Raw genomic sequence first — 113892 nt, 5'->3', positions numbered from 1 at the left:
CCGAAGAAACCGATCGCCGCTTTCGCAAGGTCGCGGCCGTCGCGCTGCTGGTTTTCCTGATCCTGGCCGTGGTCATCCCGCTGCTGAAGCTGGCCGGCCTGGAACGCGGCGGCGGCGACACGCTGGACCGTCGCTACGTCAGCCTGCTGCCGGACGCCGAAGTCGCCGAGCAGACCGAGGAGCCCAAGCCTTCCGAAGACAACTCTCCGAAGGCCGAAGAGCCCAAGCCCCAGGAATCACCCAAGCCCGAACCGGCCAAGCCCAAGGCTGAAAAGACGCCGCCGACGCCCAAGCCCGAGCCGACCCGAGAGCAGCAGGTGGAAGCGGCGCGCGACAAGGCCTCGCAGTCGGGCGTGATGGCGATGGCCGACCAACTCAAGGCGCTGCGCGACAACTCGCTGCAGGGCCTGGACAGCGCGCGGCCGCTGACCAGCGACATGGTCACCGCCAAGGCCGGCACCGGCGCCAGCGGTGGCGCGGCCGGCGGCGCGGCGATCGCCTCGTCGGCCGCGGCCAGCTCCGGCGGCATTTCCGGCACCGGCACCGGCGACACGCGTCGCTCGCAGTCCGGCGCCGGCCTCGGCCAGCGCCGCACCACGGTCGTGGAGAGCCCGATCGGCATGGGCCCGGACAAGACCCGCCCGGGCCAAGCCGGCGACAAGCAGATCGCGGCGCGCACGCTCAGCGAGATCCAGGAGACTTTCGACCGCAGCAAAGCCGGTTTCTACGCGATCTACCAGCGCGAACTGCGCGACAAGCCGGACGTGCGCGGCAAGATCGTCGTCAGCCTGACGATCGCGCCGAACGGCTCGGTCACCTCGGCGCAGATGGTGTCCAGCGAACTCGGCGACCCGGAGCTGGAGGACAAGATCCTGCAGCGCGTGCGGCTGCTGAACTTCGGCGCCAAGAACGTGCCCTCGTTCACGTATCCGAATTATCCGATCGTGCTATTCCCAGCCTGATACGCTTACAGGCGTACGGAAGGCCGGGTTTTTGCTACAGCGATCCGGCGTTCGACCCAAAAGGGGCGGCCGGGATGGCCGCCCTTTCCATTCCCCGCCTTCGCTAGACGATCACGATGATTATCAAACCTAAAATCCGCGGCTTCATGTGTGTCACCGCCCACCCGGTCGGCTGCGAAGCCAACGTGAAAGAGCAGATCGACTATGTGAAGGCCAGGGGCGCGGTCGCCGGCGGCCCGAAGAAAGTGCTGGTGATCGGCGCCTCCACCGGCTACGGCCTGGCCGCGCGCATCACCGCCGCCTTCGGCTGCGGCGCCGCGACCCTGGGCCTGTTCTTCGAGCGGCCGGGTGAAGAAACCCGCCTTGGCAGCGCCGGCTGGTACAACTCCGCCGCGTTCCACAAGTTCGCGGAAGGCGAAGGCCTCTACGCCAAGAGCATCAACGGCGACGCCTACTCCGACGAGATCAAGCAGAAGACCATCGAGGTCATCAAACAGGATCTCGGCCAGGTGGATCTGGTGATCTACAGCCTCGCCTCGCCGCGGCGCAAGCATCCGAAAACCGGTGAAGTGTTCAACTCCACGTTGAAGCCGATCGGCGCGCCGCTGACCCAGCGCGGCCTGGACACCGACAAGGTCGTGATCAAGACCGTAACCCTGGAGCCGGCGACTCAGGACGACATCGACCAGACCGTCGCGGTCATGGGCGGCGAAGACTGGCAGATGTGGATCGACGCGCTCGACGAGGCCGGCGTGCTCGCGCCCGGCGCCAAGACCACCGCGTTCACCTACGTCGGCGAGAAAGTCACGCGCGCGATCTACTGGAACGGCACCATCGGCGCCGCCAAGCAGGATCTCGACAAGAAGGTGCTGGATATCCGCAAAAAGCTCGCTGCCAGCGGCGGCGACGCGCGCGTGTCGGTGCTCAAGGCCGTGGTGACTCAGGCCAGCTCGGCGATCCCGGTGATGCCGCTGTACCTGTCGACCCTGTTCATGGTCATGAAGGCACGCGGCACCCACGAAGGCTGCATCGAGCAGATCTACACCTTGTACAAGGACAACCTCTACGGCGCGACGCCGACGCTGGACGCCGAAGGCCGCCTGCGCACCGACTACGCCGAGCTGGACCTCGACGTGCAGGCCGAAGTCGAGCGAAACTGGGACATCATCGACAACGACACGATCGCGACGATGACCGACTTTCCGGCCTATCGCCACGAGTTCCTGAAGCTGTTCGGCTTCGACATCGCCGGCGTCGACTACGAGGCCGACGTCAGCCCGGTGCTGCCGATCGCCAACGTGATCGAGGGCTGAGAATCCGCCGCTGATGTAAAAAAAGCCCGCTTTTCAGCGGGCTTTTTCTTGAACTTCCAGCGCTAGGGATTCTTCGTGCAAAGCGAGAACGCACCCGAGCCGCTGTACGCATAGACCCGCCAGCGATACGTGCCCGCCGCGGCGCTGTAGTCGATGCTCTCGGTCGCGGTCGAGCCTTCCGAACTCGCCACCGCGCTCCAGCTGCCGCTGCTGCTCTTCTTCTGCAGGTACAGATCGAAATCGGCGCCGGACGGCCCGCTGAGGCGGCCGCTATGGGTGCCGGTGACCGTCGTCGTGTAGCCGGTCGTGCTCGGCGCATAGTAATTGCCGGCCGCGCCCAGCGTGCCGCTGACCGCGGTATAGCCCGCCGCGCAGGCACTGCCACCACCGCCGGCGGTGTAGCTGCCGACCAGGCTGAGGCCGGAGAACGCGCTGTAGCCGCGCACCTTGATGTAGTAAGTGCCGGCCTGCGGCGTGGCGAATGCGCAGCTTTCGGCATTGCCGCTCTTGTAGGGACGGCAGTCGTAAGTGCTGGTCGTCGGCGCGGCGCCGAACTTCACGTACAGGTCGGCGTCTCCGCTGCCGCCACTGATCGCGATCGACAGATTGCTCGCGCCGCTCGGCACCACGATCGTATAGCTGAGCTCGGCGTTGGCGGCGCCGGACAGGCCGGTGACCGGCACGCCGTTGCTGAGCACGTTCGAGGTCGGCGGTGGGGTGCCGCCGCCCTGGGCCGCGGCGATCGCGGCCGGCGCGTCGACGATGCCGCTGCCGCACTGCGAGCAGGTCGCCGGGAAAGCGCGCGCGGTGCTCTTCAGGATGCTTTCGACTTCGTCGGGCGTGATCGCCGGCTTGACCGCGTACAGCAGCGCGGCGACGCCGGCCACGTGCGGCGTCGCCATCGACGTGCCCTGGTAGAACGCGTAACTGTCGGCGCCCGGCGTCGTGGTGCCGGCGTTGAGCGTCGACAGGATGCCGTTGGCGGTGCCGCTGCTGGTGTCGCCGCCCGGTGCGGCGACGTCGACGATGCTGCCGTAATTCGAGTAATACGCGCGGCCGCCGCTACGGCCGACCGCGGCAATGGTGATCACGCCGCTGCAGTTGGCCGGGCTGGAGTTCGAGGCATTGGCGTTTTCGTTGCCGGCGGCGACGACGACGCTGGTGCCGCGACCGCGAGCCGAATTGATCGCCGCCTGGCTGGTGCTGTCGCAGGCGCCGCTGCCACCCAGCGACATGTTGATGACCTTGGCCGGATTGGCGTTGGCCGGTACGCCGCTGACGGTGCCGCCCGAGGCCCAGATGATGCCGTCGGCGATGTCCGAGGTGTAGCCGCCACAGCGGCCCAGCACACGCACCGGCAACACCTTGGCGCCGTAGGCGATGCCGGCGACGCCGTTGCCGTTGTTGGTCAGCGCGGCGATCGTGCCGGCCACATGGGTGCCGTGCCAGCTGCTGTTGGAGGCGGCGCTGCCGGTGCCGCACTGGCCGGCCGTGTTCCAGTCGCCGGGGTCGCTGGCGTCGCTGTCGCGGCCGTTGCCGTCGTTGGACACCGCGGTATCGCTGATGAAATCGTAGCCACCGACGATGTTGCCGGCCAGGTCGGCATGCGGCCGGTAACCGGTGTCGATCACGGCGACGACCACGCCGCTGCCCGTGGTGACGTCCCAGGCGGTCGGCATCTTCAGGCTGGCCGTGGCCTCGTACAGATCCCATTGCTCGCTGTAGCGCGTGTCGTTGGGCGTCAGCAGCGCCTTCATCAGCCGGTCTTCCTCGGCGTACTCGACGCGCGCGTCGCCGGCCAGCTCCTTGAGCAGGTCGGCGAGTTCGCCGGCGTCCAGCCGCCGGCCCTGCACTTTGACCACTTCGCCGCCGGTGGCGATCGCCCGCAGCGGCGTCAGGTCGATGCCGCGACGCTGCGCCGCGGCGGTCAGCACCGCGCGCGACGCGACCGCGTGAGCAGCGAACACGCCATCGCCGTCTCGGAACTTGACGATGATGCGCTGCGCCGGTTCCGCGTCCTGCGCCTGCGCCGGGGCCCACGCCACGGCGCCCCAGCCCAGCATCATCGCCAATGCCAGCCTGGCAGCCAGGCGCGTAATGCCCGCGATACCCGCACCACCGCGGGCGTCTGCTTTCCCTTGCATGTGTCTCTCCTTTTGATCGAAGCCGCTGCAGCAGATCGCGTCTCGCGACCCGGCGTCCGCAGCGCGGACGCGAGGCGACCGCCCCTGTAGCTCGACACTAGCCGGAGGCGCGCCGCGGCAAAACCGGGAAATCAGCCGGCGTCTAAGCCGGGAATCCCTCAGTGCGGGCTATGACCTGTGAAGCAGTTCACGATTTGGCCCGTCCCGGCAGCGCCTTCTCGCCGTGCACCCCGTCCTCGCCTTCGAGCCGGGCGACCAGCACGGTGGCACAGGAGTCGCCGAACACGTTGACCGCGGTGCGGCACATGTCGAGTACCCGGTCCACCGCCAGGATCAGCCCCACGCCTTCCAGCGGCAGGCCGATCGCGCTGAGGATCAGGGTGATCGCGACCAGGCTCGCCGACGGAATGCCGGCGACGCCGATCGAGGTCAGCAGCGCCGCCAGCACGATGGTGAACTGCGTCGGCAGGTCCAGCGGCAGGCCGTAGGCCTGGGCAATGAACATCGCCGCAGCACATTCGTAAAGCGCGGTGCCGTCGGTGTTGACGTTGGCGCCGATCGGTAACACGAAGCCGGTGATGCGCCGCGGCACGCCGGCGCGCTCCTCCAGGCTCTCCAGCGTGCTCGGCAGCGAGGCCGCGGACGAGCTGGTCGAGAACGCGGTCAGCAGCGCCGGGCTCATCGCGCGGAAGTGCTTGATCGGCGACACGCGCGCGACCAATTTGAGCACCAGCGGCAGGGTGATCAGCATGTGCGTCGCCAGCGCGCCCAGCACCGCGACGCAGAACATCGCCAGCGGCTCGAACGCGCTCCAGCCGGTCTTGGCGATGATCGGCGCGACCAGGCCGAGCACGCCGATCGGCGCGAACGCCATGACCACCTTGGCGATGCGGATCATGATTTCGTAAATGCCCAGCCAGAAGTCGCGCTGGGTCTTGTGCAGCTCTTTCGGCAGCTGCGACACGAAATAGCCGAACAGGAAGCCGAAGGTGACCAGGCCGAGCATGTCGCCGGAGGCCGCCGCGGCGATCACGTTGTCCGGCACCAGGCGCACGACGACGGCGAGCATATCGCCGGCGCCCTTGTCCCTGACGCTGTCCATCACCTTGGCCGAGTCCGCATCCAGGCCGAGCAGAGGGCCGGCGGGCTTGCCGTCGACGATGCCGGGATGCAGCAGGTTGACCATCAGCAGACCGGTCAGGATCGCGACCGTGCCAGTGCCGAGATAGAACGCCAGCGTGCGCAGGCCGTAGCGGCCGATGCTCGATGATTCGGTCAGATTGCCGATGCCGCCGATCATCGCCGACAGCACCAGCGGCACCACCAGCATCTTCAGGCCGTTGAGAAAGATCTTCCCGGCGAAGTCGCAGAAGGTCAGGAACGCCGACACATCGCCCAGCCACCAGCCGCTGGCCACGGCCGCCACCAGCGCGATGGCGATTTGCCAATGCAGAGCCGGGAGTTTCATCCGCCGACTCTGCGTTTTGCGAGCTTAGCCGCCGCTGTCCGGTGCCGGCGCGGCGGCGTTGTCGTCGGCCGGCGCGTTTTCGATCTTGACCTTGATGTTCTTTTCGAGGGACTTGCGCATCGCCGCGTATTCGGCTCCGGCAACCGCTTCGCGCAGCTGGGCGACCTCGCGCTGCGCCGTGCCGGGATTGCCGGACGGCTCGTCGATCTTGCGCAGCAGGATCACCGCCAGATCACCGTTGGCCAGCGTGACTTCGCCGGCGCTGGGCTTGCCGTCGGCAGGACGCGGCAGCTTGAAGGCGGCGTCGATCACCGCGCGCTCGGGCGTGTTGCCGCTGCGCGTAACGTTGGCGTCCGCGTGCATCTCGGCACCGGCCGCGGCGCTGGCCGCATCCAGCGAGTCGCCCTTGCGCAACGCCGCCAGCAATTCCCTGGATTTGGCGGCGGCCTGAGTCTTCGCCGCGGCGAGCTTGAGTTCTTCGCGAATGCCGTCGGCGACTTCATTCTGCGGCCGCTGACGCGGCGCTTCGTACTCGCTCTTGCGGATCACGACGACGCGACCGGGGCCGACCGAGAGCGGCTTGCTGTTCTCGTTGTCATTGAGCACTTCCGGCGAAAACGCGGCGGTCTTGACCGCCTCCTGCGCCAGAATGCCAGGGCCACCGGCGCGCGTGAACCAGTCGGTGGTCTCGACTTTCAGACCCAGCGTCTGCGCAACGCCGTCGAGCGAAGTCGGGCTTTCGAAAGCAAGCTGCTCGAGCTTGTCGGAGGTTTCCTGGAAACGCTTTTGCGCTTCGCGCTGCTGATACAGCTCGAGCAGCTCAGCCTGCACCGAGGGATCGTCGAAAGCGCGCGCGGCCGGCGCCTTCAGCTCGTCGAGCTTGATCAGGTGGTAACCGAATTCGGTTTCGACGACATCGCTGGTTTCGCCGGACTTCAGCGCGAACAGCGCGTCCTCGAAGGACTTGGTCATCATGCCGCGCTTGACCCAGCCCAGGTCGCCGCCCTGGGTCTTCGAGCCGGGATCGTCGGAATTCTTCTTGGCTTCTTCGGCAAAGCCGGCGCCGCCCTTGAGTTCGGCCTGGATCTTTTCGATCTTCGCCTTGGCTGCGGACTTGTCGGCGCCGAACGCAATCAGGATATGGCTGGCACGACGCTCTTCTGTGCCGGTGAAACGGCTGTCCTTCTCGGCGTCGTAGGCGACCTTGAGCACGTCCGCGCCCGGGTTCTCGGCCTTCGGCAGCTTGTCCAGGTCCAGATCCACATAGGCCAGCTTCAGGCGCTCCGGCGCCATGTAATTGGCCTTGTTCTCTTCATAGCGCGCGGCGATCTGCGCGTCGGTCACCTGCACGTCTTTCTGAAAGCGCGCGATCGGCAGCACCGCCATGCCGATATCGCGGGTCTGGCCGCTGATGCGGCGGGTGATCTGCGCCTCTTCCTCGCTGACGAAAGCCGAGTCGCTGATGCTTTCGCGCAGCTGGTCGATCACCAGCGACTGACGCAGATCGCCTTCGAAGCGCTGCGGCTGAAGGCCGCGCCGCGCCAGCAGATCGCGATAGATCTGCGCGGAGAATTTGCCGTTTTCCTGGAACGCCGGGACGCTGCTCAGATAATTGAACACCGCGGCATCGCTGGCGCGATAACCGGCCTCGTGCGAGTACTGGCGCAGCACCTGCTCCTGCACCATGTCGTCGAGCACGTTCTTGCGAAAACGCGCCTGGTCGATCATGCCCGGCTTGAAGCTCTCGCCCAGCATCTGCTGCAGCTGCTGGTAGCGCTGATCGTAGCCCTGGCGGAATTCGGCCTGGGTGATTTCATGGTCGCCGACTTTGGCAACGACAGGATCGGTGCTGCCGCCCTTGAAGGACTCGATGCCCCAGAACGCGAACGGAATACAGATCAGGCCGATCACGAACCAGACGATGGGGCCGGACAAGCGATCGCGAATGTTTTGCAGCATGGCAGGTCGTCTACTCGAAACTATGAAGGCGTCGTCTGACGCGATGTTGTAATGCGCTTGGGGGCGCCGTCTTTGTGGCGGTCTTTATAAGCCTGAAAAACCAAACGCGCAAAACAAAAAAGGCACCCTTGCGAGGTGCCCCTTTTGCTACAACGAGTGGCGGAGCGGACGGGACTCGAACCCGCGACCCTCGGCGTGACAGGCCGATATTCTAACCAACTGAACTACCGCTCCACATTTTGATTGGTGGGTGCTGACGGGCTCGAACCGCCGACATTCGCCTTGTAAGGGCGACGCTCTACCAGCTGAGCTAAGCACCCTACTTGACTCTTATCGCGTGCCTCGAACCGAGCTGCGCTGACGATCCTGAATCAACCTCAACGCCTCACCAAGTCCGCTACTTTATCGCATCTTTTAGAGCTTTGCCAGCTTTAAATGCGGGCGTTTTACTCGCCTTGATTTTCAAGGTCGCGCCCGTCGCCGGATTGCGGCCGCTGCGCGCGGCGCGCTCGCGAACCTGGAACGTGCCAAAACCCACGACCGCGACTTTATCCTTCTTTTTGAGCGCTTTGCCGATAACGAGAATCATCGCGTCGAGCGCACGGCCTGCGTCTGCCTTGGACAGATCGGCCTTGTCGGCGATCGCCTGGATCAGCTCTGATTTATTCATACGACATCCCTGACTTCTGTACAGACCTAGTGATATGAGCCGGCACGCAAAGCGATTCCTGGTGCCAACACAATTCGAGCGGAACGCCGCGCGTTTGTGTGAATGAGCCGAACCTGGCGCCGTGGCCAAACAGGCGCACCGTGCGGCAATCGCGCGACAACATGAGGCAGCTTTTATATCAAGCGTGCGGATTGGGCGTCAATCGCAAAATCTGCTCAATCCACGAGAGGAAAAACCCACAAACAACGCGGCGGAACAGGCCTTCGCAAACCTGTTCCGCCATGTTGACAGCAGCGCGAACGCCGCGATTCGTCAGTGCGGACGAACCGCTTCGGTCGACGCGGCGGCAACTTGCGCCGGCGTTTCAGCTGCCTTGGGCTCGGGCATCGATTCGAGTGCGATCTTCAGGACGTCCTCGATCCAGCGCACCGGTTCTATCCTCAGTTCCTTTTTGATATTCGCCGGAATGTCAGCAAGATCCTTGGTGTTTTCCTGCGGAATGATGACCGTGCGGATACCGCCGCGCTGAGCGGCGAGCAGCTTCTCTTTCAAGCCACCGATCGGCAGCACCTCACCGCGCAAGGTGATTTCACCGGTCATCGCCACGTCGGCGCGCACCGGAATGCTGGAGAGCGCCGACACGATCGCCACGCACATCGCCGCACCGGCGCTGGGGCCGTCTTTCGGTGTTGCGCCTTCCGGCACATGCACGTGGATGTCGTTTGACTGATGGAAGGCCGGATCGATGCCGAGGCTGCGGGCACGCGAGCGCACCACGGTCAGCGCGGCGGCGATCGATTCCTGCATCACGTTGCCGAGCGAGCCGGTCTGCGTCAGCTTGCCCTTGCCGGGTGACAGCGCGGCTTCGATCGACAGCAGTTCGCCGCCGACTTCGGTCCATGCCAGACCGGTAACCTGGCCGATCTGATTTTTCTCTTCGGCGCGGCCGTAACGGAACTTCTGCACGCCGAGATACTTGTCGAGGTTCTTGTCGGTGACTTTCACCGCCTTGTCGCTGGGCTTGAGCAGCACTTCCTTCACGACCTTGCGCGCGATCTTGCTGATCTCGCGCTCGAGGTTGCGCACGCCGGCTTCACGCGTGTAATGGCGCACCACGCCGCGAATCGCCGCGTCGCTGATCTCGAGTTCGCCGGTGGGCTTCACACCGTTGTTCTTCAGCTGCTTCGGAATCAGGTACTGCTTGGCGATGTTGAGCTTCTCGTCTTCGGTATAGCCGGCGAGCCGAATCACTTCCATGCGGTCGAGCAGCGGGCCGGGAATGTTCAAGGTGTTCGCGGTGGCGACGAACATCACGTCCGACAGATCAAGATCGACGTCGAGGTAATGATCGTTGAACGTCGAATTCTGTTCCGGATCGAGCACCTCAAGCAGCGCCGACGAGGGATCGCCGCGGAAGTCGTTGCTCATCTTGTCGATTTCGTCGAGCAGGAACAGCGGATTCTTGACGCCGACCTTGGACAGGTTCTGCACGATCTTGCCGGGCATCGCGCCGATGTAGGTGCGGCGATGGCCTCGAATCTCGGCCTCGTCACGCACGCCGCCCAGCGACATGCGCACGAACTTGCGATTCACCGCCTCGGCGATCGAGCGGCCGAGGCTGGTCTTGCCCACGCCCGGCGGGCCGACCAGGCACAGGATAGGACCGCGCAGTTTCTTCACGCGCGCCTGAACGGCGAGATATTCCAGGATGCGTTCCTTTACCTTCTCCAGGCCATGGTGATCCTCGTCGAGCTTGTTCTGCGCGATGTTCAGATCGATGCGGGTCTTGGTCGCCTTCTTCCACGGCACCGTGGTCAGATGATCGAGATAGTTGCGCACGACGGTGGCTTCCGCCGACATCGGCGGCATCATCTTGAGCTTGTTGAGCTCGGCCTTGGCCTTGGCGCGCGCCTCTTTCGGCATGCCGCTCTTTTCAATCTTGCGCGCGTATTCCTCTTGCTCGTTCGGCGCCTCGTCGCCTTCACCGAGCTCTTTCTGGATCGCCTTCATCTGCTCGTTGAGGTAGTACTCGCGCTGATTCTTTTCCATCTGCGACTTGACGCGGCCGCGGATCTTCTTCTCGATCTGCAGCACGTCGATTTCACTTTCCAGCTGCGCGAACACATGCTCGAGGCGCGCATGCGGATCGTCGATTTCCAGCACCGCCTGCTTGTCTTCGAGCTTCAGGTTCAGATGCGCGGCGACGGTGTCGGCCAGGCGGCCAGGCGCATCCATGCTAGCCAGTGACGGCAGCAGTTCCGCCGGCACTTTCTTGTTCAGCTTGATGTACTGCTCGAACTGCGCCAGCGTCGAGCGCACCAGCGCGTCGACTTCCTTGGTGCCTGCCGGAATTTCGTCGATCGGCAGCGGCTTGCACTCAGCGACGACGTAGCTGCCGTCCATTTCGAGCTTGAAGATCTGCGCGCGCTGCACGCCTTCGACCAGCACTTTCACGGTGCCGTCGGGCAGCTTGAGCATCTGCAGGATGCTGGCGAGCGTGCCGACGCGATAGATGTCTTCGCTGCCGGGGTCGTCCGTGTCCGCGGTGCGCTGCGCGACCAGCAGGATGCGCTTGTCGTCCTGCATCGCAGCCGACAGCGCGCGGATGGATTTCTCGCGACCCACGAACAGCGGGATCGCCATGTGCGGATAGACCACCACGTCACGCAGTGGCAGAACGGGGGCCAGACGATCTTGGATTACTTCCACGTAGGTTCTCGTTCTAGAGGCTTATGGCTGAGATTACTGCAGATGAGGATGTCCCGCAGGCTTTTCAAGGCAGCAAGTCATGTGCCCGAGAGCAAGATATCGCCATTTTTGCGCAGATGAGCGCAGATACGAAAACGCCCCGGTGCAACGGGGCGTTTCCTTGATGAGCAAAGGCGCAGACAGCTCAGGCGCTGTTCTTCACTTCGCGACGCGCCTCGGTGTTCTCGTAGACGATGAAAGGCTTGGCCTCGCCTTTGGCGACAGCCTCGTCGATCACCACCTTGGAGACATTGCTCATCGACGGCAGGTCGTACATCACCTCGAGCAGAATGTTCTCGAGGATCGTGCGCAGACCACGCGCGCCGGTGCGGCGCTCCTTGGCCTTGCGCGCGATCGCGCGCAGCGCGTCCTCGCGTAGCTCGAGCTGGCAGCCTTCCATCTGGAACAGCTTGGCGTACTGCTTGACCAGGGCGTTCTTCGGCTCCTTCAGGATCGACATCAGCGAGGCTTCGTCGAGTTCCTCGAGGATGGCGTTGACCGGCAGACGGCCGACGAACTCCGGAATCAGGCCGAAGCGAATCAGATCGTCCGGCTCCAGCGACGACAGCACGCGGTTGATCTGCGCGTTCTCTTTCTGCGAGCGCACATCGGCGGAAAAACCGATACCGGTCTTGTCGGTACGCTGCTGGATCACGCGCTCCAGGCCGGCGAAGGCGCCACCGCAAATGAACAGGATGCCAGCGGTATTGACCTGCAGGAATTCCTGCTGCGGATGCTTGCGACCGCCCTGCGGCGGAACCTGGGCGATGGTGCCTTCGATCAGCTTCAGCAGGGCCTGCTGCACGCCCTCGCCCGACACGTCGCGGGTGATCGACGGGTTCTCGCTCTTGCGCGCGATCTTGTCGATTTCGTCGATGTAGACGATGCCGCGCTGCGCCTTCTCGATGTCGTAGTCGCACTTCTGCAACAGGCGCTGGATAATATTTTCGACGTCTTCACCGACATAGCCGGCTTCGGTCAAAGTGGTCGCATCGGCGATCGCGAACGGCACGTCGAGCAGACGCGCCAGCGTTTCCGCGAGCAGGGTCTTGCCGGAGCCGGTCGGGCCGATCAGCAGGATGTTGGACTTGGACAGCTCGACGCCGTCGGACGAACCCTTCACCGACAGCCGCTTGTAGTGGTTGTAAACCGCAACCGACAGCACTTTCTTGGCCTGGTCCTGGCCGATCACGTACTCGTCGAGCACCGCACGGATTTCCTGCGGCTTGGGCAGGCCCTTGGTCTGCGGCTTGGCGTGGACTTCCTCGCGGATGATGTCGTTGCACAGGTCGACGCATTCGTCGCAGATGTAAACCGACGGGCCGGCGATCAGCTTGCGAACTTCGTGCTCGCTCTTGCCACAGAACGAGCAATAAAGAACCCGTCCGTTGTGCGTGCCGCCGCGTAAATCTCCGCTCATCTCAGTGTGTCCTCGTGCGGGCGGTCAAACCCGCTTGACGCCGGTAGCCGTACATATAGCACGGCCTCTATTATTCGCAAATGCTGAAAATCAACTAGCAAACCCTGGCTGAGCCTAAGCCGGCGGGGTCGCGCGGGTCTCCAGAATGCGGTCGATCAGGCCGTATTCCTTGGCCTGCTCGGCGCTCATGAAGTAGTCGCGCTCGACGTCTTTCTCGAGCCGCTCGATGCTCTGGCCGGTGTGATCGGCCATCAACTGGTTGAGCCGCTCGCGCAGGTACAGGATCTCGCGCGCCTGAATCTCGATGTCCGCCGCCGCGCCCTGGGCACCGCCCGAGGGCTGGTGGATCATGATGCGCGAGTGCGGCAGCGAATAGCGCTTGCCCTTGGTGCCGGCGCTGAGCAGGAACGCGCCCATGCTGGCAGCCTGGCCGATGCACATGGTGGCGATGTCCGGCTTGATGAACTTCATCGTGTCGTAGATCGCCAAGCCTGCGGTGATCACGCCGCCCGGCGAGTTGATGTACAGATGGATGTCCTTGTCCGGGTTCTCCGATTCCAGGAACAGCAGCTGTGCCACCGCCAGATTGGCCACGTAGTCATCGATCGGGCCGACGATGAACACCACGCGCTCCTTCAGCAGGCGCGAGAAGATGTCGTAGGCGCGCTCACCGCGGGCGGTCTGCTCGACCACCATCGGCACCAGACCGGAGGCACGGCTGATCAACGCGTTGGAATCGCTTCTGGAATCGAGGCTGGAATCGGAGGTCATGTCTTCTATGGCGGACGATTAGGCGAAAACTGAAGTTCAGGCCTGGGCCTGGGGATTCAAGAGCTGCTCCAGCGACATCGGCTGCTCGGTCGGCGTAATGCCGTCGAGCAGGCTTTCTACGACCTGGTCTTCCAGCACCACGGCGCTCAGGCTCTGCATCATCTGGGCGTTGCTGCGATAGTACTGCTTGACCTCTTCCGGCTGCTCGTAGTCGGCGGCCATGTCGTCCAGCGCCTTGTCGACGCGCGCCGGATCGAGCTTGATCGCACGCTCCTTGATCACCTCGCCGATCAGCAGGCCAAGGGCCACGCGGCGACGCGCGGTCTGCTCGAACAGCGAGGCCGGCAGCAGCTCGTCGCGCTTTTCGGCCGGCAGGTTGCGCAGGTTCATGCGCTGGGCGGCGTCTTCACGCAGACGCGGTACTTCCTGCTCGATCAGCGCGGCGGGCACGTCGATCGGGTTCTGCGACAGCAACTGCTCCAGCGCCTGCGACTTGAGGCGGCCGCGGATCGCCTTGTCACGCTCGTTCTCGAGCGCCTTCAATCCCTTGTCGCGCAGAGCGGCGGCGCTGTCGACGTTATGCGCCTTCAGGAACTCGGCGTCATCGACGTCGGGCAGCTTGGCGCCCTTGACCTCGTTGACGGTGACGTCGAAGTGCGCGGTCTTGCCCTTGAGTTCTTCCGACTGGTAGTTCTCCGGGAAGCTCACCGGCACGACGAAACTTTCGCCGGCGGCATGGCCGACGATGCCGTTCTCCAGGTCCGGCAGGAACTGGCCGGCACCGATCTCGAACTCGACCTTGTCGCCCTTGCCGCCCTGGAACGCCACGCCGTCGAGCTTGCCGTCGAAGTCGATGTTGACCAAGTCACCGGCAGCCGCGGCGCGGCTGACCACTTCCAGTTCGCGACGGCCCTTGCGCAGGTTGTCGACCAACTTGTCGATGTCGCTGTCCTGGATGTTGACCACCGGCTTCTCGATCGCCAGAGCGCCGAGGCCCTGCAGCACGATCTCCGGATAGACCTCGAAGCTCGCCACGTATTCCAGCGGCTGGCCTTCGGTTTCGGCGGTGATGTCGATCTTGGGCATGCCGGCCGGATTGACGCCGGCCTTGCCGAGCGCTTCCGGATAGCTCTTCTGCACCAGATCGCTGACCGCGTCCATGCGGGCGCTGGCGCCATACTGCTGCTGAATCACCTTGAACGGCGCCTTGCCCGGGCGGAAGCCCGGGATCTTGGCGCGCGAGGACATCTGCTTGAGGCGCTGATCAACCGCCTTGGCGACGTTCTCGGCAGGGATGCGGACTTTGAGTTGGCGGAGCAGGCCGCCGGCGGCTTCGAGCTGGACTTCCATTGAAGAATGACTCTTATATCGTTGAGAGGATTGACGATCCGGCTACTAGGGGCCTGATCTCTTGTTATCGGCTGAGTCGACCGAATCGGCGTCGAACCGGCAGCACAGCGGGCTTGCGGTGAAACGTGTTGGTGCGAAAGGCGAGACTCGAACTCGCACGCCTTGCGGCACAGGTACCTAAAACCTGGGCGTCTACCAATTCCGCCACTTTCGCCGACGCGCTCCACGCGGGCGCCGAAGTATATCAGCCACGGGCGGCGTGCCGGCACGACCCATCCAAGGCCATCCCGGCCGGATCATCCCCCGTTTCCAGAACCGTGCGACGAGCGGCGCTTGACGCATTATCGAGAATGATTATCATTCATAAACCCGCTGCGCCTAACGATGGACGACGACGAAGGAGTTGTACATGGAACCGATGCGCCTGAGCGCCACCTTGAGCCTGCCGAGCCGCCCCCAGCACCCGCAGCGCTGCGCGCCGCAGCCGCGGCTGAAAAGCCAGGATCTGTTCCGCGGCACACACGAACTGATCATCGAACACCAGGGGCAGGAATACCGCCTGCGCCTGACCCGCAACGACAAGCTGATCCTGAACAAATAAGTCCGGCATCGGTTTTAGTCCCCGTGTATCGATATCGCGGCCGACCCTAAGCGCTCGCGATATCGGTCTCCCGGGCATGGCGGCTCATGCACAATGTGCCGCCATGCCCGATCTAACCGACGCCCGGCGCCGTGCGCGCCTGCTGATCCTGCTGCTGCTCGGCACGGCGGTCCTGGCAACGACGCTCGGACTGAGCCTGGGCAGCATCGCGATTCCGCCGCTGCGCGTGCTCGGCGCGCTGCTGCCGCCACTGGGCGAACGCCTGTCGCCGGCGATCAGCCGATTCGAAGCCAGCGCGGTGCTCGACCTGCGCCTGCCGCGCGTGCTGCTGGCGCTGCTGGTCGGCGCCAGCCTGGCCCAGGCCGGCGCGGCGATGCAGGGCCTGTTCCGCAATCCGCTGGCCGATCCCGGCCCCCCCCCCCCCCCCCCCCCCCCCCCCCCCCCCCCCCCCCACCCCCCCCCCCCCCCCCCCCCCCCCCCCCCCCCCCCCCCACCCCCCCCCCCCCCCCCCCCCCCACCCCCCCCCCCCCCCCCCCCCCCCCCCCCCCCCCCCCCCCCCCCCCCCCCCCCCCCCCCCCCCCCCCCCCCCCCCCCCCCCCCCCCCCCCCCCCCCCCCCCCCCCCCCCCCCCCCCCCCCCCCCCCCCCCCCCCCCCCCCCCCCCCCCCCCCCCCCCCCCCCCCCCCCCCCCCCCCCCCCCCACCCCCCCCCCCCCCCCCCCCCCCCCCCCCCCCCCCCCCCCCCCCCCCCCCCCCCCCCCCCCACCCCCCCCCCCCCCCCCCCCCCCCCCCCCCCCCCCCCCCCCCCCACCCCCCCCCCCCCCCCCCCCCCCCCCCCCCCCCCCCCCCCCCCCCCCCCCCCCCCCCCCCCCCCCCCCCCCCCCCCCCCCCCCCCCCCCCCCCCCCCCCCCCCCCCCCCACCCCCCCCCCCCCCCCCCCCCCCCCTCCCCCCCCCCCCCCCCCCCCCCCCCCCCCACCCCCCCCCCCCCCCCCCCCCCCCCCCCCCCCCCCCCCCCCCCCCCCCCCCCCCCCCCCCCCACCCCCCCCCACCCCCCCCCCCCCCCCCCCACCCCCACCCCCCCCCCCCCCCCCCCCCCCCCCCCCCCCCCCCCCCCCCCCCCCCCCCCCACCCCCCCCCCCCCCCCCCCCCCCCACCCCCCCCCCCCCCCCCCCACCCCCCCCCCCCCCCCCCCCCCCCCCCCCCCCCCCCCCACCCCCCCCCCCCCCCCCCCCCCCCCCCCCCCCCCCCCCCCCCCCCCCCCCCCCCCCCCCCCCCCCCCCCCCCCCCCCCCCCCCCCCCCCCCCCCCCCCACCCCCCCCCCCCCCCCCCCCCCCCCCCCCCCCCCCCCCCCCCCCCCCACCCCCCCCCCCCCCCCCCCCCCCCCCCCCCCCCCCCCCCCCCCCCCCCCCCCCCCCCCCCCCCCCCCCCCCCCCCCCCCCCCCCCCCCCCCCCCACCCCCCCCCCCCCCCACCCCCCCCCCCCCCCCCCCCCCCCCCCCACCCCCCCCCCCCCCCCCCCCCCCCCCCCCCCCCCCCCCCCCCCCCCCCCCCCCCCCCCCCCCCCACCCCCCCCCCCCCCCCCCCCCCCCCCCCCCCCCCCCCCCCCCCCCCCCCACCCCCCCCCCCCCCCCCCCCCCCCCCCCCCCCCCCCCACCCCCCCCCCCCCCCCCCCCCCCCCCACCCCCCCCCCCCCCCCCCCCCCCCCCACCCCCCCCCCCCCCCCCCCCCCCCCCCCCCCCCCCCCCCCCCCCCCCCCCCCCCCCCCCCCCCCCCCCCCCCCCCACCCCCCCCCCCCCCCCCCCCCCACCCCCCCCCCCCCCCCCCCCCCCCCCCCCCCCCCCCCCCACCCCCCCCCCCCCCCCCCCCCCCCCCCCCCCCCCCCCCCCCCCCCCCCCCCCCCCCCCCCCCCCCCCCCCCCCCCCCCCCCCCCCCCCCCCCCCCCCACCCCCCCCCCCCCCCCCCCCCCCCCCCCCCCCCCCCCCCCACCCCCCCCCCCCACCCCCCCCCCCCCCCCCCCCCCCCCCCCCCCCCCCCCCCCCCCCCCCCCACCCCCCCCCCCCCCCCCCCCCCCCCCCCCCCCCCCCCCCCCCCCCCCCCCCCCCCCCCCCCCCCCCCACCCCCCCCCCCCCCCCCCCCCCCCCCCCCCCCCCCCCCCCCCCCCCCCCCCCCCCCCCCCCCCCCCCCCCCCCCCCCCCCCCCCCCCCCCCCCCCCCCCCCCCCCCCCCCCCCCCCCCCCCCCCCCCCCCCCCCCCCCCCCCCTGGTCGGCGTCGCCAGCGGCGCGGCGCTGGCCGCGGCGATGACGATCCTGCTGGCGCACGCGATCGCACCCTGGGCGCAGGCGCTGATCACCCCGGTCGCGGCCTTCGTCGGCGGGCTCGTGGTGGCGACAGCCGCCAGCCGCGTGGCGCGCTCCGCCGGTTATACCCGTGTCACCACGCTGCTGCTCGCCGGCCTGGCCGCGAACGCGCTGGCCGCGGCCGGCATCGGCTTCATCGTCTCGGTCGCCGATCCCGGCGCGCTGCGCAGCATCAGTTTCTGGATGTTCGGCTCGCTGGCCAAGGCCGGCTGGCGCGAGATCGCGGTCGGCGCGCCGCTGATGGTCGCCGTGATGCTGTGGCTGCCGAGCCAGGCGCGGGCGCTGAACGCGCTGCTGCTCGGCGAAGCCGAGGCACGGCACCTGGGTGTCGACGTGGAAAAGCTCAAGCGCCGGCTGCTGGCTGCGATCGTGCTCGCGGTGTCCTGCTGCGTCGCGTTGAGCGGGCTGATCGGCTTCGTCGGCCTGCTCGCGCCGCACTGGGTAAGGCTCTGGGCCGGGCCGGATCACCGGCTGCTGCTGCCGGCTTCGGCGCTGGTCGGCGCCTCGCTGCTGACTTTCGCCGATCTGGCCTCGCGGCTGGCGTTCGCGCCGCAGGAGCTACCGGTCGGCATTCTCACCGCCGCGCTGGGTGCGCCATTTTTTTTGTATCTGCTGCTGCGACATCGCGATCGCGTCGAGAGCTGGTAGCGATGCTCGCCGCGCACGAAGTCACGATCCAGCGCAGCGGCCGACGGCTGCTCGCCGGCGTGTCGCTGAGCGTCGCGCCCGGCCAGGTTCACGCGATCCTGGGCCCGAACGGCGCCGGCAAATCGACGCTGCTCGGCGTGCTCGCCGGCGATCTGCCGCCGGACAGCGGCCGGGTCGCGCTCGACGATCGCGACTTGTCGAACTGGGATCTTTCGGCGCTCGCCCGCCGCCGTGCGGTGCTACCGCAGCAGGAGAGCCTGCGCTTCGGCTTTACTGCGGCCGAAGTGGTTTCACTGGGCCGCCTGCCCTGGGGCGAGGCCGACGGCGACGCCCAGCGCCGCATCGTCAGCGAGGCGATGCAGGCCACGGGTGTCGAGGCGATGGCCGCGCAGCGCTACCCGACCTTGTCCGGCGGCGAACGGGCGCGCGTCCAGTTGGCGCGCGTGCTGGCACAGCTCGCTGGCGATCCGGCCGAGCCGCGCTATCTGCTGCTGGACGAGCCGACCGCGAGCCTCGATCTGGCGCACCAGTATCAGTGCCTGCGCCAGATGCGCCGCTTCGCCGCGGACGGCGGCGGTGTGCTCGCGGTGCTGCACGATCCGAATCAGGCGCTGGCGTTTGCCGACCGGGTGACGCTGCTGCAGCACGGCCGGCTGGTCGCCAGCGGCGCGGCGGCGGAGGTGCTCAGCGCCGAGCGCCTGTCGGCGCTCTATGGCATCGAGCTGGGCGTGCACGTCAGCGCCAGCGGCCACCGGCTGATCGCGCCGGTTTAGCTCAGCCGGCCCAGGCGCGGGCTATCAGGTGATCGAAGCGCGTATGCGCGGGCAAGGTGCCGAACGCCAGGCCGTGCTCGCCGCCGAGGCGGCTGCTGCAGAACGCCTGCGCGACGACCAGGTCGCCGCCGCGCAGCAGCAGCGCGCCCTGCAGGCACAGCGCCATGCGCTCGACCAGATCACGCGAGCGCACTTCCCAGGTGCCGGGATCGTCGAGCGCAACCTTGAGCCGCGCCACTTCGCGATCGAACGAGCTGTCCGCGCCACGCGCCTTGGACAGCTCCGCGAACAGCGCCTCGCGCGACTGGCCGTCGCGGCCGAGCGCGCGCAGCACGTCGAGACACTGCACGTTGCCGCTGCCTTCCCAGATCGAATTCAGCGGCGCCTGACGATACAGCCGCGGCATGATCGATTCCTCGACATAGCCGGCGCCGCCGTGACACTCCTGCGCCTCGTTGACCATCGCCGGCGCACGCTTGCAGTTCCAGTATTTGCCGGCCGCGGTGAGGATGCGGGCCAGCGAGTTTTCGCCCGCGTCGATCGCGCTGGCGGTGCGCATCGCCAGCGCGGTCGCGGCCTCGACCTCGAGCGCCAGATCGGCGAGCACGTTCTTCATCAGCGGCTGATCGACCAGCAGGCGGCCGAAAGCCTTGCGGTTGCGGCAATGGTGGATCGCCTGCACCAGCGCCTGGCGCATCAGCGCAGCCGAGCCGGTCATGCAATCCAGCCGGGTCAGCGCGACCATTTCGAGGATCGTCGCGACGCCGCGGCCTTCGCCGCCCACCGGCTCGGCCCAGGCGTTGTGGAATTCCACTTCGCTGGAAGCATTGCTCCAGTCGCCGAGCTTGTCTTTCAGCCGCTGGATGCGAATCGCGTTGCGCGTACCGTCGGGCAGGATTTTCGGCATCAGAAAACAGCTGACACCGGCGCCGGTCTGCGCCAGCACCAGCCAGGCGTCGCACATCGGCGCCGAGAAAAACCACTTGTGGCCGACGATGCGATAGCCGTCGCCGGTCTTGATTGCGCGCGTGGTGTTGGCGCGCACGTCGGAGCCGCCCTGCTTCTCGGTCATGCCCATGCCGATCGTGCAGCCGCGCTTTTGCGCCGCGGGCAGCACGCGCGGATCGTATTCCAGCGACGTAATGCGCGGCAGCCACTGCCGGGCCAGCTCCGGCGCGTGCTTCAGCGCCGGCACCGCGGCGTACGTCATCGTCAGCGGACAGCTGCTGCCGCTGTCGCCCTGATAGTGCAGATAAGCCAGCGCCGATCGCGCAACCTGCGCGCCCGGCTGCGGATTGCGCCAGGCGAAACTGTGCACGCCATGCTGCATGCCCAGCGACATGATGCGGTGATACGCCGGATGGAACTCGACTTCGTCGATGCGATGGCCGTAGCGATCGAAAGTCTTCAGCTTGGGCTTGTTCTCGTTGGCGGCGAAACCGAGATCGATCATTTCGCCGCCGATGACGGCGCCGTACTGCTTCAGCGCATCGCCGGCCCAGGCCGCTCGTTCGCGCTCGACAGCCTCACGCAAGGGCTGATCGCATTCATACGCGTTGTAGCCGCGCAGCGGCGGCGGCTGGTTGTCGACTTCATGGGTGAAGAACGGGTCGGTCGACGGATCGACCGCAGCAGCGGAATCGGCGAGTGCATTCGGCATGATCGAGGCGCTGAAAAGGAGATGACCGGATTAGAGCACGAGGCCACGCAGACGCCAGCGCGAAGACGAAAAAAGATTCGTCGGAACTCTTGTTTGCGCCGCACATCGTCGCCTATACTGCGCGCCCTCGGAAACGGGGCTATAGCTCAGCTGGGAGAGCGCCTGCATGGCATGCAGGAGGTCGTCGGTTCGATCCCGACTAGCTCCACCAAGTCTTTTCTCCGCGTTCCCATCGTCTAACGGTTAGGACATCACCCTTTCACGGTGAGTATAGGGGTTCGAATCCCCTTGGGAACGCCAATCATCGTACGGCCGGCAGCGAGCCCCGCGCTTCGCGAGTCACGTCGTGCCTGCGCTGTCGTCACGCCGATCCGATCAAATATCTATTGAATCGGCGTGGGCGAGCGGCGATGCTCCGCGCCAATCGAGCCCGGAGACAAAATCATGCAACTGCAAACGATATGGCCCTGGGCTTTGATTGTTGTGGCCCTGCCATTGCTCGCCTATCTGTACCTGAGATTGCGCCGGCGCCGGCACGCGGCGCAGCTGGCAGAGGATCTGGCCGCGCTTTCCGAGCGACGCCGCCAGCAGCAGCCGGTCGAGGTCGACCAGCGCGGACCGGACCCGCGCAGGCCCTAGCCGCGAGTTCCCCCGCTTAGCTGATCGCAGCGCAGCAATATAAGTAGCAAATCTGACTCCCTGTTCACCTGATTCGGGCACGGCTATCTTGGCGCGCCGATGGGGATCGGTTTCAGGTGGGGACTCCGTTATGAACCATTCAGAAGCTGCCAGTATTCAGCTGTCGACGCTGGGCCTGCGCCGCTCGCATTCGCCTGCATTCAAGACAGCCGAGGAACTGCGCGAAGAACGCCGCGAGCGTATGCGCCGCCTGCCGTTCCGCGAACAGCAGATCGTCAACCTTCAATTGCTGATCGCCTCCGCCGCCGCTAGCGCGATCCTGATCGGCGCTGCAGCACTGCTCGCGGCACCCCTGGCGATCCGTCGGCTGTCGCTCTGGCTCAGCGCCTGACGACCCGGCACCGGCGCCGCGTTCCTAGCGGCGCCTCGAACGTGTAGGCTTGGAATCCACCATTACGGTCGGATCCCGCGAGTGAATCGATGAAGCGCCTGAGCCTGCTCGACGCCTGCATGCTGCACATGGAATCGGTGGAAACGCCGATGCATGTCGGCGTGCTGCTGAACTTCAAGCTGCCGGCCAAGGCCGGGCCCGATTACCTGAGCCAGCTGGTTGCCCGCCTGCGCAGTTATCCGGTCGCGCGGCCACCGTTCAATCACGTGCTGGCGCAGGGCCTGTTCAGCCGCATCGCGCCGTCATGGGAGATCACGCAGGACGTCGATCTCGACTACCACCTGCGGCATTCGGCGCTGCCCCGCCCCGGCGGTGAACGCGAACTGGGCATGCTGATTTCGCGGCTGCATTCGCATCCGCTGGATCTGAGCCGGCCGCCCTGGGAATGCCATGTGATCGAGGGCCTGGAGAACCGGCGCTTCGCGATTTACTTCAAGGGCCATCATGCGGCGATCGACGGCATGGGCGGGCTGCGCCTGCTCAAGTCCTGGCTGTCGGAAGACGCGGGCCTGCTGAACCAGCCGCCGCCGTGGGCGATGCCGCTGCCGGTGAACGTGCGCTTGCCAAGCCAGGGGCCGCTGGCGCCGCTGCAGCAGTGGCTGGGTCGCGCGAAATCGCAGCTCAAGGCGCTGCCCGAGCTGTATCGCAGCCTGGCGCGCGCGGCGCAGGAATATCCCAACGGCAGCATCCACGCGCTGTTCAAGGCGCCGCACAGCACGCTCAACGCCAACATCGGCGGCCAGCGCCGCTTCGCGACGCAGAATCTGCGGCTGGCGCGCTTCAAGAAAATCGCCGAGCACGTGGGTGCCTCGGTCAACGACGTGGTGCTCGCCGTCGTCGGCGGCGCGCTGCGCCGCTACCTGCTGGAACTCGAGGCGCTGCCACGCCAGTCGCTGGTATCGATGGTACCGGTCGCGCTGCGGCCGCAACGCGGCAGGGTCGGCGGCAATTCCATGAGCGGCCTGATCGTCGATCTGGAAACACAGATGGCGGATCCGAGCGCGCGCCTCACCGCGATCAACACCTCGACCCTGGCCGGCAAGCGTCACGTGCAGCGCATGTCGCGCGCGGCGCTGGCGCAGTACAGCCTGCTGCTGATGGCGCCGCTGACCCTGAGCCAAGTGACGCGCGCGGCGACGCGCCTGCCGCCGCTGTTCAACCTGATCGTGTCCAACGTGCAGGCATCCAAGCACAAGCTGTATTTCGACGGCGCCGAACTCGAAGGCATGTTCCCGCTGTCGGTGCTGTTCCGCGGCCAGGCCTTGAACGTGACCGTGCTCGGTTACGCCGACACCCTGACTTTCAGCTTCACCGCCTGCCGCGGCGCGGTGCCCAGCGTGCAGCGGCTCGCGGTGCACGCCGGCGACGCGCTCGGCGAACTCGAGCAGGCGCTGGGCATTACCGATACCAGCAGCCTGCGCGTGGTTTCAATCCACAGCGCGCCGCGTGCGCGTCAGCGGCGGGCAACAGCCACTGATGGAACCTAGCACCGCGCCCATCGGCAGCAGCTGATCGGCCGACACGCTCTTGCCGCTGTTGACGAAGCCGACCGAAATATCGCGCGCCGGATCGGCCCAGCAGATCGTCGTCAGAAATCCGAGATGGCCAAAAGCGCTGCGACAGTTGCGGCCGTAAATGCCCGCCGGCCATTCGCCGAGCACGAAGCCGGCGCTGAAACGCACCGGCAGTAACAAGGTGCGATCGATATGGATCGGCCCGGCAGGGCGGATCGCCTCGGCGATGGTCTCCGGCTTGAAGATCTGCTTGCCGTTGTACTGGCCGCCGCGCAGCAGCATTTCGTAAAAGGCGCCGGCCTCGTCGCCGGTCGCGTAGATGTTGCCGGCCGGAATCACCGACGACATGAAGCCGTCGCTGTTGGAGACTGAGGTCGCCTCCTCGAACGAGGCGCCGAGCACGTTCTCGACGTACTTGGTCAGCGGAAACCAGGTGCGCGGGCCGGTGCAGTAGTTGAAGGCGGCCTTGGCGCGCCGCGCCTGGGGCACACCGAAGGTCATCGTGCCCAGGCCCATCGGCTCGGTGATGATCTCGCGCAACAGATCGCGCATGTGCGCGCCGGACACGCGCTGTGCGAGCTCGCCGAGAATGAAGCCGCCGGTGATCGCGTGATAGCTCTGCGAATCACCACCGGCATGCATCGGCTTGGCAGCGCACAGACGCGCGACGACGTCATCCCAGTCGAACAGCATCTGCGGCGTCGCGCCTGCGGGCACACGCGGAATGCCGGCGCGATGCGCCAGCAGGTGGCGCACGGTGGTCGCGCCCTTGCCCTCGACGCCGTACTCCGGAATGAACCGCGCGATGCGATCGTCCAGGCTCAGATGCCGTTGCTCGACCAGCTTGTGCACCAGCATCGCAGTGATCGCTTTCGACGCCGAATACAGGCAGATCGGCGTGTCGTTGGTGCACAACAGGCCTGGATTGCGGCCGTCGGACAGGCGCGCATGACCGATGGTGCGGCGAATCACGATCCGGCCTTTGCGCCGCAGCGTCAGCGCGATCGCCGGCTGCAGGCCGCTGCGATACAGGCCCTCGATGCTGTGCCAGATCTTGTCGACCTGGGCCTGCGTCATGTCCACCGAAGCGGGATCGACTTCGGCCGCGGCGTCGCGCGTGGTCACGCTGGCCAGGTCTTTCGGCACCGGCACGCGGTTGGGCCTGAGCAGTGACTTCAGGCTCATGCGTAATCCTTGAGCAACTTCACTGAAATCCCGCCGTCGGCGGCGGTGCGGCGCTGCACGTCGTCGGCGATCAGCTTCTCGACCTTGCCGCCGAGCAGCGGAATGCCGCAGCGTATCGTCCAGTCGAGCTTGAGCACGCTGGCCTTGGCGCCGGCGGCTTGCAGGCGCATGTCGGCATGCACGCTGGCCGGGGCGCCGGTGATTTCGATATCGATCTGGCCGACGTAGCTGGACACTTGCCAGGCATCGGTCTGGGTCACGCGGATCGCGTCGCCGACCAGCTTCTTGGCGAAGTCCGGCACCCGCGTATCGCCAGCCGCACGGAAGCGGTACTGCAGGCTGAAGTTCTCGCCTGCAACGTGTTGGATCACGGCATAGTCGGAGACTTCCAGCGCCTGGTACTTGCGCTCGAAGTAGGCCGGATCGGTGAACATTTTCATGACCACGGCCGGCGGCCGCGGATACTTCAACTCGCTGCTGAATTTCATCGCCATAGGGCTATGGTTTCCGTCCCAGGGACCGTCAAAAAAAAGCCGCCGGTATGACCCGGCGGCTTGTGAACAGGTAACGCTCTCGAAGGATTTCGAGCGTTACTTCGTCGTCATCTTCTGCACCGAGCTGGCGTTGAAGTAGTCGTCGTTGAACTTCTGCGTCAGATCGTAGGGCTGATCTTCGTTGAACGCGGCGGTGATGAAGTAACGGCCGGAATCGAAGTGGTAGATCACTTCCGGCACGGTCGAGGCGGCGAGGATGTTGTAGCCGACGATCAGATGGCCCTCATGCAGCTGTACCAGCTGATTGCGGCTGTCGTAGTTGTCTTCGGCGACGATGTTCCAGCTGTCTTCGTCGAGGTACATGGTGCGCTTGTGGAAGGTGTGGCTGGTGCCTTCCTTGAGGTTGGCCTCGACCACCCAGACGCGGTGCAGCTCATAGCGCGACAGGTCCTGGTTCAAGTGCTTCGGACGCACCAGGTCCTTGTACTTGACGGTGTTGCCGGCGATCTTGTTGCTGTCGTACGGGATGAACATTTCCTTCTTGCCGACGAGCTTCCAGTTGAAGCGCTCCAGCGAGCCATTGAACATGTCCACCTGGTCGTAGAACTGGTGGCCATCGGTGCCCTCGTAGGGGTTGTCGCAGCACACCGTCGGCGCGCGGCGGATGCGCTTGAGCGCCGGCGTGTACAGCCAGGCCGCGCGTCCCGCTTCGCCGGTACCGGCTTTTTCGTGGACCAGAATGAAGGTGCCGGCCAGACGCGGCGGCGCCACCGTGCGCGACAAGTAGCGCAGGAATTCGCCCGAGGTCTTGGTCAGCGGAACCTGCTTGGTGATCGAGCCGTAGTAGAACTGCGCGTCTTCGATGATCTTGGTCAGCTGGTACGTGCCATCACGCTGCACGATCATCTGGTTGTTGTAGCGCTTGGCCGCTTCACCGCGGAACTTCAGCTTGTGGTTCCAGATCGGCTCCGCGCCGGTCTTCGGAATCGGGAACGGAAAGCCGAGCTTGCAGTTGTCCAGCGTGTCGGTGCCGATCATTTCGCAGCTGGTCGCGTTCTTGACCGTGGCCGCCTTGATTTCGTCGGGGAAATTGACCTCGCGATGCGTCGGATAGACGTTCATCTTGTAGGTGTCGTAATTCTTCAGCAGCCACTTGTGACCTTCGGTCAGCTTGTCGGCGTACTGCGCCATGTTGGCGGCGGTGATCGTGAACTTGGGCTTTTCCGCGTCGATCTTGGCGTCGTGCGGGAATTCGCCCTTCAGATCGCCATGCTTGGTCGCCGGCGTCCATTCGGGGATCGTGCCGTCCTTGTTACCGGCCTTTTCTGCGCCGACCGGCGTCAGATCCTTGCCGAGTTTGCCCGCTTCATCGGGACCAACTTTTGCTGCGGCGAGCGCTGCATAACCTATGCAGAACGCGCCGAATGCGACAGCGAAGCGCTGTTTCATGGACCATCTCCTCACTAGGGACCAGGTCGCTGTTACACGCCCGGTTATTGTTGATAAAAGCAGACGCGGGATGCTAGCCAATTCCTGCAAAACTTCCAAACATTTCCGCCACCCAGACGCTGATGCAGTTACAGCGTACTGGTAAAAAAAATCCAACGCGATGGCATGACAAAACGGTCAGCCATTGCGATCAAACAAATCAGGTCTTATCCAGTTTGGCCAGGGCCGCCAACAATGCACTTCTGGCGCTGAATTCCGAACGCAAATGCGCCAGCATCACGAATACACCCGCCAGACGGCGATGCAGAAACACGATCTCGCGTGGCGGCACTCTGAAGTGCACGGACAGGGCGTTTTTGGCGCCGGCCTGCGCCGCGCGCATCGGCAGGTCGCTTTCGCCCCAGCGATAGTCGCCGGTCGCGGTCAGCATTATTTCGGGAATGCGGCCTTCGGCAGGATCGGTGAAAGGCTCGACGATGGTCTCACACATTTCGGCGAAGGCCTGCATCGCCGGCTTCGGAAAGCCGGCCTGGATCAGGCCGATTTCGCGAGCGCCGCGTTCCATCAGCTTGAGATCGCGCTCGATCGCGCCGCGCACGATACAGGCGTAGGAGCGGATGAACGTGCGATCGAAGCGCCGCGTCGCGCCGAAGTCGATCAGCACGATCTGATCGCGGCTGGCATCGTCGCCGATGCGAAAGCGATAGTTGCCGAAGTGCGGGTCGGTCTGCACCAGGCCCCAGTCGAAGAACTCGGTCAGGAACAGCTCGAAGAAGGCCTCGCCAAGCGCATCGCGCCGCGCCTGCGACAGCCGCTGCACCGCCGGCGCGCGGCCGCTGCAGCCGCTTTCGTACGTCGTCGTCAGTACCCGCGCCGCGGAATAGTCGCCGATGACCTGCGGCACCGCGAAGCGCCGATCCTTGGCTAGGCGCCGGGCGAAATCCTCGGTGAAACGGCGCTCGGCGACGTAGTCGACCTCCTGCACCAGCATCTCGCGCAGTTCGGCGAAGATCGGCTGGATGTCCAGGCCCTTGGGCGTCAGCCGCGACATCAGCAGCAGCCGCGACAGCGTCTTGATGTCGCTGTCGATCGCATCGGCCACGCCGGGATACTGGATCTTGACGACCAGTTCCAGACCGTCGCGTTTGCGCCGCGCCCGGTGCGCCTGGCCCAGCGACGCCGCGGCGATCGGTTCTTCTTCGATTTCCAGCTCACGCAGCCTGTCCCGGCCCAGCTGCTGTTCGAGCACGGGCCTGACGAATTTCCACGACACCGCGGGCGTGTCGTCCTGCAAGGTCGACAGCACCTCCACGGCTTCTTCCGGCAGAAAATACTGCCCGTACAGCGACAGCATCTGCCCGGCCTTCATCACGCTGCCCTTGAGCTGGCCGAGTTCGTCGGCCAGTATCTGCGCCTGCTGCTGATAGAAGTCGCGGTTGGCTTCGTCGCGCGATACGCTGCCCCGAAACATGTTGCGCAGGCTGTGGGCGACGATGCTGCTGCCGGCGCCGAAGCCGAGCTTGGTCAAGGCGAGATTGCGTTCGAACGGCCGCGTCTTCAGGCGGTCCATTCCGGGCTTTCTGATCGGCGGCCGCGACGGATCGTCGTTATGCTCCGACATGCCCAACCTCTTCTGACCTGGTAGACGACCTACGATGCGAACACTTTCGGACATTCTGCTGGTAGACGATCAACGCGAGGCGGTGGCCGCAGCCTGCGCGAGCGTCGTCGAACGCCATCTGAACGGATTGCGCAGCCTGCGCGGCATTGCATTGAAGGCCGCGCTGGCGATGTTCAAGACCGCGATACCCGACGCGATCCCGCGCGTGGTGCGCAAGCTGCTGCCGGATTTCGCGGTGGCGCTGGAGCCTCTGCATCAGCAGTTCCGTCAGTCATCGGAAACCGATTTTAGCGTGTTCCTCGGCCAGCATTCGGACGAGGCGACCGAGGCGCTGACCGGTGTCATCGACCGCCGCGCCGCCGCGAGTCCCAACGAGCCGGTGAAGAAGGCTTACAACAAGCTGCGCAACGGCGTTCGTGACGAGTTGAAGGCGATCCTGCCGGAGCTGGGCAAGACCATCAACGGCTATCTGAACCGGTAAGCCGCTCAGCGCGCGGCGCGATCCGGCTTCGGCCCGGCCAGCGGCATGCCGGCCGCGACCATCTGACGCGGCGCAGCGGCCTGGTTCGCCGCGATCAGGTTGCGCTCGATACGCGGCTGCAGGCTCGCCAGATTGTCGGCACGCAGTTGCATCATCGCCTGCTCGCGCAGCGTGTCGACTCCGGCCTGGCCCGCCCGGGGTTCGACCGCCAGTGTCAGCGTGCTGGTCGCCAGCAACAGCAGCCCTGCCGCCAGCTTGATTGTGGTTTTCATGTCGTCTCCTTTTCTTCCCTGTACCGCCTGCAACCCTCAGATGCGCCGGCGGTCGAACAGGTTGGAATCGGTCGACAAAATATTTCGTCGCGGCCGGCTTTATGACTCATCGGCTGTTAAGCCGCTGGTTCGTAGCGTCGACGCGGTCCTATTTCTGGTTTACCGAGGAGAAAACAACATGAAAATCACCAACCGCCATGTCAGTGCGGGCTTCGCCGCCGTGCTGCTGTCGTCGTTGGCGCTGCCCGCTTTCTCCGCCGACGCGACGCCGGTCGGCCGCTGGCAGACCATCGACGACGCGACCGGCAAGCCCAAGTCCATCGTCGAGATCAGCGACAACGGCAGCGGCGAATTGCAGGGCAAGGTCGTGCAACTGCTGAATCCGTCCAAGCCCAACCCGACCTGCGACAACTGCGATGGCGAGCGCAAGGGCAAGCCGATCCAGGGCATGACGATCCTGTGGGGCGTGAAGAAGGATGGCGACAGCTGGGGCGGCGGCAAGATCCTCGATCCCGAAAAGGGCAAGGTCTACGGCGCCAAGCTGACGCCTGAAGCCGGCGGCCAGAAGCTGCAGGTGCGCGGCTACATGGGCGTGTCGATGCTCGGCCGCACCCAGGAGTGGGTCAAGGCGCCGTAAGGCTCCGGCTGCACATCCCGGGTTTCACCCGGGCTACGTTAGAGTCGTAGCCCGGTGAAACGGGATTTTTTTAGCGGCGCCCGTACTGTTGCTTGACCGCCTCGGGCGTGAAATCCGAATCCTTGAGCCCCGGCAGGTCGTATTGCGCCGGCGGTTCTTCCGCGGTCAGGCGATTGATGAAGTAACGCCCGTCCTTGAAGTCGTAGGTCACTACCGGCAGGCAGTTGGCGGTCTGCGCGTCGTACAGCGCCAGCAGATGGCCTTCCTGAAACCGCCACAGCGTGCGGTCGTCGCGCTGGTAGTTTTCGACCAGCACCACGTTCCAGCTGTCCTCGTCGACATAGAACACGCGCTTGCCGAAGCTGTGGCTCTTGCCGCCACGCTCGGTCGCCTCGATCACCCAGACGCGGTGCAACTCGTAGCGGGTCGCCTCGGGATTCAGATAACCGGGCCTGATCAGCTGCGAATACTGATAGCGGCCATCGCCGATGCGGTAGTTGTTGTACGGCAGATACAGCTCGCGCTTGCCGACGGTCTTCCATACGTAACGATCGAACGCGCCGTTGTACATGTCGACCATGTCGATGAACTGCAGGCCATCGGAGCCGGGGAAAGGCTGGTCGTAGCCCACCGGCGGAATGCGGAACATGCGGCCCAGATCCAGCGGCAGCGCCCAGACATTGCGCGACCCGCGCTGGATGTCGGCGGTCTCGTGCACCAGCGCCAGGAAATCCTTGCGCCCCGCGCTGCGGCCAAACCAGCTCAGGTAATACAGCAGCACGTTCTTGTCGGCGAGGTCGATCGGATTGGCGATGTTGCCGTAGCGGTAGTAGACCAGCTCGGTCTGCTTCAGCCAGCTGGCGGCGCCATCCTTCTGCACGATCGCTTGAGCGGTCTGCAACTTGATCGAGTCGCCGCGATAGCGTGTGCGGTGATTCCACATGATCTCGACGCCCGAACTGGGCTTGGGGAACGGCACGCCGAGCCTGGCACCGCTGAGCGAATCCGAGCCGATCAGTTTGGCGCGGCCGATGTTCGCCTGGCTGGCGTCGTAGATCGCCTGCGGATAGGCGACGCTGCGATGCGTCGCATACACCGGCATCGCGTAACCGGGCCGCGTCGCCAGCAGCTGGCGATGGCCGTCCGAGAGCTTGCCGGCGTACTGGCCGACATTGTCCTTGGTGATCGTGAACAGCGGTTTTTCGCCGGCGAAAACGTCCTTGAGCTTCTGGCCTTTGAGCACGCCGGCGGGACGCGCGATGCCGCCGGTCCAGGCCGGGATGATGCCGTCGCTGCTGGCGCCGCGTTCGGCGCCGATCGGGGTGATGCCGCCAGCCGGCGAAGTCGCGGCCTGCGTCACCGCCGCGGCGGCCAGCGGCGCCGTGACGGCGATGCTGTCGCCCATCAGACGATTGCTGATCTGGGTTTCGTCGTCCTGCTGACGCTGGCGCAAGGCGGCGACTGCGTTCAGCGCCTCGTCGCGCGCCCTGCCCGACTCCAGATACTTGATCCAGTCGCCGGCGAGTTTCCTGCTCTGCGCAAATTCCTGCGCGGAACGGAACGCGGTCAGTGCGCCGTCGATGTCGGCCTGCTGGTAGCGCGCCAGGCCCAGGGTCATCAGCAGGTTGCCGCTGCGCAGCGACGTGCCGGCGAGTTTCTCCAGATCGCTGGAGGCTTCGGCGTATTCTTCGCGTTCCATGTGCAGCTGCGCTTTCTGCTGCAGCAGATCGTTGCTCGGCGCCAGCGCCAGCGCACGATCCAGTGCGGCCAGTGCGAGTTTTTTCTCGCGCGCGGCGAGCCATAACGTCGCCAGCAGTTTGCGGTTCGCCGCATCGTCGGCGAGCAGCTTGCCCTCGATCCAGCCGGTCAGCAGCGAACCGGCCTCGAACGGCGCGCCGATCTGCGCGGTCAGGGTCACCAGCCGCAGGCGATCCTGGGCGTCGCGCAGATAGCCGAGCCGCGAAGCCACTTCCATCACCGCCTGCGCTCGCTCCTTGTTGCCGGCCTTCATGCTGACCGCGGCCAGCTGCAGCCATTCGTCGCGACGCGTCGGGTCACGCTTGACTGCCTCTTCCAGCAAAGGCAGCGCGTCTTTTTCCCGGCCTGCGCCGAGATACGCCGCGAGCAGTGCGCGCTTCCAGCTCAGGTCCGCATTCGGCACCGCGCGCACGCCTTTTTCCAGAAGGCTCGCCGCTTCGGCGTAACGTTTCTGTTCAAGATAGGCAGCACCCAGCGCGACATAGGTTTCCGGCGCGGCCTTGCCGGTTTTCACCTGCGCCTCGAGCTGCGGCAGCAGCTGCTTGGTGTTGCCGTTGGCGGCGTACAGCTGCGCCAGATCCTGGCGCATCGCGTTTTCGGCCGGCCCGGCGAGCGCCTTGGTCGCGATCGCCTGTTCGAGCAATTGCGCGGCCTGCTTGTAGTCCTTCTTTTGCGCGGCGGCAGCGGCCATGTCGCGCAGCAGCAGCGCGCGGCCGTAGGGGTCGGTGGTCTGCTTCAGCAGAACCTGCGGATCGACCGGCTTCTGCGCCGGCGTGTTCGGCACCTCGCGCACTTCGCTCTTGTACTGGTCGGCGTACGTCGGCTGCGCCGCGCACAGCGCGGCAACGATCAGCAGGCAGCGATTGAGGCGCGTGCGATTCAACGGTAGTTGTAAGCGCAGTCGGCCGGGTCCATCGGCACACGCTGGCGGACTTCGGCGGATTTGCCTGTGCGTTCGTACAGCCAGTTGCCGATGCTCTCGACCGCGGCCGCCTCGAACACACCGCGTGGCTCGGCGTTGATGATGCGCACGTTCTTGACGTGGCCGTCCGGATCGACGGTGAAAATCGCCTCGACCCAGCCGCCGAGTTTTTGCTTGCAGGCCCATTCCGGCATCTGCGGCCGCGCGGTCGACAACGGCACCAGCGGCTTGCCTTTCCAGGCGCCACCACCACCGCCGGCTCCGGAGCCGGTGCCATTACCGCCACCGCCGCTGCCGGCGAATCCGCCGAAGCTGCCGGACGAACCCAGTGACGGTCCGCCGCCGATCGCGAGGCTGCCGGTGGGCACCGCGATCGCGCCGACATCGACCGGCGCCACCGCGATCGCCGGCATCGACAGCGCCGGCACGGCCGCTTGCGCCAGCGACGGCGGCGCGGCCGGCGGTGGTGGCGGCGCGTTCTGCAGGGTCTTCATCGGGTCCTGCGGCGGATTGTCGTCGCGCTGGGTCTGCACCACGCGCACGTCCTCGATGATCTGCTCGGGCTCGGCGACGCTGTCGCGCGAACGGATCGCCCAGACCATCAGCAGGAACAGCAGCCAGGTAATCAGCAACGCAGCCGGCGGCAGCCATAGCCAGCGGGTGCGCGATGGCCATGACAGCGCGTCGATGGGCTGGGTTTGCGTCGTCACGCTCGATCACGAACGGTCGACGACAACACCGCACTCGGTGCGTATCGAGTGATACCTGCGATTTCGGTCCGCTCCCTCGATACGCGAGCAAGCTCGCTACTCGGGACGAACGGAGCGTGGTTGTGATGCATATGAAAATAGATACCGCGCTACTTCGGCTGCGCCGCGATCGCGACGTCGGCGACACCGGCGAGGCGTGCCTGGTCCATCGCCTCGACCATCAGGCCGGCGCGTGCATCACGATCGGCCTGGATCACCACCGCCGCTTTCGGCCGGTCGTGACGCATGCGCTCGATCTCGCCGCGCAGCCGGCGGATGTCGACACGCTGGCGGTCGATCCAGATTTCGTTGCTCGCCGATACCGCGACGAAGATGCTGCCCTTGTCCTCGGGCTTGGCGGTCTTTGCGGCCGGCCGGTTCACCTTGATGCCGGACTCGTGCACGAAAGCCGCGGCGATGATGAAGAAGATCAGCAGGTTCATCACGAAGTCGAGCATCGGCGCGAGATCGATGCCGGTTTCTTCCTGCACCACGGTGTGACGGCGGAACTTCATGGCGCGGCTCCGGGGCGGGCATCGAGCAGGTCGAACAATTCATTGAGGCGCGCGGTTTCGCGCTGGATACGCGAGCTGAACAGATGCGTGAAGAACAGGCCGATCAGGCTGACCACCAGCCCGGCCATCGTTGCGATCATCGCGTGGCTGATGCCGTCGGCCATCGCACGCGTGTCGGCATTGCTGGCCGAGGTCATCGCGTCGAACACCTGCAGCATGCCGGTGACGGTGCCCAGCAAACCCAGCAGCGGCGCCATCGGCACGGTGACCTTGATCAGCGAGATGCCGGACTCCAGGCCCAGTTGCAACTGCGACACCATCGCCGCGCGTATGCGCTGCGCGGCCCAGCTGTCGCGCTCGCTGCGCGCGCGCCATTCGGCGAGCACCGCGGCACGGCGCAGCGGATGGATCTTCCACAGATACCAGCCGCGCTCCAGCACCAGAGTCCACATGACCAGCGCGGCGATCAGGATCCAGCCGACGACCCAGCCACCCGAGTCGAGAAAATCGCTCAGCAGATGGACCGGCAGCAGCAGCGTCTCAAGCACGCGCCGTGCCCCGATGCGCTTCCAGATGGCGTGCCAGCAGGCCGGCGGCCTGCTCGTCGAGGACCTGCGTCAGCGCCCGCGAACGCGAGCCGAGGAAGCTGTTGGCGAACAGCAGCGGGATCGCGATGATCAAGCCCAGCACGGTCGCGATCATCGCCTGCGAAATGCCGCCGGCCATGACCTTGGGATCGCCGGCGCCGAGCTCGGTGATCACCTGGAACGTCAGGATCATGCCGACGACGGTGCCGAGCAGACCGAGCAGCGGGCCGGCGGCGACGATCATTTTCAGTAAGGATTGATAGCGCTCGAGCTTTGGTGTCTCTTTCAGAATCGCCTCGGACAGCCGCGTCTCCAGCACTTCCGGATCCTGCAGCAGCAGCGCGTCGGCGTCGCTGCCGGCGCCGATGCTGGCGAGCACGCGCCCCAGCGGATTGTCGCTGCTGGGCCGGTCGATCTGGCGCAGCTGCGCGCGCACGCGCGCGTCGACACGCAGCAGATACACCAGCTGATAAATCGCCAGCGCCGCGCCGACGATGCCGATGAAGATGATCACGTAGCCGACCGCACCGCCCTGCTCGATGCGCTCGCCCAGCGACGGCCGATCGGCCGCACGCCGCAGCAGCGCGCCGCGCGAGGGATCGACCAGAATCGCGGCGAGTTCGTCGTCGCCATCGCCGAAGTCTTTCGCCAAACCGGTGTGGCCTGGCTGATGCGCGAGCGTCGCGAGCTTGCCTCTCTCCGGCTGCAGCGCGAGATAGCGCCCATCCGCAAACGCGGTGAACTCGCCGATGCGCGTGACCTGCGCCTGCTGCGGCGCGCCTTCGGCGTCGAACACCTCGGCGTTGAAGCGCGCAACCTTGCCGCCTTCGGCGATCTCCTGCGCATACAGCAGCCACAGTCGCTCGAGTTCGTCGACACCAGGCAACTCGCGCGCCTGCGCCAGCTTGTCCAGCTCCTGCAGGCGATCCGGAAACTGCGGCGTCACCAGCGAATCCGCGGCCTGCGCGCGGAAGCCGGCGGCGGCTTCGGACACGGCCGAGAAAATCTGCGCGCTGTCGCCGACACGGCCTTCGAGCTGCTGCTTCAGCGCGGCGATGCCGGCCTGCGCGCCGTCGAAGCGGCCTTTCGCCGCCTTGGCGCGCGCATCCGCCGAGTTGCGTGCGCCTTCGGCCTCGGCGAGCAGCGCCGCCTGCTGATTCTTGTCGCGCAGAAAACGCGCCTCGCGCTCGGCATTGGTCCTGGACATGTCGCGCGAGCCTTCACGAATCTGCTCGACGAGTTGGTCCAGACCATTGGGCTTGGGCGGCGGCGAAGGCGGCGCCACTGCGGCGACGGCGCCGGCCGACATCAGTGCGCATGTCAGCAGAAAAGCCGCGCGCAGCGCCATCATGATTTGGCTCCGGCGTTGCTCTGCGGCATCGGCAGCTGCAGCAGATCCGGCGCCAGGGTTTCGCGCGCCATGCGCAGGCCGCGGCGCACCGGCGTGATGTACTGGCTGTCCAGCGGCTGCCAGCTGGCCTTGCTCGCATCCCACCAACCGGCCTCGCGACCGTCAGTGCTCAGGTAGAACAGCGCGGTGCGGCCGACGCGCAGCATGTCGACCGAACGATGATCGACCTCGGTACGCTCGGCACCGAGCGTGCGGCCGTATTCGGCCTCGATCTGGTAGGCCTCGAGAATGCGCTTGAACTTGTCGGCATTGCTCGCCGAAGGATCGGCCATCAGCCGCTTGATGCCGTCGACGCGCTCCTGCCGCTCCTGCTTCAGGAACGGCAGATCCGCGGCGACGATTTTCTCCAGGCCCTGGGTCATGCGCAGCATCAGCGGCAGCAGTTCACGCTCGGTGCGATCGATTTCGGTCAGCTGGCGCTGCAGCGAATCACGCTCCGCTTCCTGCCCCCTGGCGAGTTCTTCGAGCTGGTCGGCGTACACCTTGAGCTGCTGCGACTGCCAGGTCGCCGAGCGATAGCGCTCGAGCATCTGCTGAGTGGCGTCGTCGAGCTGGTTGATGCGGCCCTGGGACTCGCTTGCGGCGCGATTCGCCGACGTGGTCGCGTCCAGCGCCTGCCCGACTGGATCGGCCGCGCCCGCCGCGTGCACGCCAGCGCTCAGTGCCACAGCCGAAATCGCGGCCCGCCAGCGGGCCTGATTGAACATCCGCACCTGTCTGCTCCTCGATCCGCTGTGTCTTCAAATTCGACGAGGCCGTCCCCATGCCTTGCGCATGCTGCGGCTCTGCGCCAAGGTTCGACGCGTGCGCGAGCCTTGTCAACGCATACTCGGACTAGTTTGCGCGCATGGAGCGTCTGCGCTCCGCGCTAGAATTCCGCAACCCTTCACACTGGATCGAAACATGAGCGGCCATTCGACAACATTCCTGACCCTGGTCAACGACGCACGCAGCCGCGTCCGCGAAATCCACGCGCGCGAAGTCCCCGCCGAACTCGCCCGCGTCGGCAACGCCAAGCTGATCGACGTGCGCGAAGACAACGAATTCGCCGCCGGCCACATCAAGGGCGCCGAGCATCTGGGCAAGGGCGTCATCGAGCGCGACATCGAGGCGCGCCATCCGGACAAGAGCACGCCGCTGTACCTGTACTGCGGCGGCGGCTTCCGCTCGGCGTTGGCCGCGGACAACCTGCAGAAGATGGGCTATGCCCATGTCGTCAACATCGACGGCGGCTGGCGCGAGCTCAAAGAGATCATGCCGGTGGAATGAGCAGCAAAAAGCCCGATGCGTCTGCACGCAGCGGGCTTTCTTATCAGGCTCTGCACACCCCGTTCATCACTAGTAGCCGCTTGCGGCGTATCAAGGGACGCCTGCGAGGTCGGTCGGACCCCTTGATACGTGGGCAAGCCCGCTACTCGGGGCGAACGGAGTGTTGGGTATCCGAAAAGTCGATAAGCGCTAGTTCTGCGCCGCCTGCTGGGGAGGACGCGCGATCGTCGCCTCCAGGTTGGCCTTCACTTCACGCGCATCGAAAGCCTTGTAGTTGTCCGCCGGCTTGGGGCCCTTGAACACCAGGATGCTGGCCTGCGCCTCGTATTCGGTGCGCGGGATCGAGCTGCTGGCGCCCAGGCCAAGTCCCGGACCATAGAACGGCGACCAGTAGCCGCCATAACCGCCGAAGCCGCCATAGGTCTGCGAATAGCTGGTCTGCGCGTCGGTGTTGGTGTCGGCCTGCACGAAGTAGTCGTAACCGTTCTGCAAGGTCACTTCGGCAGCGCGATACAACAGATAGTTTTCGACGGTCTGGCGGGTCGTGCTGGAATTGCCGGAGAACGTGACCTTGTAGCGGTTGCTCTCGAGGCGCTGTTCGGAATAACCGACGCCGTTCTTGACCGGCTGGTAAGGCGTGGCAGTAGCGCAGGCAGCGACGGCGAGCACCAGGCTCGACATCGTCAGGCTGCGGATCAATAGGGTACGCATGGGGTGGCTCCTGGGAAGGCAGTCGGACGGCGCCCGCCGTCCTTGTGCCCATTATCACGTGCCGCTAAATGCCGCGGCGCAATCATTCATAGGCGATTCAGCTACGGCAGCACGCCGTTACAAACGGCTGTCTCGCCGCCTAGGAATACGATACGGAGACCAGCTCCATTTCGGTTTCACCGGCGGGCAGGCGCACCGTGAATACCTCCCCTGGCTGCTTGCCGAGCAGCGCTCGCGCCAATGGCGAATCGACGCTGATATAACCCGGCCCCTCGCCGGCTTCGTCGGGGCCGACGATACGATGTTGGCGGGTTTCGCCGGCGTCGTCCGCCAGCTCGACGCGCGCGCCGAAGAACACGCGGTCCGGCTGATCCGGCGCGCGATCGACCACGCGCAGATCCGGCAAGCGCACCTGCAGATAGCGCACGCGACGATCGATCTCGCGCAGCTCCTTCTTGCGGTACTGGTACTCGGCGTTTTCGGAGCGATCGCCTTCGGCCGCCGCGGTCGCCAGCGCCTTGACCACCTCGGGCCGGCGCACGCGCCATAGCTGGTCGTACTCCTCGCGCAGCCGCGCATAGCCCTCGGCGGTGATGTAGATCGAGCCCTTTTCGCCGGGCGGCCTGTAGCGGGACATTGTCGCGGGAAATCAGAGGGACATCAGACCGGCGGAATGCCTTCGGGGCAAAAGAAATCCGGCAGGAACTTGGTGGTGCCCGGCACCGCCGCGTATCCGGAGAAATCGCGCACGCCGGCCGCGTGCAGCACCATGTCGTCGATGCAGAATTTGCCGGTGAATTCGCGGCTCGGCTGGGTCAGCATCACATGCGCGGCGTCGGCCATGATCTCCGGCGTGCGCGACTGCTTCATCAGCGCTTCGCCGCCGAGCATGTTGATCGCCGCGGTGGCGATACCGGTGCGTGGCCACAGCGCGTTGGCGGCGATGCCGGCCTTCCTGAACTCCTCGGCCCAGGCCAGGATGCAGAAGCTCATGCCGTACTTCGCCATCGAATAGGCGACGTGCGGGCCGAACCACTTCGGCGCCAGATCCAGCGGCGGCGACAGCGCCATGATGTGCGGATTGCTGGATTTCTTCAGGTGCGGAATACAGGTGCGGCCGACCAGATAGGTGCCGCGCGCATTGATCCCGTTCATCAGGTCGTAGCGCTTCATGTCGGTTTCCATGGTGCCGGTCAGGGAAATCGCACTGGCATTGTTGATCAGGATGTCGATGCCGCCGAAGCGCTCGACGGTCCTGGCCACCGCGTCCTGCACCTGGGCTTCTTCGCGGATATCGCATTGCAGCGCCAAGCCCTTGCCGCCGGCTTTTTCGATCGCCTCGACCGCGGTGAAGATCGTGCCTTCGAGCTTGGCATGCGGCTCGGCAGTCTTGGCGGCGATGGCGACGTTGGCGCCATCGCGGGCGGCACGTTCGGCGATCGCCAGGCCGATGCCGCGGCTGCCGCCGGTGATGAACAAGGTCTTGCCGGCGAGCGAGCCGGCTGTCATCGGCGGCAGCTTGAAGCTGTCCAGGTCAACACTGCTGTAGGCCATTGGTTTCTCCGTATTCTGGTCTAGGTAATGACTGTGATCATTGATGTGCAGGAGCCTGCGACTCCTGCAGCATCGCGGTGGCGCGCGCCAGGCGTTCGGCCTGTACGCGATTCAAGTTGCGGAACACCGTCGCCGCGATCCGCGGATAGCGGCGACGCACGCGCTCCAGATCCTGCGAGTCGAAGCGCAGCACGCGCACCGGCGTCGTCGCCAGCGCATTCGCAGTGCGTTTCTGGCCGAAGTAGCCGGCCTCGCCCAGCACCGCGCCGCGGCTCAGATGCGTCAGCGTCTGATGCTCGTTGCCGCGGTCGATCCAGATCTCCACTTCGCCGTCGAGTACCACGTACATGTCGCGCGCAACGTCGCCCTGGCGGATCACCTGCTCGCCGGCCTGATGCCGTTCGAGCTTGGAAATCAGCGCAAAAACCCGGGCCTGTCGCAGCGACAGGCCGGCGAACAAGGGAATCGTGTGCTGCGGCGACTGGCCCAGGTCGAGCCGCGCGATGTCCCACAGCGTGACGATCTTCAGCCGTGTCGCCAAGGCCGGGGTCAGCGTGATTTCGGAAATCCAGCCGATGAACAGCGTGAACGACGCCAGCAGACCGAACTGCACCTGCGACTTCAGCTCGCTGCCGGCGAACATCAGCAGGCCCAGACAGAGCGCGAGAGTATTCAAGGTGGTCGGGCGCAAGGTGCCGGCAAGGGCTTTTTCCACCGCCAGCTGCTCATTGCCCAGCGAGCGCGCATAGCTGTTGAAGCGCGCCAGGAAATGCACGGTGTCGTCGACCGCGATGCCGAGCACGATGCTGGCGATCAGGCTGTTGGTGGGGTTCAGCGGAATATCGAGAATGCGCAGCAGGCCGAAGTAGACCGCGACCGGCAGCAGGTTCGGCAGCAGCGCCCACAGCCCGGCGATTACCGAAGTGAACATCAGGCTCAGCAGCGCCAGGATCACCAGGCCGGCGACCGCCAGCGACAGCCACTGGCCCTGCCCGATCGCCTCGACCGTGCGCGTCGCCAGGATCGAACTGCCGGTGAGTTCGCCGTCCAGAGGCTGCGGCAGCTGTTCCAGGCGCACGCGCGTACGCTCGGCAAAACGCGCGATCTCGGCCGAGTCGTTGACGTTGAGCCGCACCGAAATCAGCGCCTCGCGAAAACGTGGATCGACGAAACGGCGCAGATCGTCGCTGCCGGCAAACACCAGCAGCTGCTTGGCTGCCGCCGCACTATCCGGCAAGACGTAAGCGCTGTCGGCGCCGTCGTTCATGCTCTGATGGATCAGCTTCAGATGATCGACGTACGACACGGTGGCACCGACTTCGGGCTGCGCACGCAGCCAGCTCTGCAGCGAGTCGATCGCCTGCATCAGTTCGGGTTCGGTCAGCGCATCGTTCAAATGGCTGTCGATGTGGATCGCGACCAGGTTGGCGCCATTGAATTCGCGATTGATCGCCTCGTAGGCGACCCGCGCGGGATGCCCGGCGACGAAGCCTTTGACGTAATCCGCGCCGACCGGAATGCCGGTGGCCAGCCACAGGCACAGCGGCACGATGACCAGCGCGACGCCGATGATGCGGCCGCGCCAGCGCGTGTCGAAACGCGCCAGCGGCCCGGCAAATCTGCTCGCCAGCCGCTGGCCCAGATGGTTCTGCTCCTGCCGCCCGCAACGCGTGATCGACAACATCGCCGGCATGAAGAACAGCGTCAGCAGCAGCAGGAAGAACACGCCGAGCACCGACAGCCAGACGAACTGGCGGATCGCCGGCAATGCGTTGATCAGCAGCGCGAGAAAGCCGGCGATGGTCGTCGCCGTCGCGAGCAGCAGGGCCGGCGCCAGCTCGCGCATCACATGGGCACTGCGCGCACGCCGCTCGTCGGCCGTGCGGGCCGGCTCGGAGAAGAAATCCGACAGCAGATGGATCGCGTAGGCCAGGCCCAAGGTCACCACCAGCGGCGGCGTGATCACCGTGACCACGTTCAGCGGAATTTCCAGCGCCGCCGCTGCTGCCAGCGTCCAGATCATCGCGATGCTGACGCCGACCACCGCGGTCAGGGTCGCGCGCACCGAGCGGAACGCGATCAGCAGCAGCACGACGATCAGGCCGTAGATCGTCGGGATCGTGAAAGCCAGCGTGTCGAGCAACGCCAGGGTCGTCGCCGCCTTGATCACCGAGGCGCCGGTGACATGGATTTCGCTGCTGCCGGTTTCCTTGAACGCGATGTCGCGCAGGCGCTGCTCGTAGTGCTCACGCAGGAAGCGCACTTCGTCGACGCCGTCCAGCGAAATCACCAGCGACGCGTAGTTTCCGTCCGCAGACACCAGCGTTCCGCGATAGATGGCATTGCGCTCGAAGGCGGACTTCAGCGCCGCCACCGAAGACGGATCGGCCGCCGCCTGCTCGGTGAAACTGCTGACTTCGATGTCTTCGCCGCTGGCCAGCAGGTTCGGCGCAGTCGCCAGCGAATAGACGCTCTTGACGCCTTCGACGCGGCGCAGCGCGTCGCTGAGCCTGGCGATCGCCGCCAGATGGTCGGCGGTGAACACCGGGTCGAACCGCACTGCCAGCAGTACCGCGTCGGTGTCGCCGAAGGTCGCGCGCAGATGCTCGAAGCTGAGCCGGTCGACATCGTTCGCCGGCAGCAGTTTCTCGGTCGACGGATCGACCGCGATGCGCGGATGCCAGTTGCGGTCGAAGCAGCTGCTCGCCGCGTAGACCGTAATCAGGGCGACGATCAGCAGCGGCAGCCAAGGCCGCCGTGCGAGGAACTCGATCAGTTTGTCGAACACGCTGGCCAGCTCAGTTGCCCAGTTGGAACGAGCGCGGGTTGAAGTAGACGTCGGACAGGCTATCGCTAGCGCTGACACCGTCGATCGTCAGCTCGGTGCGGCTCTTCTCACTGAGGTCTTCCATCGTGCCCTTGGCCACGTACCAGCGAGTGCCGTTCTGCTTCAGATCACTGGCCGAGGCGCTGTAACGCTTGCGCACCTGCGTATCGGCGATGAAATCGGCGCGCAGCGCCACGCAGCTCTGCTTGTCGACCCAGGTGCGGATCTGCGCATAGCGCGACTGCTGCGCCGCGTCCGGCGTCAGCGCCAACACGTAGGTGTCGCGCTTGTCCAGCTGCTCGGTCTTTTCGAGCACGACTTTGCCGCCGCTGAAAGCATGCGAAATCTGCTTGATGTCGGCGTAGGAGATGTCGGTGCCGAACAGCGGATTGTCCTGCGTGCCGCCCATGATGCGTCGCGTCTTGTTCAGCGCCGGCAGGAAGATGTACATCGCGTCCTGCTGTTGCTTGTCCTTGCCTTCGCGTAGCAGGTAGGCGGCGCCGCGCAGATCCGCCGGCGCGTCGATGCGCAGCATCGTCCGCAGCAGACCCTCATCGCGAATCGCGAACAGCCGTCCCTTGAGCTGGCGGTTGGCGCCGTTGCGGTCGGTGGTGTTGAGCGTGAACTGCTTGATCTGCAGCGCCGGCGGGATGTTCGCGCGCATGCATTGGTCGATGCTCTCGACCGTCGGCTTGTCGGCCGCAGGCGACGGCACACTGGCAAACGCCGCGATCATCAGCAGCAGCAAGCTGGCGAGGCCGTGTCTCGGCACGGTACCCGTCCTGGTTTTCATTATCGATCGTCTCCCGGGGCGGGCGAGCGTCCGCTCCGCTGGCCGTAGCTTAGCGGACCTGACGCCGGGCCTGCGCAGCGCCGACAACGTACGCCGCACCGGCGATCCGTCGGGATCAGACCGGCGGCAGCGGCATCAGGTACTTCAGGAGCAGGTGCGCCGGCAGATACAGCAACGCCGGGTAGCCGAACAGCGCCACCAGCAGCCAGGCCCAGGCCGGCATCCAGGCCTGCGGCCGATCGTCGGAGAAGCCGTAGACGTAGTTGATGTTGACTGGCGCGATGCCGTCACGCGTCAGCGACGGCGGCGGCATCAGGAAGTAGCAGACCAGTACCAGCACCGTGGCCAGCGCGGTCCAGATCAGAAAGCCGCGTGCGTCGTAGCCGGTGCGCCAGACCAGATACAGCAACAACACCGGCAGCCAGCCGTGGAACAGCGACAGTCCGCGCAGGAAGGTCGAGCGCTGCGGGTCGAACATGTACTCGGTCATGCCGCTGATTTTCCAGCCGGCCAGATTGGCCAGATAGTCCACCAGCCAGAACAGCTGCGGGATCAGGATGCCGGCGGTCGCCACCGACAGCAGCAGCGCACTCTCGGTCCACACGCCCACCAGGGTCAGCAGCAATGCGACGTCGCAGAAGTAGAGGAAGTTGGTGGGTCCGTAGCTGCGCAGATACACCGGTACCAGCACGACCATGAACGCGGTGTACGCGACTTTGACGCCCAGCGGAATCGAGCCGACCGCGACCTCCATGAAACTCCTTTTTCTATTTGGCTTGAGTCGCCAACATGCTACTCCAGTGGTCGCGCGGCGATCTGGCGCTTGCGCATCGCCGCCCTGGCTCGCAACACTGCGCTGGGCAAGCTGCGCCTGAAGAGGAAGTCGTCGAGTGAACAGCGAAGAACGTGTCGGAGACTCGGCGCAAGCCAGCCGCGCAGCGCGTATTCCGGTGTGCCTGCTGACCGGTTTTCTCGGCGCGGGCAAGACCACTTTGCTGAACTCGCTGCTGCGGCATCCGACGATGCTCGGGACCGGCGTCGTCATCAACGAATACGGCAGCATCGGTATCGATCATCATCTGGTCGAAGCGGCGCCGGAAGACACCACGCTGATCGCCGACGGCTGCATTTGCTGCAGCGCGCGTGGTGAAATCGCCGAAGCGATGCTCGGCCTCGCCGAGCGCATGCAAGCGCGTGCGAATACCACGCTGCAACGCGTGATCATCGAGACCACCGGCCTGGCCGAACCCTGGCCGATCCTGCAGCAGATCCTGCGCACTCCGGAACTGGTCGAACGCTACTGCCTGGATTCGGTGGTCACCGTGGTCGACGCATTCAATGTCGCCGACACCTTGCTCACACAGGACATTGCGGTACAACAGATCACCGCCGCGGATCGCATCCTGATCAGCAAGACCGACCTGGTCGACGCGGCTCAAGTGGCCGAGCTGCGTGCGCGGCTGGCAGCGCTGAATCCGGACGCCGAAGTCGACGGCGTTGGCAACGGTGCTGCCGAGCCGCAGCAGCTTTTCACCGGGGGCCGCCACGATCCTTCGTCGCCGCGATACCGACCCGGCGCGCTGATCGGACAAGCCGACAGCCTGCGCTTCACACCGGCGCCGACCAGCGTACTCAGCCGTACACCGGGCCTCACCGTCCCGGGCGATCAGGACATCCAGACGTTCAGCCTGATTGTCGAGACGCCGCTGCAATCGGAACGCTTTCTCGGCTGGATGGAATTTCTGCGAACGCTATGCGGACCGACCCTGCTGCGCGTGAAAGGCCTGATCAATATCGAAGGCCAGAATGGACCGACCGTGATCCACGGCGTGCAGAAGGCCTTCCATCCGCCGACAGTGCTGCCGGCGTGGCCGGACGATGATCACCGCACGCGACTGGTGTTCATCACACGCGGCTACGGCCAGGAAATCGTCGGCCAGACCCTGGGCTATTTGCAGGCCTGTGCTGCCGGCCATCCATAGTTTCTCGACAAAGAACAAAACCGACTTTTTCCCGCCGCCAAAAAGAAACCCCCTCGACGATTACTCGTTGAGGGGGTTGGTATTAAGAGCCTGGCAGTGTCCTACTCTCGCATGGTCATTGCCACACTATCATCGGCGCTGAGTCGTTTCACTTCCGTGTTCGGGATGGGAACGGGTGGTTCCAACTCGCTAATGCCGCCAGGCAAACTGGCTGAGTTCTTGGTTTATGGTGTCCAAGAAGCTCGAATTTGGTTTGTAGTCAACACGATGTTGCGTAAGCGTTTTGTTCTCAAGGCACAAAGGTGCGATGACGGTTAAAAAATGCTTGAGCGTTATATGGTCAAGCCTCACGAGCAATTAGTACGCCTTAGCTACATGCATTACTGCACTTCCACATGGCGCCTATCAACCTCCTAGTCTAGAAGGGCTCTTAAGAGAGCTTAAAGCTCTGCGAAGTCTCATCTTGAGGTGGGCTTCCCGCTTAGATGCTTTCAGCGGTTATCCCGTCCGTATTTAGCTACCCAGCGATGCCACTGGCGTGACAACTGGAACACCAGAGATACGTTCAACCCGGTCCTCTCGTACTAAGGTCAACTCCTCTCAAACTTCGAACGCCCACGGCAGATAGGGACCGAACTGTCTCACGACGTTCTGAACCCAGCTCGCGTACCACTTTAACCGGCGAACAGCCGGACCCTTGGGACCTGCTACAGCCCCAGGATGTGATGAGCCGACATCGAGGTGCCAAACACTGCCGTCGATATGGACTCTTGGGCAGTATCAGCCTGTTATCCCCGGAGTACCTTTTATCCGTTGAGCGATGGCCCTTCCATACAGAACCACCGGATCACTTACACCTACTTTCGTACCTGCTCGACTTGTTTGTCTCGCAGTCAAGCTACCTTATGCGTATGCACTCAAAAGCGCGATTTCCGACCGCGCTGAGGTAACCTTCGCACTCCTCCGTTACTCTTTGGGAGGAGACCGCCCCAGTCAAACTACCCGCCATGCAATGTCCCTAGCCTGGATAACAGGCCGAGGTTAGAACTTCGAGTTTATCAGGGTGGTATTTCAAGGTTGCCTCCACCAGAACTGGCGTCCTGGTTTCAAAGGCTCCCACCTATCCTACACAAACAAACTCAAAATCCAATGCAAAGTTGTAGTAAAGGTTCACGGGGTCTTTCCGTCTTGCCGCGGGAACACTGCATCGTCACAGCAATTTCAATTTCACTGAGCCTCGGATGGAGACAGTGGGGCTATCGTTACTCCATTCGTGCAGGTCGGAACTTACCCGACAAGGAATTTCGCTACCTTAGGACCGTTATAGTTACGGCCGCCGTTTACTGGGGCTTCGATCAAGAGCTTCGGCTTGCGCCTAACCCCATCAATTAACCTTCCAGCACCGGGCAGGAGTCACACCCTATACGTCCACTTTCGTGTTTGCAGAGTGCTGTGTTTTTGATAAACAGTCGCAACCCCCTCTTCACTGCGGCCCGCTTGCGCGGGCGTACCTTATCCCGAAGTTACGGTACTAATTTGCCGAGTTCCTTCACCCGAGTTGTCTCAAACGCCTGAGGATACTCTCCTCGCCCACCTGTGTCGGTTTGGGGTACGGCTTGTTGTGACCTGAAGCTTAGAGACTTTTCTTGGAAGCCGAGTATCAGTTACTTCGGACCAAAAGGTCCTCGTCATCATGCCTCAGCTAAGCTCTCCGGATTTGCCTAAAGAGCACGCCTAAACACTTAAACTGCCATCCAACAGGCAGCTAACCTAACTTTCTCCGTCATCCCATCGCAGTCACACCAAGTGCGGGAATATTAGCCCGCTTTCCATCGACTACGCCTCTCGGCCTCGCCTTAGGAGCCGACTCACCCTGCGCCGAATAACGTTGCGCAGGAAACCTTGGGCTTACGGCGGAACGGTTTTTCACCGTTCTTATCGTTACTCATGTCAGCATTCGCACTTCCGATACCTCCAGCCCCCCTTACAGGAAACCTTCACAGGCGTACGGAACGCTCCTCTACCACGCCTATTCGAAAATAGGCATCCGCAGCTTCGGTACTCGGCTTAGCCCCGTTACATCTTCCGCGCGGGCCGACTCGACCAGTGAGCTATTACGCTTTCTTTAAATGATGGCTGCTTCTAAGCCAACATCCTGGCTGTCTATGACTTCCCACATCGTTTACCACTTAGCCGAAATTTAGGGACCTTAGCTGGCGGTCTGGGTTGTTTCCCTCTTCACGATGAAATTTAGCTCCCACCGTGTGTCTCCCGTGATTGAACTTGCCGGTATTCGGAGTTTGCAACGATTTGGTAAGGACTTGTGTCCCCCCTAGTCGTAACAGTGCTCTACCCCCGGCAGTTAGACACGAGGCGCTACCTCAATAGCTTTCGAGGAGAACCAGCTATCACCCGCCTTGATTAGCCTTTCACTCCTATCCACACCTCATCTCCGGCTTTTTCAACAGACGTGAGTTCGGGCCTCCATTGTGTGTTACCACAACTTCACCCTGGACATGGATAGATCGACGGGTTTCGGGTCTACAGCCTGCTACTAATCGCCCTATTAAGACTCGGTTTCCCTACGGCTCCCCTATACGGTTAGCCTCGCAACAGACTAGTAAGTCGCTGACCCATTATACAAAAGGTACGCAGTCACCCAACAAGTGGGCTCCTACTGCTTGTATGCATGCGGTTTCAGGTTCTATTTCACTCCCCTCTCCGGGGTTCTTTTCGCCTTTCCCTCACGGTACTGGTTCACTATCGGTCGGCAACGAGTATTTAGCCTTGGAGGATGGTCCCCCCATGTTCAGACAAGGTTTCACGTGCCTCGCCCTACTCAATTTCATGCAGTTGGCTTTTCGTATACGGGGCTATCACCCGCTATGGCCGGTCTTTCCAGGACCGTTCTACTAAGTTTCCTGCACTTTTGGGCTGATCCGCGTTCGCTCGCCACTACTAGCGGAATCTCGGTTGATTTCTTTTCCTCCGGGTACTTAGATGTTTCAGTTCTCCGGGTTTGCTTCCCTTGCGGGATACTCCTAAGAGTGGGTTGCCCCATTCGGAAACCGCCGGATCAAAGTCTGTTTGCTGACTCCCCGACGCTATCGCAAGCTACTGCGTCCTTCATCGCCTGTTGCCGCCAAGGCATCCACCACATGCACTTGGTCACTTGACCATATAACCTCAAACATTCTTTCGAACTTCAAAGTTACATTTACTACATAACGATATTTTTTCGCCGTCAAAGCACCTTGGGCATTGAGAACAATGTGATTCACTAAAAATGAACGACATGTAACGCTTACAGTGTTGACTACAAACCTAATTGTTAAAGAACAAGAGAAACCCGATTTCTCGGATTCAGCAAAACATCCTCAAACCACAAAGACGTTTGACTGAATCTGGAGAGTGTTGGTGGAGCCAGACGGGATCGAACCGACGACCTCATGCTTGCAAAGCACGCGCTCTCCCAGCTGAGCTATGGCCCCGGATTCAACACCACACCCGGATCGCAGATCCAAAATGGTGGGTCTGGGTGGATTTGAACCACCGACCCCACGCTTATCAAGCGTGTGCTCTGACCAACTGAGCTACAGACCCGGGCAGGGACTCCATCAGCCGCGCAACGGGGCTGATCTCTTTTATTGGCAAGTGACTTGTGTGGATGCTCCTGAGTGCGCTTCGAAAGCGTACTTTAAAGGAGGTGATCCAGCCGCAGGTTCCCCTACGGCTACCTTGTTACGACTTCACCCCAGTCATTGACCACACCGTGGTAGGCGCCCTCCTTACGGTTAGACTACCTACTTCTGGTGCAACCAACTCCCATGGTGTGACGGGCGGTGTGTACAAGGCCCGGGAACGTATTCACCGCGACAAGTGCTGATCCGCGATTACTAGCGATTCCGACTTCATGGAGTCGAGTTGCAGACTCCAATCCGGACTACGATCGGCTTTCTGGGATTGGCTCCCCCTCGCGGGTTGGCGACCCTCTGTACCGACCATTGTAGTACGTGTGTAGCCCTGGTCATAAGGGCCATGATGACTTGACGTCATCCCCACCTTCCTCCGGTTTGTCACCGGCGGTCCCCTTAGAGTGCCCAACTTAAGGATGGCAACTAAGGGCAAGGGTTGCGCTCGTTGCGGGACTTAACCCAACATCTCACGACACGAGCTGACGACAGCCATGCAGCACCTGTGTTCAAGTTCCCGAAGGCACATCCGCATCTCTGCAGACTTCTTGACATGTCAAGACCAGGTAAGGTTCTTCGCGTTGCATCGAATTAAACCACATACTCCACCGCTTGTGCGGGCCCCCGTCAATTCCTTTGAGTTTCAACCTTGCGGCCGTACTCCCCAGGCGGAGAACTTATCGCGTTAGCTACGACACCTACTCGCATAGCAAGCAGACGTCAAGTTCTCATCGTTTACAGCGTGGACTACCAGGGTATCTAATCCTGTTTGCTACCCACGCTTTCGTGCCTCAGTGTCAGATCAGGCCCAGGCAGTTGCCTTCGCCATCGGTGTTCCTCCGGATATCTACGCATTTCACCGCTACACCCGGAATTCCGCTGCCCTCTACCGATCTCTAGCCACCCAGTATCGAATGCAGTTCCCAGGTTAAGCCCAGGGCTTTCACATCCGACTTAAATAGCCACCTACGCACGCTTTACGCCCAGTAAATCCGATTAACGCTTGCACCCTCTGTATTACCGCGGCTGCTGGCACAGAGTTAGCCGGTGCTTATTCTGTCGGTACCGTCAAGACTTCAGATATTAGCCAAAGTTTTTTCTTTCCGACCTAAAGTGCTTTACAACCCGAAGGCCTTCTTCACACACGCGGTATTGCTGGATCAGGCTTTCGCCCATTGTCCAATATTCCCCACTGCTGCCTCCCGTAGGAGTTCGGACCGTGTCTCAGTTCCGATGTGACTGATCATCCTCTCAGACCAGTTACGGATCGCAGCCTTGGTGAGCCATTACCTCACCAACTAGCTAATCCGACGTAGGCTTCTCCAAAAGCGCCAGGCCTTGCGGTCCCCGGCTTTGCTTCGAAAAGATCATGCGGTATTAATCCGGGTTTCCCCGGGTTATCCCCCACTTAAGGGCAAATTCCTACGTATTCCTCACCCGTCCGCCACTAGAGTATTGCTACCCTCGTTCGACTTGCATGTGTTAGGCATACCGCCAGCGTTCAATCTGAGCCAGGATCAAACTCTCCAATTGATGAAAATTACTTCAAATGGATCTCGATCTCACACTGCATGCAGCGCTTCGACCGATTCGGAGTCATCTCACTGAACTCTTAACAACCAAGCTCAATTGATACTCATGTGTCACGTGGCTTCCACCACGCAAACAGGAGCACCCACACAAATCACTTGCTTATTCTTTTAAAGATCAGGGCTTTAGCTTCGCTTTGAATCCGCGTTGCCGTCACCAGGGAGGCGCATTCTACGGACATTGGGAGATGCGTCAACAGCGATCTTTTGCCTATTTGTTAACGCGCTGATCCGTATCGTTTTTATTTTGCTTTGATGACACTTTCTGATCAGGCATTGATCAGGCCGAAACCGCCACCCGATCGCACGACTTCAAGGGATGAAACGTTTGCCCAGTTTGCGCGCCAGCGTTCGCCGGTGCATGCCGAGGCGGCGGGCGGTTTCGGAAATGTTGAAATTGGTCTCGGCCAAGGTCTCGTGGATGCGCTCCCACTCCAGCGTCTTGATCGAGGTGGCGCGGGCTGCGACCGGAATCTCGACGTCGCTGGACTCGCGGGTGAACGCCGCCTCGATGTCGTCGGTGTTCGATGGCTTCACCAGGTAGTTGCAGGCGCCCAGTTTGATCGCCTCGACCGCGGTGGCGATGCTGGCGAAGCCGGTCAGCACGACGATCAGCATCGCCGCGCTGTGCTGGTGCAGCACCTGGACGACGCTCAGGCCGGAGTCGCTGCCGAGTTTCAGGTCGACCACGGCGTAGCCTGGCGTATTCGTCAGCAGCAGCTCGTGAGCTTCTTTGGCGCTGGCGGCGAGCAGCACGCGATAGTCGCGACGCTCGAAGGAGCGCTTCAAGGTGCGGGCAAAAGCTGCGTCGTCTTCGACAATCAGCAGCAGGCGTTCATCGTGGCCCTGTTCAACCATGGCGCGCCTTCTTGCGCTCGATCGACAGCGCCTCCAACGGCAGATGCAAGGTCACCAACGCGCCGCCACCGATGAAGGCGTTCTCCGCGGTCACGCTGCCGCCGAGCTTGCGCACGACATTGACGACGAGAAACAAGCCCAAGCCGCCGCCCGGCCTTCCCTTGCTGGACTGATACGGCTTGCCGATGTGCTCCAGCATTTCCGGGGCAAAACCCGGACCGCGGTCGCGCACCGACAAAGACAGGCTGCCTTCGCTACACCACGCGGACAAGCCTACCCAATCCGGCGAGCTTTCCAGCGCATTGTCGAGCACCGTATGGATCACCTGTTTCAGCGCCGAATCCGAGACGATGGGGAAGTGCTCGTAGGCATCGTGCGTGCTGTCCCTATCGTTCTCGTAGTCGTATTCAAACTTCACGACCGGCCGCGTGCTGCGCCATTCCTCGACCAGCTCGTCGAGAAAGCCGGCGACGGTCGTCACCACCGGTGACTCGCCGCGCGCCTCGCCCGCCGCCATCAGGATACCGGTGACGATGGTCTTGCAACGCGTGACCTCGGCCTGCATGTCGCCGATCTCCTGCGCCAGTTCGGGATCGTCGCGAAACACCGGCATGCGCCGCCAGTCGCCGAGGATCACCGACAAGGTCGCCAGCGGCGTGCCGAGTTCATGCGCCGCGCCGGAGGCGAGCAGGCCCATGCGGACAATGTGGTCTTCTTCGGCAGCACGCTGGCGCAGATCGGCCAGGCGCGCATCGCGGCCGCGCAGGATGCGATTGATGCGCGTCATGAACACCACCAGCAGGCCGACATCGAGCACGAAACAGATCAGCATGCCGATGATGTGCAGCCGGAACAGCTCGTTGGCGTCCGCCGGCAGCAGGTCCAGCGGCATGTAGAAACGCATCAGGAACGCGAAGCACACGCTGGTCACCGCGACCATGGTCCAGGTCGACCAGGCCTCGAGCAGCACCGCGCCGATGGTCACCTGCAGCAGGTACAGGAACACGAAAGGATTGGTAGCGCCGCCGCTCATGTACAACAGCGCAGTCAGCGCGGCCACGTCGAGCAGTAGCGCCAGCAGCAGCGAGCCATTGGTGACGTCGCCGATCTTGCGCGGCCGGTACAGGCTGAACAGGTTCAGGCCGACCAGGAAACACAGCACCGCGGCCATCGCCGGCAGCGGCAGCTCGATCTTGAACACCAGGCTGACGTAGACGATGGTCAGGATCTGCCCGATCACCGCGATCCAGCGCAACTGGATCAACTGCAGCATGTTCTGCTGGCCGACGGTCGCTCCGGACGAGGCGCTCAGCGACAGGCGCGCACGCTGGGTCGGGTCGATGGCAGGGCTGGGTTGCATGGCGCGCATCGTGGACGAGCGCGTAGCGCGGGTAAAGCGGCGGGCCATTCGCCGTCACTCAGGCTACGCCGGCGATGACCGGAATTTGAGAAAGCTCAGGCCCTGCGGGAGCGCAGCAGCAGGAGGCCGCCGAAGACCGTCATCGCCGCCAGCCCGTACCAGGTGATCGCGTAGACCAGATGGCTGTTGTGGAAACTGACGACGGTCATGCCGCCGACCGGGCCGTCGTCAGTCGAAGCACTTGCATCGGCGTCGATGAAGTAAGGCGCGACCTTGTGCACCGGCAGATCAAGGGCTGCGGCGATCGCGGCGACGTCGCGGGAGAACCAGCGCTTGGCGGCCGGATCGTTGTCCCGCAGGAAACCGCCCTTGGGCTCGCTCAGCCGCAGCAGACCGGCGATACGAACCTCGCCTTGCGTCGGCCCCGCACTGGCCTGCTGCTTTTCGACGAAGCCGCGATTGATCAGCACCACGAAACCGTCGCGAGTCTGCAGCGGCGTCAGCAGCCAGAAGCCGGGGCCGCGTGCGGTCACCGCCTGCGTGTAAACATCGCGGTCGCGGAGGTATTCGCCTTCGAGCTGCACATGGCGATATTCATCTTCGGCGCCGATACCGGCCCAGGTTTCGCGAGGCGGCGCCGCTTCCGGTGCCGCATGCACGCGCTGCTCGACACGCTCGATCAAATCGAGCTTCCAGGCACGGCGCTGAATCTGCCAGCTGCCGAGTGCAACGAAGCCGGCGAACAAGACCGCCAGCAGGAACAGCAGCAGCACGAGACTCGCCGTGGATCGCGGCGCGGCCTCGTCTGCCGACGTGCTCATCAGCCTGGCATCACGGCATGTTGCGCATGTCGTGCGCGGACAAGGGCATCATGTTGGCGTTCATGTGGTACATCACCCACAGCGAGCCGCTCAAGGTGATCACCACCAGCACCACGGTGAAGATCAGCGCCAGCATGTTCCAGCCGCCTTCGGAGCTGGTGTTCATGTGCAGGAAGTAAATCATGTGCACCAGGATCTGCACGATCGCGAATGCGATGATGATGATCGTCGTCAGCTGCTTGTCCGGCAGCGGGCCGGCCATCACCAGCCAGAACGGAATCGCGGTCAGCACCACCGACAGCAGAAAGCCGGTCATGTAGCCCTTGAACGTGCCGTGCGCCTCGCCTTCGCCATGACCGTGGTCGTGACTGTGGACGTGACGAGCGTCTTGCCCGTGGTCGCCGTGTGCAGCGCTCATCGCAGCACTCCCATCAGATAGACGAAGGTGAAGACGCCGATCCAGACGACGTCGAGGAAGTGCCAGAACAGGCTCAGGCAGCTCAGACGGCGACGGTTCTCGACCGTCAGCCCGCCCTTGCCGACCTGCACCATCAAGGTGATCAGCCAGACGATGCCGAACGTCACGTGCAGGCCGTGGGTGCCGACCAGCGTGAAGAAACTCGACAGGAAGGCGCTGCGCTGCGGGCCCGCGCCTTCGTGGATCAGGTGCGCGAACTCCTGCAGTTCCAGGCCGACGAAAGCCACACCGAACAAGCCGGTGATCGCCAGCCAGATCAGGGTCGCGCTCTTGCGGTTGCGCGCCATCTCCAGCATCGCGAAGCCGTAAGTGATCGACGAGAACAGCAGCATCGAGGTGTTGAGCGCGACCACCGGCAGCTCGAACAGCTCTTTCGGGCCTGGGCCGGCCGCGTAGTTGCCGCCGAGCACGCCGTACATCGCGAACAGCACGGCGAACACCAGGCAGTCGCTCATCAGGTACAGCCAGAAACCGAGCATCGTGCCGTTTTCTGGATGATGCTCGCCCTTCAGATCATAGAAACCCGACACGTGGTCGCCGCTCATCAAATGGTGCGCAGTGGTATTGGCCATGGGGATCAGGCCTGCAGCGCCAGCTGGCGGCTGCGTTCGTTTTCGACCACGGTCACCTCGTCCGCCGGAATGTGGAAGTCGCGGTCGTAATTGAAGCTGTGATAGATCGCGCCGCCGATCAGCCCGACAAAGGACAGCGCGCCCAGCCACCAGATATGCCAGATCAGCGCGAAACCGCAGATCATCGCCGCACCCGCGAGCATCAGGCCGGCGGCCGTGTTCTTCGGCATGTGGATCGGGATGAAGCCTTCGGTCGGACGCACCGCACCGCGCGACTTCATGTCCCACCAGGCATCGTGATCGTGCACCTGCGGCGTGAATGCGAAGTTGTAGGCCGGCGGCGGCGACGAGGTCGACCACTCCAGCGTGCGGCCCTGCCAGGGATCACCGGTGTGATCGCGCAGCGCCTCGCGGTTGCGGATGCTGACGACGATCTGCACCAGCATCGCCACGATACCGATCGCGATCAGCACCGCGCCGAACGCCGCGATCTGGAACCAGATCTGCAAACTGGGATCCTCGAAGTGGCTCATGCGGCGCGTCACACCCATCAGGCCGAGCACGTACAGCGGCGCGAACGCGACCCAGAAGCCGACCAGCCAGAACCAGAACGAGACCTTGCCCCAGAACGGATCGAGCTTGAAGCCGGTGGCTTTCGGGAACCAGAAGTTGATGCCGGCAAACACGCCGAAGACCACGCCGCCGATGATCACGTTGTGAAAGTGCGCGATCAGGAACAGCGAGTTGTGCAGCACGAAATCCGCCGGCGGCACTGCCAGCAGCACGCCGGTCATGCCGCCGATGACGAAGGTGAACATGAACCCCATCGTCCACAGCATCGGCACTTCGAAGCGGATGCGGCCGCGGTACATCGTGAACAGCCAGTTGAACATCTTCGCTCCGGTCGGGATCGAGATGATCATCGTGGTGATGCCGAAGAACGAGTTGACGCTCGCGCCCGAGCCCATCGTGAAGAAGTGATGCAGCCAGACCAGGTACGACAGGATCGTGATCACGACCGTGGCGTAGACCATCGACGCGTAGCCGAACAGGCGCTTGCCGCTGAAGGTCGCGACCACTTCCGAGAACACGCCAAACACCGGCAGGATCAGGATGTAGACCTCTGGGTGACCCCAGATCCAGATCAGGTTCACGTACATCATCGCGTTGCCGCCGAAATCGTTGCTGAAGAAATTCATCCCGGCATAACGATCCAGCGACAGCAGCACCAGCACCGCGGTCAGCACCGGGAACGCGGCGACGATCAGCACGTTGGTGCACAGCGCGGTCCAGGTGAAGATCGGCATCTTCATCAGGCCCATGCCGGGCGCGCGCATCTTGATGATGGTCGCCAGCAGATTGACGCCGGACAACAGGGTTCCGACACCGGCGATCTGCAACGACCATATGTAGTAATCGACTCCGACGTCGGGACTGTAAGCAGGCCCCGACAGCGGCGGATACGCCAGCCAGCCGGTGCGCGCAAATTCACCGACGAACAGCGACATCATCACCAGCACGGCGCCGGCCGTGGTCATCCAGAAGCTGAAGTTGTTGAGGAACGGGAAGGCAACGTCGCGCGCGCCGATCTGCAGCGGCACCACGTAGTTCATCAGGCCGGTGATCAGCGGCATCGCGACGAAGAAGATCATGATCACGCCGTGCGCGGTGAACACCTGGTCGTAGTGATGCGGCGGCAAATAGCCCATCGAATCGCCGAACGACATCGCCTGCTGCAGGCGCATCATGATCGCGTCGGCGAAGCCGCGCAGCAGCATCACCAGGCCGAGCACGATGTACATCACGCCGATCTTCTTGTGGTCGATGCTGCAGAACCACTCGTTGTACAGATAGCCCCACTTGCGCAGGTAGGTGATGTACCCGAACAGCGTCAGGCCGATCAGCGCGGTGCCGAAGAAGGTGTACAGCAGGATCGGCTCATGCAGCGGGATCGCCTCCCAGCTGAGCCGGCCGAACAGGGTTTGCATCAGTTCAGAACGTGGGTCCATCGATGTTTTCTCGAATGCCGTTCAGCGTGCGCGTGGCGTGACGATCAGGGCGCGAACCGGGCCGAGCCGTAGCTCGGCGCCGGCAGCGCGGCAGGTGATTGGGCGACTTCCGGGTCGGCGGCGCACAGCGCGCTGACGTACTCGCGACGCGGCGCGATCGAAGCGGCCTGGTGACGCGTGCGCGGCTTGTCGTAGGCCAGGCGCGAGATGTTGTAGACGCTCTCCATGCCGAGCCCGCCCTTGGCGTCGATCTTCATCATCTCGCTCATGCACATCTTGTTCGGGTCGACGCACATGTTGAGGATCTTGTCGTACAGGCCGCGTGTGGACGTGGCGAAGTAACGCACCGGCTCGCGCTCGCTGGGTTTCTCCAGCTGCATGTAGGTGTCGCGCTGCAGCGCACTGCCGCGCTGCTTGACCTGCGCCACCCAGGCGTCGAAGTCGTCGCCGCTCATGCCCTTGAAGCGGAAGCGCATGCCGGAGAAACCGGCGCCGCTGTAGTTGGCCGAGAAGCCCTCGTAGTCACCGGCATGATTGATCACCGCGTGCAGGCGCGTCTCCATGCCCGGCATCGCGTAGATCTGCCCGGCCAGCGCCGGCACGAAGAACGAGTTCATCACCGTCGACGCGGTGATCTGGAAGCTGATCGGCACGTCCACCGGCGCGGCCATTTCGTTGACCGTGGCGATGCCGTAGTCCGGGTAGATGAACAGCCACTTCCAGTCCAGCGCGACCACCTGCACCTTCAACGGCTTCATCTCGGCGGTGACCGGGCGCGCGGCGTCGATGCGATCCAGCGGGCGGTACGGGTCCAGCGTATGGGTGGCGATCCAGGTCAGCGCGCCGAGCGCGATGATGATCAGCAGCGGCGCCGACCAGATGATCAGCTCCAGGCCGGTGGAGTGGTGCCAGTCCGGATCGTAGGTCGCCTCGGTGTTGCCCTGGCGGTAGCGCCAGGCAAATACGAAGGTCAGCGCGATCACCGGGATGATGATCAGCAGCATCAGCACGGTCGAGGCGATGATCAGGTTGCGCTGCTGCACGGCGACGTCGCCGAACGGCTGCAGTACCACGGCATTGCAACCGGCCAGCAGGCTGGCCAGTGCAAGGAGCAAGACGTAGCGCAGGACTCGGACGAACATGGCGTATCGTGTGGGGACCCGGGGAGCCGCGACTTTAAGCACCCTGCCCTGCATGCGCGATTGGACGTTTTGTCCTATCGTCGCAAGGCGCGGACCGTGCGACTGTTCGGCCCTCGCAAAAGCGATAAGTCCACCATACAGGCTGAGAGCAGGATGTCTACCGTCAGTTCACACGCACAGACGAGCGGCGCGGATCGGGGCCAGCCCGCGGTCGCGGCACGGGTCGCGCCGGGCGAGATCGCGATCGGCGTGATCATCGGCCGCATCTCCGAGTTCTTCGACTTCTTCGTCTACGGCATCGCCTCGGTGCTGGTGTTCCCGGCGCTGTGCTTCCCGTTCGCGACGCCGATGGACGCAACGCTGTACTCGTTCTCGATCTTCTCGCTGGCCTTCATCGCCCGGCCGATCGGCTCGCTGCTGTTCCGCCTGATCTACGACTGGTACGGGCGCGGCACCAAGCTGACCATCGCGCTGTTCATGCTCGGCACCGCCACCGCCGGCACCGCCTTCCTGCCGAGCTACGCCGACATCGGCAAGTGGTCGATCATCCTGCTGGCCGCGTTCCGCTTCGCCCAGGGCATCGCGCTCGGCGGCACCTGGGACGGCATGCCGTCCCTGCTCGCACTCAATGCACCCGAGAAGAAGCGCGGCTGGTACGCGATGATTCCGCAGCTCGGCGCGCCGCTGGGCTTCATGCTGGCCGCCGGCCTGTTCGTCTACCTAGTCAGCAGCCTGAGCACCGCGGACTTCATGTCCTGGGGCTGGCGCTATCCTTTCTACGTCGCGTTCGCGGTCAACGTGGTCGCGCTGTTCGCGCGCCTGCGCCTGGTGGCGACGCCGGAGTTCAGCGAGCTGCTGAAGACCCGCGAGCTGGTGCCGTCGCCGCTGGGCGAGCTGTTCCGCAACCAGGGCGCCAACATCCTGCTCGGCGCGTTCGCGCCGCTGGCGAGCTACGCGCTGTTCCACCTGGTGACGATCTTCCCGCTGTCGTGGGTGACGCTGTTCTCTCAGGAATCGGTTACCGAATACCTGTACGTACAGCTCGCCGGCGCGACGTTGGCCGTGATCACGATGCTGATCTCCGGCAAGATCGCCGACCGCGTCGGCCGCCGCACCACACTGGGCATCGGCGCGGTACTGATCGCGATTTTCGCGCTGCTCGGCCTGCTGCCGTTCTTCTCCCAGGGCAACACTACCGGCGCCTACACCTTCATCCTGGTCGGCTTTGCGCTACTGGGCTTCAGCCACGCGCAGGCGGCTGGCGCGGTCAACTCCAGTTTCGGCGCGCGCTATCGGTACAGCGGTGCGGTGCTGACCTCGGACCTGGGCTGGCTGCTGGGCGCGGGCTTCGCGCCACTGGTGGCGCTGGGTATCGCCTCGCACTTCGGCATCGGCTATGTCGGCCTGTACCTGCTGTCGGGCTCGATCGGCACCCTGGTGGCGCTGCGCATCAACCGCAGCCTGGAAGAGCGTCGCGACGACGAGTAGTCGGCGGCGCCTCAACAAAAAGGCGGGCAATGCCCGCCTTTTTGTTGCCCGCTAGCACCCGGATCGGATCACACGCGCCGCGCAGAAACCCTCGCCGAATACTCCGTGCCCGCCAAGGGCACCGAGACACTCGAAAACGCGGCGGCGCCCTCGTCCGCATTGACTTCCGCCAACAGCGTCGGCCGCTGCGCCTGCAGCTTGCGCATCGCCCAGGCCAGCTTGCGCGCCTGGTGGTCATAGCGCTGCATCGACGTCGGCAGACATTCGAGCTCGTCGATCAGCTTGTGGATCTTGTCCAGGGTTTCACTGCGCGCCACGGTGGTGGTGACCAGGCGGCGCGCGCCCTGCACCAGGCGCTGCGCCAACAGCCGGCGCTGCTGGTTGCTGCATTCGCCGGTCAGCGCCTCAACCAATTGTTCGAGCGCTAGCAGCGTCATGCCGCCGTCATCCCAAGCTTGCCCTTTCATCGTCGCCTCCTGGCTGGATGCGCGGCGACTGCCACGCCAGGACGATGTTGCAAAGGCCGTACCGAGAAGCGCTCCGACCCCGCACCATCTTCGAGGCCCGCGATGGCGCTGCAATTCGCCGCGATCCAGCGGCCAGGTCCGACTTTCTGCATGAACCCCGGAATGTCTGGAACTGAACGACTCAAGTTTAATAAGGCCATCCAGATACCCCTCTTCACCTCGCCGGAGCGGGCTGCGCCGACACTCCGAAACTCACTCTCGGTCGTCGACTGGGCTAACGACCCATCAGATACGCCACTCCACCCCAGCGCCGAACAGACGTGCCTCGCCTGGATAAGCTTGAGTACGTCCACCGACCGTCTGTAACTGATACGTCGTGTAAGTCTCGTCGAGCAAGTTGAGGGCGTAGACAAAAAGCTGCAACTGGCTCGGGAATTGATAGGCGGCGCGAGCATTGCATAACGTGTGCGAGCCGTTGCGCAGATCCGGATTGTTATCCGACGTCGAGTAGCTCGAACCCTCAAAGACCACGTTTGCATTGAGCAGCCAGTTGCCTGGCTTCCAGGTCGCCCCGGCTGAGGCTGTGGTGCGCGGTGATCGCAAGAACTGGTTGCCGGAGTAGTCTTCGCCCGTCGATGGAATCAGGAACTCGCGGTATTCGGTACGCGATAGACCCAATGCAGCGAACAGTTCGAGTTGCGGGCTGACGAACCCCCGCCCCTCGAACTCCAGTCCCTGGAGTCGGGAACGGCCCGCGTTGACGATGTGAGTGTCAAGCGTGCTGGTACCGATGTTGACCTGCTGATCGGTCCAATCGATGTGGTAGGCATTGAAAGCTATCGTCGTCCGCTGCGTCGGCTTGCCTTTGAGCGAGAGTTCGTAGTTGTTGGTGAACTCGGGACCATAAGGCGTGGAGCCTCCACCGACACTCGCCGGCAAATAACTGTAGCTCGTGCCGCCGGCGCGGTAACCACGCTGGAACGTCAGGCCGACCACCCAATCTTCGGAAATGCCATAGCGCAAACCCGCCTTCGGTAACCAGGCATGAAAGGCATTCGACAATGGCGGTGTCGCTTCGGGACCGAAGCCGACGCTGTCCAGCAAGGCCTGCGTGTAGTCGTCGTTGCCGGTTGTATCATTGGTTAGCGTCTCCCTGTGTTTCTCGCGGTCGTAACGCAGCCCAGCGGTAAGGGTGAAGACGCCGACTGGATAGTCGAACTCGAAGTACGCCGCCTGATTGCGGGTATTGCCGGTGTTGTCGTCGCTGCGCAGAACAAAATGCTCAGGATCGGCAGAAAAGACCGATTGACAGGTTTCCAGCGTCGCATTGGGATCGCTCAACGCCGATCCACAGAGTCCGGTCGCATAAAGCCCGTAGTACAACGGTAGCGAATAGCCGAACCGGTCGTGGGTATCCTCATCGGCGTAGTAAAGCCCTGCCACCCCCTTGAGATCGCGCCCGAACAATGGCAGCTCAAAATTGCTGCGAACTTCCTGCGTAAATGTCTCCAGGCTACCGCCACTGAAGGAATTGCCGAGTTCATATTCGGTCTCGTCATAGTCGCTGGTGCTATCCCGATCCGAATCGAGGTAGGTGCTCAGCAAGGTCAGGCTCGCATGGTCCCAGTTGACGATCTGTTCGAGGCTTGCGGTTCGGCTCTCAGGCCTGAAGTAGCCTGGATCGTTGGCCAAGGAAATACGATCCTTAACGTCCCGGGTCGTGGCCTCAACATAGCCATCGCCATTGTCGGTTTTCTGGTCGACCAGCGTCAGCAATGCGCGATAGCGATCACCGAAAGGCGTCAGCGACAGTTTGCCGCGCAGGGTCTGCTGATCGCTATGATTCCAGCGATCGTCGTCACGCGTTTCGTTGTAGCTGGAACCGTCACGATCGTAGCGTTCGAAGCTCACGCGGAACGCGGCGAGGTTCGCAATCAACGGACCGCCGCCGGCAACCGCAACTCGCGTCGCATCCTGGTTTCCAGCGCTCAGCAGCGAGTGAAAGTCCCAGTAGTCGGTCGGATCGGCAGTGCTCAGAATTACGGCGCCGGCCAATGAATTGCGCCCCTGATTCGTCGACTGAGGACCACGCAGTACCTCGGCCTGATCGACATCCCAGACAGACAACGAATCGATGCCCTGCGAATAGCCCTCCTGCGAAACGCCGTCGACTGATATCGTCGCCACCTTGCCGTCACCGCTGGTAGGTCCGTAGAGCGGGATGCCACGGATCGCCAAGCCATTTGAGACGGACACATTCGCCATCTGGCTGATCACCTGATCGAGCGTCTGGGCCGAAGACTCTTCTATCTGCCTCGCACTCCGCACGCCAACGCTGGTGGTCGTGTCGATCTCGTCGCGTTGCAACTTTTCGCCGGTTACTATGACGGTTTCAAGCTCAACTGCCTCGGTGTTGGCCACCAGCACCTGAGAAACGGGTGCCTCTTGGGCAACAGACACGATGGGCAACAGACTGGCGACAACCGCCAGTGAACAGGCAAGGCGCACGGGACAACCCCCAATAGGAATGTGGCCTGGCTTGCTGCTGGGCAATGGAATGCGAACGCGCCCGAGCCCTTTTTAGACTGAAACGTCGCTGCAGTCAGAATGCGGATGCGGCCAGTCTAAATGTTTTCGATTCTTATTTGCAACAATGGAATTCAAGCTAAACAGCCGATAGCGAAATCAAGGTCCGCGCGGCGCCGTCCGTATTCAATTCGACGCGCGCGGCCTGCCGCGCGTGAACGAAATCCCCAACGACAATCCGGCGGTCGCTGACAACTCAGCTCGTCACGTTCCAGGCACCGCCCTTTCGTCTGGCGTACTTCAAATCCCTATCGGCCTACTAAAGGTCACATGGCCTACTTTGGAGGTATTACGACCGTGGGCATTTTTGGGAACGAAACGGCTGAGCGCACCCTGCTCGCGCTGCAGAATTACGGCGAAGGCTACGCCCGCGAAATCGCGGACCTTTACGGTCTGCCGCATAGCGTCGTGCAGAAGCAATTGCTTCGCCTCGAACGCGACGGCGTCCTGGTTGGTTCTACGAGCGTAAACGGCCGCGCCGCACCGGCAAGCCGCTTTAGCGATGATCGACGGATGTGGAAAGCGGCACCAACCTTGATTAAGTCCCATTTTGGGACTATGGTGCCGACATGCGTGTGATCGCCATATCGACTTTGAAAGCTTTCTGGACGCGACAGCCGGAGTTTCAGGACGCCGAAGAGCCCACGATGGCGTGGTACCGCGAAGCCGTGAAGGCTGATTGGGCCACTCCTAATGACGTGAAGCGACAGTTCGGGACCGCTAGCGTCCTCCGCGATGGTCGCGTGGTGTTCAACATCGCTGGCAACAAGTACCGGCTCGTGGCGTGGATCAACTACCCGTACCGGGTGCTCTACGTCCGATTCATCGGCACACATGGTCAGTACGACCGCATCGACGCGCAGACTATTTGAGGTCACCACATGAATATTCGACCGATCAAGACTGAAACCGACTACCGCGACACCTTGCGCGAAATCGAAACTCTCATGGAGGCCCAACTGGGCACCGAGGAGGGCGATCGTCTCGACGTACTCGTGACCTTGGTTGAAGCCTATGAGCGCAAGCACTTTCCAATGGACTTGCCGGACGCCGTTGAGGCGATCAAGTTCCGCATGGAGCAGCAAGGTCTGACCGTGGACGATCTGATCCCGGCAATCGGCCGGAAAAACCGTGTGTACGAGATATTGGCCCGAAGGCGGCCGCTGACCGTTCGAATGATTCAATCGCTACATGAGATGTTCAACATTCCAGCGGAGAGTCTGATCACTCAACAAGCACCTCGCCGCGCAGCGTAGACGCGCGAGCTGTGTTGGTCCTAGAAGCAGGCTGTTTCTCCGACATTCATGCGAAGCGTACCGCGAGTGCCCGACCGGCTCGGAATCGTGTGTCAGGGAAAATGACACGTGGCACAGTGGGCCGAGTTGACGAAGGAGGTCGTTTCGTAACCTGTTGAAAAATTTGGTGGTGATAGGTGGATTCGAACCACCGACCTCAGCATTATGAGTGCCGCGCTCTAACCGACTGAGCTACATCACCGACCTGTTCCCACTAGCGTGGGGCGCGCATGATAGACGATGGCCGGGCGCGGTAAAAGCCCGGGCCTGTCGGCCAAACACAAAAAACAAAAAAGGGACTGTATGGACTATCAACGCAGCGATCTGCGCTTCGTCTCGGGCGAGGCCGAGTGCGCGGCCTGGTTGTACCGGCCGGTTGGCGGCCGCGGCAAGCAGCCGGCGGTGGTGCTCGGGCATGGCCTGGGCGCGACCAAGGAGATGGGGCTGGACGCTTACGCGGCGCGCTTTGCCGCGGCCGGCTACGTCGCCCTGGTGTTCGACTACCGCTATTTCGGCGCCAGCGGCGGCGAGCCGCGGCAGCTGCTGGACTTCGACCGTCAGCAGCAGGACTGGGCCGCTGCGATCGCCTGCGCGCGTGCCTTGCCGGGTGTCGACCCGGACCGCATCGCGCTGTTCGGCAGCTCGTTCGGCGGCGGCCACGTGATCGTCGCGGCGGCGCGCGATCCACGCGTGGCGGCGGCGATTTCGCAGTGCCCGTTCACCAATGGCATCGCCTCGGCGATGACCCTGGGCGTGGTGCCGCTGGCGCGGCTGTCGGCGCTGGCCTTGCGCGACGCCGCGGCGGCGATCGCCGGCCGCGCGCCGGTGATGGTGCCGCTGGCCGGCCCGCCGGGCTCGACCGCGCTGATGAACGCGGCCGACGCCGAGCCCGGCTATTACGCGCTGGTGCCGAAAGGCATGCGGCACGAGAGCGAAGTTGCGGCGCGCATCGCGCTGCATATCCCGCGGCTGGCGCCGGGGCGTTACGCCAAACACGTCAAGTGCCCGATCCTGTTCGCGGTCTGCGACCGCGACACCGTCGCGCCGGCCGGGCCGACCTTGCGCTATGCCAAGCAGGCGCCGCGCGGCGAAGTGAAGCGCTATCCGATCGGCCACTTCGATATTTATCTGGGCGAGGCCTTCGAGCGGACGATCACGGATCAGCTGGAGTTTCTGGGGCGGGTGTTGCCGGTCTGAGGCTCGTTCTTCCCGCCCGTAGCCCGGTGAAACCCGGGTTGCACCCGGGCTACGGCAACGCGGCTAGTCCGCCTGCAACGCGCGGCGTTCGCGCCACCAGATCAGCGCCGCCAGCAGCAGCCAGGCGATGAAGAACGGCCAGCGCGGCATCGGCGCGGCGCCTTGCGCGGCCGCCGCGTCGTCCATCGTCGAAGCCTGCGCCACCAGCGCGCGCGTCGCCGCCGCATCGCGCGCGGCGCGCAGGCCCGCTGCATCGCCGGCGGCGCGCACGTAGAACGGCCAGTCGCCCGTCGCGGTGCGCAGCCGGTACCAGCCGGCGGGTTCCGGCCAGAACGCGGCGCAGCCATGTTCGATCAGCAGCGGAAGCTCTTTTTGCGCGGCGTCGAACAGATGCGCGTCGTCTCCGAGCTGGCACAGGGTCTGGCGCTCGTCGACCCATGCCTGCGACGGCAGCGGCGGCGGCTGGATCTGCGCGCGCGGCCGCGCCAGTTGGCCGACGATGCCGGCCCACAGCCCGCCGTAGCGCCCGCCCTCACCCTGCAGGCTGAGCTTGAAACTGTCGATCAGCAGCAAGGCGCCGATGCGGCCCTGGCCGCGCGCGCTCCAGGCTGCCAGCGGCTCGCCGTCGTCGCCGCGGATCAAGACGCGCACGCCGCTGGCGAAGCGCGCCGGCGCCGCGCTCAGCGGCAGCGGATCGCGCAGGCCGAGCTGGCGATCGAGTGCGACGCTGCGCGCGGTGTCGGCCGGCTGCAGCGGCAAGCCGAGCTGTGCCCATTCCGCCGCGACGGTGGCATCGACGCTACCGGTGACGCGCAGCAACAGGCCCAGGCCGTGCTCGACCGCGCCCAGCAGCGCGCTTTTCTCATCGGCGCTCAGCGCCGCCCAGCTGCGCTCGTCGAGCAGCACCAGATCGGCCGCCGCGAGCGACGCGGCGTCGAACGCGGCATCGCCGTCGCGCAGCGAGACCGCGTCGGACAGGCCGATGCTCGCGCCCAGCTTCACGCCGGCATCGCGCGCCCAGCGTCGCCAGTACTTCTGATCCGGATCGGGGCCGGCCGCGCGCAGCAGCATCGTCAGCGCGGCACCACTGCGAAACACCACCGGCACGCTGGCCTGGTCGACGACGCTCTGCTCTGCATCCAGCGCCTGCAGCGTGAACAGCGCCGGGCCGGCGGCACGGCCGATCGCCGACAGCACGAACGCGCCGTCCTTGCCCGGCACCGCATGATCGACGACAGCGCCGGACACGTCACGCAACTGCACTTGCGCCACGCGACCCGCGGCGCGGCCGCGCAGAGTCCACTGCGTGCCGACCGGCGACTGCGAGGCGGCACCGACTTCGCTGATGCCCGTCGGCGCGGCGTCGTCGAAGCTCAGGCCGAGCGTGCCGACCGCATTCCAGTCGCGCGGCGGCAGGCCGCGGCCGACGACATGGATCGAACGCGTCGCCGGTTGGCGGCGCAGCGCGCTGGCCAGATCGGGCGCGCGTTGCGCGGACGTCGGCGCCTCGGCGCCCGGCAGCGCGACCACGCGCTGCGCGATCGGCAAAGCGTCGGGCTGCTGCGCGCTGGCGCCCGGCGTCAGCACCGTCAGCGCGTCGAGCCGCAGCGCGGTGTTCGGCGGAAACAGCAGCAGCCAGAACGCGAGCGCGGCGCCCAGTTGCATCAACGGCAACAACAGGCGCCAGGCCGCAGAGCGCTCGGCGCGCGCGCTGCGCCAGGCGGCAATCAGGGCCGCGATCGCGATGAGCGCGGCGATCGCCATCTGCAGGGTCGACATCGTGCCGAAGCTCAGCGCGCTCATCGCGGCGACTCCGCCGGCAGGGCCTGCAGATAGCTCGCGCCCTGCGCGTCCGGCAGCGTACGCGGCTGCAGCGCCGTCGAAGGCGGCGGCAGCAATGGCCACAGCTGCGCACTCAAGGCCGCGCGGCATTGCGAGCAGCCCGGATCGCGGCGCAGGCGCTCGGCCTCGCGTACCAGCGCCAGTGAATCCGGCGCTTGCGTGGGGTGCTCGCGAAGCCAGCCCTGCAGCGCATCCACGTCCGGCACCTGCCCGCGCTCGAGTGCCTGCCAGGCCATGGTCGGGACCGTGGCCGGCGCCGCGACGGCTGCCGTCGGCGAAGGCGGATCGACCAGGCCGGCGCGTTCGCCGGTCAGGCGCCGCGTCATGTCGACCTGCGGCAGATCCTGTCCGACCCGCGCCAGATAAATGCGCGTCGCCTGCTGTACCTGCTTGATCGCTTCGAGCGCACGGTTTTCGTGCGGCAACGCGGCATCCGGCTGCGCGGTGCGCAAGCGGCTTTCCGCATCCCACATTTCATTCAGGGCTGTGCGCAGCAGCGCCTTGGTCGCGTCGTCGAGCAAGGTCGCGGCCTCGGCGATGTCGTGCGCGTGGCCGAACTCGTGCAGGATTTCCATATCCGAACCCGGCTTGGGCTCACCCGGCTGCCGCGTTTCCTGCTCGTCATGTCCAGGCGCTTCGGACTGAGTCTCGGCCGACGCCGCATGCGGATCTTCGTGGTGATGATCACCACCACCGCCTTCGGATTCTTCCCCGAGAAACTGGCCGTAGCGCAGCCGCATCAGCTTCTGATCGACGCCGATTTCGTCGGCGCGTCCGGCGAAATCCGCTGCCGACATCGTTTCGCGCTCGGCGATCAGCGCCTCGGTGTCGATCACGATCTGGCGCTGGCTACGGAAGTAGGCCGGCATGGTCTGCCGCACCAGCCCTTCCATGCCGGCGCTTTCGCTGCTGGCTTCCGGCGGCCAGCGCAGGATGAAGCTGGCGCTGCGTGCGCGGTTCGGCTCGGGTTCGCGGTTGTCGCTGACGCTCAGGCGCACGATCAGATCGTCGCCCTGCTCGAAGCCGAGTTGCTTGAGATCCAGCGTGCGCTGGTAGCGACGCTCGCGCGCGTTTCCCTCGCCTTTCAGCATTTGCGTCTGCTGCGTCACCTTGATGCTCTCGCCCGAGCCCTGCGCCAGCGAGATCGACAGCTCCGCATCACCCAGGCCGTAGTCGTCGCGCGCCTCGAAGCTCAGCTCCCACTGCGGCTGCGCGGCGTCGAGCACGCTCAATGTTTTATCCGGCGCACGCACGGTGATTTCAGGCGCGCGATCGGGAATCGCGTCGAGGCGGTACAGCGTGTCGTCGGCCGCGATGCCGCTGGCGTCGACGCGGTACAGGCCGGATGCGGTGACGGTTTTCGTCGCGACCCACCGATCGCCTTTGTGCTTCAGTTCGAGCCGCGAACCGTCGTGAAACAGCAGCGCGACGGCCGACGGTGGCTGCGCAAACCGCAGGCTCCATTCGATCTGGCTGTTCTCCGGCACGCGCACTTCCAGCGAACGTTCGACCGATTCGCCGATGCCGGTGTAAGCGGGCGGCGCGATCTTCAGCCTCGCCTCGACGCCGGCACGATTCGCCGCGGCAGCCGCACTGCCGCTGCGCGGCAGCGACCCGTTCTGCAGCGGCAGCAGCGTCAGCATCGCCAGCGCGATGCCGACCGCTGCAGCCACGGCGGCGAGCCGGCGCGCGAACGGTGGCCGCAGCTCGGGCAGCCCGGTCTCCGCGAGCCGCGCCAGCACTCTGTCGCGCTGCATCCGGCGCAAGGCGGAGCCTGGCTCCGCGTTCCAGATCAGCTCGGCGCTGTCGTCGAGATGGCGGCAGCGTTGGTTCAGACGCCGTGCCAGCCAGGCGCGGTCGTAGCGGCGCAGGCGCCACAGCAGCAGCGCGGCGATCGCGGCGGCGCCGCAGATCGCCAGCGCGATTGTCGCCCCGATATTCCAGGACGCCACCAGCACCAGCAGGCCCGCCAGCGGCAGCAGGCCGACGATCAGGATGTTGCTCGCGACGCGCAGCCGCGCGCCGCGCAAGGCGCGATCCAGACGCGATTGCAAAGCCGGATCGCTCATCGCCTGTGCAATCTCGCGGCCCACAGGCGTTCGGCGGCGAACAGCAGCGCCGCGATGATCGCGAGCAGGGAATCCAGCGAATCACCCGGCGGCGTGCCGGAAGCGGCGCCGGTCAGCGGCGCGACCGATGCCGCGGCCGCGCGATCCACCAGCGGCTCGGGCAACAGCAGCGCGGCGAGCTGCGACGGAATCTGCGGCTCGCGCAGCGCGGCGTTACGGCTCGCGTCGAATGCGCCGGCGAGCCGCAGGCTGCGGCCACGGCCTTGCGCCTGTACCGACCACGCTTCATCGGCGATCACTACGCCGGCCTGGCCCGATATCAGCGCGCGACCGCCGCGCGCGATCCAGCGATCGACGTCGGCGCCGGGCTTGCCGCCTAGCCAGAACAGCAGCCCGGTGTCGGCTTTCAACGGCGTGTCTTGCGCCGCGTTGTCGATGTCGATGACGCGCCCCTGCGACTGCCAGGCCTGGAGCAGCGCCTGCACGGTCGCGGATTCGCCAGCGTCGCGGCCGTCGCTGCGAATGCTGACAGTCAAGGCATCGGCTTCGGTGTCGACCGGCGCCGCGCCCGGTACGATTTTCCACTGCACTTCGCGGCTGAGGCGCAGCCGCTCGGCATCGAGGCCGCTGACGACTTGCGGCACGATCACCGACAACGCCGCGCCGGCAGGCAGTTCGGCATCGATCTGTCGCAACTGACTGGACGGCGCGTCGCCGCTCAATTGCCGCTGCGGATGATCCGGCGCGGCCAACGCGGCAGCCGATTCCGTGCCCGGCCAGAACACCGTCAGCGCCTTGCCTGCTTCTGCCTGACCGCGCCAAACCGCTTGCGACAACAGCAAGGCCAGCGCCGCGATCAGCAGCAGCCGCAAGGCCAGCAGCAACCAGTGGCGCAGCTGCAGGCGCTCGCGCGGCCGCGCCGGCTCGGCGAGGTAACGCCAGGCCGCGAACAGCACGACGCGGTCTTCGGGCTTGCGCAACAGGTGGATCAGCAACGGCAACGCGATCGCGGCCAGCGCGGCGAGACCCAGCGGTGCCAGCAAGCCGATCATGGCGACTCGCGCAGCAACCGACGCAGCAGGCCATCGGCCGCCTCGTCGGCAACGTGTTCTTCGACTCTGACGCCCGCCGACGCCAGCCGGCGACGCAGCTCGCTGCGGGCGGCGCCGAAGCGCTGCAGGAACCCGTCGCGCGCGGCGGTGGCATCGACGCGGCGCTGATCGGCAGGCGATTCCGGATCGCGAAAACGCGGGCTGCCTTCGAAGCGGAAATCACGCTCATCCGCGGTGAGTACGCGCACGAAGCCGACTTCACGCTGGGCGGCAGACAGTTTCTCGGCCAGCTGTATCGCGCCCTCCTCGAAGCCGTCGGAGAGCATCAGCACCACCGATGAAGGCGCGATCTTCTCCCAGACCGGACGCAGCGCCGCGGCCGTCGGGAAGCCGCCTTGCGGCTGGATGCGCCGAAGCTCGAAGTCGATGCGATCACGCTGACGCCGGCCGTAAGCGGCGTCGATCACGCTGAGACCGCCGCCGCTGCCGACGACCAGTCCGAAGCGATCGTTCTGGCGCAGCGCCAGTTCGGCGATGCAGGCGGCGATGCTGCGCGCCGCGGTGATGCGACTGCGCTCCGGTGCATGGACGTCGATCTGCGCCATCGACGCGCTGGCATCGACGATGATCCAGGCCGTCAGCGGGCTGTCGCGCTCGGCTTCACGCACGAAGAAGCGATCAGACCGCGCGTACAACTTCCAGTCGACACGCCGCGGCTCGTCGCCGGGCTCGTAGCCGCGGTACTGCGCGAACTCCAGGCCGGCGCCGCGCGCACGGCTGTTGTGTGCGCCGATGCCCTGCCCGGTCGCCAGCCGCGCGCCGAGGCGCAAGCCGGCGAGGCGCGCGTAGACGTCAGGTGGGATCAGAGCGGGGCTCACGGCATCTGTCCCCTCTCCCACGTGTGGGAGAGGGTGGCCCGCAAGGCCGGGAGAGGGCGACGAGCGAACGGCCCCTCTCCCCCCGCTGCGCGGGACCCGCTCCCGCACGCGGGAGAGGGGAAAACCAAGTTGAGCTGCATTACAGCGGCTTTACGCCGGATACGGCACGCCGCGCAGCAGCGCGGCGACGACGTCGTCGGTAGTGCGGCGTTCGGCTTCGGCGGCAAAGCTCAACAGCAGGCGATGGCGCAGCACCGGCGCGGCCAATGCCTGTACATCTTCACGCGTCGCGGCGAGGCGCCCCTGCAGCAGCGCGCGCGCTTTCGACGCGAGCACCAGCGACTGGCCGGCGCGCGGGCCGGCGCCCCAGCGTATCCATTCGCGCACCTCGTTCACGCTGCTGGTCTGCGGCCGCGTCGAGCGCACCAGTCGCGTGATCCAGGCGAGCACGTCGTCACCGACATGCACTTCGCGCGTCAGCTGTTGCAGCGCCAGCACCTCAATGCCATCCATCACCGCCTCGACCTTGGCGCTGACGCCGCCGGTGGTCTGGGTGATGATCGCCTGCTCCTCGGCCTCGCTCGGATAGTCGACGCGAATGTGCAGCAGAAATCGATCGAGCTGCGCTTCCGGCAGCGGATAGGTACCCGCGTTTTCCAGCGGATTCTGCGTGGCCAGGACGAAGAACGGCTCCGGCAGCGGATACGTGGTGCCGGCGTAGCTCACGGTGTGTTCCTGCATCGCTTCGAGCAGGGCCGCCTGGGTCTTCGGCGGCGTGCGATTGAGTTCGTCGGCGAGCAGCAGGTTGGTGAATACCGGCCCCTGCTGGAACTTGAAATAGCGCTTGCCGGTGCCGTGATCCTCTTCGAGAATTTCGGTACCCAGAATGTCGCTGGGCATCAGGTCGGGCGTGAATTGCACGCGGCGAAAACCGAGCTTCAGCGCCTGGCCGAGCGTGCGCACCAGCAGGGTTTTACCCAGGCCGGGCACGCCTTCGAGCAGGCAATGACCGCCCGCGAGCAGGCCGATCAGCAACTGCTCGACGGTCTCGTGCTGTCCGACGATGGTCTGGCCGATCGCGCTGCGCACCGCGGCGAGTTTGGCCAGTTGCTGGCGGATGCTGTCTTCGTTGATGGCGGGAGTCATTACCAGTGCACGGCTTTTATTGAAGGGATAACAAAACCCCGTTCGTCCCGAGTAGCGCCGAAGGCGCGTATCGAGGGATCAGGCTGCGATCCGGTCCCTCGATACGCCGCGAAAAGCGCGGCTACTCGGGACGAACGGAGGGTGGTTGGAATTTTCACATCACGATGTCAGCGCGTACGTCACCACGTTGACCGCGAACTTGGTCAGGTCTTCGCCCTGGAAGCGCTTGTTGCGCCAGTCGAAGTCCCATTCGCAGCCGTAGTCCTTGTTGCTGTACAGCAGGCCGAGGCGGCCGTTGATGACGATGCCTTTCAGGTACTCATGCACCAGGTCGTCGCCCCAGCCATTGAGTTCGAAAGCGGTTGCCGGCGGTTTGTCGAACTTGAAGAAGCTGCTGAAGATCGGATGATCGGCCGGCAGTTTTTGCAGCGCATCGGCGCCGAAAATCGCGGCCATTTCGGCTTCGAAGGATTTGGCAAACAGGCCGTCAATGTCGTGATTGCAGTCGTCGACCAGCACGAAGCCGCCATTGTTCACGTAGGCGCTGAAATTGGCGCGCTCTTCCGGGCTGAACTCGACCAGCTTGTGGCCGGTTAGATAGCAGAACGGCGCGCTCAGCATGCGCCTGTCGGCCAGAGGCAGCACATGCTCGGTCGGATCGACGCGCAAAGTCGTGTACTGCAGCAGCGCGTCGGCCATGTTCGACGGCATGCGCGCATCGACGTCCCAGTCGCCGGATTCATACATCAGCCGTGTGAACCAGAAATCGTAGACGGCGGCGGGCGGGGTCTGGGCGTGGACTTCGGGGAGGACGCCGGCAGCAAAAAGACCTGCCAGTGATTTGAGGAATTCGGAGCGTTTCATACTCGTTGAAAGCAGAGTCGCGGACAGGGTCCGCTCCTACAGAGCTGGCTCTTGCAGGAGCGGACCCTGTCCGCGACCGACGACATCGGTGAACCTTAAACCGCGTCGGACAACGACGAGAACGTGAATTCGCGCAGCTTCATCGGCGGCACCATCATCACGAACGGCGATTCGTCGTCGGCCACGCGCACCGGCTTGCCGAACTCCTCGACGTTGTTGAGCATGATCACCGGCGATTCGTTGAAGCGGAAATTCTTGATCGGATACTTGATCTCACCGTTCTCGATATAGAAGGTGCCGTCGCGGGTCAGGCCGGTCAGCAACACGGTCTGCGGATCGACCATGCGGATGTACCAGGTGCGCGTCACCAGCACGCCTTTCTTGGTGCTCTTGATCAGGTCCATCGTCGACTTGTCACCGCCGGCGATGATCAGGTTGCCGGGCTGGCCGACGGCCTTTTTGCCCTGCTTCTTGGCCCAGAATCGCGAGTACTGCAGATAGTCGACGACGCCCTTGGTGACGATCGGCATCTTCTCGCGCGGCAAGCCGTCTTCGTCCCAGGGCACCACCGCGCAGGTCGCGTCGGCCGGGTCGGCGTACATGGTCACGCGCTCGTCGAAGACTTTCTCGCCGACCTTGTTGCCGCCGCCTTTCTTGGTCAGGAAGCTGCGGCCTTCGTCGGCCTGGCGCGCGTCGAAGCTGTTCATCATGAACGAGATCAGGCCCGAGGCCGCGGCCGGCTCAAGGATCACGGTGTACTTGCCCGGCTCCAGCGCCTTGGCTTCTGCCGAACGCGAGGCCTTGTCCATCGCCACCTGGATTTCGCTCTTGGCTTCGAACTTGGAAACGTCGGCCAGATTGCGGCCGACCCAGCCCGAGCCACGGCCGTCCTCGGTGCGCACCGTGCAGGTGAAATTGAAACCGGTGTAGCGCTGATAGCCGAAGTTGCCGTTGCTATTGGCGATTGCCGAATAGCTGCGGTTGTCGCTCATGTAACCGGCCGCGACCAGCTTGCTGGCCTTGCACGGCGTGATGCAGTCCGACGCCACCTGCGCGCGCAGTTCCGGCGTGATCGCAGCCGTGGTTTCGACGTAGGTGTCGGTGGCCTTGTAGCTCTGCTTGGCGATCGCCGGCACGAACTCCGGATTCTCCGGCGCCAGCTTGGCCAGTTCCTCCGCGCGCCTGACCACACGCATCAGCGAGGCGTCGTCGAACTCGTTGATCGTCGCGGTGCCGACCCGCTTGCCGAAGGCGACCTGCACCACCAGCTCGGTGTTGTCGATGATGCCGCTGGTGCTCACGCTGTTGCGCGCAAAGCGGATGTTGCCTTCGATCGCGCCGGTCAGCTGGGCCGTGCATTCGTCGGCCTTGGACAGCTTGATCACTTTCTGCAGGAGCGTCTTGGCTTCCTGCTCGGTAAATAGCGTCATTGGTTGTCTTCCCTTATCCGAGGCTGCGAGCGGTGTTGATCACGTTGATGCCGTTGAAGCGCGCCGTCGACGAGCCATGCGACACCGCCGACACCTGGATGGGTTGGCCCTTGCCATCGAAGAAGCTGCCGCCGAAGCGATAGTCGCGATCGTCGCAGACCGCGGCGCAGGCGCCCCAGAATTCCGGCGTGCGGATCTGGTAGGCGACGTCCTCGATCTGGTCGGTGATCTTGCCGTCCTTGATTTCGTAGAACAGCTGGCCGCCGAACTGCGCGTTGTAGCGCTGCTGGTCGATCGAGAACGAGCCGTCGCCGATGATGTAGATGCCGTCCTTGACGTCCTTGATCATGTCGGCCACCGACAGCGGTGACTTGCCCGGCTGCAGCGACACGTTGGCCATGCGCTGGAACTGCACGTTGCTCCACGAGTCGGCGTAGCAGCAGCCCTGCGATTCCTTGAGGCCGATGATGTGCGCCTGATCGCGGATCGCCTGGTAGTTGACCAGCGTGCCGTCCTTGATCAGATCCCACTTCTGCGTCTTCACGCCCTCGTCGTCGTAGCCGACCGCGCCCAGCGTTCCCGGCTGAATCTTGTCGGCGAAGATCGTGACCTTGTCGCTGCCGTACTTGAAGGACTTCGACTGCCACTTGTCCAGCGTGGCGAAGCTGGTGCCGGCGAAATTGGCCTCGTAGCCGAGCACGCGATCCAGTTCCAGCGGATGGCCGACCGACTCGTGGATCGTCAGCCACAGGTGCGAAGGATCGAGCACCAGGTCGTAGCGGCCCGGCTTGACGCCGCGCGCCTTGATCTTCGCCCGCGCCTGCTTGGCCGCGGCGGTGGCGTCGTCGAACATGTTGTAGCGATCGCCATAGACCACGGCGCCGCCCGGCATGGTGATGCCCTTGCTGGTGCCATCGAGATATTCGTAGCCCATGCCGCGCGGCGACGACAGGCCTTCGCGATCGCGGAACTTGCCGCTGGCCTTGTCGATCGCGGTGGTCTCGAAGCGCGGCCAGATGCGATGCACGTCCTGGTCGATGTAGGAGCCGTCGGTGCTGGCGAAGTACTTCTGCTCGTTGACCGAGAAGATCATCGAGCTGACGAAATCGGCGCCGGCCTTCAGCGCCGCGCCGTTGACCGACAGCAGCAGATCGACTTTCTCCTTGATCGGCACTTCCATCGAGTTCTTCAGGATCGGCGTCTTCCAGCTGACATCGCCGACGCCCTTGTTCGGCGCCAGCTGCACCGGCTCGCTCTGGAACTTGGAATTGGCCTTGGCTATCTGCGTGGCCTGCAGCGCCGCCTTGGCGATGCCGTCTTCGGAGAAATCGCTGGTCGCGGCGAAACCCCAGGTGCCATTGACGATCACGCGTATGCCGGTGCCCATGGACTCGGTGTTGACCACGTTCTGCACCTTGTCTTCGCGAGTGATCACGAACTGGCGCAGATAGCGGCCGATACGCACGTCGCAGTAGCTGGCGCCGTTCTTGGTCGCCGTGTTCAAGGCGACCGTGGCCATCTTCTTCTTGGTGGCGACATCCATCGTCGTCGCCAGCACGTCGGCCGCCACCACGCGGCCATAGATGGGCAGCATCAGCGCACCGGCGCCGGCACTGCTCATCTTGAGAAAATCACGTCTGAGCATTCGCTCCTCCCTGGGATTTTTTTCGGCACGAGCCACGATCGCGGCCCGCGAACGGCTCATAGACAGGCATGAACCGCGCCGGGTTCATCCGCGAGTCAGGATGCACAAACAAATTCTGCCCACAAGAGGAAAACCCCGTTGCCAGACCACCAATCTCCATGATCGCTACACACTCCGTGCACAGTGCGCGCCTACTCTGGTTACGTCCTCAAGAAGAGGCATCCGAAGGAGAAGCACCATGAACACCCAGTCCACCCATCGTTGGTACAAGAGCACCGCCGCCAAGAGCGTCGCGCTGGCAACCGTGCTGATGGCCGGCGTCGTCACGCCGAGCTTCGCAGGCGACCGTGGCACCGGCGCCGTGATCGGCGCGGTCAGCGGCGGCGTGGTCGGCAACGCGGTGGGTGGCAGCCAGGGCACGGTGATCGGCGCGCTGGCCGGTGCGGCGCTGGGCGTCGCCATCGCCGACAGCAACGATCATCGCCGTGACCGTTACGACGACCGCTACTACGGCGATCAGCGCTACTACGGCGGTGGCAATTATTATCGCCCCGCTCCGGTGGTCTACCGCCCGGCGCCGGTGTATCGCCCTGCCCCGGTCGTGTACCGCCCGGTGTATCGCCCGGTGTACCGCGAGAAGGTGGTGTACGAGCAGCGCGGTGGTCATTACGACGGTCGCTATGACCATCGTTACGACAACCGTCACGATGACCATCGTGGCTGGGACCGTGATCGCCACGGCCATCACTAAGCGGTAGGTGGTGGAGAAAAGGCGGGCCTTCGGGCCCGCCTTTTTTGTGACCGTTCGGTGTCCGGGCGGTGTCCGCGGACACCGGGTCGGACAGCAGGCCGCCCGCCCTGTTCGCGGGTCCCTGCGAATTCTCAGCCTCGACGCGACCGGCTTTTTGCAGGGCGCTCCGCACACTCCCGTCTTTATGCAGGGGACTCGTTCTCAAGAAAACAAACAAGCCGTTTCGTTTCATCAACTTGCGCATCGGCATAGAACTTGGGAAGGCCCATCCGACCCGAGGAACCCATGATCAAAGAAGCCGAAACCAGCAGCACGCTCAGCGCGCGTGAAGACGTGAGCGAGAAAAAGCGCAGCGCCTTGCGCCTGGTGTCGTCGCCTCACCCCGCTCTCGTCGAAGACGAGCCGGCGCCCGTCGTGACCGAAAGCAGAAGCCTGCCGGCCCGCGCGATCCATCCCGCGTTCCTGGTCCGCGACGAACGTTTCACCGCACTGCATCCGCGCCGGGTGTTCAGCCGGCAACGCCGTCGAGGCAGCTACGTCTTCCACTGTTAGCTCGCTGCACTTGCTCGCCCTTGTCCGCCGCGTCATCGACGCTTGGCGCCGGCTGCCGGCCGAGGGCACGGTGCTGCTGCACATAGACCGCGTGTCCTGCGCGCCGCCCGGCTATCATCTGCTCGGCGAGAAAGACCAGAGGCTGGCGTTGTCCGTGGACCCTGCGGTGAACTACTCGAGATCCTCGATCGACCTGCGCTTCGACGGCGCGGCGCTGGTCAGCGCTCGCCTTCTGCCGGCGCCACTGCTCGCCCACCCGAATTCTTGTCGACCGAGCGATATGGCGGACCATGCCGGCGTCTGACTCGATCAAATGCCTGATCGTCGATGACGTCGCCGAGAATCTGACGGCGCTGGAGGCGCTGCTGCGCGGCGACGGTGTCGACGTGCTCAGCGCCAGCTCCGGCTTCGAGGCGCTGGAGCTGCTGCTCAAGCACGACGTCGCGCTGGCACTGCTGGACGTGCACATGCCGGACATGGACGGCTTCGAGCTGGCCGAGCTGATGCGCGGCACCGAGCGTTCGCGCCACGTTCCGATCATCTTCGTCACTGCCGCCTCGCGCGAAACCCAGCGCATTTTCCGCGGCTACGAATCCGGCGCGGTCGACTTTCTGTTCAAGCCGATCGACCCGAACATCCTGCGCCACAAGGCCGACACCTTCTTCGCGCTATACCGGCGCAAGCAGGAACTGGCGCGTGCGCTGCAGGTGCGCGACGACGTGCTCGCCGTGGTCTCACACGATCTGCGCGACCCGCTCAACGTGGTCGCGATGGCCGGCTCGATGCTGCAGCAGATCGGCACGATGAAAAACGAGCCGCAGACACTGGAAATCGCCGGCATGCTGCAGCGCTCGGTGGAGCGCATGCAGCGCATGATCGCGGATCTGCTCGACATGGCGACGCTGCGCTCAGGGCGGCTGTCGATCCAGCGCGAGGCCGGCGAAGTCAACGGCCTGCTCGGCGAGGCGATCAACGCGCTCAGGCCGGTGGCGCAGGCCAAGCAGATCGAGCTGCGCTGCGATATTCCCGAAGACAAGACCGATCTGCGGTTCGACCGCCAGCGCATGATGCAGGTGTTCTCCAACCTGATCGGCAACGCGATCAAGTTCTGCGATGGCGGCGCGATGATCGTCGTCAGCGCGGTCGCCGAGCGCGACAGCGTGCATTTCGCGGTCGAAGACAGCGGCCCCGGCATCAAGGACGGCGACCTCGACAAGCTGTTCGATCCGTACTGGTCCGGCGGTCGCGAAGCCCGCGGCGGCACCGGCCTGGGCCTGTACATCACCCGCGGCATCGTCGAAGCGCATGGCGGGCGCATCTGGGCCGAGAATCGCAGCGGCGGTGGCGCGGCGCTGCGGTTTACCTTGCCGCGGAGCTGATCGTTTCGGTTCGGTATTCGGTCGCGAGCAAGCCCGCTCCTACAAAAAGCTCATCGATGTAGGAGCGGGCTTGCCCGCGACCCGCTACGACGGCAAACGCAGAACGACTTCCAGCCCGCCACCGGGCGCATTGACTGCGCTGACGCTGCCGCGATGCGCGGTGACCACGCGTTGCACGATCGCCAGTCCCAGCCCATGGCCTTCGGCGCGAACCGCATTGGTGCCGCGGAAGAACGGCCGGAACAGCCGCGACAGGTCTTCCTCCGGCACGCCAGGGCCGTGATCGCGCACGCGGATTTCGACATCACTGGCGCGACGCGACAGCGTCACCTGCACGCGGCCGCCGTCGTCGCTGAACTTGATCGCGTTGGCCAGCAGATTGTCGATCGCGCGTCCGACCAGTTCTTCGCTGCCGGCAATCGACAGGCCATCCGGCAATTCGACCAGCTCCAGTCCGACGTCACGCGCGCCGGCTTCGAGCTGCCAGTCTTCGATCTTGGCATGCAGCAGCTCGCTCAAGTCGAACGACAGCCGGTCCGAGCCGGGCAGATCGGATTCCAGCCGCGACAGCGCCAGCGCCTGGCCGATCAGCTGATCGAGGCGGCTGATTTCGTGCTCGGCCCGGGTGAAATGCGCCGCGGCCTCGTGCGGCGGGCTGCGCTGCGCCAGGTCGAGCAGCAGATGCAGGCGCGCCAGCGGTGAGCGCAGCTCGTGCGACACGTCCTGCAGCACGCCGCGCTCGCTGGTGACCAGGGTTTCGATGCGACCCGCCATGCGGTCGAAGTCGCGCGCCAGATCGCCGACCTCGTCGCCGGACTGCGTATAGCGTGCCGGCACGCGCGCGGCGAGATCACCCGACGCGAAGCGCCGCGCGGCCTCGCGCACCGCCGCCACCGGTCGCGCGATGGTGCGCGCGATCCACCAGCCGACGACACCGATGATCAACAGCGACGCCGCGATCTGCGTCGCCCAGACGATCGGCATGCTCGGGAACGGCGGCCGCGGCCGGCGCATCGCCACCAGCTGGCGGGTGATGCCGTCGCGGCCGGTGACCGCCTGGCCGATGGTGATCAGCCGGCGCGGCGGGCCGCCGCGGATGAAGCTGTTGATGCTGCCGATCGCGGTGCCTTCCGGCGGCGGCGGTCCGCCCTCGCCATTTTCCGGTGGAAGACGATCACGATCACGCTCGTCCGGCTCTTCGGAAAACAACAGCGACGGCGGCCGCCGCAGCATCGGCAGCGTGCGGCCGCCAAGGCTCTTTTCGTTTTCATACAGCGCGGCCTCGATGCCGCGATGGCGCTGCTGTTCGATCCACGCGACCAGGCCGCTGGTGCCCTGATTGATGTAGGCGTCGTTGGCTTCTTCGGCCAGCGCGGCCCAGTCGGGATCGTCGCCGTAGTTGTAGCGCGCGATGCGCTCGGTGACGAACACCGACACCATCAGGGTGGCGACGTTGGCGAGCACGAACCACAGCAGCAGCCGCAGGTAAAGGCGGCTCACGTCGTCGCGCCGCCCGCCAGGATCAGCTGATAACCGGCGCCGCGGATCGCCTCGATGCGCGGCGCCAGCGCCGAGGCATCGCCGAGTTTCTTGCGCAGCCGCGACAGGTGCACGTCGACGCTGCGGTCGAAGCGCTCGATCTCGCGGCCGAGGGCTTCGCGCGTCAGCAAGGCCTTGTCGACCACCTGGCCGGCGCGCTGCGCCAGCGCCAGCAGCAGCGAGAATTCGGCACCGGTGAGTTCCAGCTCGATGCCTTCGATCAGCGCACGGCGTTCACCCGGGAACAGCCGCAGCGGCCCGGCCTGCACCGCCTGCGGCAAAGCCGCCGACGACTGCCGCAGACGCGCGCGCACCCGCGCCAACAGCTCCCGCGGCAGGCAGGGCTTGGACAGGTAATCGTCGGCGCCGAGCTCCAGCCCGACCACGCGGTCCACCGGCTCGCCGCGTGCCGACAGCATGATCACCGGCAGGCCGTGACGCGCGCGCAATTCGGCGAGCGTCTGCAGGCCGTCGCGGCCGGGCATGGTCACGTCGAGGATCATCAGGTCGGGGCGGCGCGACGGATCGGCCAGGCGATCGAGCGCGCCGTTGCCGTCGTGGACGACGTCGACATCGAAGCCTTCGCGGCCCAGATAGTCCTGCAGCAACCTGCATAGTTCACGATCGTCGTCGGCGATCAGAATGCGATTCGGAAGTCCGTTCATGGAGCGTACTGTTGCTTGCGCTGCGCGCTCACCGCAAGCGTGGAGATTGCGGTTTACCCATCTTTACTGGTGCGCAACGTTTCGCGATCCGCCCCCACGGTTGAATACATCGGCGCTTTCACCTCATCCCCCCCACTGTCTTGAAAGCGCGGATGGACCCACAGGAGATTGATATGCGCCGCTTGATTCCCTCTGCTTCCCTGATCGCCGCCCTTGCCCTGTCCGGCGTGGCTTACGCCGGCAAGGGACCAGGCCCCGACGGACATGGCCACGGACCCGGCCCGGGCGGTCCCTACATGCACGAACTGCGCGACCTCGATCTGAGCGATGCCCAGCGCACCCAGATCAAGGGCTTTTTCGAAGCCGGGCGCGAACAGGGCAAGGCCAGCCGCGACGCCATGTTCCAGCTGCATCGCAGCTACGATCTGGCGGTGCCGGGCAGCAAGGAGTTCAGCACGCTGACCACCAAGCTGGCCGATGCCGAAGCCAATGAGGCGCGCAATCGCGTGCAGAAAATGGCCGAGCTGCGCACCCAGATCTACGGCGTGCTGACGCCGGACCAGCGCAGCAAGCTCGCCACCGAGCTGGCCAATCTCCCCGAGCCCAAGGACGGCCCGGAAGACCTGCCGGAACCGCGATAGGTCTGTATCTGAAACGGCCCCGGGTTTCACCCGGGCTACGTCGTCACGAGTAGCCCGGGTGCAACCCGGGGATTGCCGCGTTACTGCGCTTAGACAGGCGCTGCCGCTTGGTCCGAGCGGCAGTTATCATGGCCCCGACACGTCACCAGCGCCGGGGAAATGACGGCTTTATTCGCCAGGCTCAGGGCCGAGACCGCGCTCGATCACGGTCGCCTTGAACGACAACTCGACCTGATGAGCGACTCGCTGACCGCGAGCCGCTATCGCCAGGTGCTGCAGGCCTTCTACGGCTATGTCGAAGCTTACGAACAGCAACTGTTACGCGATGCGCCGAAAAATCTCTCCGCGTTGATTGCGCCGCGCCTGCGCGCATCGATGTTGCGGCAGGATCTGCTGGCGCTGGGCCTGAACACGAACGAGATCGACGCGCTGCCGCGTGCCGGCGATCTGCCCGCCACCGACACGCTGCCATCGCTGTTCGGCTGCCTCTACGTCATGGAGGGCTCGACCTTAGGCGGCCGCATCATCGGCCCGCGGCTCGAACGCCAGCTGGGTCTGCACGATGGGCTCGGCTACTCGTATTTTCTCGGCCACGGCGCCGACACCGGCCGAATGTGGAGCGCGTTCCGCGAGGCGATGGACCAGGCGCTCGGCGACGCTCGGCACGACGAAGCCGTTGCCGCCGCAGGCGCGATGTTCCGCTCGCTGACGCAGTGGTTCGCCAGCCTCGCTCAGGCTCACGAACCGGCACAGGCCGCATGAACGACCTGCTGACACCGGAACTGCTGACGATCTGCGATCGCGAGGCGATCCAGGTGCCGGGCGCGATTCAGCCGCACGGCCTGCTGCTGAGCCTGGGCGAGCCCGCTCTGCAGCTGATCCAGATCAGCGCCAATCTGGCCGAGGTCGCCGGCAAGCCGGCCGAAGTGCTGCTCGGCAGTCCACTTGAGCAACTGGTCGGTCAAGCCGGCGTGCAGCAGCTGGAGCGCGTGCTCGCCAGCGAATCACTGCAGCAGCGGCCGATCTACGCCGGCCGGATGAGCATCGGCGGCCTGCATTACGACGCGGTCGCGCATCGTCACGCCGGCCAGCTGATCGTCGAACTGGAGCCGACCGCGCGACGCGACGCCAGCTCGTTCGCGGCGATCTACCCGCTGGTGCGCTCGTTCGTCGCGCAGCTGCAGCAGACCGAATCGCTGCAGCAGCTGTGTGAACTGGCCGCGGTGGAAATGCACCGTATCACCGGCTTCGGCCGCGTGCTGGTGTATCGCTTCAACGACGAAGGCGACGGCGAAGTGCTGGCCGAAGCGCGCGACCAGGGCTATTCCTCGTATCTGGACCTGCGCTTCCCCGCTTCGGACATCCCGCGCCAGGCGCGCGCGCTGTACCTCGCCAACCACATTCGCCTGATCGCGGATGCGCACTACCAGCCTGTTCCGCTGCTGCCGCCCCTGCACCCGGACACTGGCAAGCCCACCGATCTGAGTCACGCCGCGCTGCGCAGCGTCTCGCCGGTGCATGTGCAGTACATGAAGAACATGGGCACGCTGGCGTCGATGTCGATTTCGATCATCGTCCGCGGTCGGCTCTGGGGCCTGATCAGCTGTCATCACGCCAGCGCGCGCACCGTGCCCTTCGAAGTGCGCACCGCCTGCGAACACCTGGGGCAGATCCTGTCGTTGCAGATCGAGGCCAAGGAAGACCGCGCTGAATCCGCTCACGGCCTGGAGCTGCGCCGCAGCCTCGTCGGCCTGCTCGCGGCGATGGCCGAGCGCGACAACTTCGTCGACGGTCTGACCGCCGACGGCGACGAACTGCTGCGGCTGGCCGCCGCCAGCGGCGCGGCGATCGTCTCGGCCGGCCGCTGCCAGCGGGTCGGCGCCGCGCCCGACGAAGACGCGATCCTGGCGCTGGCCGAATGGCTGGCGGCGAGCGTGCCCAACGGCATGTACTCCAGCAACGAACTGGCGCTGGACTATCCGCAGGCGGCGCAGCTGCAGCCGCAGGCCGCGGGCCTGCTCGCGATGTCGATCTCGCAGCTGCACCAGCATTACGTGATGTGGTTCAGGCCGGAAGTCATCCAGACGGTGAAATGGGCCGGAAACCCGCACAAGGCGGCGATTCCGGATGCCGGCACCGCGGCCGAAGTATCGGTGCTGCATCCGCGCCACAGCTTCGACAGCTGGAGCCAGACGGTGCGCGGCAAGACCTTGCCCTGGCGCCGCAGCGAAATCGAGGTCGCCGAAGAACTGCGCCGCGCGATCCTGGCCATCGCCCTGCGCCGCGCCGAGGAACTGGCCGCGCTCAACGACGAGCTGCGGCGCTCCAACAAGGAGCTGGAGGCCTTCTCTTATTCGGTGTCGCATGACCTGCGCGCGCCGCTGCGCCACATCGTCGGCTATGCCGACCTGCTCAAGGAGTTCGAGGGCGCTCAGCTGACTGAACGCGGCCAGCGTTTCCTGAACAACATCGACGAGGCCGCGCATTTCGCCGGCACCCTGGTCGACGACCTGCTGAGTTTTTCGCAGATGGGCCGCGCCGCGCTGCGTCTGGGATGGGTGCACATGAACGAGCTGGTCGCCTCGGTGATCCGCGACCTGGGCGCTGATACCAGCGGCCGCGATGTCCAGTGGAATATCGGCCCGTTGCCGACGGTGGTGGCCGACTCAGCTTTCCTTCAGCTGGCGCTGCGCAATCTGCTCGCCAACGCGATCAAGTACACGCGCACCCGCAGCCCCGCGGTGATCTCCTTCACCAGTGAGGAGCTGGCCGATGCCTGGGCGTTTCACGTCGCCGACAACGGTGTGGGCTTCAACATGAATTACGTCAACAAGCTGTTCGGTGTGTTTCAGCGCCTGCACCGCATGGAGGAATTCGAGGGCACCGGCATTGGCCTGGCCAATGTACGGCGCATCGTCGAGCGTCACGACGGCCGGGTCTGGGCGCGAGGCGAGATCGATCGCGGAGCGGTGTTTTCGTTCACTTTGCCCAAGGCCGAACTCAGCCGGAACCCGGGCGATACGTCGAAGACACCCCGTCAAGACCCGCCGCAACCGGCTCAATAGAGCTTCGGATTCGCCATGCTCAAACCGATACTGCTGGTCGAGGACGACCCCAAGGATCTGGAACTGACCCTGATCGCGCTGGAGAAGAGCCAGCTCGCCAACGAGGTGGTGATCTGCCGCGACGGTGCCGACGCCGTCGACTATCTTTTCAGCCGCGGCGCGCATGCCGATCGCGGCAGCGGCAATCCGGCGGTGATCCTGCTCGATCTGAAACTGCCTAAAGTCGACGGCATCGAGGTGCTGCAGCTGGTGCGCGCGACCGCCGAATTGAAAAGCGTGCCGGTGGTGATGCTGACCTCGTCGCGTGAGGAGCAGGACCTGCTGCGCAGCTACGAACTCGGCGTCAATGCCTACGTGGTCAAGCCGGTCGCATTCCGCGACTTCGTCGATGCGATCTCCGATCTGGGCATCTTCTGGGCGGTGCTGAACGAACCGCCACCGGGCTCGGCTCGCGTCATCAGGAAAAACCCGTAGTGACGCATTCGCCGCCGGCCTGGCCCGCCAAGCTCGACATCCTGCTGCTGGAAGACAGCCCGCTGGATGCCGAGCTGACGCAGGCGCGCCTCGCCACGCTGGACTGCGAATGCAGGGTCACCCTGGTCGATACCGAAGCCGGTTTTCGCGCGCAACTGCGCGCCCAGAGCTTCGACGTGATCCTCGCCGACTTCATGCTGCCGACGTTCTCCGGCCCCGAGGCGCTGGCGATTGCCCGGGTCGAGGCGCCGGGCGTGCCCTTCATCTTCGTCTCCGGCGTGATGGGCGAGGAACATGCGGTGGAAATGCTCAAGCAGGGCGCCACCGACTATGTGCTCAAGCAGCGCCTGCAGCGCTTGCCGATGACGGTGCGCCGCGCCATCGGCGAGTCGCAGGAGCGGCGCAGCCGCATCAAGGCCGAGGGCGCGCTGCGCGAATACGAAACCGGCTTCCGCCTGCTGGTCGACGCGCTGCGCGACTACGCGGTGATCGGACTCGACCGCAACGGCAACATCCTCAGCTGGAACAGCGCGGCCGAGCGCCTGCTGGGCTATCGCGCCGACGAAATCACCGGCGAATCGGTGAGCCGTCTGTATGCACTCGAATCCACCGGCCAGCCCGCTGGCGGCGTCGACGAAGTACGGCTGTCGCTGGACGGCGCGTTGATCAACGGCAGCCACGTGCGCGACCGCTGGCTGACCAGCCGCACCGGCTCGGTGTTCTTCGCCTCGATGGTGACCACCGCGATCCGCAACGACGAAGGCGATCTGATCGGCTTTTCAAAGATCATCCGCGACACCACCGAGGAGCGCCGCGCCGCCGACGCGCTGCGCCTGGCCAAAGAACAGGCCGAGGCCGCCAACGCCGCCAAGGACCGGTTCCTGGCGATGCTGTCGCACGAGCTGCGCACGCCGCTGACGCCGATCCTGGCGGCGACGACGTTCATCGAACAGCGCTTCATCGACCAGCACGCGGTGCTGCCCGACGGCTTGTCCGAGCTGTTGCCGCTAATCCGCCGCAATATCGAACTCGAGGCGCGGCTGATCGACGATCTGCTCGACCTCAACACGATCTCCCACGACAAGCTGAGCCTCGAACTGGTGCCGATGGATCTGCACGCGGCGCTGGAAGAGCTGATCCACAATGCGCGCATCGAGGCCGCCGACAAGAACCTGCACGTCGAGGCGCGGCTGAACGCGACCTCCACGCACATCAACGGCGACGCCGCGCGCGTGCAGCAGATCGTCTGGAACCTGCTGCGCAACGCGATCAAATTCACGCCGACGCATGGCGGCATCGTCGTCGAAACCAGCAACCCCGACGCCGATCACATCGCCGTGCGCGTGACCGACAGCGGCATCGGCATCGGCGAAGCGGCGATGCCGAAAATCTTCTCGGCTTTCGAGCAGGCCGATACCTCGATCACGCGCCAGTTCGGCGGCCTCGGTCTGGGCCTGGCGATCGCGCATGCGCTCACGCTGCGGCACGGCGGCGACCTTGCCGCCTTCAGCGCCGGCGACGGCCAGGGCGCGAGCTTCACGATCACCTTGCCGCTGACCGACGCGCCGATCGCAGCCTCGCAGCTGCCGCTGGAATCCAGCGGCGGCAACCGGCCGCTGCGCATCATGCTGGTCGAAGACAACCAGGACACGATGCTGGCGATGGTGACCCTGCTGAACATGAGCGGCCACAGTGTCGAGGCCGCGGCCAACGTCGAGGAAGCGCGCGCGCTGGCGGTCGACGGTCGCTTCGACCTGCTGATCAGCGATCTGGGGTTGCCTGACGGCGACGGCATGGATGTGGTGCGCTGCTTCGTCCAGCACCAGAGCGCGCCGTCGATCGCGATGACCGGTTACGGCATGGACGACGATATCCGCCGCTGCCGCGACGCCGGCTTCACCGCGCACGTGACCAAGCCGGTCGGCTTCGATCGGCTCAACGAGCTGATCGTGTCGCTGACGGCGGCGCGGCGTTAGCGCCTGTCATTCCCGTGCAGGCGGGAGCGACGCTTCTCAGGCGCCGGTTTTAGCCAGTGCGACGATACGCCCGCGATCCGACACCACCGTTCCGCCGCTCTGCTCGACCGTGACCGCGAACATCGCCGCTTCGCGCACCGGGATCGGCACGCGGATCCACAGCTCGACTTCGCCGTTCTTGGTGACGTTGAACACGCCGCCGTCGACCGGGTAACGCTGGTCGCGCTTGCCGTCGAAAATCCACAGCTGGTACTGCTCGCGATTCGGATCGTTGATCGGCAGGCCGGAGAGCTTGACGTAGCCGCCGCTCTTGCTCGGGTCCCAGACCACCTCGCCCTTGACTGCCTGGCCGGCCGCGTCCGGGCCCGGCTGCAGCGAGTAATGCGCCGGCGAGGCCAGCGCGATCTGCCCGGGTATCGGCGGCGGCGGCAGGCTGACCAGGCGCAGGGCCAGCGCGACCGCGACCAGGCTGGCGAACGAGGCCGAGCCCCAGGCCAGACCGATGCTGTGCCACCAGCCGCGCTTGGGCGCGGCAACGGCGGCAGCCGGCGGCGTGGCCGCAGCCGTCGCCGGAATGCTCGCGATCAGCCGCGCCGCGACATCGTCCGGCATCTTTTCAAACTCACCGAGCGAGCCGAGCGCGTACATCGCGGCAGCCGCTTCGGCTTCACGCTGCTCGTCGTCGAGGCTGTTCCAGTCCAGGCTGTTGCGCCGGTCCTGGGTCAGCCATGACAGCACCTCGTCGTCGCGCATCGCGTCGAATTCCGGGTTGGAAGGCTTCTTGTTCATGCTTTAAGCCTCCTGTCCGGTGGTGAGGGAAACACCCATGAATTCACGCAGCCGGATCAGCCCCCGGCGCATGTGCGATTTGACGGTACCCAGCGGCATGCCGGTCTTCTCGACGATTTCCGACTGCGTCATGCCGTATACAAAACCCAGATCCAGCACCTGCCTTTCCTCGGGCTTCAATGTCTTGAGCCCTTGCCTCACTGCGCCGTAGTCGGCGCCGATCTCGGCGTCGTGCGACGGGTTGTCGTCCGAATGCAATTCCAGGTCCGCAATATCCACCGACTCCGGCACGCGGGCGCGGAAACGGTCGATCAGCCGGCGCCTGGCGATCATCGCTACGAACAGCGATTCGCTACCCTTCTCCGCGTTGTACTTGCCCGCCGAGCGCCACACTTCGATGAAAATCTCCTGGACCGCGTCTTCCGCCTCGGCACGCTGGCCGTGCGTAGAACGCAGCGCCAGCGACCACACCATCGCACCGTGACGGCGAATGCATTCCTGCGTCGCCGTGCGGTCGCCCCGCGCTATTCGTTCCAGCAGATTGGGTGCGTCTAGCGCCATGGGGTATTCGGAAAAGGTCGGGGCCCGGATGCAAGCGGCAACGGCCAAGGCTACTGGACAATGCGGCGGCAAGGAAAGCCCGGGCTGCCTTGCATCCGGACGGGCTGTGCTCATGTTGGACAGCGTATGGTCAGGACACCGGCCCCGCCCCCGGGCAATCAGGAGAAGCCGCATGAGCGACGCCCCCGACTCCAAGCTCTATTCCAGGCTGCTGGTGATCGTGCGCACCGGCCACAGCGACTGCGCGGCGCTGGCCCATGCCAGCGCCCTGGCCCAAGTCAGCGGCGCCACGCTGCTGCTGCGCGCCTTCGACGACGCCACCGAGCCGCTGCCGGCCGAAACCGCGACCGCCTGGCTGTCGACGACCCTGGCTCGGCTGGCCAGCGACGGCATCCAGGTCGAGGGCGAGCTGATCGCGCGCAAACCGATCCAGGAGGCGATGCTGGCCGACATCGAGGCGCTGCAGCCGGATCTGGTGGTCAAGGAGCTGCGCCGCGAGTCGGCATTGAGCCGGCTGCTGTTCACGCCCGAGGACTGGTTCCTGGCACGGCGCTCGCCGGTGCCGCTGCTGGTGATCGGCGAGGGCTCACCGGGGCTACCGACCCGGATCGTCGCCGCGGTCGACATCGCCAGCGCCGATGGCGAGGACCTGCTGAACCAGCGCATTGTCGACCAGGCGCGCCAGCTGGCGCGGCACACCGGTGCCGAGCTGCACCTGGCCCATGTGTTCGAGCCGGTGATCGACGTGCCCGAGGACGCGACGATGCAGGTCATGGGCACTTCGCCGGCGCTGATCGAGGAGCTGCAGGCGCTGCATCGCGAGCGCTTCAGGCTCATCGCCGACCAGCTCGGCGTGCCGGATGCGCGGCGCCATCTCGCCGTCGGCCGCACCGACCTGGCGCTGGAGGATCTATGCGAGCAGATCGGCGCGCAGACCCTGGTCACCGGCCGCCACGACCGCCGCCGGCTGGAGCGCTTCCTGATGGGCAGCACCAGCGAAACCCTGCTGTCGCATGCGCGGCAGAACGTGCTGGTGGTCAAGGCGGCGGTGTTCGACTGAGCGTCGGTCGGGCGATGCGTCCCTCGATACGCCTCGCAAGCGAGGCTACTCGGGAAGAACGGGCTGCATTTGTGCCGGAGGGACAAAAACCCGTTCCTCCCGAGTAGCGCCAACGGCGCGTATCGAGGGACACATCGCCGCCCCAGACCAGCCTGCAGATCAAGCCCCGGCCGCATCCGCAGCGGCCGTCATATGCTAGCCTTCGGCCTCCAAAATTCCGTAGGTACTGCGACCGCATATGGCAACTTACCAGGCACCGCTGCGCGAAATCGGCTTCGTTCTGAATGACGTCCTCAATGTCGGGCAGCTCGCCGAGCAACTGCCGCCGTTTGCGGAAGCCACGCCGGACACGCTGCTGGGCCTGGCCGAAGAAGCCGCCAAGCTGATCGAGAACACGATCGCGCCGCTGAACCAGCCCGGCGACGTCGACGGCGCGACCTGGAAGGCCGGCGTCGTCACCGTGCCGAAAGGCCTGGGCGAAGCCTATCGGCAGTACGCTGAAGCCGGCTGGGTGAGCCTGTGCAACCCGGTCGAGTACGACGGCCAGGGCCTGCCCTACACGCTGGCCAAAGTCGTCGAAGAAATGCTGTGCTCGGCCAACGTCGCGTTCGCGCTGTATCCGGGCCTGACCACCGGCTGCTTCGAGGCGATCCTGGCCTCCGGCGACGAGGCGACCAAGCAGACCTATCTGCCGAAGCTGTCGACCGGCGAATGGACCGGCACGATGTGCATCACCGAGCCGGGCGCCGGCTCCGACGTCGGCGCCGCCAAGACCAAGGCCACCGCCAACGGTGACGGCAGCTATTCGATCGAAGGCGGCAAGATCTTCATCACCAGCGGCGAACACACGATGGTGCCGAACATCGTCCACTTCGTGCTGGCGCGGCTGCCGGACTCGCCGCCGGGCGTGAAGGGCCTGTCGACCTTCGTCGTGCCCAAGTTCCTGGTGAATGCCGACGGCAGCGTCGGCGAGCGCAACCAGCTGGAATGCGTCGGCATCGAACACAAGATGGGCATTCACGCCTCGTGTACCTGCCAGATGCAGTTCAACGGCGCGAAAGGCTGGATCGTCGGCAAGCCCAACGAAGGCATCCAGAACATGTTCGTGATGATGAACCTGGCGCGCATCATGGTCGGCTTCCAGGGCCTGGGCCAGTGCGAGCTGGCGACGCAGAACGCGATCGCCTATGCCAAGGACCGCCGCCAGGGCCGCGCCCAGAACGGCAAGGCCGAGATCATCGAATTCCCCGACGTGCGCCGCATGCTGCTGACGATGAAGGCGACCACCGAAGGCGCGCGCGTGATGGCCTACGAGACGGCCATGTACGTCGACATCACCCATCACCATCCGGACGCCGCGGTGCGCGAAGAGGCGCAGGACTGGGTCGACCTGAACACGCCGCTGGTGAAGTCCTTCTGCACCGACGCCGCGTTCGATCTGGGCAGCACCGCGATCCAGGTCTACGGCGGCCACGGCTTCGTCCGTGATCACGGCATCGAGCAGATCGCGCGCGACTCCAAGATTTTGTGCCTGTACGAGGGCACCAACGGTATCCAGGCGATGGACCTGGTGCGCCGCAAGCTGATGATGCACGACGGCCGACTGGCTCAGCGCTTCTTCGCCAAGGTGCGCTCGGAAAACCAGTCCGACGCCCCGGTGGGCTTCCTGGTGCGGCCGCTGATGAAGGCGCTCGAAGCACTGGAGAGCACCACGACCTGGCTGCGCGACAGCTACAAGAGCAACCCCGATGCCGCCGGCTTCGGCGCGGTGGATTATCTGAAGGCGTTTTCACTTTGTTATCTGGGCTACAACTGGCTGCGCATGGCCAAGGCCGCGAACAATTTGAGCGACGAGAGCTACAAGCAGACCAAGCTGGCGACCGCGGAATTCTTCGCCTCGCGCATGCTGCCGCAGGTGCAGACCTTGTGCGACAACATCAAGGCGCCGGTCGAGAACCTGATGAAGCTGGACGCGGCAAACTTTTAAAGCAGGCGCGTGACCCGACGGGACGTCGGGAACGCAGTAGCAACAGCGTCATCCATTCCAGAAGAGAGGAGAGAGGCCGCCAGCCGATCTCGACACGCGCCGCCGGGCAGGCCATCGCCAACGCCCGGTCGGCAGCGGTCCCGTTCGACTCGCCGCTGCTGTGCAATAAAAGCCCGCGCCATCAGGACGCGGGGATCGATGACGGCGCGCTGAGCGCCCTTGCTCGAGGCCGCTTGGGCCTGACAGGAGTCTTACAACGTGATGCTCAAATTGCGTCGTTCCCTGCTTTGCGCACTGTCGCTGAGCCTGCCGCTGGCGCTGCTGGGCTGCGCCCATACCGCCGAAGAAGCAGCGGAAGGCTCGACCACGCAGCCGGCGCGGCCGGCGTGGATGCCGGCACCGCTGACCAGCATGGCCTACAGCAGCCGCATCGGCATCATGACGGTGCTCGACAACGAGATCACCCACGTCAACGCGGGTACCGCCGGCATCGGCAACTCGACGACGACGATGAAGGCCAACTTCGACCTGCCCGGCTACGTCAGCGAGTCGCTGCGCAAGGGCCTGCTGGCAAACACGCCCTACCAGCCGGTGCCGGTGCGGCCGAGCGCGCGCCTGGTGCGCGACAAGCTGATCTGGCAGAAGAGCTGGAACCCGGGCAAGCAGCGCTTCGACAATGACTGGCAGAAGGAATTCGACGCGATCCTGAAGCAGAACCAGCTGAAGATGCTGATCATCGTCAGCTCGCCGGTCGAGGACGACGGCATCGTCGGCACCAATCAGGACATCGTCGGCTCCGGCTATTACTCGCGCTCGTTCTTCGGCAAGAAACAGACCGCCGTGTTCTCGACGATCCATTTCTATCGGATCGCCGGCCAGCCCGGCAAGCTGCTGCAGCCGATCACCGCGCCGGAAGAGCGGCTCTATGCCGACCTGCCGAACTTCCCGTTCCCGGCGCCGGAACCGCTGCCGCCGGGGCCGATCAGCAACGCGGTCAATACCGCGGTCAAGAACATGATCGACCAGAAAGTCGGCGCCTTCATTCCGTTCATGAAGTAGGCTAGCCGCACATCTCCGGGAGCAGCGCCATGAGTCCGAACAGCGTCTACGATTTTCAGGCCAAGACCATCGATGGCAGCAGCCAGTCGCTGGCCGAGTACAAGGGCAAGACCCTGCTGATCGTCAACGTCGCCAGCAAGTGCGGCTTCACGCCGCAGTACAAGGGCCTGGAGGCGCTGTACCGCAAGTTCAAGGACAAGGGCGTGGTGGTGCTCGGCTTTCCCTGCGACCAGTTCGGCCACCAGGAACCGGGCGACGAAAACGAGATCAAGAACTTCTGCTCGCTGACCTACGAAGTCGACTTCCCGATGTTCGCCAAGATCAAGGTCAACGGCGACGACGCGCATCCGCTGTACCAGTACCTCAAGCACGCCAAGCCCGGCCTGCTCGGCACCGAAGGCATCAAGTGGAACTTCACCAAGTTCCTGGTCGACGCCAGCGGCAAGGTGGTCAGCCGCTATGCGCCGACCGATACCCCGGCGGCGATCGAGAAGGATTTGGAGAAACTGCTGGGCTGATGTCCGATCCCGGGTTTCACCCGGGCTACACCGCTACGTAGCCCGGGTGAAACCCGGGATGACGCTACAACGACGATGCCTTGAAGGTATCGCAGTCCGCCGGCTTGCCCGAATCGAAGCCCTTGCGGAACCAGCGCACGCGCTGCTGCGAAGTGCCATGCGTGAACGTGTCCGGCACCACGGTGCCGCGCGACTCCTTCTGCAGCCGGTCGTCGCCGATCGCGGTCGCGGTGTTCAGCGCCGACTCGATATCGCCGGCCTCGAGCCAGTGATGGCGCTGCTCGGCCACATGCGCCCAGACGCCGGCATAGCAGTCCGCCTGTAACTCCTGGCGTACCAGCAGGCCGTTGTCGCCGCTGACGTCGCGGCCGTTTTCACGCGCCGCGTCCACCGCCTGCGCGCTGCCGGTCAAGGTCTGCACGTGGTGACCGACTTCATGCGCGATCACGTAGGCATTGGCGAAGTCGCCGCCGCCACCGAGGCGCGCGCGCATTTCATCGAAGAAGCTGGTGTCCAGATAAACCTGGCGATCACCCGGGCAATAGAACGGCCCGGTCGCCGAGCTGGCGCCGCCGCAGGCGGTCTGCACGCGTCCGGTGAACAGGATCAGCCGCGGCGGCGCGTAGCTCGCACCCTGCTGCTGAAACAGCTCGCCCCAGACATCCTCGGTTTCGCCGACGATCGCGCGGACGAAATCCACGGTCTTGTCGTCGGTATTCGGCGGCTGTACTTCCTCGGTGCCCTGCCCGCCCTGATCGATCTGCGACAACAGGCCGAGCATCTCCAGCGGATTGCGCCCGGTCAGCAGGCTCAGCACGATGACCACGGCAACGCCGCCGATGCCGAGCTTGAAGCCGCCGCCTCCACCGCCGCCGGCCGAGCCCACGTTATTGCTACGCCGCGCATCGCCCCATTTCATGTCGTCAGTCTCCCGTAGTGCTGCGCAAGATTAACCGCAAGCGCTGAACGCTCCCATCGTCGTTGCGGCGAAGGCGGCATGCCAGCTAGGCGGTCTCGACGATCTGCAGACACGCCGCCAGCAAGCGCTTGCGCGCCATCCACGGATATTCCGGAATCGTCACCAGCGCATGGGCGATGCCGATCAGCGAGCAGATCAGCGCCTCGCCGAGCAACTGTGGATCACCGGCGCGCGCACTGCCATCCGCCTGCATGGCCGCGATCAGTTCGCGAAAGAAATCGAAGCGCGCCAGCACGCCGGACTGCTCCACATACAGTGCCTCGCCAGCGGCGGCACTGTCCTGGTTCAGGAACACCATGCGATAGCGATCAGGATGATCGCACCAGTAGTCGACATAGGCGGTGCAGGCCTTGCGCAGCCGTTGTTGCGGCGTACCGCGCGCGCTGGCCCTGGCGATGCGCTCGAACAGTTCGGCGAAGAAATCCTCCCAGATGAAACGCAGGATTTCGTTCTTGCTGCGGAAATAGCCGTAAAGCGTCATCGCGCCGCAGTCCGCGGCCCCGGCGATACGGCGCATGCTGACCGCGTCGAAACCTTCGGCCGCAAACAGCGCTCGCGCCGCATCGACCACGCGTGTGCGCACCGCTTGCTGCTGCAAGGCGCTGCGCCGCGGCCGGCCGCGTGGCGGCATCTGCTTCTTCCTGCTACTTGTCATCGATGATCCAGCGCTTTTAAACTGATTTACGGTACGCGTACGAATATTATCCAAAATCGCGTCGGGGAGATGCCGAAGCGTATCGCGTGTTCCGCCACGACGAGACCGAGTTCGGCGCGCTGGCACCGGGCAGCCGCGACGTGCAGGAAAACGACGATCGGGCAACCGCCGTCTGGGCCGATCCGGTCCGCCGATTTTTTTGAGACACGCCATGAACAAGCCCGAACTTACCCGCCGCCAATTGCTGACCGGTGCCGCCGCGCTCGGCAGCACGCTGCTGCCCGGCTGCGATACCAACAGCCCGATCGGTGCCGCGCAGGCCGCAGACAGCAGCAGCGCGCACGGCCGCTACAAGGCCGACGTGGTCGTCGTCGGCGCCGGGCTCGCGGGCCTGTCCGCGGCGCGCGCTCTGGTCGCGGCCGGATCGAGCGTGCTCGTGGTAGAAGCGCGCGATCGCGTCGGCGGGCGCACGCTGAATCGCGCGGTGACTGCGCCGGCCGCGACGCCGGGCACGATCGTCGAAGTCGGCGGCCAGTGGGTCGGACCGACGCAGGATCGGGTGCTGTCGCTGATCGAGGAACTGCAGCTGGGCACGTTCAAGACTTACAACGACGGCAAGTCGGTGGACTTTCGCGACGGTCGCCGCAGCGAGTATTCCGGGCGCATTCCGCCGGGCGCACTGCTCGGCGCGGCCGAGGCGCAGATCGCGATCATTCGCCTCAACAGCATGTCGGCCGACGTGCCGCTGGCGGCGCCGTGGACGGCGCCCAAAGCCGTGGAATGGGACAGCAAGACCTTCCAGACCTGGATCGACGACAATCTCTTCAGCGCCAACGGCAAGCAACTGCTGCAGTTGGCGATCGAATCGGTGTTCTCGGCGCAGCCGCGCGACGTATCGCTGCTGCACGTGCTGTTCTACATCCACTCCGCCGGCTCGCTCGACAACCTGATCAACACCGCCGGCGGCGCGCAGGAGTCGCGGATCGTCGGCGGCTCGCAGCGCATCGCGCTGGCGCTGGCCGCCGAACTCGGCGACCGCGTGCTGCTGAATGCGCCGGTGCTGCGCATCGAGCATGGCGACCACGGCGTGAGCGTGCTCGGCGACGACTTCAGCGTGCAGGCGCAGCGCGCGATCGTCGCGATTCCGCCGACACTCGCCGGCCGCATCCGCTACGCACCGGCGCTCGACGGCCTGCGCGACCAGCTGACGCAGCGCATCCCGATGGGCACGGTGATCAAGGTGCAGTGCGTGTATCCGACGCCGTTCTGGCGCGACGCCGGCCTCAACGGCCAGGCCACCGGCGACACCGGACCGGTGAAAATCACGTTCGACAATTCACCGCCGGACGCGAAAGTCGGGGTGATGATGGGCTTCATCGAAGGCGAAGACGGCCGCAAGGCGCTGCGCCAGACGCGCGAGCAGCGCATGGCCGGCACGATCGACAGCTTCGTGCGCTTCTACGGCGAAGCCGCACGCACGCCGCTGGAATACATCGAGCAGAGCTGGTCGGCCGAGGAGTGGTCGCGCGGCTGCTACGCCGGCTATTTCCCGCCCGGCGTGTGGCTGGACTACGGCGAGGCGCTGCGCGCGCCGATCGGGCGGCTGCATTGGGCCGGCACCGAGACCGCGGAAATCTGGAACGGTTATTTCGACGGCGCGATCCGCTCGGGGGATCGGGCGGCGGCGGAGGTGATGGCGCTGCTTTGAAGCCTGAAGTCGCGGACAGGGTCCGCTCCTACAGGATGGCTTTTTGTAGGAGCGGAGCCTGTCCGCGACCGAAGACAGAGCTGCTCTAAGCCTCCGGCCCCGCTGCCACTTCCGCCACCGCGACACGCGCCACCTTCGACGGCGCGCCCTCGGGCGAGGCAATGAAGTCCGCCGCGAACTCCGCATAACGATCCTGCTCGATCGCGCCGCGCAGCCGGCTCATCACGCTCTGGTAATAGCGCAGGTTGTGGATCGTGTTGAGCCGCGGGCCGAGCATTTCGTTGCAGCGGTCCAGGTGGTACAGATAAGCGCGCGAGAAATTGCGGCAGGTGTAGCAGTCGCAGTTCGGGTCCAGCGCCGCCTCGTCCTCGCGATATTTCGCGTTGCGGATCTTGACCACGCCCTGGCTGGTGAACAGATGGCCGTTGCGCGCGTTGCGCGTCGGCATCACGCAATCGAACATGTCGATACCACGGCCCACCGCCTGCACGATATCGCGCGGCGTGCCGACACCCATCAGGTAATGCGGACGATCCGCCGGCAGCTGCGGGCCGATCGCGTCGAGCACCTGCAGGCGTTCTTCTTCGGATTCGCCAACGGAGAGGCCGCCGATCGCATAACCCGGAAAGCCGATCTCGCTCAGCCGTTGCAGCGATTCGCGCCGCAGCTCCGGCAGCATGCCGCCCTGGACGATGCCGAAAAGTGAGGCGGGGCTTTCAGGGACTGCCAGTGGCAGTCCCTGCCCGCCGAACGCCTGGGGTTGGGGCCCCAGGCAGCCGGCATTCAATGCCGCATGCGCATCCTTGCAGCGCTGCGCCCAGCGCGCCGACAACTCCATCGACTTGCGCACCTGGCGCTCGGTCGCCGGATGCGGCGTGCATTCGTCGAACTGCATGACGATGTCGGAGCCCAGCGCATGCTGCATCGCCACCGAGGACTCCGGCGACAGGAACAGCCGGTCGCCATTCACCGGCGAAGCGAACTTGACGCCCTCCTCGGTGATCTTGCGCAGCCCGGCCAGGCTCCACACCTGGAAGCCGCCGGAGTCGGTCAGGATCGGCCCGCCCCAGTTCATGAAGCGATGCAGGCCGCCGAGCTTCTTGATGGTCTGCTCGCCGGGCCGCAGCATCAGATGAAACGTATTGCCGAGCAGGATCTGCGCGCCGCTGTCCCGCACTTCTTCGGGCGAAATCGCCTTCACCGAGCCATACGTGCCCACCGGCATGAACGCCGGCGTCTCGACCACGCCGCGCTCGAAGGTCATACGGCCGCGGCGCGCGGCGCCGGAGCTGGCAAGAAGCTGAAATTCCACGACACCGCCGCATTACCGCCAATGAGGCGCGCGTTGTAGCGGGTAAGCACGGCGCTGGCAAGCGGCCAGGGATACCGGCCGCCGCCGCAACCCTGCGGTTCAATCTAGAACGGCGGCCGATTGCCGACGGCGGCGCAAGCCTAGCCGGAGCCGTCCTCATCGATGTTCCTGGCGCGCCCGCTGGGGCGACGCCGGCGCCGACTGGGGCCACACAGCACCGACAAGCTGCCCAGCATGGCCGGGACAAGACCATTTTGCGGACCAGTCCGTTGATCGCCCCGGCGCCGCCCTGCTAGCTTGCTTCCGGGGATGCAGAACGTTTTCGACAATTTGGGGGGATCTGATGGTTTTCTTCGCTTCGCGCGCCACGCGCACGGTCAGCCTGCTGCTGGCTTTCATTGCCTATCAACCGAGTGCCTCGGCCGGCACCAAGTACAGCGTCGTCCAGAGCATCGCGGCTCCGACCAACGCCGTGCAGCTGGCTTATTCACCGGCGTACAACCGGCTGATCCTGAAGAACAGCTCGAGCGCCGTGGCGGTGATCGATCTGGCGACGGCGAAGTCGAGCACGCACTTTGCGATCACCAACTTCACCGACATGTCGCTGTCACCGGATCAGCGCTACCTGTTCGTGGCCGACTACGGTGGCGAGAACATCGGTTATGGCACGCCCGCCGGCCAACATTACGTGCACCGGCTGGATCTCAAATCGGGCACTTGGGACATCGAAAGCACCTACATGGCCGGCAACATTCAAGCCGAGTCGGGCAAGAAGGTGCTGCTCAAATCGAGGGATCAGTGGGTCACTTTCTACAACGCCAAATGGACCGGCGAAGACGCAATGCAGCAGATCAACAGCGGCAATGGCTCGTTCACCGGGTATTACCCCGGGGTCTACTACGGCGATTTCCGCTACGACGCGAACACCGGGCGCCTGATCCACGGCGGCTCGGGCTCGTCGTCCGCCGAGATTCACGCGTTCAAGATCGTCGACGATGAGTTCGTCGCGCAGGAGCAAACCGGAATCTACGGCTCTGCGGACGGTTACGGCGGCACCGTGGCGCTGGCGACCGACGGCTCGGCGTTTTACTACGGTCAGCTTTGCGTCGACGCGCTGGACGTAACCCATACGCTGCGTGTGTTTCCCGAGATGATCTACGCCGCAACCGGCAGCGTCGCCTTCGGCAACGGCAACTACTACCACGCACAGAAGGGCAAGCTGCTCGGCTCGCTAGGCTTCAGCACCACGGTTTATGGACTGAATCCGGCCGGTGACGACTTCTGGGCCTACGACGCCAAAAAGAATCTGCTGCGCCACTTCGTGCCCAAGTGAAAGCGCCGGACTAATATCACCTCGGCGCCTTGCCAGCCGTTTCCCACCCATCAGGCCCGTCATGAGCACAACTATCCCGACGCCTCACTTGGGGCCGGTGATAAAGCCTTGAACGTCTGAGGAGCACGACCATGCACAAAAGCAGATTGGCCGGATTCATCATCGATTGTCAGACCGACGACGTGCATGGTGCGGCGCGCTTCTGGAGCGCGGCGCTGGGCATGCAGGCGCAGGCCCTGCCGGCCGAAGAAGGCGAAAAGTACGTCCGGCTGATCGATCCGCGCGAGCAGCTGCACATCGAGGTGCAGTCGGTCAGTCATGCCAGCCGCGTGCATCTGGACATCGAGAGCGACGACGTCGAAGCCGAGGTCACCCGACTGCAGGGGCACGGCGCGAAGATCGTGCAGCGTGTGCACACCTGGGTGGTGATGGAAGCGCCGACCGGTCAGCGCTTCTGCGTGGTCCGCGCCAAAGGCGAGCGCTTCGGCGAACAGGCGAATCGCTGGGACTGAAGCGCATGCGCGACGCGACCTGGCGCTTGCGTGCCGCGCAGCAGAGCGACCGTGAATTCCTGTTCGATCCGCATCGGACGACGATGAAAGGCGTCGTCACCTTCGAGCAGGATCCGCCATTCGTGCTGATGCGCCGTTAGGACGCTTGCTTCGCCTGTGTGAGACTGCGAATAATGCAGCCGGGGCCGACACGGGCCGTACGGCCGCCATCCACAATAAAAGCCGTCACCGAATGGGGAGTCGTCATGAACCATGCTATCGCTGCGATCTTGCTGCTGTCCGCCTCCACCAGCGTCTTCGCCGCCGGCAAACCCTGTGACGAGCTGAAGGGCGAAATCGCGGCCAAGCTCGATGCCAAGCAGGTCAAGGGCTACACCTTGGAGATCGTCGCCAGCGACGCCGCCGCCGACGCCAAGGTGGTCGGTAGCTGCGAAGCCGGCGCCAAGAAGATCGTCTACGGCAAGAGCTGAGGCACGGGCATCGACACGCCGGCGGATCAGCCGATCTGCCCCGCCTGCGGCGCGGCCAATGCCTGCGCCGTGGCGGCCAGCGGTCGCTTCGACGTGCCTTGCTGGTGCCAGAGCGTGGTGGTCGATCCGGCGGCGCTGGCACGGCTGCCGGCGGATCGGCTCGGCAAGGCCTGTTTGTGCCGGCGATGTACCGAGGCCACCGCGTCCGCCACCGCTAAGGATTAAAATCCGCGCTCTCCCCGACCGGTACCGCGGGCAATGCCGTATTTCATCCTGTCACTGATCATCCAGGTCGGCCTGGTCGTGCATGTGCTCAAGACCGGGCGCAACATGAGCTGGATCTTCATCCTGCTGTTCTTTCCGCTGGTCGGCACGCTGGCCTACCTGATCGTCGAGCTGCTGCCGGAATTCAGCAACAGCCGCGGCGCGCACCAGGCGCGACGCCAGCTCAGCAAGACGATCAATCCGGATCGCGAGCTGCGGCAAGCCACGCAGCAGCTCGCGGTCGCCGACACGGTCAAGAACGCCATCGCGCTGGCCGAGCAGTATCTGCAAAAGCAGCGCTACGGCGAGGCGCGCGATCTGTATCAGCGCTATCTGAAAGGCATACACGCCGACGATCCGCAGCTGATGACCGGCCTGGCGCAGGCGCAGTTCGGGCTCGGCGAATACCAGGCCGCGCTGGACACGCTGGAGCGCTTCAAGGAAAAGCATCCGCAGCTGCGCAGCGCCGACGCGCATCTGATCTATGCGCGCAGCCAGCACGAACTCGGCAACACCGACGCAGCGATCCATGAGTACGAGGCGCTGCGCGGCTATTTTCCCGGCCCGGAGCCGACCTGCCGGCTGGCGACGCTGCTCAAGGCCAGCGGCCAGCCTGATGCCGCGCGCGAGCTGTTCCAGAAAATCGTCGACGAAAGCCGCGTCGCCGGCAGTCACTACAACCGCATCAACCAGCACTGGGTCGCGATGGCGCGGCGCGAGTTGCCGTCATGATGCCGCTACTGACGACGCGGCTGCGCCTGCGTCAGCTCGATGAGGACGACGCCGGCTTCATTCTCGGCCTGGTCAACGAGCCGAGCTGGCTGCGTTACATCGGCGACAAGAACGTGCGCACGCTCGACGATGCCCGTGCCTACCTGCGCAGCGGGCCGATGGAAAGCTATCGTCGCCACGGCTTCGGCCTGTACTGCGTCGAGCGGCGCGAAGATGCGGCCGCGATCGGCATGTGCGGCCTGATCAAGCGCGACACGCTGCCCGAGGTCGACATCGGCTTCGCGCTGCTGCCGGCCCATTTCGGCCAGGGCTACATCCCGGAAGCGGCGCGCGCGGTCATCGACCAGGGCAGGAACCTGTTCGGCCTGAAGCGCCTGCTGGCGATCACCCAGCCGGACAACCAGGCGTCGATCGCCGTGCTGCGCAAGCTCGGCATGCAGCGCGAAAACAGCATCAGCCTGACGCCGGGCGATGCGCCTATCGAACTTTATTCGATGGGCTTGTAACGCCGATCGACTCGCGGATGCACGAGACCAGATAACGCACCTGCATCAGCGCGGCAAAGCCCGCCGCCAGATGCAGGCCGCGCAGCAGCGGATGGCGCGCGCCCGGCACCTGGCCGTACTGAAAGCAGCCGAGCGCGATCACGACGAAGCCCCAGAACACCGCAAAGATCACGCGATACCTCGGCGCGCCGGCGCGCATCGCCAGCGCGCAGCTGGTCCACAGCGCCAGCACCAGCGCCGCGCCGAGCACCACGTGCAGAGGCAGCCACTGCCGCGCATAACCGGCCCACAGCAGCGTGCCGCCGATCTGCGCGGCGAAGGTGAGGATCACGGCGACGGTCAGCAGCCGGTTGACGAAGGACATCTGCGGCACGAAGGGCAGCCGGTTGCGAAATGGACGGGACGCGGATTCTACGCCAGCCGCGGCCCTGTCCCGGCAGGCGAGCATTCACCCGCGCGTGGCAAGATCGGCGGCTTATGAGCCCTGCCCCCGAACCGACGCGCGCTCCGGTGTTGACCGTGCGCGACGTGTGCAAACGCTACGGCGACAAGCACGCCGTGCACGCCATCCGCTTCGACGTCGCGCCCGGCGAGATCGTCGGCCTGCTCGGCCCCAACGGCGCCGGCAAGACGACGACGATCAACATGGTGCTCGGCGTGCTCGAGCCCAGCGCCGGGCAGATCCTGATCGACGGCCATGACGTGTCGCGCGCGCGCAAGACGGCGCTGGCCTCGACCAACTTCGCCGCGGTCTATGCGCCGCTGCCGGGCAACCTGACCGTCGAGCAGAACCTGCGCATCTTCGGGCTGATCTACCAGGTGCAGCCGCTGCAGCCGCGCATCGACGCGCTGCTGCAGCAGTTCGATCTGCTGAACTTTCGCGACACCCGTTGCGGCCTGCTGTCCAGCGGCGAGCAGACCCGCGTCTGCCTGGCGAAAGCGCTGCTGAACCGGCCGAAGCTGCTATTGCTCGACGAGCCGACCGCATCGCTCGATCCGTCCACCGCGCGCGACATCCGCGAGCAGATCCGGCGCATCGCCAAGGACGACGGCGGCGGCATCCTGTGGACATCGCACAACATGGTCGAGGTCGAAGAAGTCTGCGACCGCGTGCTGATCATGTCGCATGGCCGCGTGCTGCTCGAAGGCGATCCGCGCCGCCTGCCGGCGGCGCACAATGCCGATTCACTGGAAGACCTGTTCGTGCGTCTGGCGCGCGATCCGGCCAATGGCGCCGAGGCCTCGCGATGAGCCTGCGCGCGCTCTACGCCATCGCGCTGCGCCAGTTTTATCTGATGCGCGGCAGTCCGACGCGCGTGCTGCCGATCTTCGCCTGGGTCGCGGTCGACATCGTGCTGTGGGGCTTCATCAGCCGCTACCTGAGCAGCGTCAGCCACGGCGGCCCGGACTTCGTCGCAACGATGCTCGGCGCGGTGCTGCTGTGGGATTTTTTCTCGCGCGTGATGCAGGGCGTGACCACCGCGTTTCTGGAAGACGTGTGGTCGCGCAATTTCCTCAACCTGTTTGCCTCGCCGCTGTCGGTGCGCGCCTATCTCGGCGGCCTGGTGCTGACCAGCGTGCTCGCCAGCATTCTCGGCCTGATCGTGATGCTGGCGCTGGCGACCGGCTTTTTCGGCCTGGACTTCGCGCGCTACGGCCTGCTGCTGATTCCGTTCATGCTGGTGCTGTTCCTGTTCGGCATCGCGCTCGGCATTTTTGCCTGCGCGATGGTGCTGCGGCTCGGGCCGGCGTCGGAGTGGCTGGTGTGGCCGATCCCGGCGCTGCTGTCGCCGTTCGCCGGCGTGTTCTATCCGCTGTCGACCTTGCCGACCTGGATGCAGGCGATCGGCCGTACCTTGCCGCCATCGTATGTGTTCGAGGGCATGCGCGGCGTCGTCGCCGGGCAAGGTGTGTCGACCGTCGAACTCGGCGGCGGCCTGGCGCTGGCGCTGCTGCAGATCGCGCTCGCCTGCTGGCTGTTCACGCGCGTGTTCCAGCAGGCGATCCGCAGCGGCCTGCTGGCGCGGTACAGCGCCGAAAGCGTGGCCTGAAACGCGCGCTTCAAGCCCTGCGCGGTGGCGGCAATTCGGGGATACCACAGCAGCGCTCGCCGTACTGGATTCCCGCATTCGCGGAAATGACAGTGCGACATTCGCGATTTCCTCCAAGCCTGAGGCAGAATCACCGCACCGGGACACCCCGGACAGACAGGGAGACGAGGGGATGAAAAATCTCCGTAGTGCCGCAGCCAGCGTGCTGCTGGGCGCCTGCGCGATCGCGCAGGCGCACGACGTCCAACAGGTTGAAAAGACCAGCAGCTTCAGCACCACGGTCTATTCGGACCTGCGCAATCGCCAGGTGCTGTACTTCAAGCCCACCGCCGCCAGCGCCACCAAGGCGCCGGTGGTCGTGCTGCTGCATTACCTGCACGGCACGCCCGAGGACATGGCCGACCTGACCAACTTCGCCAGGATCGCGCGCGACGCCGGCGCCTGGGTGATCCTGCCCGAAGGCGTGCAGGGCAAATGGAATTACGGCGCCGGCTCGTTCAAGACCGTCGACGACGTCAAGTTCCTCAACGCGGTGCTCGACGACGCGCTGGCGAAATATCCGATCGACCCCAAGCGCATCTACATGGCCGGCTATTCCAATGGCGGCCAGATGGCGCAGCACTTCGCCTGCCTGCAGCCCGGCCGCGTCGCCGCGATCGGCGTGGTGGCGACGACCATCGAGCAGTTCGACTACCGCAGCTGCCTGCCAGCCATCGGCACGCCGGCGCTCTACATCAACGGCGTCGCCGATCCCATCGTTCCATTCAACGGCAACCTGCTGAAGCGCTCGGTCGCCGACACCGTGGCGATGTGGCGTCGCATCGACGGCTGCACCGAGGCCTACACCGACAGCGCGATCGCCGACAGCATCGATGACGGCACCTCGACGATGGCGCGCACCTGGCGCGGCTGCGCCAATGGCGCGGCCGTGGAGCAGTACGTGGTCACCGGCGGCGGCCACACCTGGCCGGGCTCGACCCGCTACACGCTGGGTCTGGGCATCACCGCCCAGGACTTCAACGCCACCGACGTGATCTGGGCTTTTCTCAGCCAGTTCTCGCGTCCTTGAGGAGCGCTGCGATGAAACCGATCCTCAAGCCGATCAAGACGGCCGCCGCCCTCGCCTGCCTGTTCGGCGCCGCGGCCTTGCCCGGGCTCGCCGCCGCGCAAAGCGCTCTGGCGCCGGAGTTCCGCGTCAACACCACGACGCAGGGCAACCAGAGCGCGCCGGCCGTGGCGGCCGCGGCCGACGGCCGCTTCGTCGTCGTCTGGGAAAGCGACAGCGGTAACGGCGATCTCAACGACATCTACGCGCAGCTGTATTCGTCGGCCGGAGTCAAAGTCGGCGGCGAATTTCGCGTCAACAGCGACACCGCCGAGCGCCAGACCAATGCGGCGGTGGCGATGAATGCCAGCGGCGACTTCGTCGTCGCCTGGAACAGCGCCACGCATGTGGCGGCCACCACCGGCGTTTTCGTGCAGCGCTATGGCGCCGACGGCAGTGCGCGCGGCGCGCCGATCCGCGTCAACGCCGGCGAGCGCGACATCTACGCACTAACCGCGGTCGCGATCGCACCCAGTGGCGAGTTCATCGTGGTCTGGCCGGAGCGCGGCAGGAGCCTGCCGGTGGCGACCAACATCGTGCCGGGCTACATCATCGCGCAGCGCTACAATGCCGACGGTACGCCCAAGGAAGCGCCGATCCAGGTGCAGAACAGCTTCCTCGTCAACCTGCGCGTGCCGGGCGTCGGCATCGACAACCAGGGCGGCTTCGTCGTCGCCTGGAACTCCGACGCGCAGCCGGGTTACCTCACCGCGACCAGCAGCCTCGGCCAGTTTCTCGGCATTTACGCGCGCCGCTACGGCGCCGACGGCAAGCCACTGGGTCTGGGCTTTCAGGTCGACGCCAGCACCACCGGCATCACCGTCGATCGCCCGGTGGTCGCGGTCGCGCCCAGCGGCGCATTCGCGCTGGCCTGGCAGACCAACACCAGCAGCGACTGGAGTACGCCCGGTGTCGCGCTGCGGCGCTACGACGTCAACGGCACGGCGCTGGGTGCGCCGATCACCGTCGACGGCGCCAGGCTCAAGCGCAAGCCGGCCATCGCGATGGCGGCCAGTGGCCAGGTCGCGGTGGCCGCGCATTCCGACGGCCTGTATCTGCGTCGCTACAGCAGCAGCGGCGCGGCCGGCGCGACCTTGCGCGCCGACGGTGCGACCACCAGCAACGCGATCCTGCAGCCGGCCATCGCGATCGACGCCAGCGGCCGCATGATCGCGGCCTGGCAGGTCGACGGCCTGGACGGCAGCGGTCGCGGGATTTACGCGCGGCGCTACGGGCCGTAGCCGCAGCGGTCGCGGGCAAGCCCGCTCCTACAAAGCGCTGATGTAGGAGCGGGCTTGCCCGCGACTCAGGCCCGCTGGCGCAACAGCCCCGGCAGCAGCACCAGCGTGCATAGCAAGGTCATGCACAACCCCAGCGTCAGCAGCAGCCCCATGCTGGCCATGCCGGGATGCGGCGCCAGCATCAGGTTGCCGAAGTTCGCGATCGTGATCAGCGCGCCGTACCAGACGGCGCGCGCGGTGCTGGTCCGCAGCAGGTTGGCGCCGGCCGGCGCGGCGCGGCCGCGTTGCGCCAGGTACACGCCGTAGTCGACTCCGACGCCGAGCACCAGCGGCAGCGCGATCACGTTGGCGAAGTTGAACGGCTGCTTCAGCAGCACCATCGCCGCGACCGTGAACGCGCCGGCCAGCAGCAGCGGCAGCACCACGCGCAAGGTGTCGGCAACGCTGCGCAGCAACAGCATCAGCAGCACGAGCACGGCAATCACCGCATAGGCGAACGCCTGGCGGAACGCGTCGACCACGGTGCGCCCGGCTTCGAGAAAACCCACCGGCGGACCGACCGCGCCGGGTTCGACCGCGCGTACCGCATCGACGAAACGCGCCATCGCCAGCGGCGAGGCCAGCGATTCGCGCGGCCAGATTTCGACGCGATAGGTACCGTCGGCGCTGCGATAGCGGCTGCGCAGCTCGGCCGGCAGCTCGGCTTCGCCGACCGCATGCGCCTTCAGCGATTCGCGCAGTTGCGCCAGCTGCGCCGGCAGCGCGCCGAACAAATTGGCGTGCAGACGCGCGACGATCGCATCGGCGTCCCTGGTCTGCGCGGCCTCGGTGAAGCGCAGCAGCTGCGATTTCAGTTTTGCCGCAGCCGGCGACGCGTTCGCTGCGAGCGCAGCAGCCAGCGCCTGCGCCGCCGCGGCTTCCTCGGGCGGCGTCGCCTGCGCGGCGCTCGCTGCTTGCGGCAGATTCAGGCTCAAATTCAGATCGTCGATGATCGCCAGCTTGTCGTCCTGATCGGCCGGCACCAGATCGAGAATACTGAAAGCACGCGAGACTTCCGGCAGTTTGGTGAGCTTTTCCGACACCGCTTTGGCCTGCGCCGCATCGGCGGCCAGCACCGACAAGGTCAACGGCGGCTGCGAGGGGTCGCCAAGCAGATCGCGGAAGGTGGCGACCGATTCCGAATGCGGATCACGCAGGTTCAGCGGATCGGTGTCGAAGCGCGCCTGCGTCGCCAGCGCGACGGCGCCGACGCCGAGCACGACCGCCGCGATGCGGATCGATTTGGCGTAGTGATACGGCCAGTCGAGCACGCGCGCCATCAGCGCGGAACCGGTTGCGAGCGGCGGCGCCTTGATCCGCTGCGGCAGCCGCGCGATCAGCGCCGGCAGCACCGTCAGGCTCACCGCGAAGCTGACGAACATGCCGACGCCGGCGATCAGGCCGAGTTCGCCGATGCCGGCAAAACGGGTCGGAATGAACGCGAAGAAGCCGATCGATGTGGTCAGCGCGCACACCAACATGAAGCCGCCGACTTCGCCGGCGGCGCGCGTCAGCGCCTCGTCGCCGCGCAGGCCCTGCGCGCGCAGTTCGCGATACTGCATGCACAGGTACAGCGCGTAATCGATGCCCAGGCCCACATAGAGCAGGCCGAAAGCGATCGAAATCAGGTTCAGATGGCCGACCGCGAGCGCCGCGAAACCGGCGGTCAGCAGCAGGCCGTAGATCAGCGTCAGCACCGCGGCGATCACCAGCCAGGGCGAACGCAGCGCCAGCCACAGCAGCACCGCGACCAGCAGCATCGCCGCGATCAGCGCGACGCCGGTGCCGCCGAAAGCGCTGAGCAGTTCCTCGTGTTCGAGCGCAACCGAGCCGGTCAGGCGCACGCTCACCTCGCTCATCTGCGGATCGCTCGCCTGCAGCGCCGCAATCTGCTCGCGTGCATAGCCGATCGGCGCGGCGGCCGGCGTCATCTGAGCGAAGTCGAGCACCGGATCGAGCGCGATGAAGCGGCGCTTGCCCGGCTGCAGCGTCGCCGCGGCATCGCTCCCACCGCCGCCCATCAGGCTTTGCAGGGAGCTGGTCAGATTGCGGCCGTCGATCGCGGCGCCGACACCGTCGGCCAGCGCGGTGTACGCCGGGCTCAGGTCGAACGGCACGGACTCGGGATGCTGCAAGGCCGGAATCAGCAGCCCGGCGAGGCCGCGCAGGCTAGGATCGCGGCCCAGCGTCGCCAGAAAAGGCTGCGCCAGGTTGAGCTGCTGCGACAGCGCGTCGAGCGCATCGGTCGACAGATACAGCAGGCCGTTTTCGCGGAAATAGACCTCGGTTTCGGCCGCGAACACGCTCCGGTACAGATCGCTGCGCCGGCGCAGCCGCTCGACCAGCGCGCGCTGTGCGACATCGGCGGCCTCGGCGGTCGGCGCGTCGATGACCACGGCCAGCGTGCGCTCCATCTGCGGAAAGCGGTCCAGCAGCGCGCGCTCGGCCTGGCGCCAGGGCAGCTGCGGCGACAGCATGTTCTCGGTGTTGGTGTCGACGCTCAGGTGCCCGGCGACATACCAGGCCACGCCGGCGCCGAGCAGCGCGGCCAGCAGCAGCACGCCGGTGGCGTGGCGCTGCACCAGGGCCACCCAGCGTCCGGCCAGAGTCTGCGTCGCCTCACCGGCTGTTTTCTGCCCTTGCATACCGCCTCTTACGGTCCGATCATCCGCGCCCATGCTAGTGCCGTTTCCCCTCTCCCGCGTGCGGGAGAGGGGAAATAAATCAGGAGACAACGTGTCGAGATTTTTTGCGGTGCTGGGCCTGGCGATGGTGCCGGCCTGGGCCTTCGCAGCAGGCAGCACCGCGCCGGCCGCCGGCTCGCCCGCGGCCGTGGTCGACGCCCTGCAGAGCGCGCTGGTCGCCGGCCTGCGTAATCCCCAGTCCTGCGCCGCCCGCCGCCAGCGGCTGGAGCCGGTGGTGGCGCAGGCCTTCGACTTCGAGCTGATCGCACAGAAGCTGCTGCGCCGCCACTGGAAGGACATGAGCGAGGCGCAGCGCACGCGCTTTCGCACGGTGATCGCCGACACCGCGGTGACCACCTACGCCAGCCAGTTCGCCAGCACGAGCGCCGACAAGGCCACGCACTTCGAACTCGGCACCAGCAGCAGCGAAGGCCGCGTCGCCGCGACCCTGCTGCCGGCCAGCGGCGATGCGGTGAGCTTCGACTACGCGCTGCGCCAGGGCGCCGACGGCTGGAAGATCGTCAATGTCGTCGCCCAGGGCGTCAGCGATCTCGCGGTGCGTTCGGCTCAGTACGAAAGCCAGATCACGCGCAGCGGCGTCGACGGCCTGTTGGCCGAACTGGAGCAACGCAACCAGCAGGCACGCGCCGCCTGCGGATCGGCCTCATGAGCGCGCAGCTAAACGCCCGGCCGCGCGCCGGGCGGCGCGCCGCGTGGCTCGCGGCCGGCGCCCTGCTCGCCTCGGGTATCGCGCTCGCGCAGGACGACGTTACCGGCGTCGCCGTGAATCCGGCGCCCGAGGCGTACAACGACGCACCGACCGAACTCGAAACCGTCGTCGTCACCGCGACCAAGACCCGGCGCGATGCGCAGACCGTGCCGGTGTCGCTGACCACGGTGGACGGCGAATTCATCCGTCAGGCCGGCCTGGCCTCGTTCAACGACCTGCAGAATTACGCGGCGAACTTGAACATCACCGTCGCCGGCAATTCCGGCACGCTCGGCGTGCGCGGCTTTGCCACGCCCGATCTGAATCCCAGCTTCGATCCTTCGGTCGGCACCGTCGTCGACGGCGTGTATTACGGCCGCAGCGCATTTTTGTCGGCGTTCTTCAGCGACATCGATCGCTTCGAAGTGCTGCGCGGTCCGCAGGGCACGCTGTTCGGTAAGAACACCACCGCCGGCCTGCTCAATCTGAGCACCAATACCGCCAGGACCTCCAACGAAACCGTCGGCGATTTCACCGGCAGCAGCTACGGCCGCCGCTCGCTGCAGCCGGCGTTCAATGTCGCGCTCGGCGACAGCTGGAGCGCGCGCCTGGCCGGCAACATCACTTACGGCGACGAAGGCTCGCAGTACAACACCTTCCTCGAGCGCGGCGAATCCAATCCGTCGCAGCGCAGCGCGCGGCTGCGGCTGGGCTACGACGGCGACGGCCCTTTCGCGGTCGACATCGGCGGCTTCTATTCGCACCAGTACCGCAACTACAACCTGTTCGCGTTCGACCATGTCGGCGCCAACATGCTGGCGCTGGCGCGGACCTACGATCCTCTGGTCGACGACGACGCCGGCAATCATCTGAACTCGGAGAATCATCCTTCGCGTGACGACGCGCAGCTGTATGGCGCGCACATCACCGTCGACTACGATCCGGGCTCGCTGTGGCGCATGAACAAGGCCACGGTGACGTCGGTCACCGCCTACGCCGGCAGCCGCGAAAAGCGCGACGATCTGGATGCGGACTTCTCGCCGATTCCGTTCATCGTCGACCAGCTGGTCAAGCCCTCGACCTACAGCCAGTTCAGCGAGGAACTGCGCCTGGCCGGCGAGACCCCGGACCTGTTCGGCTGGGGTTACGGCGTCAACTTCGTGACCGGCTTTTTCCTGTTCGATTCGCGCTACACCACCAGCGATCTGTTCCTGGTCGAAGACCTCGGCGCCGCCGCGGCCTACTTCGCCGCCGCGCAGGCCGATGCACAGGCCGCCGGCCGCAGCGGCAACGGCTCGGCGGGCACGCTGTTCGGCGCGCTGGCGCCGTCGCTGGGCAGCCTGCTCGACACGCTCAATCCGGTGCTGTCGCCGGTGATCGGCCAACAGGTGTCGGCTGCGGTCGGCCTGGATCAGCACACGCAGAGCGCCGCGTACTTCGGCCAGTTCGAGCACAAGGTGCTGCCGGATCTTTCGATCATCGGCGGCCTGCGCTTCGGCTACGAATACAAGAGCGCCGATGCCTACAGCCACACCAACAGCCCGCTGATTCCGGCGATCACCAACGGCGCGCAGAAAGACCACGACACCCATGCCACGCAAAGCGACTGGGACCTGTCGCCGAAAGCCGGCCTGAAATACGAGCCGAACCAGGCGATCACCACATACTTCACCTGGGCCCAGGGCTACAAGAGCGGTGGCTTCAACGGCCGGCCGCTGTCCAATGAAAACCTCGAATACGATCCGGAGCTGGCGACCAGCTACGAAGTCGGCGCCAAGACGCGCGCGCGGCTGTTCGGCACGCCGCTGCAGTTCAACATCGCCGCGTTCACGACCAAGTTCGAGAACCTGCAGGTGTCGACATTCCAGGACGGCAGCTTCGTGATCCTCAACGCCGCGTCGGCGCGCTCCAGCGGCTTCGAGGGCGATCTGACCTGGCTGCCGCTGCCCGGGCTGCTGCTGAGTTCCTCGTTCGGCTATGCCGATGCGCACTACGTCCGCTATCCGGATGCGCCGCCGGTTTCCAGCTCCAGCGAGGACACCCAGGATCTCGGCGGCCGGCCGCTGGAACTGGCGCCGAAGTGGACCGCGAGTTTCGTGCCCAGCTACCTGCTGCCGCTGCCCGGCCCTGTCCACGTGACCCTGGGCGGCGATGTGCTGTACCGCAGCCAGCGTTATCTGGATCTGGACGACGATCCGCTGAAACTGCAGAAGGCGACCCTGGTCTACGACGCGCGCATCACGGCGGCAACGCCGGCCGAAGGCTGGAGCCTGACCTTCGCCGGCCACAACCTCAGCGACGTGAAGATCTACAACCAGGCGCTGAGCCAGCCGCTGGCCGCCGGTAACGTGGTGCGCTGGATGGCCGACTACGGGCGCTTCTATACGCTGGATCTGACGGTCAGGCTGTAAATCCACCGGCGGTAGCGGCAAACATCCTTCGCGCCACGTATCCACCGCATCGAAAAATACGACTGGCGGGCCCGGCGCTTCCGCCTAAACTGCGCGGCATGCAAACCCAAAGCCGCAGGAAAGTCGTCATCGTCGGCGCCGGTTTCGGCGGCCTGACCACGGCGCAGTCACTGGCCAAGGCCGACGCCGACATCACCGTCGTCGACCGCCGCAACTTCCACCTGTTCCAGCCGTTGCTGTACCAGGTGGCGACCGCCGGACTGAACCCCTCCGACATCGCCTGGCCGGTGCGCAGCGTGTTGCGCAACCAGGCCAACGCGCGCGTGCTGCTCGGCGAAGTCACCGCGGTCGACAAGGCCGCGCACGACGTCGTGCTCGACGACGGCCGCCGCCTGCCCTACGACTACCTGGTGCTGGCCACCGGTGCCACGCACACCTATTTCGGCCACGACGAATGGGCGCCGGTCGCGCCCGGCCTGAAGCGCATCGACGACGCGACCCTGATCCGGCGCCGCCTGCTGCTGGCATTCGAGCGCGCCGAGAATTCCGACGACCCGGCGCTGCGCCGCGCGCTGACCACGTTCGTCATCGTCGGCGGCGGCCCGACCGGCGTGGAAATGGCCGGCGCGATCGCCGAGCTGGCGCAGCACGCGCTGGCCTCGGACTTTCGCAGCATCGACCCGCGCGATACGCGCATCATGCTGGTCGAAGGCGCGCCGCGGCTGCTCGGCGCGTTTCCGGAATCCCTGTCCGAAGTCGCGCGTCGCGAGCTGACGCGCATGGGCGTGGAAGTGCATCTGAACGCGCAGGTGATCGGCTGCGACGCGCGCGGTGTGACGCTGCAGAAAGATCGCATCGACGCGCACACCATCATCTGGGCCGCCGGTGTGGCGGCGTCGCCGGCGGCGCGCTGGGTCGGCTGCCCGGCCGATCGCGCCGGCCGCGCGCTGGTGGCGGCGGATCTGTCGGTACCGGGCAGTCCCGAGATTTTCGTGATCGGCGACACCGCCTCGGTGAAGACCGTACAGGGCGCGCCGGTACCCGGCGTCGCGCCCGCGGCGAAGCAGGCCGGCCAGCATGTCGCCGCCTGTATCAGGGCCGAAATCCGCGGCAAACCGCGGCCCGCCGCGTTCCGCTACCGCAACTTCGGCAACCTCGCGACCATCGGCCGCAACAGCGCGATCATCCACTACGGCAAACTGAAAATGAGCGGCGGTCTCGCCTGGTGGCTGTGGAGCTTCGCGCACATCTACTTTCTGATCGGCATGCGCAACCGCACCCTGGTCGCGATCCAGTGGTTCTGGAACTACCTGAGCTTCAGCCGCGGCGCGCGGCTGATCGTCGGCTCGGATGCGACGTCGAACGACAAGGCGATCAAAACAGATTGAAACGGGTTCCCCTCTCCCGCACGCGGGAGACGGGAAGAAACGGCTAAAGTGTCCGCATGACGCTCCAGAACCGAATCGACGACCTGCCGTTCGAAAACCATTTCGCGCGGCTCGACAAAGCCTATTACTCGAAGGTCGACCCGACGCCACTGGACGACGTGCGGCTGCTGCATTTCAACGCCAGGCTGGCCGAAGAACTGGGGCTTGCCGCCACTGCCGCCGACGATCCTGCGCTGCTCGCCGCGCTCGCCGGCAATCGCAAAGTCGAGCACGGCGCGTATATCGCAACTGTCTACGCTGGCCACCAGTTCGGCTCCTACGTGCCGCAGCTCGGCGACGGCCGCGCGATCATGATCGGCCAGGTTCGCGACGCGCGCGGCGAACTGCGCGAACTGCAGCTCAAGGGCGCGGGGCCTACCCCCTACTCGCGCTTCGCCGACGGCCGCGCGGTGCTGCGTTCGAGCATTCGCGAATACCTGTGCGGCGAAGCCATGCACGCGCTCGGCATCCCGACGACGCGCTCGCTGTCGCTGGTCGCGGCCAGCGATCCGGTGCGCCGCGAAACCCTGGAACACGCGGCGATCATCTGCCGCGTCGCGCCCAGCCACATGCGCTTCGGCCACTTCGAATATTTCTACCTGATGCAGCGGCACGAGATGCTCAGGCCCCTGGCGGATCTGGTCATTGCCGATCATTTTCCGCAGCTCGCCGGCTTCGACAATCGCTACGCGGCCTGGCTGACCGAAGTCGTCGAACGCACCGCGCGCACGATCGCGCAATGGCAGGCGGTGGGCTTCTGCCACGGCGTCATGAACACCGACAACATGAGCGTGCTGGGGCTCACGCTGGACTACGGTCCCTACGGTTTTCTCGACGCCTTCGACGCGCACCACATCTGCAATCACACCGACGAGGACGGCCGCTACGCCTACGACCAGCAGCCGATGATCGGCCACTGGAACTGCTCGCGGCTGCTGCAGGCGACTCTGCCGCTGCTGCATGACGACCCCGATCAGGCCGTGGAAATCGCCAACGGCATCCTGAATCGTTTTCCGGCCGCGTACACGACCAGGATGATGGAGCTGTGGCGCGACAAATTCGGTTTCGCTTCCATGCAGGAAAAGGATCGCGATCTGATCAACCGATTCCTGAATCTGCTGGACCGTGGCAAGAATGACTTCACGCGCAGCTTCCGCGCACTCGGCGACGTTCGCATCGACTCCGGTACAACACCGCTGCTGCGCGACCTGATCACCGATCGCGAAGGCTTCGATGCCTGGCTCGCCGAGTACCGCGCGCGGCTGCAGTTCGACGGCGAAAACGAGGATGCGCGGCGCGCGCGCATGCACGCGGTGAATCCGAAATATGTGCTGCGCAATCACCTGCTGCAGACGGCGATCGAGAAAGCCGAGGCCGGTGACGCCAGCGAAGTCGCGCGGCTGTTCGCACTTATACAAAAGCCGTTCGAAGAGCAACCCGAAAACGAGGCCTACGCCGCCGAACCGCCGCCGGAAGCGCGGCACATCAGCGTCAGTTGTTCATCGTGAGCCGGGAGCTTTGCGCATGACACCGATCATCGACGACGCCGCCTGCGACGACATCCTGCGCTGGCTCGACGCGCACAGCGTCAGCCTC

General features: G+C 65.5%; 99 protein-coding genes, 8 tRNA genes, 3 rRNA genes and 1 pseudogene (2 of these 111 only partly in view). 50 read left to right on the top strand and 61 right to left on the bottom strand.

The window, feature by feature from the left end; genetic code table 11:
- A protein-coding gene (locus ACQZF9_RS07320) for an AgmX/PglI C-terminal domain-containing protein (RefSeq protein WP_428312589.1) crosses the window boundary here: on the top strand, positions 1–962 show its 3' portion. The gene continues 58 nt to the left of window position 1, outside the view; only the last 962 of its 1020 coding nucleotides appear in the window; its start codon lies off the left edge, out of view; it ends in the stop codon at positions 960–962.
- A 116-nt stretch (positions 963–1078) separates the two neighbouring features.
- On the top strand, positions 1079–2275 hold the full coding sequence (gene fabV / locus ACQZF9_RS07315) for an enoyl-ACP reductase FabV (protein WP_428312588.1): 1197 nt from the start codon (positions 1079–1081) through the stop codon (positions 2273–2275).
- A 62-nt stretch (positions 2276–2337) separates the two neighbouring features.
- On the opposite strand, the gene ACQZF9_RS07310 is transcribed toward fabV, so the two are convergent.
- The 11 genes from ACQZF9_RS07310 to ACQZF9_RS07260 all read right to left on the bottom strand — a co-directional run bounded on the left by ACQZF9_RS07310 (position 2338) and on the right by ACQZF9_RS07260 (position 15019).
- Positions 2338–4419 (bottom strand): S8 family peptidase, encoded by a 2082-nt coding sequence (locus tag ACQZF9_RS07310; RefSeq protein WP_428312587.1) that lies wholly within the window; start codon positions 4417–4419, stop codon positions 2338–2340.
- Positions 4420–4606: 187 nt separating this feature from the next.
- A complete protein-coding gene (locus ACQZF9_RS07305) occupies positions 4607–5887 on the bottom strand; it encodes a dicarboxylate/amino acid:cation symporter (RefSeq protein WP_428312586.1) in 1281 nt (426 codons plus the stop codon).
- 24 nt (positions 5888–5911) lie between these two features.
- A complete protein-coding gene (locus ACQZF9_RS07300) occupies positions 5912–7846 on the bottom strand; it encodes a SurA N-terminal domain-containing protein (RefSeq protein WP_428312585.1) in 1935 nt (644 codons plus the stop codon).
- Positions 7847–8003: 157 nt separating this feature from the next.
- Positions 8004–8080 (bottom strand) — tRNA-Asp (locus tag ACQZF9_RS07295).
- A 10-nt stretch (positions 8081–8090) separates the two neighbouring features.
- Positions 8091–8166, bottom strand: a tRNA-Val gene (locus tag ACQZF9_RS07290).
- 77 nt (positions 8167–8243) lie between these two features.
- Positions 8244–8516, bottom strand: coding sequence for an HU family DNA-binding protein (locus ACQZF9_RS07285; protein ID WP_428312584.1), 273 nt, complete (start codon positions 8514–8516; stop codon positions 8244–8246).
- A gap of 312 nt (positions 8517–8828) precedes the next feature.
- Positions 8829–11159 (bottom strand): endopeptidase La, encoded by a 2331-nt coding sequence (lon, locus tag ACQZF9_RS07280; RefSeq protein ID WP_428313385.1) that lies wholly within the window; start codon positions 11157–11159, stop codon positions 8829–8831.
- Between the two features lie 250 nt (positions 11160–11409).
- Positions 11410–12684: an ATP-dependent Clp protease ATP-binding subunit ClpX gene (gene clpX / locus ACQZF9_RS07275; protein ID WP_428312583.1), complete on the bottom strand. Its 1275-nt coding sequence runs from the start codon at positions 12682–12684 to the stop codon at positions 11410–11412.
- A 114-nt stretch (positions 12685–12798) separates the two neighbouring features.
- Positions 12799–13455 carry an ATP-dependent Clp endopeptidase proteolytic subunit ClpP gene (gene clpP, locus ACQZF9_RS07270; RefSeq protein WP_428312582.1) on the bottom strand — a complete coding sequence of 219 codons (657 nt, stop codon included), beginning with the start codon at positions 13453–13455 and terminating at the stop codon, positions 12799–12801.
- A 36-nt stretch (positions 13456–13491) separates the two neighbouring features.
- Complete coding sequence (gene tig / locus ACQZF9_RS07265; RefSeq protein WP_428312581.1) at positions 13492–14805, bottom strand: trigger factor; 1314 nt, start codon at positions 14803–14805, stop codon at positions 13492–13494.
- A gap of 129 nt (positions 14806–14934) precedes the next feature.
- Positions 14935–15019, bottom strand: a tRNA-Leu gene (locus ACQZF9_RS07260).
- Between the two features lie 195 nt (positions 15020–15214).
- On the opposite strand from ACQZF9_RS07260, the gene hemP reads away from it, so the two are divergent.
- From hemP to ACQZF9_RS07240, 4 genes and pseudogenes are all read left to right on the top strand, one after another.
- Positions 15215–15406 (top strand): hemin uptake protein HemP, encoded by a 192-nt coding sequence (hemP, locus tag ACQZF9_RS07255; RefSeq protein ID WP_428312580.1) that lies wholly within the window; start codon positions 15215–15217, stop codon positions 15404–15406.
- A 76-nt stretch (positions 15407–15482) separates the two neighbouring features.
- A pseudogene (locus ACQZF9_RS07250) lies at positions 15483–15758 on the top strand (iron ABC transporter); the annotation flags it as partial.
- A gap of 1942 nt (positions 15759–17700) precedes the next feature.
- Positions 17701–18408: a FecCD family ABC transporter permease gene (locus tag ACQZF9_RS07245; RefSeq protein ID WP_428312579.1), complete on the top strand. Its 708-nt coding sequence runs from the start codon at positions 17701–17703 to the stop codon at positions 18406–18408.
- Between the two features lie 2 nt (positions 18409–18410).
- A complete protein-coding gene (locus tag ACQZF9_RS07240; protein WP_428313384.1) occupies positions 18411–19181 on the top strand; it encodes a heme ABC transporter ATP-binding protein in 771 nt (256 codons plus the stop codon).
- A gap of 1 nt (position 19182) precedes the next feature.
- Here the strand turns inward: ACQZF9_RS07240 and ACQZF9_RS07235 are convergent, their stop codons facing one another.
- On the bottom strand, positions 19183–20841 hold the full coding sequence (locus tag ACQZF9_RS07235; protein ID WP_428312578.1) for an isovaleryl-CoA dehydrogenase: 1659 nt from the start codon (positions 20839–20841) through the stop codon (positions 19183–19185).
- Positions 20842–20976: 135 nt separating this feature from the next.
- Here ACQZF9_RS07235 and ACQZF9_RS07230 point away from each other — a divergent pair.
- The 5 genes from ACQZF9_RS07230 (at position 20977) to ACQZF9_RS07210 (ending at position 23418) form a co-directional block, all read left to right on the top strand.
- Positions 20977–21052, top strand: a tRNA-Ala gene (locus ACQZF9_RS07230).
- Positions 21053–21066: 14 nt separating this feature from the next.
- Positions 21067–21141 (top strand) — tRNA-Glu (locus ACQZF9_RS07225).
- A 144-nt stretch (positions 21142–21285) separates the two neighbouring features.
- Positions 21286–21480, top strand: coding sequence for a hypothetical protein (locus tag ACQZF9_RS07220; RefSeq protein ID WP_428312577.1), 195 nt, complete (start codon positions 21286–21288; stop codon positions 21478–21480).
- 130 nt (positions 21481–21610) lie between these two features.
- Positions 21611–21871 carry a hypothetical protein gene (locus ACQZF9_RS07215; RefSeq protein ID WP_428312576.1) on the top strand — a complete coding sequence of 87 codons (261 nt, stop codon included), beginning with the start codon at positions 21611–21613 and terminating at the stop codon, positions 21869–21871.
- An 89-nt stretch (positions 21872–21960) separates the two neighbouring features.
- Positions 21961–23418 carry a WS/DGAT/MGAT family O-acyltransferase gene (locus ACQZF9_RS07210; protein WP_428312575.1) on the top strand — a complete coding sequence of 486 codons (1458 nt, stop codon included), beginning with the start codon at positions 21961–21963 and terminating at the stop codon, positions 23416–23418.
- On the opposite strand, the gene ACQZF9_RS07205 is transcribed toward ACQZF9_RS07210, so the two are convergent.
- The 4 genes from ACQZF9_RS07205 to ACQZF9_RS07190 all read right to left on the bottom strand — a co-directional run bounded on the left by ACQZF9_RS07205 (position 23359) and on the right by ACQZF9_RS07190 (position 28194).
- Positions 23359–24630 (bottom strand): serine hydrolase domain-containing protein, encoded by a 1272-nt coding sequence (locus tag ACQZF9_RS07205; RefSeq protein ID WP_428312574.1) that lies wholly within the window; start codon positions 24628–24630, stop codon positions 23359–23361. The two genes, ACQZF9_RS07210 and ACQZF9_RS07205, sit on opposite strands and share 60 nt — an antisense overlap.
- The gene (locus tag ACQZF9_RS07200; protein WP_428312573.1) at positions 24627–25118 is read right to left on the bottom strand and encodes a DUF2505 domain-containing protein; all 492 of its coding nucleotides are present in this window, start codon (positions 25116–25118) and stop codon (positions 24627–24629) included. The genes ACQZF9_RS07205 and ACQZF9_RS07200 overlap by 4 nt, the downstream gene beginning before the upstream one ends.
- 102 nt (positions 25119–25220) lie before the next feature.
- On the bottom strand, positions 25221–26573 hold the full coding sequence (locus ACQZF9_RS07195) for a DUF1329 domain-containing protein (protein ID WP_428312572.1): 1353 nt from the start codon (positions 26571–26573) through the stop codon (positions 25221–25223).
- 199 nt (positions 26574–26772) lie between these two features.
- Positions 26773–28194: an ABC1 kinase family protein gene (locus ACQZF9_RS07190; protein ID WP_428312571.1), complete on the bottom strand. Its 1422-nt coding sequence runs from the start codon at positions 28192–28194 to the stop codon at positions 26773–26775.
- Between the two features lie 34 nt (positions 28195–28228).
- Here ACQZF9_RS07190 and ACQZF9_RS07185 point away from each other — a divergent pair, with 34 nt between their 5' ends.
- Complete coding sequence (locus ACQZF9_RS07185; RefSeq protein WP_428312570.1) at positions 28229–28675, top strand: DUF6918 family protein; 447 nt, start codon at positions 28229–28231, stop codon at positions 28673–28675.
- Between the two features lie 5 nt (positions 28676–28680).
- Here ACQZF9_RS07185 and ACQZF9_RS07180 read toward each other — a convergent pair whose 3' ends face one another.
- Positions 28681–28947, bottom strand: coding sequence for a hypothetical protein (locus ACQZF9_RS07180; RefSeq protein ID WP_428312569.1), 267 nt, complete (start codon positions 28945–28947; stop codon positions 28681–28683).
- Between the two features lie 178 nt (positions 28948–29125).
- On the opposite strand from ACQZF9_RS07180, the gene ACQZF9_RS07175 reads away from it, so the two are divergent.
- Positions 29126–29584 (top strand): DUF2147 domain-containing protein, encoded by a 459-nt coding sequence (locus tag ACQZF9_RS07175; protein WP_428312568.1) that lies wholly within the window; start codon positions 29126–29128, stop codon positions 29582–29584.
- Between the two features lie 70 nt (positions 29585–29654).
- On the opposite strand, the gene ACQZF9_RS07170 is transcribed toward ACQZF9_RS07175, so the two are convergent.
- The 6 genes from ACQZF9_RS07170 to ACQZF9_RS07145 all read right to left on the bottom strand — a co-directional run bounded on the left by ACQZF9_RS07170 (position 29655) and on the right by ACQZF9_RS07145 (position 36233).
- Positions 29655–32225, bottom strand: coding sequence for a DUF1329 domain-containing protein (locus tag ACQZF9_RS07170; protein ID WP_428312567.1), 2571 nt, complete (start codon positions 32223–32225; stop codon positions 29655–29657).
- Complete coding sequence (locus ACQZF9_RS07165) at positions 32222–32974, bottom strand: energy transducer TonB (RefSeq protein WP_428312566.1); 753 nt, start codon at positions 32972–32974, stop codon at positions 32222–32224. The genes ACQZF9_RS07170 and ACQZF9_RS07165 overlap by 4 nt, the downstream gene beginning before the upstream one ends.
- 149 nt (positions 32975–33123) lie before the next feature.
- On the bottom strand, positions 33124–33528 hold the full coding sequence (locus ACQZF9_RS07160; RefSeq protein ID WP_428312565.1) for an ExbD/TolR family protein: 405 nt from the start codon (positions 33526–33528) through the stop codon (positions 33124–33126).
- Positions 33525–34076: a MotA/TolQ/ExbB proton channel family protein gene (locus tag ACQZF9_RS07155; protein WP_428312564.1), complete on the bottom strand. Its 552-nt coding sequence runs from the start codon at positions 34074–34076 to the stop codon at positions 33525–33527. Before ACQZF9_RS07155 ends, ACQZF9_RS07160 begins: the two co-directional genes overlap by 4 nt.
- A complete protein-coding gene (locus ACQZF9_RS07150; RefSeq protein WP_428312563.1) occupies positions 34069–35466 on the bottom strand; it encodes a MotA/TolQ/ExbB proton channel family protein in 1398 nt (465 codons plus the stop codon). The genes ACQZF9_RS07155 and ACQZF9_RS07150 overlap by 8 nt, the downstream gene beginning before the upstream one ends.
- Positions 35463–36233: a DUF3450 domain-containing protein gene (locus ACQZF9_RS07145; RefSeq protein ID WP_428312562.1), complete on the bottom strand. Its 771-nt coding sequence runs from the start codon at positions 36231–36233 to the stop codon at positions 35463–35465. Before ACQZF9_RS07145 ends, ACQZF9_RS07150 begins: the two co-directional genes overlap by 4 nt.
- Positions 36234–36429: 196 nt before the next feature.
- Here ACQZF9_RS07145 and ACQZF9_RS07140 point away from each other — a divergent pair, with 196 nt between their 5' ends.
- Positions 36430–36795, top strand: coding sequence for a rhodanese-like domain-containing protein (locus ACQZF9_RS07140; RefSeq protein ID WP_428312561.1), 366 nt, complete (start codon positions 36430–36432; stop codon positions 36793–36795).
- A 189-nt stretch (positions 36796–36984) separates the two neighbouring features.
- On the opposite strand, the gene ACQZF9_RS07135 is transcribed toward ACQZF9_RS07140, so the two are convergent.
- The 6 genes from ACQZF9_RS07135 to ACQZF9_RS07110 all read right to left on the bottom strand — a co-directional run bounded on the left by ACQZF9_RS07135 (position 36985) and on the right by ACQZF9_RS07110 (position 43434).
- Positions 36985–37506: a CC0125/CC1285 family lipoprotein gene (locus ACQZF9_RS07135; protein WP_428312560.1), complete on the bottom strand. Its 522-nt coding sequence runs from the start codon at positions 37504–37506 to the stop codon at positions 36985–36987.
- Positions 37507–37645: 139 nt separating this feature from the next.
- Positions 37646–38143, bottom strand: a complete 498-nt coding sequence (greB, locus tag ACQZF9_RS07130; RefSeq protein ID WP_428312559.1) for a transcription elongation factor GreB — start codon at positions 38141–38143, stop codon at positions 37646–37648.
- A 23-nt stretch (positions 38144–38166) separates the two neighbouring features.
- The gene (locus ACQZF9_RS07125; protein WP_428312558.1) at positions 38167–39060 is read right to left on the bottom strand and encodes an SDR family oxidoreductase; all 894 of its coding nucleotides are present in this window, start codon (positions 39058–39060) and stop codon (positions 38167–38169) included.
- 37 nt (positions 39061–39097) lie between these two features.
- Positions 39098–41848: an MMPL family transporter gene (locus ACQZF9_RS07120; protein ID WP_428312557.1), complete on the bottom strand. Its 2751-nt coding sequence runs from the start codon at positions 41846–41848 to the stop codon at positions 39098–39100.
- Between the two features lie 10 nt (positions 41849–41858).
- Positions 41859–42680: an outer membrane lipoprotein-sorting protein gene (locus tag ACQZF9_RS07115; protein ID WP_428312556.1), complete on the bottom strand. Its 822-nt coding sequence runs from the start codon at positions 42678–42680 to the stop codon at positions 41859–41861.
- A 115-nt stretch (positions 42681–42795) separates the two neighbouring features.
- Complete coding sequence (locus tag ACQZF9_RS07110) at positions 42796–43434, bottom strand: hypothetical protein (protein WP_428312555.1); 639 nt, start codon at positions 43432–43434, stop codon at positions 42796–42798.
- A gap of 136 nt (positions 43435–43570) precedes the next feature.
- On the opposite strand from ACQZF9_RS07110, the gene ACQZF9_RS07105 reads away from it, so the two are divergent.
- Positions 43571–44662, top strand: coding sequence for a CobW family GTP-binding protein (locus ACQZF9_RS07105; RefSeq protein WP_428312554.1), 1092 nt, complete (start codon positions 43571–43573; stop codon positions 44660–44662).
- Positions 44663–44750: 88 nt separating this feature from the next.
- Here ACQZF9_RS07105 and rrf read toward each other — a convergent pair.
- The 12 genes from rrf to cyoA all read right to left on the bottom strand — a co-directional run bounded on the left by rrf (position 44751) and on the right by cyoA (position 57183).
- Positions 44751–44865, bottom strand: a 5S ribosomal RNA gene (gene rrf, locus ACQZF9_RS07100).
- 133 nt (positions 44866–44998) lie between these two features.
- Positions 44999–47840 (bottom strand): 23S ribosomal RNA (locus ACQZF9_RS07095).
- Positions 47841–48077: 237 nt separating this feature from the next.
- A tRNA-Ala gene (locus ACQZF9_RS07090) sits at positions 48078–48153 on the bottom strand.
- A 35-nt stretch (positions 48154–48188) separates the two neighbouring features.
- A tRNA-Ile gene (locus ACQZF9_RS07085) sits at positions 48189–48265 on the bottom strand.
- Between the two features lie 96 nt (positions 48266–48361).
- Positions 48362–49887 (bottom strand): 16S ribosomal RNA (locus tag ACQZF9_RS07080).
- Together the 16S, 23S and 5S rRNA genes with 2 tRNA genes alongside form the textbook arrangement of a ribosomal RNA operon.
- A gap of 368 nt (positions 49888–50255) precedes the next feature.
- Positions 50256–50801, bottom strand: coding sequence for a response regulator transcription factor (locus tag ACQZF9_RS07075; RefSeq protein WP_428312553.1), 546 nt, complete (start codon positions 50799–50801; stop codon positions 50256–50258).
- Positions 50794–52161 (bottom strand): ATP-binding protein, encoded by a 1368-nt coding sequence (locus ACQZF9_RS07070; RefSeq protein WP_428312552.1) that lies wholly within the window; start codon positions 52159–52161, stop codon positions 50794–50796. Before ACQZF9_RS07070 ends, ACQZF9_RS07075 begins: the two co-directional genes overlap by 8 nt.
- Before the next feature lie 95 nt (positions 52162–52256).
- Positions 52257–52982, bottom strand: coding sequence for an SURF1 family protein (locus ACQZF9_RS07065; protein WP_428312551.1), 726 nt, complete (start codon positions 52980–52982; stop codon positions 52257–52259).
- 10 nt (positions 52983–52992) lie between these two features.
- Positions 52993–53400 (bottom strand): cytochrome o ubiquinol oxidase subunit IV, encoded by a 408-nt coding sequence (cyoD, locus tag ACQZF9_RS07060; protein WP_428312550.1) that lies wholly within the window; start codon positions 53398–53400, stop codon positions 52993–52995.
- Positions 53397–54005 carry a cytochrome o ubiquinol oxidase subunit III gene (gene cyoC, locus ACQZF9_RS07055; RefSeq protein ID WP_428313383.1) on the bottom strand — a complete coding sequence of 203 codons (609 nt, stop codon included), beginning with the start codon at positions 54003–54005 and terminating at the stop codon, positions 53397–53399. Before cyoC ends, cyoD begins: the two co-directional genes overlap by 4 nt.
- Positions 54006–54037: 32 nt before the next feature.
- Complete coding sequence (gene cyoB, locus ACQZF9_RS07050) at positions 54038–56041, bottom strand: cytochrome o ubiquinol oxidase subunit I (protein ID WP_428312549.1); 2004 nt, start codon at positions 56039–56041, stop codon at positions 54038–54040.
- A 44-nt stretch (positions 56042–56085) separates the two neighbouring features.
- Positions 56086–57183: a ubiquinol oxidase subunit II gene (gene cyoA, locus ACQZF9_RS07045; RefSeq protein WP_428312548.1), complete on the bottom strand. Its 1098-nt coding sequence runs from the start codon at positions 57181–57183 to the stop codon at positions 56086–56088.
- A 153-nt stretch (positions 57184–57336) separates the two neighbouring features.
- Here cyoA and ACQZF9_RS07040 point away from each other — a divergent pair, with 153 nt between their 5' ends.
- Positions 57337–58671 carry an MFS transporter gene (locus ACQZF9_RS07040; RefSeq protein WP_428312547.1) on the top strand — a complete coding sequence of 445 codons (1335 nt, stop codon included), beginning with the start codon at positions 57337–57339 and terminating at the stop codon, positions 58669–58671.
- A 68-nt stretch (positions 58672–58739) separates the two neighbouring features.
- Here ACQZF9_RS07040 and ACQZF9_RS07035 read toward each other — a convergent pair whose 3' ends face one another.
- Both ACQZF9_RS07035 and ACQZF9_RS07030 read right to left on the bottom strand, forming a co-directional pair.
- A complete protein-coding gene (locus ACQZF9_RS07035) occupies positions 58740–59138 on the bottom strand; it encodes a hypothetical protein (protein WP_428312546.1) in 399 nt (132 codons plus the stop codon).
- A gap of 285 nt (positions 59139–59423) precedes the next feature.
- On the bottom strand, positions 59424–61646 hold the full coding sequence (locus ACQZF9_RS07030) for a TonB-dependent receptor (RefSeq protein ID WP_428312545.1): 2223 nt from the start codon (positions 61644–61646) through the stop codon (positions 59424–59426).
- 348 nt (positions 61647–61994) lie between these two features.
- On the opposite strand from ACQZF9_RS07030, the gene ACQZF9_RS07025 reads away from it, so the two are divergent.
- The 3 genes from ACQZF9_RS07025 to ACQZF9_RS07015 are packed head-to-tail and all read left to right on the top strand — an operon-like array spanning position 61995 to position 62980.
- Positions 61995–62303 carry a hypothetical protein gene (locus tag ACQZF9_RS07025; RefSeq protein ID WP_428312544.1) on the top strand — a complete coding sequence of 103 codons (309 nt, stop codon included), beginning with the start codon at positions 61995–61997 and terminating at the stop codon, positions 62301–62303.
- Entirely contained in the window at positions 62294–62596 is a 303-nt protein-coding gene (locus ACQZF9_RS07020; RefSeq protein ID WP_428312543.1) for a type II toxin-antitoxin system HigB family toxin, read from the top strand. Before ACQZF9_RS07025 ends, ACQZF9_RS07020 begins: the two co-directional genes overlap by 10 nt.
- A gap of 9 nt (positions 62597–62605) precedes the next feature.
- On the top strand, positions 62606–62980 hold the full coding sequence (locus ACQZF9_RS07015) for a helix-turn-helix domain-containing protein (RefSeq protein WP_428312542.1): 375 nt from the start codon (positions 62606–62608) through the stop codon (positions 62978–62980).
- Between the two features lie 164 nt (positions 62981–63144).
- On the opposite strand, the gene ACQZF9_RS07010 is transcribed toward ACQZF9_RS07015, so the two are convergent.
- Positions 63145–63221: transfer RNA gene (locus ACQZF9_RS07010), tRNA-Met, on the bottom strand.
- A 101-nt stretch (positions 63222–63322) separates the two neighbouring features.
- Between ACQZF9_RS07010 and ACQZF9_RS07005 the strand changes: the two genes are divergently transcribed.
- Positions 63323–64216 carry an alpha/beta hydrolase gene (locus ACQZF9_RS07005; RefSeq protein ID WP_428312541.1) on the top strand — a complete coding sequence of 298 codons (894 nt, stop codon included), beginning with the start codon at positions 63323–63325 and terminating at the stop codon, positions 64214–64216.
- Positions 64217–64279: 63 nt separating this feature from the next.
- Here the strand turns inward: ACQZF9_RS07005 and ACQZF9_RS07000 are convergent, their stop codons facing one another.
- From ACQZF9_RS07000 to ACQZF9_RS06965, 8 genes are all read right to left on the bottom strand, one after another.
- A complete protein-coding gene (locus tag ACQZF9_RS07000) occupies positions 64280–66019 on the bottom strand; it encodes a hypothetical protein (RefSeq protein WP_428312540.1) in 1740 nt (579 codons plus the stop codon).
- Positions 66016–68151, bottom strand: a complete 2136-nt coding sequence (locus ACQZF9_RS06995) for a hypothetical protein (protein ID WP_428312539.1) — start codon at positions 68149–68151, stop codon at positions 66016–66018. The genes ACQZF9_RS07000 and ACQZF9_RS06995 overlap by 4 nt, the downstream gene beginning before the upstream one ends.
- Positions 68124–69179 (bottom strand): BatA domain-containing protein, encoded by a 1056-nt coding sequence (locus ACQZF9_RS06990; protein WP_428312538.1) that lies wholly within the window; start codon positions 69177–69179, stop codon positions 68124–68126. Before ACQZF9_RS06990 ends, ACQZF9_RS06995 begins: the two co-directional genes overlap by 28 nt.
- Positions 69176–70057: a DUF58 domain-containing protein gene (locus ACQZF9_RS06985; RefSeq protein ID WP_428312537.1), complete on the bottom strand. Its 882-nt coding sequence runs from the start codon at positions 70055–70057 to the stop codon at positions 69176–69178. The genes ACQZF9_RS06990 and ACQZF9_RS06985 overlap by 4 nt, the downstream gene beginning before the upstream one ends.
- A gap of 150 nt (positions 70058–70207) precedes the next feature.
- Positions 70208–71203 (bottom strand): AAA family ATPase, encoded by a 996-nt coding sequence (locus tag ACQZF9_RS06980; RefSeq protein WP_428312536.1) that lies wholly within the window; start codon positions 71201–71203, stop codon positions 70208–70210.
- A 159-nt stretch (positions 71204–71362) separates the two neighbouring features.
- Positions 71363–72067 (bottom strand): DUF4159 domain-containing protein, encoded by a 705-nt coding sequence (locus tag ACQZF9_RS06975; protein WP_428312535.1) that lies wholly within the window; start codon positions 72065–72067, stop codon positions 71363–71365.
- Positions 72068–72162: 95 nt separating this feature from the next.
- On the bottom strand, positions 72163–73497 hold the full coding sequence (locus ACQZF9_RS06970; protein ID WP_428312534.1) for a TldD/PmbA family protein: 1335 nt from the start codon (positions 73495–73497) through the stop codon (positions 72163–72165).
- A gap of 13 nt (positions 73498–73510) precedes the next feature.
- Positions 73511–75142: a TldD/PmbA family protein gene (locus tag ACQZF9_RS06965; RefSeq protein ID WP_428312533.1), complete on the bottom strand. Its 1632-nt coding sequence runs from the start codon at positions 75140–75142 to the stop codon at positions 73511–73513.
- Positions 75143–75380: 238 nt separating this feature from the next.
- Here ACQZF9_RS06965 and ACQZF9_RS06960 point away from each other — a divergent pair, with 238 nt between their 5' ends.
- The 4 genes from ACQZF9_RS06960 to ACQZF9_RS06945 all read left to right on the top strand — a co-directional run bounded on the left by ACQZF9_RS06960 (position 75381) and on the right by ACQZF9_RS06945 (position 77824).
- On the top strand, positions 75381–75893 hold the full coding sequence (locus ACQZF9_RS06960; RefSeq protein ID WP_428312532.1) for a glycine zipper domain-containing protein: 513 nt from the start codon (positions 75381–75383) through the stop codon (positions 75891–75893).
- A gap of 285 nt (positions 75894–76178) precedes the next feature.
- On the top strand, positions 76179–76445 hold the full coding sequence (locus ACQZF9_RS06955) for a hypothetical protein (RefSeq protein WP_428312531.1): 267 nt from the start codon (positions 76179–76181) through the stop codon (positions 76443–76445).
- A 10-nt stretch (positions 76446–76455) separates the two neighbouring features.
- Positions 76456–76749 (top strand): hypothetical protein, encoded by a 294-nt coding sequence (locus ACQZF9_RS06950; protein ID WP_428312530.1) that lies wholly within the window; start codon positions 76456–76458, stop codon positions 76747–76749.
- Positions 76736–77824, top strand: coding sequence for a hybrid sensor histidine kinase/response regulator (locus tag ACQZF9_RS06945; RefSeq protein WP_428312529.1), 1089 nt, complete (start codon positions 76736–76738; stop codon positions 77822–77824). Before ACQZF9_RS06950 ends, ACQZF9_RS06945 begins: the two co-directional genes overlap by 14 nt.
- An 84-nt stretch (positions 77825–77908) precedes the next feature.
- Here ACQZF9_RS06945 and ACQZF9_RS06940 read toward each other — a convergent pair whose 3' ends face one another.
- Entirely contained in the window at positions 77909–79324 is a 1416-nt protein-coding gene (locus ACQZF9_RS06940) for a sensor histidine kinase (protein ID WP_428312528.1), read from the bottom strand.
- A complete protein-coding gene (locus ACQZF9_RS06935; protein WP_428312527.1) occupies positions 79321–80028 on the bottom strand; it encodes a response regulator in 708 nt (235 codons plus the stop codon). Before ACQZF9_RS06935 ends, ACQZF9_RS06940 begins: the two co-directional genes overlap by 4 nt.
- Positions 80029–80201: 173 nt before the next feature.
- Here ACQZF9_RS06935 and ACQZF9_RS06930 point away from each other — a divergent pair, with 173 nt between their 5' ends.
- The 5 genes from ACQZF9_RS06930 (at position 80202) to ACQZF9_RS06910 (ending at position 86184) form a co-directional block, all read left to right on the top strand.
- Positions 80202–80669: a Spy/CpxP family protein refolding chaperone gene (locus ACQZF9_RS06930; protein ID WP_428312526.1), complete on the top strand. Its 468-nt coding sequence runs from the start codon at positions 80202–80204 to the stop codon at positions 80667–80669.
- Between the two features lie 159 nt (positions 80670–80828).
- On the top strand, positions 80829–81431 hold the full coding sequence (locus tag ACQZF9_RS06925; protein WP_428312525.1) for a biliverdin-producing heme oxygenase: 603 nt from the start codon (positions 80829–80831) through the stop codon (positions 81429–81431).
- The gene (locus ACQZF9_RS06920; RefSeq protein WP_428312524.1) at positions 81428–83734 is read left to right on the top strand and encodes an ATP-binding protein; all 2307 of its coding nucleotides are present in this window, start codon (positions 81428–81430) and stop codon (positions 83732–83734) included. Before ACQZF9_RS06925 ends, ACQZF9_RS06920 begins: the two co-directional genes overlap by 4 nt.
- A 15-nt stretch (positions 83735–83749) precedes the next feature.
- Positions 83750–84208, top strand: coding sequence for a response regulator (locus ACQZF9_RS06915; RefSeq protein ID WP_428312523.1), 459 nt, complete (start codon positions 83750–83752; stop codon positions 84206–84208).
- Positions 84208–86184, top strand: a complete 1977-nt coding sequence (locus ACQZF9_RS06910; protein ID WP_428312522.1) for a response regulator — start codon at positions 84208–84210, stop codon at positions 86182–86184. Before ACQZF9_RS06915 ends, ACQZF9_RS06910 begins: the two co-directional genes overlap by 1 nt.
- 36 nt (positions 86185–86220) lie before the next feature.
- Here ACQZF9_RS06910 and ACQZF9_RS06905 read toward each other — a convergent pair whose 3' ends face one another.
- Positions 86221–86973, bottom strand: a complete 753-nt coding sequence (locus ACQZF9_RS06905) for an anti-sigma factor domain-containing protein (RefSeq protein WP_428312521.1) — start codon at positions 86971–86973, stop codon at positions 86221–86223.
- A 3-nt stretch (positions 86974–86976) separates the two neighbouring features.
- Entirely contained in the window at positions 86977–87534 is a 558-nt protein-coding gene (locus ACQZF9_RS06900) for a sigma-70 family RNA polymerase sigma factor (protein ID WP_428312520.1), read from the bottom strand.
- Between the two features lie 172 nt (positions 87535–87706).
- On the opposite strand from ACQZF9_RS06900, the gene ACQZF9_RS06895 reads away from it, so the two are divergent.
- The 4 genes from ACQZF9_RS06895 (at position 87707) to ACQZF9_RS06880 (ending at position 92158) form a co-directional block, all read left to right on the top strand.
- A complete protein-coding gene (locus ACQZF9_RS06895; protein WP_428312519.1) occupies positions 87707–88594 on the top strand; it encodes a universal stress protein in 888 nt (295 codons plus the stop codon).
- Between the two features lie 238 nt (positions 88595–88832).
- The gene (locus ACQZF9_RS06890; protein WP_428312518.1) at positions 88833–90581 is read left to right on the top strand and encodes an acyl-CoA dehydrogenase family protein; all 1749 of its coding nucleotides are present in this window, start codon (positions 88833–88835) and stop codon (positions 90579–90581) included.
- Positions 90582–90839: 258 nt separating this feature from the next.
- On the top strand, positions 90840–91640 hold the full coding sequence (locus tag ACQZF9_RS06885) for a hypothetical protein (RefSeq protein ID WP_428312517.1): 801 nt from the start codon (positions 90840–90842) through the stop codon (positions 91638–91640).
- A 29-nt stretch (positions 91641–91669) separates the two neighbouring features.
- On the top strand, positions 91670–92158 hold the full coding sequence (locus tag ACQZF9_RS06880) for a glutathione peroxidase (protein ID WP_428312516.1): 489 nt from the start codon (positions 91670–91672) through the stop codon (positions 92156–92158).
- A gap of 64 nt (positions 92159–92222) precedes the next feature.
- On the opposite strand, the gene ypfJ is transcribed toward ACQZF9_RS06880, so the two are convergent.
- Complete coding sequence (ypfJ, locus tag ACQZF9_RS06875) at positions 92223–93077, bottom strand: KPN_02809 family neutral zinc metallopeptidase (protein WP_428312515.1); 855 nt, start codon at positions 93075–93077, stop codon at positions 92223–92225.
- A gap of 85 nt (positions 93078–93162) precedes the next feature.
- The gene (locus ACQZF9_RS06870) at positions 93163–93792 is read right to left on the bottom strand and encodes a TetR/AcrR family transcriptional regulator (RefSeq protein WP_428312514.1); all 630 of its coding nucleotides are present in this window, start codon (positions 93790–93792) and stop codon (positions 93163–93165) included.
- Positions 93793–94003: 211 nt separating this feature from the next.
- Between ACQZF9_RS06870 and ACQZF9_RS06865 the strand changes: the two genes are divergently transcribed.
- Positions 94004–95500, top strand: coding sequence for a flavin monoamine oxidase family protein (locus ACQZF9_RS06865; RefSeq protein ID WP_428312513.1), 1497 nt, complete (start codon positions 94004–94006; stop codon positions 95498–95500).
- A gap of 85 nt (positions 95501–95585) precedes the next feature.
- Here ACQZF9_RS06865 and ACQZF9_RS06860 read toward each other — a convergent pair whose 3' ends face one another.
- Complete coding sequence (locus ACQZF9_RS06860; protein ID WP_428312512.1) at positions 95586–96812, bottom strand: tRNA guanosine(34) transglycosylase Tgt; 1227 nt, start codon at positions 96810–96812, stop codon at positions 95586–95588.
- A gap of 343 nt (positions 96813–97155) precedes the next feature.
- Between ACQZF9_RS06860 and ACQZF9_RS06855 the strand changes: the two genes are divergently transcribed.
- The 7 genes from ACQZF9_RS06855 (at position 97156) to ACQZF9_RS06825 (ending at position 100629) form a co-directional block, all read left to right on the top strand.
- On the top strand, positions 97156–98145 hold the full coding sequence (locus ACQZF9_RS06855; RefSeq protein WP_428312511.1) for a YncE family protein: 990 nt from the start codon (positions 97156–97158) through the stop codon (positions 98143–98145).
- Between the two features lie 131 nt (positions 98146–98276).
- Positions 98277–98657, top strand: coding sequence for a VOC family protein (locus tag ACQZF9_RS06850; RefSeq protein WP_428312510.1), 381 nt, complete (start codon positions 98277–98279; stop codon positions 98655–98657).
- 5 nt (positions 98658–98662) lie between these two features.
- On the top strand, positions 98663–98797 hold the full coding sequence (locus tag ACQZF9_RS06845; RefSeq protein ID WP_428312509.1) for a hypothetical protein: 135 nt from the start codon (positions 98663–98665) through the stop codon (positions 98795–98797).
- 105 nt (positions 98798–98902) lie between these two features.
- Positions 98903–99127, top strand: coding sequence for a DUF1161 domain-containing protein (locus tag ACQZF9_RS06840; protein WP_428312508.1), 225 nt, complete (start codon positions 98903–98905; stop codon positions 99125–99127).
- A gap of 69 nt (positions 99128–99196) precedes the next feature.
- Complete coding sequence (locus ACQZF9_RS06835; protein WP_428312507.1) at positions 99197–99352, top strand: cysteine-rich CWC family protein; 156 nt, start codon at positions 99197–99199, stop codon at positions 99350–99352.
- A 33-nt stretch (positions 99353–99385) separates the two neighbouring features.
- The gene (locus tag ACQZF9_RS06830; protein ID WP_428312506.1) at positions 99386–100123 is read left to right on the top strand and encodes a tetratricopeptide repeat protein; all 738 of its coding nucleotides are present in this window, start codon (positions 99386–99388) and stop codon (positions 100121–100123) included.
- Positions 100120–100629 carry a GNAT family N-acetyltransferase gene (locus ACQZF9_RS06825; RefSeq protein WP_428312505.1) on the top strand — a complete coding sequence of 170 codons (510 nt, stop codon included), beginning with the start codon at positions 100120–100122 and terminating at the stop codon, positions 100627–100629. Before ACQZF9_RS06830 ends, ACQZF9_RS06825 begins: the two co-directional genes overlap by 4 nt.
- Here ACQZF9_RS06825 and ACQZF9_RS06820 read toward each other — a convergent pair.
- A complete protein-coding gene (locus ACQZF9_RS06820) occupies positions 100601–101002 on the bottom strand; it encodes a hypothetical protein (protein ID WP_428312504.1) in 402 nt (133 codons plus the stop codon). The genes ACQZF9_RS06825 and ACQZF9_RS06820 overlap by 29 nt on opposite strands.
- Before the next feature lie 104 nt (positions 101003–101106).
- Between ACQZF9_RS06820 and ACQZF9_RS06815 the strand changes: the two genes are divergently transcribed.
- From ACQZF9_RS06815 to ACQZF9_RS06800, 4 genes are all read left to right on the top strand, one after another.
- Positions 101107–101880, top strand: a complete 774-nt coding sequence (locus ACQZF9_RS06815; RefSeq protein WP_428312503.1) for an ABC transporter ATP-binding protein — start codon at positions 101107–101109, stop codon at positions 101878–101880.
- Entirely contained in the window at positions 101877–102680 is an 804-nt protein-coding gene (locus ACQZF9_RS06810; RefSeq protein ID WP_428312502.1) for an ABC transporter permease, read from the top strand. Before ACQZF9_RS06815 ends, ACQZF9_RS06810 begins: the two co-directional genes overlap by 4 nt.
- Before the next feature lie 172 nt (positions 102681–102852).
- Positions 102853–103749: an alpha/beta hydrolase family esterase gene (locus ACQZF9_RS06805; protein ID WP_428312501.1), complete on the top strand. Its 897-nt coding sequence runs from the start codon at positions 102853–102855 to the stop codon at positions 103747–103749.
- Positions 103750–103760: 11 nt separating this feature from the next.
- On the top strand, positions 103761–105026 hold the full coding sequence (locus tag ACQZF9_RS06800) for a hypothetical protein (protein WP_428312500.1): 1266 nt from the start codon (positions 103761–103763) through the stop codon (positions 105024–105026).
- Positions 105027–105091: 65 nt separating this feature from the next.
- On the opposite strand, the gene ACQZF9_RS06795 is transcribed toward ACQZF9_RS06800, so the two are convergent.
- Positions 105092–107710, bottom strand: coding sequence for an MMPL family transporter (locus tag ACQZF9_RS06795; RefSeq protein WP_428312499.1), 2619 nt, complete (start codon positions 107708–107710; stop codon positions 105092–105094).
- A gap of 91 nt (positions 107711–107801) precedes the next feature.
- Between ACQZF9_RS06795 and ACQZF9_RS06790 the strand changes: the two genes are divergently transcribed.
- The 5 genes from ACQZF9_RS06790 to ACQZF9_RS06770 all read left to right on the top strand — a co-directional run.
- Complete coding sequence (locus ACQZF9_RS06790; protein ID WP_428312498.1) at positions 107802–108419, top strand: ABC transporter substrate-binding protein; 618 nt, start codon at positions 107802–107804, stop codon at positions 108417–108419.
- Positions 108416–110869, top strand: a complete 2454-nt coding sequence (locus tag ACQZF9_RS06785) for a TonB-dependent receptor (RefSeq protein ID WP_428312497.1) — start codon at positions 108416–108418, stop codon at positions 110867–110869. The genes ACQZF9_RS06790 and ACQZF9_RS06785 overlap by 4 nt, the downstream gene beginning before the upstream one ends.
- A 98-nt stretch (positions 110870–110967) precedes the next feature.
- Positions 110968–112257, top strand: coding sequence for an NAD(P)/FAD-dependent oxidoreductase (locus ACQZF9_RS06780; protein ID WP_428312496.1), 1290 nt, complete (start codon positions 110968–110970; stop codon positions 112255–112257).
- Positions 112258–112313: 56 nt separating this feature from the next.
- On the top strand, positions 112314–113804 hold the full coding sequence (locus ACQZF9_RS06775) for a protein adenylyltransferase SelO (protein ID WP_428312495.1): 1491 nt from the start codon (positions 112314–112316) through the stop codon (positions 113802–113804).
- A 16-nt stretch (positions 113805–113820) separates the two neighbouring features.
- Positions 113821–113892, top strand: the 5' end (the start) of a protein-coding gene (locus ACQZF9_RS06770) for a hypothetical protein (protein WP_428312494.1). 879 nt of this gene lie beyond the right edge of the window; only the first 72 of its 951 coding nucleotides appear in the window; the start codon lies at positions 113821–113823; its stop codon lies off the right edge, out of view.

The sequence above is a fragment of the Hydrocarboniphaga sp. genome (assembly GCF_965279055.1).
Lineage (GTDB): Bacteria > Pseudomonadota > Gammaproteobacteria > Nevskiales > Nevskiaceae > Hydrocarboniphaga.
This window is presented reverse-complemented; position numbering and strand designations above follow the sequence as displayed.

Bases quoted from the DNA above. Each gene is read 5' to 3' on its own strand.
- ACQZF9_RS06870 (WP_428312514.1), bottom strand. From the start codon at position 93,792: ATGACAAGTAGCAGGAAGAAGCAGATGCCGCCACGCGGCCGGCCGCGG.
- ACQZF9_RS06850 (WP_428312510.1), top strand. From the start codon at position 98,277: ATGCACAAAAGCAGATTGGCCGGATTCATCATCGATTGTCAGACCGAC.
- cyoC (WP_428313383.1), bottom strand. From the start codon at position 54,005: ATGAGCGGCGACCACGTGTCGGGTTTCTATGATCTGAAGGGCGAGCAT.
- ACQZF9_RS06890 (WP_428312518.1), top strand. From the start codon at position 88,833: ATGGCAACTTACCAGGCACCGCTGCGCGAAATCGGCTTCGTTCTGAAT.
- ACQZF9_RS06925 (WP_428312525.1), top strand. From the start codon at position 80,829: ATGACGGCTTTATTCGCCAGGCTCAGGGCCGAGACCGCGCTCGATCAC.
- ACQZF9_RS07175 (WP_428312568.1), top strand. From the start codon at position 29,126: ATGAAAATCACCAACCGCCATGTCAGTGCGGGCTTCGCCGCCGTGCTG.
- ACQZF9_RS07310 (WP_428312587.1), bottom strand. From the start codon at position 4,419: ATGCAAGGGAAAGCAGACGCCCGCGGTGGTGCGGGTATCGCGGGCATT.
- ACQZF9_RS07190 (WP_428312571.1), bottom strand. From the start codon at position 28,194: ATGTCGGAGCATAACGACGATCCGTCGCGGCCGCCGATCAGAAAGCCC.
- ACQZF9_RS07200 (WP_428312573.1), bottom strand. From the start codon at position 25,118: ATGAAATTCAGCAGCGAGTTGAAGTATCCGCGGCCGCCGGCCGTGGTC.
- ACQZF9_RS07110 (WP_428312555.1), bottom strand. From the start codon at position 43,434: ATGGAGGTCGCGGTCGGCTCGATTCCGCTGGGCGTCAAAGTCGCGTAC.
- ACQZF9_RS06920 (WP_428312524.1), top strand. From the start codon at position 81,428: ATGAACGACCTGCTGACACCGGAACTGCTGACGATCTGCGATCGCGAG.
- ACQZF9_RS06975 (WP_428312535.1), bottom strand. From the start codon at position 72,067: ATGAAACGCTCCGAATTCCTCAAATCACTGGCAGGTCTTTTTGCTGCC.
- ACQZF9_RS07070 (WP_428312552.1), bottom strand. From the start codon at position 52,161: ATGCAACCCAGCCCTGCCATCGACCCGACCCAGCGTGCGCGCCTGTCG.
- ACQZF9_RS07305 (WP_428312586.1), bottom strand. From the start codon at position 5,887: ATGAAACTCCCGGCTCTGCATTGGCAAATCGCCATCGCGCTGGTGGCG.
- ACQZF9_RS06805 (WP_428312501.1), top strand. From the start codon at position 102,853: ATGAAAAATCTCCGTAGTGCCGCAGCCAGCGTGCTGCTGGGCGCCTGC.
- ACQZF9_RS06960 (WP_428312532.1), top strand. From the start codon at position 75,381: ATGAACACCCAGTCCACCCATCGTTGGTACAAGAGCACCGCCGCCAAG.
- ACQZF9_RS07125 (WP_428312558.1), bottom strand. From the start codon at position 39,060: ATGGCCTACAGCAGTGTTGACCTGGACAGCTTCAAGCTGCCGCCGATG.
- ACQZF9_RS07205 (WP_428312574.1), bottom strand. From the start codon at position 24,630: ATGAGCCTGAAGTCACTGCTCAGGCCCAACCGCGTGCCGGTGCCGAAA.
- ACQZF9_RS06900 (WP_428312520.1), bottom strand. From the start codon at position 87,534: ATGGCGCTAGACGCACCCAATCTGCTGGAACGAATAGCGCGGGGCGAC.
- ACQZF9_RS07025 (WP_428312544.1), top strand. From the start codon at position 61,995: ATGGCCTACTTTGGAGGTATTACGACCGTGGGCATTTTTGGGAACGAA.
- ACQZF9_RS07065 (WP_428312551.1), bottom strand. From the start codon at position 52,982: ATGAGCACGTCGGCAGACGAGGCCGCGCCGCGATCCACGGCGAGTCTC.
- ACQZF9_RS07020 (WP_428312543.1), top strand. From the start codon at position 62,294: ATGCGTGTGATCGCCATATCGACTTTGAAAGCTTTCTGGACGCGACAG.
- ACQZF9_RS07240 (WP_428313384.1), top strand. From the start codon at position 18,411: ATGCTCGCCGCGCACGAAGTCACGATCCAGCGCAGCGGCCGACGGCTG.
- ACQZF9_RS06800 (WP_428312500.1), top strand. From the start codon at position 103,761: ATGAAACCGATCCTCAAGCCGATCAAGACGGCCGCCGCCCTCGCCTGC.
- ACQZF9_RS07300 (WP_428312585.1), bottom strand. From the start codon at position 7,846: ATGCTGCAAAACATTCGCGATCGCTTGTCCGGCCCCATCGTCTGGTTC.
- hemP (WP_428312580.1), top strand. From the start codon at position 15,215: ATGGAACCGATGCGCCTGAGCGCCACCTTGAGCCTGCCGAGCCGCCCC.
- ACQZF9_RS07160 (WP_428312565.1), bottom strand. From the start codon at position 33,528: ATGAAGTTCCGCCGTCACACCGTGGTGCAGGAAGAAACCGGCATCGAT.
- ACQZF9_RS07035 (WP_428312546.1), bottom strand. From the start codon at position 59,138: ATGAAAGGGCAAGCTTGGGATGACGGCGGCATGACGCTGCTAGCGCTC.
- ACQZF9_RS06955 (WP_428312531.1), top strand. From the start codon at position 76,179: ATGATCAAAGAAGCCGAAACCAGCAGCACGCTCAGCGCGCGTGAAGAC.
- ACQZF9_RS07180 (WP_428312569.1), bottom strand. From the start codon at position 28,947: ATGAAAACCACAATCAAGCTGGCGGCAGGGCTGCTGTTGCTGGCGACC.
- ACQZF9_RS06775 (WP_428312495.1), top strand. From the start codon at position 112,314: ATGACGCTCCAGAACCGAATCGACGACCTGCCGTTCGAAAACCATTTC.
- ACQZF9_RS06970 (WP_428312534.1), bottom strand. From the start codon at position 73,497: ATGACGCTATTTACCGAGCAGGAAGCCAAGACGCTCCTGCAGAAAGTG.
- cyoB (WP_428312549.1), bottom strand. From the start codon at position 56,041: ATGGACCCACGTTCTGAACTGATGCAAACCCTGTTCGGCCGGCTCAGC.
- ACQZF9_RS06825 (WP_428312505.1), top strand. From the start codon at position 100,120: ATGATGCCGCTACTGACGACGCGGCTGCGCCTGCGTCAGCTCGATGAG.
- ypfJ (WP_428312515.1), bottom strand. From the start codon at position 93,077: ATGAAATGGGGCGATGCGCGGCGTAGCAATAACGTGGGCTCGGCCGGC.
- ACQZF9_RS06990 (WP_428312538.1), bottom strand. From the start codon at position 69,179: ATGATCGGCTTGCTGGCACCGCTGGGTCTCGCCGCGCTGGCCGCGATC.
- ACQZF9_RS06945 (WP_428312529.1), top strand. From the start codon at position 76,736: ATGCCGGCGTCTGACTCGATCAAATGCCTGATCGTCGATGACGTCGCC.
- ACQZF9_RS06935 (WP_428312527.1), bottom strand. From the start codon at position 80,028: ATGAACGGACTTCCGAATCGCATTCTGATCGCCGACGACGATCGTGAA.
- cyoD (WP_428312550.1), bottom strand. From the start codon at position 53,400: ATGAGCGCTGCACACGGCGACCACGGGCAAGACGCTCGTCACGTCCAC.
- ACQZF9_RS06810 (WP_428312502.1), top strand. From the start codon at position 101,877: ATGAGCCTGCGCGCGCTCTACGCCATCGCGCTGCGCCAGTTTTATCTG.
- ACQZF9_RS06795 (WP_428312499.1), bottom strand. From the start codon at position 107,710: ATGCAAGGGCAGAAAACAGCCGGTGAGGCGACGCAGACTCTGGCCGGA.
- ACQZF9_RS07015 (WP_428312542.1), top strand. From the start codon at position 62,606: ATGAATATTCGACCGATCAAGACTGAAACCGACTACCGCGACACCTTG.
- ACQZF9_RS07075 (WP_428312553.1), bottom strand. From the start codon at position 50,801: ATGGTTGAACAGGGCCACGATGAACGCCTGCTGCTGATTGTCGAAGAC.
- ACQZF9_RS06855 (WP_428312511.1), top strand. From the start codon at position 97,156: ATGGTTTTCTTCGCTTCGCGCGCCACGCGCACGGTCAGCCTGCTGCTG.
- ACQZF9_RS07115 (WP_428312556.1), bottom strand. From the start codon at position 42,680: ATGAAAACCAGGACGGGTACCGTGCCGAGACACGGCCTCGCCAGCTTG.
- ACQZF9_RS06895 (WP_428312519.1), top strand. From the start codon at position 87,707: ATGAGCGACGCCCCCGACTCCAAGCTCTATTCCAGGCTGCTGGTGATC.
- ACQZF9_RS07215 (WP_428312576.1), top strand. From the start codon at position 21,611: ATGAACCATTCAGAAGCTGCCAGTATTCAGCTGTCGACGCTGGGCCTG.
- ACQZF9_RS07245 (WP_428312579.1), top strand. From the start codon at position 17,701: ATGACGATCCTGCTGGCGCACGCGATCGCACCCTGGGCGCAGGCGCTG.
- ACQZF9_RS07135 (WP_428312560.1), bottom strand. From the start codon at position 37,506: ATGCGTACCCTATTGATCCGCAGCCTGACGATGTCGAGCCTGGTGCTC.
- ACQZF9_RS07150 (WP_428312563.1), bottom strand. From the start codon at position 35,466: ATGATGGCGCTGCGCGCGGCTTTTCTGCTGACATGCGCACTGATGTCG.
- clpP (WP_428312582.1), bottom strand. From the start codon at position 13,455: ATGACCTCCGATTCCAGCCTCGATTCCAGAAGCGATTCCAACGCGTTG.
- ACQZF9_RS07005 (WP_428312541.1), top strand. From the start codon at position 63,323: ATGGACTATCAACGCAGCGATCTGCGCTTCGTCTCGGGCGAGGCCGAG.
- ACQZF9_RS06785 (WP_428312497.1), top strand. From the start codon at position 108,416: ATGAGCGCGCAGCTAAACGCCCGGCCGCGCGCCGGGCGGCGCGCCGCG.
- ACQZF9_RS06830 (WP_428312506.1), top strand. From the start codon at position 99,386: ATGCCGTATTTCATCCTGTCACTGATCATCCAGGTCGGCCTGGTCGTG.
- ACQZF9_RS07185 (WP_428312570.1), top strand. From the start codon at position 28,229: ATGCGAACACTTTCGGACATTCTGCTGGTAGACGATCAACGCGAGGCG.
- ACQZF9_RS07140 (WP_428312561.1), top strand. From the start codon at position 36,430: ATGAGCGGCCATTCGACAACATTCCTGACCCTGGTCAACGACGCACGC.
- ACQZF9_RS07040 (WP_428312547.1), top strand. From the start codon at position 57,337: ATGTCTACCGTCAGTTCACACGCACAGACGAGCGGCGCGGATCGGGGC.
- ACQZF9_RS06815 (WP_428312503.1), top strand. From the start codon at position 101,107: ATGAGCCCTGCCCCCGAACCGACGCGCGCTCCGGTGTTGACCGTGCGC.
- ACQZF9_RS06840 (WP_428312508.1), top strand. From the start codon at position 98,903: ATGAACCATGCTATCGCTGCGATCTTGCTGCTGTCCGCCTCCACCAGC.
- ACQZF9_RS07195 (WP_428312572.1), bottom strand. From the start codon at position 26,573: ATGAAACAGCGCTTCGCTGTCGCATTCGGCGCGTTCTGCATAGGTTAT.
- ACQZF9_RS07145 (WP_428312562.1), bottom strand. From the start codon at position 36,233: ATGTTCAATCAGGCCCGCTGGCGGGCCGCGATTTCGGCTGTGGCACTG.
- ACQZF9_RS07220 (WP_428312577.1), top strand. From the start codon at position 21,286: ATGCAACTGCAAACGATATGGCCCTGGGCTTTGATTGTTGTGGCCCTG.
- ACQZF9_RS06780 (WP_428312496.1), top strand. From the start codon at position 110,968: ATGCAAACCCAAAGCCGCAGGAAAGTCGTCATCGTCGGCGCCGGTTTC.
- ACQZF9_RS06915 (WP_428312523.1), top strand. From the start codon at position 83,750: ATGCTCAAACCGATACTGCTGGTCGAGGACGACCCCAAGGATCTGGAA.
- ACQZF9_RS07235 (WP_428312578.1), bottom strand. From the start codon at position 20,841: ATGCCGAATGCACTCGCCGATTCCGCTGCTGCGGTCGATCCGTCGACC.
- ACQZF9_RS06980 (WP_428312536.1), bottom strand. From the start codon at position 71,203: ATGACTCCCGCCATCAACGAAGACAGCATCCGCCAGCAACTGGCCAAA.
- lon (WP_428313385.1), bottom strand. From the start codon at position 11,159: ATGGCGATCCCGCTGTTCGTGGGTCGCGAGAAATCCATCCGCGCGCTG.
- ACQZF9_RS06930 (WP_428312526.1), top strand. From the start codon at position 80,202: ATGCGCCGCTTGATTCCCTCTGCTTCCCTGATCGCCGCCCTTGCCCTG.
- tig (WP_428312581.1), bottom strand. From the start codon at position 14,805: ATGGAAGTCCAGCTCGAAGCCGCCGGCGGCCTGCTCCGCCAACTCAAA.
- ACQZF9_RS06845 (WP_428312509.1), top strand. From the start codon at position 98,663: ATGCGCGACGCGACCTGGCGCTTGCGTGCCGCGCAGCAGAGCGACCGT.
- fabV (WP_428312588.1), top strand. From the start codon at position 1,079: ATGATTATCAAACCTAAAATCCGCGGCTTCATGTGTGTCACCGCCCAC.
- ACQZF9_RS06905 (WP_428312521.1), bottom strand. From the start codon at position 86,973: ATGAACAAGAAGCCTTCCAACCCGGAATTCGACGCGATGCGCGACGAC.
- ACQZF9_RS06880 (WP_428312516.1), top strand. From the start codon at position 91,670: ATGAGTCCGAACAGCGTCTACGATTTTCAGGCCAAGACCATCGATGGC.
- ACQZF9_RS07000 (WP_428312540.1), bottom strand. From the start codon at position 66,019: ATGAGCGCGCTGAGCTTCGGCACGATGTCGACCCTGCAGATGGCGATC.
- ACQZF9_RS07210 (WP_428312575.1), top strand. From the start codon at position 21,961: ATGAAGCGCCTGAGCCTGCTCGACGCCTGCATGCTGCACATGGAATCG.
- ACQZF9_RS06865 (WP_428312513.1), top strand. From the start codon at position 94,004: ATGAACAAGCCCGAACTTACCCGCCGCCAATTGCTGACCGGTGCCGCC.
- clpX (WP_428312583.1), bottom strand. From the start codon at position 12,684: ATGAGCGGAGATTTACGCGGCGGCACGCACAACGGACGGGTTCTTTAT.
- ACQZF9_RS06965 (WP_428312533.1), bottom strand. From the start codon at position 75,142: ATGCTCAGACGTGATTTTCTCAAGATGAGCAGTGCCGGCGCCGGTGCG.
- greB (WP_428312559.1), bottom strand. From the start codon at position 38,143: ATGTCCCGCTACAGGCCGCCCGGCGAAAAGGGCTCGATCTACATCACC.
- cyoA (WP_428312548.1), bottom strand. From the start codon at position 57,183: ATGTTCGTCCGAGTCCTGCGCTACGTCTTGCTCCTTGCACTGGCCAGC.
- ACQZF9_RS07285 (WP_428312584.1), bottom strand. From the start codon at position 8,516: ATGAATAAATCAGAGCTGATCCAGGCGATCGCCGACAAGGCCGATCTG.